Below are 115,343 nucleotides of genomic sequence, written 5' to 3' on the forward strand. Positions count from 1 at the left end.
GATGGTCGCGGGCGAGGTGCGCCGCACGGTCGCCATCCGGGACGGCCGGACCAGCAGCGAGGTGCTGCGCCGCACCGTCACGGACGAACACGGCGAGGAGTCGGTCAACGAGCGCGAGTACGTGATGCTGGACCGCACCGGCCGGGTGCAGCTGCCGGTCAAGTTCCTGGAGGCGCTCGGGATGGAGCACCGGGTGGCGGTCGACCTCGCGGCCGACCACATCGAGGTCCGTCCGGACGACATCGCCGGGCACTGAGGCGGCGGGCACCGAGGAAGCGGGTGGGCGGCGGCCGTCGGGTCCGTCAGCTGTCGCCGCCCATCCGCTGGAAGAGCCCGCTGCCTTCGGCGTCCGCGCGCAGGTCGGGTGCGTCCTCACCGGCGCGCTCGCCCCGGGCGGTGGCGGTGCAGAGGGCGAAGACGAGCACTGCACTGGCCGCGACGGCGAGGATTCCGAGTGCGGTCAGGACGCGTAGCCAGGTCAAGGAAGTGCCTCCTGGGGACGGTGCGGAGGAACGCCGCCGGGGTTGTATCGGCAGTTCGGTCCGCACGGTCGAGTGTCCACAGGCGGTTCTTCCCGTCGTCCGCCGCGCGAGAGGTCGCCCGCGCGGGCGCTCGAAGCATCAGTAGGGCGCGTCACACTCCCTCGCGCGCCCCTGTAGGGGTGACGGTCCGGCCCTCCGAGGACGTGGCCAACGCCCGCAGCGCGTCGAGGTCCGGCTTCCCCGCCCCGGTCAGCGGGATCCCCGGCAGCACCAGGACGGAGTCCGGCGCGCACCGCGGCCCGACCCGCTCCCGGGCCCAGCGGCGCAGTTCCTCCGCCGTCGCCCGCGATCCCGGCCCGGTGACCACGGCCGCGTGCACCCGTTCCAGCCGGTCCGGGCCGGCCGTCGCGAACATCACCGCCTCCCGCACCTCCGGGTGCGCGCGCAGCGGCTCCTCGACGTCCCGGGGGAAGACGTTGTGCCCGTCCACGATCGCCATCGGGCGGCGCCCGGCCACCGTCAGATAGCCGGCCGCGTCCAGGCTGCCCAGATCGCCGGTGTGCAGCCAGCCGTCCCGCAGCACCCGGGCGGTCAGTTCGGGGTCGCGCCAGTAGCCGACCATCGCCGTCGGGGTGCGGACGCAGATCTCCCCGGTCCGGCCCGTCGGCAGCACCGTCCCCTCCTCGTCCACGATCCGTACCTCGGTGTCCGGGAACGGGCGCCCGGCCGTCGCCAGCAGCCGCGGGTCCAGGTGCTCGTCCGGGCCCAGCCTCGTCACCGGCCCGCACTCCGTCAGGCTGTACGTCTGGTGCAGCACCCGGCCCAGCCGCCGCGTCGCCTCCGCCAACCGGCGCGGCGACGGCGGACAGCCGGTGTACGTGACGCGGCGCAGGCTGCCGGTGTCGGTCGCGCGCAGCAGCGGATGGTCCAGCACGCGGTAGAGCAGGTGCGGCGGCAGATACACCCGGGAGACCCGGAACCGCTCGATCGCCGCCAGCACCGCCTCGGCGGCGAAGGCCTCCTGCAACACCACCGTGCCGCCCGCCGCCAGCGCCAGATCCGCCGTCGTACCGCCGCCGTGGCACAGCTCCGTACAGAGCAGGAACGTAGAACCGGACAGGAGCGCCGGTCGCGGCGGCCGGGCGAACCGGCGCAGCACACCCTTCGGCCGGCCCGTCGTCCCGCCGGTGAACCGCACCGCCATCACGTCCTGCGGGCGGAACCGCGGGGCCAGCGGCTCCGGCGAGCAGGACGCGGCCGACGCCGACAGGTCCACCCCGAGCGCCGACGGCCCCAGCGCGAACAGGCCCGCCGAGGGCAGCGCCCGCGCGATCCCCGCGGCGGCGGCCCGGCAGCGGGCCGGATCGAAGACCAGCGCCGACGTCCCGGCGAACCCGGCCAGCGCCACCGACTCCCCGACCGGGCCGTCCGGATGCGGCATCGCGACCCGGCACCCCAGCAGGTTCGCGGCCAACCGCACCAGCACCGCCTCCGGCCGGTTCCCGGCCAGCACCGTCACCCCGTCCCCGCGCCCGAGCCCGGCACCCGCCAGCGCCCGCGCCGTCCGGTACACCCCGTCCAGGCACTCCCGGGCGGTCAGCGCCTCCTCCCCCCAGCGGATCGCCACCCGCCCCGGATCCCGCTCCAGCCCCGCCAACACCAGCCCGGTGTACGTCGGCCCCGACTCCGCCATGCTGCGGCCTCCTGTCTGATGGGACGTCAGCTTAGGGCGGGCGCGGTGGTGGAGTGGTGCCGGGGATCCCGGGTGCAGGGGCCGCTGCCGGGGCGTCCTGCCGTGACCGGACCGGAGTGCCGTACCCGCGGCCGGGAGTTGTTAGGGTTCCCCGTCGGACAGGGACGGGGGACACGTGGGCACCAGCACGGGCACGGCCGAGGCGCCGGGCGGGCAGGGGGCCGAGGAGCGCCCGCACGGCGTCCTCGACCTGCGGGGCGTCGCGGGGGCGGCGTTCACCGTGGGCTACCCGCCCGATGCCGTCGTGGTCGTGTCGGGCCTGCCGGGCGCGGGCAAGAGCACGCTGCTGCGGCGCTGGTCCGGGGCGGGGGCGGTGCCGACCGTCGACCCGCGCGCCGTCCACGAGGCCTGCGAGGCGGTCATGCCCGCGCGCCTGCCGTACGCGGTCTACCGGCCCTGGGCCCGACTGGAGCACGTCCGGTTGCTGCGCGCCTCCGTGCGGCGCGGCGGGCCACTGCTGGTGCACGACTGCGGCAGCCGCGCCTGGATGCGCCGCTGGCTCGCCCGCGAGGCCGCCCGGCAGGGCCGGCAACTGCACCTGGTGCTGCTCGACGTCGGTGCCGCCACCGCGCTGGACGGCCAGCGCGCCCGGGGCCGCCACGCCTCCGCCCGGGTCTTCGCCCGCCACCGCCGGGGCCTGGACCAACTGCTCGCCGCCTTCACCCGCCACACGCGCTCCGGCGCGCCGACGCCGGCCCCGGAAGCGGCGTCCGTCCTGCTCCTCGACACCGCCTCCCGCTCCCGCGCCACAGCCGTCCACTTCGGCCCGGCCCGGTGAGGCCCCCGGCGGAGGCGGTGACCGGGAGCAGTGCCTGAGCCGCCGGGAGCGGTGAAGTCCCCTGGCCGGAGCGGTGGTCAGAGGAGGCCGAGGTGGGGGTCCACGGCGGCGAGTCGGCAGGTGGCGTCCCAGAGGCGGTCGGCGACGGCGCGGTCGGTCAGGTGGGGCTGGGCGGGTTCGAGGCGGGGGGCGCCGCGCAGGCCGAAGACGCGGGGGCCCCAGAGCTGGCCGCCCTGCGCCTGCGGGTCGAGGACGGCCCGGACGATCGGCCACGCGCCGTGGTCCTTGCCCTGGAGGAGGAGCCCGGCCGGCAGGCCGCGAAGCCCTTCGCCGACGGTCCGGGTGTGGACCGGCGGGCGGGGCGGGGTGAGCGAGTCGAGTGCGCCGCCGGGGTGCGCCAGCAGGCTGAGCACGGTGCTGCCGGCGGCGCGGAGGCGTCGGTCGAGTTCGAGGCCGAAGGTCATCTGCGCCAGTTTCGAACGGCCGTAGGCGCGTTTGGGCCGGTAGTCCACGGCCGACTGGAGGTCGTCGAGGTCCAGTCGCTCCGAGCGGGCCGCGAAGCTGCCGACCGTCACGATGCGGCCCGCCGGTGCGGCCGCGAGCAGGGGGGCCAGCCAGCGGGTGAGCGCGACGTGCCCGAGGTGGTTGGTCGCGAACATCAGCTCGTGCCCGGCGCCGGTCTCCCGGCGCGGCGGATCGTCCAGCGCGACCCCGGCGTTGTGGACGACCGCGTCGAGGCGGTCGAGGGCGAGCCCGTCCACGGCGGCCCGCAGGGAGGGCAGGTCGGCGAGGTCCAGCGGGAGGTGGCGCACCACGGCGCCGGGGACGCGGGAGCGGATCGACGCCATGGCGGCCCCGGCCCGACCGGCGTCCCGGCTGCCGAGTACGACCGTGGCGCCGGCCCCGGCGAGCTGCTCGGCGACGAAGTAGCCGATACCGGCGTTGCCCCCGGTGACCAGGACGCTCCTCCCGGCGGCGGCCGGCGGCCGGTGAACGTCCCACGGCCGGCTGCGGGTTGTGGACGACATGCTGATGACCTCCTGGCGAATTCGGGGCCGCCGGGACACCCGCGATTCGAGACCGCGGCCCCGCCGGCAGCCCCACGATCACAGGCCTGACCGGCAGATCGCTGACAGATCGCCGTCACCGCCGTCGGGCCTCAAGATCGTCGAACCGCCGGGTTTCGGGCCCGCGTCGGGTGGGGCCCTGCGAGACTGGGGTCAGCAGAGTTCGTCACGGAGAGAGGTCCGCATCCGCATGTCCAGCAGTGCCGCCGTCGACAACCCGTGGTTCCGCCGCTTCAGTCCGTCCGACTCCGCCCCCGCCCGGATCGTGATCTTCCCCCACGCGGGCGGCTCCGCCAGCTACTACATGGAGTACGCCAACGCGCTCGCGCCCTACGCCGACGTGCTCACCGTCCAGTACCCGGGCCGTCAGAACCGCTTCGCCGAACCGGCGATCGACTCGGTGCTGGAGCTCGCCGAGCAGCTCTACCGGGAGCTGCGCGACTGGACGGACCGGCCGCTGACCTTCTTCGGGCACAGCATGGGCGCGGCCGTCGCCTTCGAGACCGCCCGCTGCTTCGCCCGCGACGGCCTCCCGGGGCCCGAGCGGCTGTTCGTCTCGGCGGGCCGCGCGCCCTCGCTGCCCCGGGAGACCGCCGTCTACCGGCTGCCGGACGACGGGCTGCTCGACACGATCGTGCGCCTCGGCGGGACGGACGAGCGGATCCTCACCATCCCGGCGCTGCGCGAGCTGATCCTGCCGGCGCTGCGGGCCGACTACACCGCCATCGAGACGTACCGCTGCGCGCCGGAGGCGACCGTGCCGCAGCCGATCACCGCGCTGGTGGGGGAGACCGACCAGAACGCCACCGTCGACCAGGCCGCCCAGTGGGACCGGCACACCACCGGCGGTTTCGACCTGCGGGTCTTCCCCGGCGGGCACTTCTACGTGGCGGACCAGACCGCGGCCGTGGTCGAGGTGCTCACCGCGCACCTGCGCGGCTGAGCCGGCCGCGCCGGGGCGTGGTCGGCGCTGGTGGAGCCCCGGACCGAGCGGCCGGGCGCGCCCGGCCCCGGTGACGCGCCCCGGCGGCTCGGCTACTGTGCCTGCGTGACGGGCCGTCAGCCGGGCCGCCGGCGGCGCCGTCAGCCGAGACCACCCACCCTGGAGGCCGCCATGCGCCGGATCGCCGTGGTCGGAGCGGGCCAGGCCGGCCTGCAACTCGCGCTGGGGCTGGTGGCGGCCGGCTACCAGGTGACGCTGGTCGCCGAGCGCACCCCCGAGCAGGTGTGCGGCGGGCGGGTGCTGTCCACCCAGGCGATGTTCGGACCGGCGCTGCGGACCGAGGCGGCGGCCGGGCTCGACCTGTGGGCGGGGGAGGCGCCGGCGGTCCGCGCCGTCCGGTCGGTGCTCGCCGTGCCGCCCGGGGTGCGGGCGCTGGAGTTCACCATGACGCTCGACGAGCCCGCCCAGTCGGTGGACCAGCGGCTGAAACTGGCGCGCTGGCTGGAACTGCTGGAAGAGCGCGGCGGCCGGGTCGAGTACCGCTCGCTGGACCGGGACGGCCTGTGCGAGCTCGCCCGCCGGCACGAGCTGACGGTGGTCGCGGCCGGGCGCGGCGAACTGGCCGGGGTCTTCGAACGCGACGCCGCCCGCTCGCCGTTCGACCGGCCGCAGCGGGCGCTGTCCTGCCTGTACGTCCACGGGGTGGGCTCGCCGGATCCGGCCACCGAGCCGCGGGCGCGGATGCACGCGCTGCCCGGCCTGGGTGAGCTGTACCTGCAACCGGCCCTGACCCTCTCCGGCCCGTGCGCGATCCTGTTGTGGGAGGCGCTGCCCGGCGGGCCGCTGGACGCGTTCCGCGACGCCCCGGCGCCCGACGCCCAACTCGCCCGGATCCGAGCCCTGTTGCGCGAGTACCTGCCGTGGGAGGCGGAACTGTGGGCGGACGCCGAGCCGACCGATGCCGGGGCCGGACTGTCCGGCGCCGTCACCCCGGTGGTGCGGCGGCCGGTGGCGGAGCTGGGCACCGGCGTCGACGCCGTCCACGTGCTCGGCCTCGGCGACGCGGTGGTGGTGAACGACCCGATCGCCGGCCAGGGCGCCAACAGCGCCGCGCGGGCGGCGCAGGCGTACCTGCGGGCGATCGTCGAGCACGGCGAGGCCCCCTACACCGCGGACTGGATGTGCCGCACCGCAGAGCGCTTCTGGCGGCAACACGCCCGGCACGCGGTCGAGTTCACCGCCGCGATGCTCACCGTGCCGGACCACGTGCGGGGTGTGTTCGCGGCCGCCGCCGAGCACGAGGCGGTCGCCCGCCGGCTCGCCAACACCTACGCGGAGCCGAGCGACCACGCCGCCTGGCTGGCCACCCCCGACCTGACCGCCGCCTACCTCGCCTCGGTCCGCGACTAGGTCGTGTCCGACCCGCCCCGGGAGCCTCCGCGGTTGCCTCCGGGTGCCCCACGGGACGACGCTGGAGGGGGAACGTCAACGGGGGCGGGAGGCGTCGCTCGTGGACGGTCGCGGACCCGCGGGGCGTGCCGGCAGCGGCCACCGGACCGTGCCGCACACGGCGGACCTGCGGGTGGAGGCCTGGGCGCCGACGGCCGAGGGCTGCATCGGCGAGCTGGTGCACGCCGTCGTGGGCGGCTTCGCGGACCTCTCCGGCGCGCGGATCGTCGGCGAGCGCGGCTGCACCGTCCTCGCGGCGAGCGACGCGGACCTGCTCGCGGGCGTCCTGGAGGAGGTCGTCTACCGGATGGACGCCGACGGCGAACTCCCCGCCGGGCTGGCGCTCGGCCCGATCCGCGGTCTGGACGGCGCCCGGACGGTCGAGGTCCGCTTCCGGATGGCGGACGCCGCCACCGCGGCCCTGGTCGGCGCCGTGCCGAAGGCGGTCTCGCTGCACGACCTGGACCTGCGCGCCGGCCCGGACGGCTGGACCTGCCGGGTGACGGTGGACGTCTGAGCGGGCCGGGGGCGGCACCGAGCGGGACGGGCCGGGCACGGAACGCGCAACGGGCACGGAACGGGGTGAGCGAAGTGGAGATCGCACTGGTCGGCGGCGTCCCGGGCGGTCAGCGCAGGTCGAAGGCGGCGGGGTGGTGTCCGGTCCAGATCCGGCGGGCGGTCTGCTCGGGGTAGCGGACGGTGCGGGGGCGGGCGTCCAGGACGCGGGTGAGCTGTTCGTCGGGGTGGAAGGCGGGCCAGCCGGGATCGCCGGTGGTGGCGAAGGAGACCCAGGCCCGGTGGAGCTCGTGGGAGACCGCGACGGCCTCCGGCGAGGGGGTGTCGCCGAGGAGCTGCCGCCCGATCGGGCTGTCCAGCGTTCCGAAGGCCAGGGGGACGTCGAGGCTGTGGCAGGCGCCCAGGACCCCGCCGAGCGCGGGCAGGGCCAGCTCGAACAGGTAGGAGGTGCCGCCGGCGGCGGTGTTGGCCTCGGCGAGCTGGAGCGAGGGCATTCGGAACAGGGCGTCGGAGCGGACGGACTCCAGCAGTTCGTCCGGGGTGGCCCGCGGGTACGCGGCGCGGTAGGCGTCGGGGCCGTGCGGCTGCGGGGCGAAGAGGTCGAGCGCGGTGCGGGCGTCCTGTTCGGTGAAGGTGCCGAGGAGGCCGGCCATGACGGTGAACAGCCGGAACTCGTCGCGGGTGTGGCCGACGAGCAGGTCGATCCCGGCGGCCCGGCCGGCGGCCAGGGCGGGCCAGGGTGCTTCGGGCAGGACGTCGCCGTCGACGACCGGGCAGACCGCGAGGCCGGACTGGGCGAAGGCCCCCCAGCGCTCGCCGTGTCCGGGCAGATCGGCGCTGAGGGCGGTGAGCTCCCCGGCGAGGCGCCAGGGGTCGACCGCGGACAGGGCGGCGGCGGTGGGCGCGGTGCCGAGCCGGCCGGCCAGTGCGGCGGTGACGTCGGCGGCCAGGGCGGGGGTGCAGTGGCTGCCCGGCACCGAGTGGGTGACGGCGCGTCGGAACAGGCCGCGCACCGGCTTCATGGTGAGCAGTGCGGCGATCGAGCCGGCCCCGGCGGACTGGCCGGCGACGGTGACCTGGTCGGGGTCGCCGCCGAACGCGGCGATGTTGCGCCGGACCCACCGCAGTGCGGCGGCCTGGTCGAGCAGGCCGCGGTTGGCCGGGGCGCCGTCGAGCCGGCCGAAACCCTCGACGCCCACCCGGTAGTTGAGGCTGACCACGACGAGTCCGGCGGCGGCCAGGGCCGCGGCGTCGTACATGGGGTCGTCCGAGGCCGCCGCGACGTAGCCGCCGCCGGGGATCCAGACCAGGACGGGCAGTCCGGCCGCGCCCGGGTCGGGGGTGTGGACGTTGAGCGTCAGCCAGTCGGTGTCCCCGGCCGGGCTCGCGGCCGTCGGCCCGGACTGCGGCGGGGTCGGGCCGAACCGTGCCGCCTCGCGGACGCCGTCCCAGGGTTCGGCCGGGGCGGGGGCGGCGAAGCGCAGCGCTCCCACCGGGGGCCGGGCGTACGGGACGCCCCGGAAGACGGCGTGCCGGCCGAGGAGGCGGCCGCGCAGCAGGCCCTCGGCGGTGCGCACGGTCGGGTGGGTGGGCAGGTCGTGCTCCGGCACGGGTCTCTCCTCGGTCCGGCTGCTCCGACCGCCTCCAGGGTAATCGACGGCCCTCGACCGGCACCCGGACGGGCCGTTCGCCCGTTTCCGACCGACCGACCGGTCGGTGATCCTGTTTCCGGGCGCGGTGGTTGACGAGGTGTCAGGCATGGGCGAAAGGGCAGGATCCACTGTACGAACGGGCCGCTCCGCTTGCCCGTTCGGGCGGATGACCGGTCCTGGCGGGCCCTATGGCGTCCGCCGGGCTTCCGGGCGGGTGTCACTCACGTCACTCTCTGTCCCATCAAGGCCGGGTTGGTGTTAGAAACGACTACTGAACCCGCCAGTAATGTCGCACTCCATTGACAGGTGCATGGTGTGAACGAGAAGTGAGGGAGAGGTGCGGTTTCAGCGCTTGATATCGCTCAACTGCCCACTGACGTTCAGCAGTTCGTGGCACTGGGTGGCCTGCTTCCCCGAGGCGGGCGTACCCGGCTGCTGGCAGACAACGCTCGCCGTCACCGTCTGGTCCTCGGGGACCTCGATGGGAGTCACCCAGTGATAGTCCTGGTTACGGAAGGTCTCCAAGGCGATGGTCGTGATCGTCTGCTCGCCGAACTTGATGGTCAACAGCCCTTGGTCGCCCTGGAAGTTGGCGGCGACGATGTCGGTGATGCGGAAGACCTTGCCGTGGTCCACCCGGTAGGCGCCCACCGCGGAGCCGCCGGTGTTGGTGGTCACGTCTACCGTCGTGGAGAACTGCTGCTCCGTCCCCGGGACCGAGCGGCCGGAGCCCCCGCCCGAACCACCGCCGGAGCCGCCGCCCGCAGCGCCGCCCTGCTGCCCCTGACCGCTCGGAGTCGCTCCGGGGGCCGGGGCCGGCGGAGCCGCGACGGGGGCCGGGGTGAACGAGGCGACCTTCTGCTCGACGGCCTTGTCGGCGGCCTGCTTCGCGGAACTGCGCACCGCCGGCCGGACCAGCGTGAGCCAGGCCAGCAGCAGCGCGATCAGCGCCGCGATGAGCGCGAGCAGCCACCTGGGCAGCAGCGCGTGCTGGACGAACTCGCCCTCCAGCACGTGCGGCCGCTCGGCCGGCTGCGGGCCGTCCGACGCGGCGGCCTCGCCCTCCTGGCCGACGGTGACCTCGAAGGGCCAGGTGGCCGGCTTGCCGAACCAGATCAACTTGCGCGCGCGCACCCGCAGCCGGGTCTCGGCGGACTCGCCCGGTGCGAGCCGCAGCCGCTCCGGGGCGAACCCGAAGCGCAGCTCCTCGCCGGGCTGCGCCGGGGCGAACGTCACGACGGCCGCGGTGTTCCCGAGGTTGCGCACCGACGTCCGGTAGCGGGCGCGGAGCCAGCCCCGGCGGCGCCGGGGAGCGAGCGCGGCGCGCAGCTCCCGGAACGGCGTCACGGTGACGGTCGTCTCCGGCACGGTCACCAGTTCGGGGCGCTCGGCGGGCAACACCCGGATGCCGAGCGGGAACTCACCCGCCCGCACCTCGTGCGAGCGGGCCGGGGCGAGCCGTATCGTCACCGTCTCGGACGTCCCCGGGAAGAGCGAGAGACGGGCCGGCTCGACCGTCGTCCACGGAGCGCAGGCCCCGACCACCTCCAGCGAGTACGCCTCAACGATATCGGTGTCGTTGCGTACCGTCAGGGTCGTCGTGGCCACGTCTCCGGGCGACACCGTCAGCGCGGGAAGGCCGAGTTCGGCGGATGCGGTCATGCCGTGACGGTAGGGCCGGAGGACACCCCCAGGAGAGAGCCCCGCGGGCAAGCCGCGGGCACACCCCTTGCCCGCGGGAACAACCGGGCCCTGCCCGGGGCCGATGCCCCGCCCCCAGCCAACGCTCCCCACCCCGTCCCCCCGGCAACACCCGCGGCCGGCTCCATGACATGGCGCCCGGCCGTCCTCACCATGCGTCCGGTGACGCAGACGAAGCAGAACGGAACAGTTGGATGACGATGATCGAAACCACCACCCATGAGGCCGTCGGGGCGACCAGGTCCGTGCAGGCCCGACCGCGTGGATCGGCCGAGCCCGCCGCGGTGCGCGTGAACGTGAAGCCGGGCCGGGTCCAGGTGGCGGTGTACGCGGAGGACATCATCCTGCACACGGGCGTCGTCCAGCAGCTGAGGCACCGGCCGGAGGTGGAACTGCTCGCCGAGGGCGACGTCGCGCGCGCACAGGTCTCCCTGATGGTGGTCGACGGGCTGAACGACGCCGTGACCGACCGGCTGCGCCGGCTCCGCCTCAACACGCAGAGCCGGACCGGGCTGGTCGTGGGCCACTTCGAGGCCGGCGGCCTGCAGACCATCATCGAGTGCGGCGTCGGCGCCGTGCTGCGCCGCTCGGACGCCGACCAGGACCGGCTCGTCCACCTGATCACCGCCCTGGCCAACGGCGAGGGCGTCATGCCGGGGGACCTCCTCGGCAAGCTGCTCGACCGGGTCGGCAGCCTCCAGCGCACCATGCTCGACCCGCGCGGGCTGACCCTGTCGACCCTGACCGCGCGCGAGGCGGAGATGCTCCGGCTGGTCGCCGACGGCCTCGACACCAGTGAGATAGCGGCCGAGACCTCGTACTCCGAACGCACGGTCAAGAACGTGCTGCACGAGATCACCACCCGGCTGGGACTGCGCAACCGCGCCCACGCCGTCGGGTACGCGATGCGCCACGGCCTCATCTGAGGACGCCGCCGGAGCGTCGGCGCCGGATTGCCCTCAGGGGCACCGGTCGCTACCCCCGGCTCGGGTGCCCGGGGCCTGTCGCCCCGGCGCCCGGGCCGGGGAGACTGCCGGACGTACCCTTCTCGGTCTGTGAGGTTGAGCGTGATCGGCGCCACCGGCACTCCCCGCCCCCTGCGGCGCTCGGCGCGAGCCGCCGTCGCGACGTTGCTGTCCCTGGCCGTGGCCGTGGTGACGTTGGGCACCGCGAACTCCGACGGCGACGGACGAGGCGCCGCCCCGGTGGCCGCCGGGGCCACGGCGGAGAGCGGACGGATCGTTTACGCCGGCACCGGCCACCGCAGCCTGGCGCGGCTGACCGGGCCGACGTCGAGCGCGTCGCTGTTCGGGCCCGGCCCCGTCCACTTCGACACCGAACCCTCCGCGCGCGGCGACCAGTTGGTGTTCACCAGCCTGCGGGACGGCCCGCTGCCCCAGGTCTACCTGCGCGAGGCGTCGGGCGCGGTGCGCAGGCTCACCACCGGCATGGACACCGCGGAGCCGACGCTCGCCCCGGACGGCAGGACCGTCGTGTTCGACGCGGTGGAGCCCGGCGGGCGCAACGGGCAGACCCAGCGGGACCTCTGGGTGGTCAACACCGACGGCACCGGCCTGCGCAGGCTGACCGACACCGCGGACTCCGAGGCGCACCCGACGGTCTCGCCCGACGGCAAGTGGGTCGCGTACACCTGCGACGTGGACCCGGCGCACACCCAGGTCTACGTCATGCCGCTGGCCGGCGGCGCGGCGCGGCGGATCACCGCGGTGACCGCCGGCAACGCCGTCGAACCGGCGTGGAACCCGGTGGACGCGCCCGACCTGCGCGACCAGATCGTCTACACCTGGGACCAGGCCGGCCAGACCGGGCCGCAGCTGCGGGTGATCTCGCCCGAGGGCACCAACGACCGGGCGTTCTTCCCCGGCGTCGGCGGCGACTGGCGGACCAGGTCCGCCGGTTGGCTGCCCGACGGCAGCGGCGTGCTCTTCCTCAGCCCCAACCGGCAGAACGCCGACCCGACGCCGTACGAGAACGTGTACCGCGCCCTGACCTGCTTCTGCGGCGGGGCCGAACTGGTGGCGAGCGAGGACCGCGCCGTCCGCACGCCGGTCTGGCTCGGCCCCCAGAAGGGCGGCGGGCCCGTCGTGGACCGCAACAGCGCCGACACCCCCAACGTGGCCGACCTGTCGGACATCCGCCCCGACGGAGCGGACCCGCGCGACCTGGGCGTCAGCGTGCTCCGGGAGGACCCGGCCGCCGACACCGACACCGACCCCGCGGCCGATCCCCTGTTCAACCCCCGCCCCGGCTACGACCCGTGGTTCGAACGGCAGACCTACACGCCGGACGGCCGGCGGATCGTGCTGACCCGCTTCGAGGACTCGCCCGCCGGCCGGATCGAACGGATCTGGCAGACCGGCGCCGACGGCTCCGACCCGAAGCCGATGAACCTCGCCGGGCGCGGACCGAAGGACTGGGACACCGACCCGGAGCTCTCGCCCGACGGCCGCCTGATGGCCTTCACCAGGACCTCGCCCGGCGGCGTCGGGGCGGCCTCCGGCCCCGGGCGGGTGCTGATCGCGGACGTGTCGACCGGCGCGATCGTCGGCACCGTCGAACCGACCAACGGCGAGCCGGCCGCGTCCATGGCCCAGCCCTCGTGGTCCCCGGACGGCAAGCTGATCGCCTACACCAGGACCGAGGTCGTCAACGGCAACGGCGGCAACAAGCACGTGTGGACCGTGCCCGCCAACGCCCTCGACCGGCCGACCGACCTCAGCCGCAGGGCCTGCCCGGGCGCCTGCGACGTCATCGACGACAGCCCCGCGTTCTCGCCCGACGGCCGGCGCGTCGCCTTCAACCGCAAGACCGGCGACGGCGGGCTCAACCAGCAGAACGGAGTCCTCGTCAGCTCGGCCACCGGCGACGGCTGCACGGTGGTCCTGCCCGCCGGACTGAGCCAGGACCGGAACGCCTGCCGCCGCCCGCTGCCGGACACCTCCGCCACCGGCCCGTTCCAGCCCCGCGACGTCGCCTGGACGGCGGACGGCGGGCAACTGGTGCTGACCTCCCGCCGGGCCCTGCCGGCGAACTCGCCGGAGGCGCTGCAGAGCTACGACTTCGCGACCGGCCGGCTCACCTCCGTCAACTCCAGGCTGCCGGGGCGGCAGAAGGAACCGAGCGTCCAGCAGTCCGTCGACCTGTCGCTGAGCGCGCCGGCCGCCACCATCCCGATGCAGATTGGGGGCTCCACCACCGTGGCCATCACCGTCACCAACCACGGCCCGGCGCCCTCACCCGGCACCGCGTTCACCGCATCGGTGCCGACGGGCGCCCGGCTCACCGGGCTCAAGGCCACGGCCGGCACCTGCGCCGCCGACGCCCTCCGGTGCGAACTCGGCACCCTGGCCCCGGGCGCGGTCGTCCAGGTGACCGCCACCGTCGTCGGGACCGTGGCCGGCGACCAGCGGTTCGGCTGGTGGGTGACCGGGGCGGTGGTCGACCCGAAGCCCGAGGACAACATCGCGCAGACGGTCGTACCCGTCCAGGCCGCGTCGCCGTCCCCGAGCCCGTCTCCGACCCCGACCCCGACTGCCTCGCCGATCCCGACCCAGACCCCGACCCCGACACCGCCCGTCTCCTCACCCCCGGCCCCGCCGCCACCGCCGCCCGCCCCGGCCCCCGCACCGCAGCCGGCGCCGCCCGCGCCGAAGGCCGGACCGGCCGTGACGGTCGGCGCCCAGCCGAACCCCGGATACGTCGGCGGCCGGGTCACCGTCACCTACACCGTGCGCAACGGCGGCCAGGCCCTCGCCACCGGACTGCGGGTCTCGCTCGGCCTGCCCGCCGGCGTCCCCACCGGGCCGATGCCACCCGGCTGCACCGGCGGCGTCTGCGACGTGGCCGACCTGCCCCCGGGCGGCAGCGCCGTCGTGCAGGTGGTGCTCGCCCCCGAGGCGACCCTGGACACCACCATCACCTCCGTCCTGACCACCACCGGCACGGACGCCGACCCGGGCGACCACGTCGCGCGGACCCCGCTGCGCATCCTGCAGCCCCGCATCGTCGCGGTGCCGCCGATCGGCAAGCCCGGCTTCGTGACCTCCGTCCGCGGCGTGGACTTCCCGCCCGGCACACCGGTGACCCTCACCTGGACGCCCGGCATCACCGCCGCCGCGGCGCCCACCGTCCCCAAGACCGACGGCACCTTCGCGGGCCAGCTGCTCATCCTCGCCAAGGACGAGACCGGCCCCCGGACCATCACCGCGAGCGGCCCCGGCTTCTCCCCGGTGACCACCCCCTTCCTCGTGGTGACCGGCAGCGTCGGCCCGCCGGGGGAGGTGCAGCGGCGGTGATCCACGAAGTCGACGAGGCGCTGCGGCTCCTGCTCGTCGAGAGCGGCCTCCAGGAACGCGGGATCGAGCTGGTCTTCGAATCGCCGACCCGGGACTGGGCCGCCCGGCGCAACGCCCCCACCGTCAGCGTCTTCCTCTACGGCATCCGCGAGGACGTGTCCCGCCGCCAGGCCGGCGCCGCCGAGCAGCACGACGCCGACGGCGTGGTCGTGGCCTGGCGCAGCGCGCCCCGCTGGTTCGAACTGGCCTACCTGGTGACGGCGTGGACCAACCGGGCCCAGGACGAGCACCGGCTGCTGTCGGAGGTGCTCCGCTGCCTGACGGCCGCCGACGCGCTGCCCGCCCGGCTGCTCACCGGCACGCTCGCCGAACTCGGGCTCACCGTCGGGCTGGAGACCGCCGGGCGCGGCGAGGGCATGCCGTCGGTGTCCGACGTGTGGTCGGCCCTCGGCGGCGAGCTGAAACCCTCGATCGACCTCAGGGTGCTCGCCCCGCTGTCCGGCCGACGGGCCCAGGCGGGGCCCCCGGTCACCGACGGGCTCGTGCTGCGCGCCGTCGACAAGGGCGGCGAGAGCGGCGAGAGCCACGAGAGCGACGCCGACGCCCCGGAGGCCACGGGTGACCCGGGCCGCCGGCTGCGTTACGAGGGCGGCACGGACCCCGGCGCGGACGGCTTCGCCGCGCCCCGGGAACGCCAGCTGCCGCCGGGCCGCAGACGGCGCGGCGGTGCGCCGCGATGACCCTCGACCTGGAAGCGGCGGCCACCAGCGGGCCCGCCGCCGACCTGGACGACCTGTGGGAGCGGCTGAGCCGCCTCGAACAGCGGATCCGGGCCGCCGTCCGCGAGCGCAGGGCCGACGACCCGGACCCGGACGACCCGTACCGGGGCCAGTACCTCACCCCGGAGGCGGCGGAACGGATCCTCGCGGCGCCCGCCGCGACGGGCCGGGCCGGCGCCGACCTCGGGGAACCGCCGCCGCCACCGCCCGGATCGAGGACCGAACGGCTCGTCGACGGCTTCGGACTGCTCCCGCTGGACCTCGAACTCCTGCTGGTGGCACTCGCCCCCGACCTCGACACCCGCTTCGAACGGCTCTACGGGTACCTCAACGACGACCTGACCCTGCGCCGGCCGACCATCGGGCTCGCGCTCGAACTGTGCGGGCTGTCCGGGGCGGGCGCCGGCCGGTTCCGCTTCTCCGCCCAGGCCCCGCTGGTCGCCGGCGGCCTGCTGGAGGTCACCGAACCGGAACGCCCGCTGCTCTCCCGGGGCCTGCGCCTGCCCGACCGGGTGACGGCCCATCTGCTCGGCTCGGACGAACCCGACGGCGCGCTGCGCGGGCTGGTCCGCGTCGGCCGGTCCGGCGCCGGCACCCCGCCGCAGGCCGCGCGCCGACTGCGCGCCACCGTGGCCAACGGCGGCGGACTGGTGCACCTGCTGGACCGGGGCGGCAACGCCGGGCGGCTCGCGGTCGACGCCCTCGCGGGCCTCGGCCGCCGGGCCCTGGTCGTCGACGTCACCGCGCTCGCCGCCCGCCCCCCGGAGGCCGTGGTCCGGGCGCTCGCCCGGGAGGCGCGGCTGAGTGGCAGCGGTGTGGTGCTGGGCCCGCTGGAGCGGCTCGAACCCGAACGCCCCGAGCGGGCCGGGCTGTTGCGCGAGCTGTGCGCGGAACTCGCCGAGGTGCCGCTGCTCGTGCACGGGTCGCGCCCGTGGGATCCGACCTGGGCGCAGGAGAGCCCGGTGGTGCTCGTGGCCCCTCCGCTGGACCCGGCGCAGCGTGCAGAACGCTGGGCGCACGCGCTGGGCGGGGCTTCGCACGAGCCTTCGGGTGAGCCTTCGGGCGAACCCGGGGAAGGCCCTGCGGAAGGGCCGTACGAGGGCGTGCTGAGACCCGAGTTGGCCGAGGCCGTCGCCCCGTACCAGTTGGACGAGGACCAGGTGGCCAGGGCCGCCGGGGTCGCGACCAGGACGGCCGCCGCCGAACACCGCCCGGTGACCGCCGACGACCTGCGGGCCGCCGTACGGGCGCAGAACGGGGCGGGGCTCGCCCGCCTCGCCCGCCGGATCGAGCCCGCCGTCGGGTGGGACGACCTGGTGCTGCCCGAGCCCACCGCGCGCCAACTGCACGAGCTCGCGCTGCGTGCCAGGCACCGCGACCAGGTGCTCGGCCAGTGGCGGATGCGGCCGGGCGGAGGGCGCGGGCGCGGGGTGATCGCGCTGTTCGCGGGGGAGTCCGGCACCGGGAAGACCATGTCGGCCGAGGTGGTCGCCGCCGAACTCGGCATGGAGCTGTACGTCGTGGACCTGTCCACCGTCGTGGACAAGTACATCGGCGAGACGGAGAAGAACCTGGAGCGGATCTTCACCGAGGCCTCGCACGTGAACGCCGTCCTGCTGTTCGACGAGGCCGACGCGATCTTCGGCAAGCGGTCGCAGGTCAAGGACGCCCACGACCGCCACGCCAACGTGGAGTCGGCGTACCTGTTGCAGCGGATGGAGTCCTTCGACGGGATCGCCGTGCTGACGACCAACCTGCGCGCCAACCTCGACGAGGCGTTCACCCGGCGGCTGGACGTCATCGCGGAGTTCCCGGTGCCGGACGAGGAACAGCGGCACGCCCTGTGGGAGCGCTGCCTGGGCCCGCGGATCCCCCGCGGCGACGACCTCGACCTGGCGTTCTGCGCACGGCACTTCGAACTCGCCGGTGGCTCCATCCGGGCCTGCGCGGTGACCGCGGCCTACCTGGCCGCCGAGACGGGCCGCCCGCTGGGCATGGCGGAGCTGGTGTTCGCGGTCGAGCGGGAGTACCGCAAGCTGGGCCGGCTCGTCCTGGAGAGCGAGTTCGGGCCGTGGTCGCGTGCCTCCGGGGGCGCCGGGCGGGCCTGAGCGCGCGGCCGGGCGACCACCGGCCGACGGTCGGCCGGTGACCGGCTGACAACCGGCTGACGACCGGTGAGGCCCTGCCGGGGTGCCCGCCGGGGCAGCGGCTCTGCCCCTGGTCCGGGACCTGCGGACATGTCGCGGGTGGCGGCCCGGCAGCAGACTCGGTGGCGAATGATCGGCCACCCCGAAGGAGCGAGCATGCCGTCGTACCTCACCCCGGGCGTGTACGTGGAGGAGGTCCAGTCCGGTGCCCGGCCGATCGAGGGTGTCGGCACGGCCGTCGCCGCCCTCGTCGGCTTCGCCCAGACCGGCCCCTTCCACGAGCCCACCCTGGTGACCAACTGGGACCAGTACGTCCAGCAGTTCGGCGGCTTCTCCGAAGGCACCTACCTGCCCCACGCCGTCTACGGCTTCTTCGCCAACGGCGGCGGCGCCGTCTACGTCGTGCGGATCGGCGAGCCCGGCGGCGAGACGGACGGCGGCTGGCCGCCGGTCGCCCGATCGGCGCCCGCGCCCACCGCCCACGCCGGCTTCCTGTTCACGGCCCTGCCCGCTGGGGGCGCCGACCTGACCGTCGAGATCGCCGACGTCGAGGGCGACAACGTCCCCGACGACCGGTTCCGGCTGGTGCTCCGCAAGGGCGCCGAGGTCGCCGAGACGTACGACGTCTCGACCCGCAAGAACACCAAGGGCTACGTCGTCACCCAGCTGCGCGAGTCCAAGCTCGTCGCGGTCAGCGAGCAGCCGGGCACCGCGCCGAGCCGCCCGGAGCGCCAGACGCTCGCCCTCGCCGCAGCCCCCGCGCCCGGGCCGGTCGCCCCCGCCGCCACGACCCGGATCAGCCCCGCCGAGTACGTCGGCGACGCCTCGGCCCGCACCGGGTTCTCCGGCCTGGAGGCGATCGACGAGATCACCATGGTCGCGGTGCCCGACCTGATGAGCGCCTACCAGCGCGGGGACATCGACGCCGAGGGCGTGCGGACCGTCCAGCTCGCGGTGATGTCGCACTGCGAGCAGATGGGCGACCGGATCGCCGTCCTGGACGCCCCGCCCGGGCTGAGCGCCCAGCAGGTGCGCAACTGGCGCAACAACGAGGCGGGCTTCGACTCCCGCTACGCGGCCCTGTACTACCCGTGGATCAAGGTGTTCGACCCGGCGACCGGCCGCAACACGATGGTCCCGCCGAGCGGGCACGCCGCCGGGGTGTGGGCGCGCAGCGACGCCGAGCGCGGCGTGCACAAGGCGCCGGCCAACGAGGTCATCCGCGGCGCGGTGGACCTGGAGATCCGCCTCAGCAAGGGCGAGCAGGACCTGCTGAACCCGATCGGCGTCAACTGCGTGCGGGCCTTCCCCGGGCGCGGCATCCGAATCTGGGGCGCCCGGACCCTCTCCTCGGACCCGGCGTGGCGCTACCTCAACGTGCGGCGGCTCTTCAACTACCTGGAGGAGTCCATCCTCCTGGGGACCCAGTGGGTGGTGTTCGAGCCCAACGACGACCGGCTGTGGTCCAGCATCCGCCGCAACATCACGGCGTTCCTGACCGAGGAGTGGCGGCGCGGGGCACTGTTCGGCGCCACGGCCGCGGAGGCCTTCTACGTCAAGTGCGACCGTGAGAACAACCCGCAGGAGTCCATCGACCTCGGGCAGGTGGTGTGCGAGATCGGGGTCGCTCCGGTGAAGCCCGCCGAGTTCGTGGTGTTCCGGCTGTCCCAGTTCTCCGACAGCACGAGCCTCGTCAACGAGTGACCAGCAGGCCAGCACAGACCGGAAGGTGACAGGAAGTCATGGCTGAAGGCGATCCGCTCTCCACACACATATTCGGCGTCCAACTCGGCGGCTACAACGTCGAGTCCGTCAAGGAGATCAGCAACCTGACCGTCGACCAGGACGTCGTCGAGTACAAGCAGGTGACCCAGCAGGGCAAGCTGATCGTCCGCAAACAGCCCGGCGCGCGGCTGCCGGGCGAGGTGACGATCACCCGCGGGCTCGACAAGAGCGGGGCGTTCACCAAGTGGATCAACGAGACCCTCAACAACGGCGCGATCAACACCGCGCGGCAGAACCTCACCATCGAGGTCAAGGACACCACCGGTGCCACCCTCCGGCGGATCCAGCTGATGAACGCCTGGGCCAGCCGGTGGGAGGGCCCCACCCTCACCGCCGGTGAGTCCAGCGCCGCGACCGAGACGGTGACCATCGTGTTCGAGGAGATCACCGTCGAATGAGACGACGGATCAGCCTCGACGAACTCCTGGAGCAGGCTCCGGCAGCCGCCCCCGCTCCCGCCGCGGCCCCGCAGGCCGCCGCGCCGCAGCGGGGGCGGGGCCCCCAGGGGCACGGACTGCACACGGAGTTCGAGTTCGAGCTCCCGCGCGGGTACCTGGACGACGAGGGCGTCCTGCACCGGCACGGCGCCATGCGCCTGGCCACCGCGCGGGACGAACTCATGCCCCAGATCGACCTGCGGGTCAAGGAGAACCCGGCGTACCTGAGCGTGGTGCTGCTCAGCCACGTGATCACCCGGCTCGGCACCGTCACCGACGTGCACGCCGGCGTCGTCGAGCAGATGTACGCCACCGACGTCGCGTTCCTCCAGGACTTCTACCAGCGGATCAACAGCGAGGGCCACACCCGCGCCGCGGTGACCTGCCCGCACTGCGACGGCTCCTTCGAAGTCGACCTCGCTGGTGGGCGCCTGGGGGAATGGTGACGTACGCGACCACCCGGCTGTACGAGGAGGTCGCGTACATCGCCTACCACTTCCACTGGCAGCGGGAGGACATCCTCGACCTGTCCCACCAGGAACGCCGCGCGTGGGTGCGGGAGATCGCGCGGATCAACACCCGCGTCAACGAAGGCGGGTGAGCGCGGGATGGGGATTCGGGACCGGCTCGGGCGCCGGAAGGCCGGCGGTCCGGGCGAGGCGGGCGCTTCGGGTGCCCCGGGTACCTCGGGTGCTGCCGGCGGCACGGGTGACGCGGCTCCCGCGCCCCGGGCCGACGCGCCCGCCCCGGACGGTGGTTGGCGCGCGGTCGCGCCTCTGACCCCGACCCTCGCGGGAGCGGCGGGCGGGGTCAGCGACGGCCTGCGGTTCCGGTCCCGGCTCGCCTCCTGGCAGAACCCCTCGCTGACCGGCGCACTCGGGCACGCGGTCCTGCCGTCCGCCCCGGCGGGCATCCTGCGGGCGGTGGCACGGCCCCTCGGCCCGGCGGTCTCCGCCGGGGCGGACGGGCCCGTGCTGCCGTACGCCGCACCGGCGGTGGCGCCGTCGGAGGCTGCGGATCCGGTACCGGCCTCGGCTTCGGATTCGGTGGGGCGCGGGCCGGGCGCGACGGGCGGGCTCGGTCAGGTGCGGCAGGTGCAGAGGTCCGGCGCCGTGGTGCGACGGCTGCCCGTACGGGCGGTGGCTGCCGAGGGCGGCGACGCGCAGGCTGCCGCCGCGCCCGCTCACGGTTCCGAGGTGCCGTCTGCCGGGCAGGCCAGGACTGCCAGGCCGGTCCCGTCGCGTCGCGTCGGGAAGCCGCTGACCACCGCACCCCGCCCCCGGTCGCTGCCGACGCGCGCGGTGGCCGTGATCCCGCCCCGGCCGGTGCAACGTGCCGCGAGCGCGACGACGGTGGAGCGTGCCGCTGCCGTCGCGTCGGTGGAGCGGTCCGACGGTGTGAAGCCGGTGGAGCGGTCCGAGGGCGCGGCCCCGGTGGAACGGCCCGCGAGCGCGCCGACGGTGGAGCATTCCGCCGCCGTCGCTCCGCCCGTCGTGGAGCCGGGTGCCACTGCGCGGCCGTCCGAGACCTCCGAGCCGGCTCCGGTGCGGCCGACCGATGCCCCGACCCCGCGCACCGGCAACGCCGTGCAGCGCGCCGCGAGGGGAGGCAGCGCGAGGGGAGGCGCCGCACCGGGCCGACCCGTGCTCGGTGCCCCGCTGACCTCGCTGCCCGCCAGCGCCTCGCCACGGCTCAACGCCGACGGCGCGTCAGGCATCGTCCCTGGTCAAGGCCCCGAGGCCGGGCACGGACCGATGCCGATCGTCTCCCCGCCCGCGCAGCAGGAAGCTCCGGCGGGGAGCGGGCCGGACGGTGTGGAGCCGTCGGCACCGGGCAGCCCGGCGCGCTCGGCTCGCCCTGCCCGTCCCGAGCCCGGACGGCGCGGGGACGCCCCTGTGCAGCGCGCCGTCCAGACCGGCGGCGGTCCGACCGCCGTGCGGCGTGCCACACAGCCGCGCACCGAGCAGGCGCGCCCCGAATCGTCCAACGCCCGCACGCACGGCGGCCTGGGTGCGCCGCTGACCGCGCTGCCGCCGACGGCGGGCGCGGCACCCGGAGCACGGGCCGCCGGTACGGCCGACGGCCGGCGCGGCCCCGTCCGGCGGACCACGGCCCCGGGCCACGGAGCCCCCGCGACTCCCGACACCCCACGGACTCCCGCCACCCCCGTCACTTCCGCACGACCACAGCCGACCGGCCGAAGCGCGGCGGCCCCGAGCCCGGAAAGCGCTCCTCGCGCCACGGGCACGGCCCCCGCCGAGCCGGGCGCCACGGCAGTCCAGCGTGCGGCTGCGCCCGGCGCGCGAAGCGCTGACACGAGCGGGCAGGGCGGCTCCACCGAGCCCGGCCCCGCCGTCGGGCCGCAGTCGCCCCCCGGGACGGCACCGCAGGACGCGGGCCGCCGGGCCCGGCGCAGCGGTGGTACCGGTGGTACGGGGGGTACCGATGGCGCCCGGGACGTGCGGCCCATCGCTTCGCCGGGCGAGCCCGGCCCGCTGGTCGTGGCCCGCTCGCCGATCGGCGGCACCGCCGCACGTCCGGTGGCTGGCCCGGGCCACCGCACGCTGGGCTTGCTCGGCGAGCGCCGCATGGCGTCCACACTCGCCGCACCGGCGACGGCGCCCGCACCGGTGTCCGGCCGAGCGCCGGCGCCGACGCCCGCCCCACCCGTCGTCAGGGCCGCCTGGCCACCGGAGCCGCCCGCGCGCACCCAAGTGCCGCAGGCCCCGGAACCGGTGGCACCCGCGAGCTGGCGGCACCGGGCCGCCGCCGTCCTGCGCCTGCCCCGACGGGCACAGGCGAGCCGACCCGACGCTGCGCGCCCGGCGTCCCCAGCGGCACCGGCGTCCCCGGCGGACCCGGAAGGCACCGGCCCGGCGGCGCGGGGTGGTGTGGTGGCGCGTGCGGGTGCGCGGGGACCGGCGTCCGGCGGCTCCGCCGACCCTGCCGGCTCGGGCGCGGTAGGGCGTTCTGCTGCCGTGAGGCGTCCGAGCGTGCAGCGTTCGGCGGCCGGCGGCGGCGGCCCGGTGAAGGCGGATGCGCGTTCATCGGCGTCGGCAGGCTCGGCGGCGCGGGGGCCGCGGCCGTCGGAGCGCGGTGGGGCCTCCTCGGGGCGTGCGGGTGTGCGGGGTCCGGCGACTGATGGCACCGGTCCGGTGGCCGTCGGCCCCGGTACCGGCCCGATGGAGGCGGATACGCGCCGGTCGGAGCACGGCGGTCCTCCTGCGGGGCGGGCCGGTGTGCAGCGTTCGACGACCGTCGGGGGACCTCGCCCGGAGGCGTCGGACGGGCAGCCCGTAGCGCCGGACACCGCCCCGGCCGGGCGGGCGCGACGCGGGGAGACTCCCGTGCCGCCGCCGGCTGTGGAGCGTGGCGGCCGTGGTCCGGCGGTGCAGCGGTCGGTCTCCGGCGGCCCGAGGCCCGTCGAGCCGGGTGTCCGGTCGGCGGAGCCGCGAGGTGCTGTGGTGCCTGTCGTGGTTCCCGCCGGGCGGGTGCGGCGCGGGGAGCGTCCAGCACCCCCGGTCGTCGTGGCCGATGCCGGCCCGGCGGCCGTGGGCGCCTCTCGTGTCGGGCGCGCTGCGAGCGTGCAGCGCTCGGTGTCCGCCGGCCCTGTTGTCGCGGGCCCTGCCCTCGCCCCCGGCCCCGGCCCGGTCGAGGCGGCCGTGCGACCGGCGTTCTCCGACGACGCGTCGGCGCCTGCCGCCGTCCCCACCGTCCCCGCCGGTCGCGGGGGGCGTCCTGCGTCCGCGCCCGCTGCCTCCTCCGGCGGCCGTGTTCCCAGCGTGCCGTTGGTACGACTCACCCCGCCGAGCGCCCCGGCGTCCCCGGCGGCTCCGGCGATGGTCCAGCGGCTGCCGGTCGCCGGGCCCGCCGGCCCCGCCGTGCCCGCGTCCGCGACGCCGCCGCTGCCGAGCGGTGGCGCCTGGGCGCCGGGCGTCGCGGGGGGCGGCTTCGGCGGACCGGGGGCAGGCGGGGAGTCGCCGTTGCGCACCGGGTCGTGGTCGTGGACCGCGCCGTCCCGAGCCGGCACGGGCCCGTCTTCAGGGCCGTCCGGGCCGGCGCGGCCTTCGACGGAGACGGCCCGGGTGCTGCAACGGGTGGCGGAGCAGGCGGGGTTGTCCGGGGTGCCGTTGACCGCCGTACCGGCCCGCACCCCGGTGACCGTCCAGACCGCCTCGTCCCCGCCGCCGACCGCGGCCCCGCCCCCGCAGCCGGGCGGCGGATCGTCGACCGGGTCCCCGTCGGGGGCCGACCTCGACGAACTGGCCCGGCGCCTGATCGAGCCCGTCGGACGGCTGCTGCGCGTGGAGTTGCGCAGGGGGAGGGAGCGCGCCGGGCGGCCGTACGACGGCCGTCGCTGAGCGCTCGGGGCGCGGCGGGCAGACGGGCAGTGGCAGGTGGCAGGTGGGCAGGGCGACGGAGGCAGGAATGACCGACAACATCTTCGCGACGAGCGTGTTCTTCAAGCTCACGATCGGCGGCAACGACCTGGGCGAGTTCACGACGTGCTCGGGGCTGGGTGCCGAGGTCGAGATCCACCAGTACGCCGAGGGCGGCAACAACGGCTTCTCCTGGCAGTTGCCGGGCCGGATCACCTGGTCGAACATCACGCTCACCCGCGCGGTCACCGCGGACACCGTCAAGATCGCCCGCTGGCTGGACGAGACCGTGCGGCGGGTCCAGCCCAAGAACGGTGAAATCGTGGCCCTGCGGCCCGACTTGAGTCCCATCGTCAGCTGGCAGGTGCTCGGCATCGTGCCCGTCCGCTGGCAGGGCCCGTCGTTCGACCCGGCGAACTCGCAGGCGGCGACGGAGTCCCTGGAGATCGCCCACGCCGGGCTGCGCCCGTCATCGTGACGGCGCGTCGCACCCGGCGCAGGCCACCCATCGGACGACGAACGGAAGGAGGTGCGGGATGTCAGAGGTCCCCGCGAGTGTCACCCGGGCCCAACTGGCCATCATGGAGCCGCCGGCGACGGTCGGCGCCCAGCCCGGCGGGGTGATCGCGCGGCTCCCGCTCCAGTTCAACCCGTCGAGTCTGGTGCTGCGGAAGTCCTCGGAGTGGCGCCGTACCCCGTCCCGGATGGCCGCCGAGTCCGCGCTGCCCGAGTTCGTCGGCAGCGGGCCCCGCTCGCTGTCCATGGAGGTGTTCCTCGATGCGACGGCGACCCATGACGACTCCGTGGAAAAGGCGGTGGAGCAGCTGATGACGGCCTGTGTGCCGACTCCGGCGAGCCTGGCGCGCAAGAAGCCGGCGAGCCCGTGGATACGGCTGGACTGGGGCACGTCGTCGACGACGTCGTTCAACGGGGTGCTGACCGGCCTTCAGGTCACCTACTCGCTCTTCGACGTCGACGGCAAGCCGCTGCGGGCCACCTGCTCGTTCACCATCGACGAGGCCAGTGTCGACACGCCGGGCCAGAACCCGACCTCCGGCTCGATGGAGGCGCGCAGCACCCACCGGGTGATCGCGGGCGACAGCCTGCCGCTGCTCGCCTGGCGCGAGTACGGCGACGCGACGGCGTGGCGCACCATCGCCGAGGCCAACGACATCGACGACCCGATGGTGCTCGTCCCCGGGGTGGAACTGATCGTGCCGGGGATCGACGAGCCCACCCGAGGAGGGCGGTCATGACCACTCCCGAGGCACGCGGCGGCCGCTCCTTCGCCGCGGATCCGATCGTCGAGGCGCCCGGCCCGTTGCCGCCGGTCTGGGCGGCCCAGCTGGTCTCCTGCGACATCGAGGAGAGCACGGGCCTGCCCGACACGGCCGTGCTGATGTTCCGCGACGCGGACCACACCTTCCTGTCCGCGACCGGGGTCACCATCGGCACCCGGCTGCGGGTCTCCGTGATGACGGTGCAGGGCAACGCGCAGGTGCGGCTGTTCACCGGCGAGGTGACGGCGCTGGAGCTGGACGTGGACACCACCGGCTCGTTCACCGTGGTGCGGGCGTCCGCCATCACCCACCGGCTGATGCGCGGGCGCCGGGTGAAGGCGTTCCGCAACATGTCGACGGCGGACATCGTCCGTCAGGTCGCCGCGGGCGCCGGGCTCGGCTGCGGCCGGGTCGACGCGTTCCCCGTCGTCCACGAGCAGCTGTCGCAGGCCAACGTCTCGGACTGGGAGTTCCTCCAGTACCTGGCGCAGGAGAGCGGCGCGCAGGTGCGGGCGGACGACGAGGGGCTGCTGGAGTTCGTCAAGCCCGAGCAGGCCTCCTCGGCCCCGGCCCCCTCGACGCCCGCTCCGCAGAACCCGATGGTCCTGGAGTACGGCCGCAACCTGCTGGAGCTGCGCGGTGTGCTGACGGGCGGCGGCGGGGCGGACACCGTCGAGGTGCGCGGCTGGAACGTCCTCACCAAGAAGGCCCTGGTCGCCACGGAGCCGTCGGTGGCCAGCGAGACGGTGCGGCCCGGGATGAGCCCGTCGACGGCGGCCGCCGCCTTCGCCGGGAAGGCGCGGATGACCGTCACCGACACCCCGTACCGCACGCAGGCGGAGACGGCGGCCGCGGCCGGGTCGGTCGCCGCCTCGGTGGCCGCCGGGTTCGGCGAGCTGGAGGCGGTCGTCGAGGGCAACCCGAAACTGCGGGCGGGTGTTCCGGTCGCCCTGGGCAACGTCGGCGCCGCCTTCTCGGGCCGCTACACGGCCACCGCGGTGCGCCACCTGCTGGAGCCCTACCGCGGCTACCGGACGACCGTCGTGGTCAGCGCGGCGCCGGACCGCTCCCTCGCGGGGCTCGTCGCCGGGGGCGGCGCGGTGCCGCGCGGGCCGCGGATGCCCGGTCTGGCCATCGCCGTGGTCACCGACGTCCGGGAGCCGGGGGGCGCGCAACGCGGCTGGGTGCGGCTGAAGTTCCCGTGGCTGGACGACACCTACGTCTCCGACTGGGTGCGCACCGTCCAGTGGGGCGGGCAGGGCGGCGGCGGCGTGTTCAGCCCCGAGGTGAACGACGAGGTGCTGGTCGGCTTCGAGCAGGGCAGCCTGGACAGCCCGTACGTGCTGGGCGGCCTCTACAACGGCGTCGACAAGCCCTCGCCGCACGAGGTGCCGCTGGTCGACCCGGCCGGCGGGAAGGTCAACCGCCGCTCGCTGGTCTCCCGTTCGGGCCACCGCCTGGAGCTGCTGGACGTGCCGGGCGGCCAGTCCGGCGTCCGGCTGGCCAGCGGGGACCGGAAGCTGGAGGTGCGGCTGGACGAGCAGCGCGGCGAGATCGTCCTGACCGTCTTCGGCGCGGCCGGTGCGGCGGCGGCGAGTTCGGTGCGGCTGTCCTCCACCGGCATCACCATCGACGCCGGCGCCGGGGCGGTGAACCTGCGCGGGGGATCGGTGAACGTCACCGGCCGCACCGAGGTCACCGTGGAGGGCGGAGCGCTGGCGGTGCTCAAGGCGGCCCTCGTGCGCATCAACTGAACCACCGTCGGCACGGCCCGGCCCTCCGGCCCCCTCGAACCACCCGATTGGAGAACGCAGATGCCCCCCGCAGCCCGGATGGGTGACACCACCAGCGACGGCGGTGCCATCACCACCCCGCCGCCAGGCGCCCTCGCGGCGGCGACCGTACTGATCGGCGGCCGCCCGGCCGCCGTCACCGGCAGCCTGCACGTGTGCGTGCCGCACGTGGAACTCGGGCCCGGCAACGTCGTCATGCCCAGCCCCAAGGCGGCGGCCGGGGGCCTGGTCCTGATCGGGGGGCTGCCCGCGGCGCGGGTGGGCGACCAGACGGCCTGCGGCGCGAAGATCGTCACCGGCGCGTTCAACGTGCTGATCGGGGGCGTCGCGTGAGCGGCTTCATCGGGCGAGGCTGGGCCTTCCCGCTGCGGGTGAACGCCACCGGCGGCATCGGCATGGTGGACCGGGACCGGGAGATCGAGGAGGCCATCCGGCTGATCCTCGGCACCGCCCCCGGGGAGCGGCCGATGCGCCCGGAGTTCGGCTGCGGCATCCACGAGTACGTGTTCGCGCCGAGCGACGGCGGTACGGCGGGCCGGATCGCGCGCGAGGTGCGCACCGCGCTGGAACGCTGGGAGCCGCGGATCGAGGTGGACGACGTCGTGATCGCCTTCGACACCGTCGACGACGGCACGCTCTACATCGACGTCCACTACACCGTGCGGTCCACCAACGACCGCCGCAACCTGGTCTTCCCCTTCTACACCATCCCGAGCTCGCCGGACGCCCCGGATGTCCAGGACGTCCCGGGTGCCCTGGGCGCCGTGACCGGGGGAGTGAGCTGATGGCGCTGCCCTCCCCGAACCTGGACGACCGCCGGTTCCAGCAACTCGTCGACGAGGCCAAGCGGTTCGTCCAGCAGCGGGCCCCGGAGTGGACCGACCACAACGTGTCCGACCCCGGGGTCACCCTGATCGAGACCTTCGCGTACATGGTGGACCAGCTGCTCTACCGGCTGAACCGGGTGCCGGAGAAGAACTACTCCGCCTTCCTCGACCTGCTGGGCGTCCGGCTCTTCCCGCCGGCCGCGGCGACCGCGGAGGTCGACTTCTGGCTGTCGGCCCCGCAGCCCGAGACGGTGCTGCTGCGGGCGGGCACCGAGGTGTCCACGCTGCGGACCGAGACCGAGGAGGCGGTGGTGTTCTCCACCGCCGAGGACCTGCCCGTCGTCCCCAGCTCCCTCGACCGGCTGGTCACCGTCTCCGCCGCGGGGGAGCAGACCGACGCCACGGCGCGGCTGGCCGACGGCGTGGACGTGCCGTGCTTCCAGCCGCGCCCCCAGGTCGGGGACGCCATGCTGTTCGCGCTGCCGGCCGTCGTGCCGCGCTGCATCCTCGTCGTCCGGCTGGACAGCCGGGTCGAGGGCGTCGGCGTCGACCCGCGCCAGCCCCCGCTGGCGTGGGAGGTGTGGGACGGCGCGCGGTGGATCGCCTGCGAGACCGGCTCCGACACCACCGGCGGCCTCAACCGGCCCGGCGAGGTGGTGGTGTTCGTGCCCGCCGGGCAGGTCGCCTCGGTGGTCGCGGGGCGCCGGGCGGGCTGGCTGCGCTGCCGGGTGTCCGCGCCGGAGCCGGGCCAGCCGTTCTACGCGGAGTCCCCGACGATCCGCCGGGCGGAGGTGTTCACCGTCGGCGGCACCGCGACCGTCGTGCACGCCCAGACCGTGACCGACGCGCCGCTCGGCACCTCGGAGGGCGTCGCGGGCCAGCGCTTCCGGCTCGCCAGGCCGCCCGTCCTGCTCGACGGCGGGCCCCCGGTGGTCGAGGTCGCGGCCGGCGACGGCTGGGAGCGGTGGACGGCCGTCGAGCACTTCGGTGACTCGGCGCCGACCGACCGGCACGTGGTGATCGACGCGACCACGGGCGAGTTCGCGTTCCCGCCCGCCGTCCGGGAACCCGACGGCGGCCTGCACGCCTTCGGCGCGGTGCCGCCCAAGGGCGCGCACCTGCGGGTACCGCGCTACCGCACGGGCGGCGGCACCGCCGGGAACGTCGCCCGGGCGACGATCACGGTGCTGCGCAGCTCCGTCCCGTACGTGGCCAGGGTCGACAACCGGGAAGCGGCCAGGGGCGGGGTCGACGGCGAGACGGTGGAGAACGCCAAGGTGCGCGCCCCCCACCTGCTGCGGCTCCAGGAACGGGCCGTCACGGCCGGGGACTTCGAGCTGATCGCCCGGCAGGCCGCCCCCTCGGCGGCCCGGGTGTGCTGCGCGCCGGCCGTCGCCGGGGAGGCGGGCGCGGTGCGGGTGCTGGTGGTCCCCGACGCGGTCGCGGACGAGGGCGACCGCCTGCGGTTCGAGCAGCTGATCCCCGGCGAGCAGGTGCTGTCGGCCATCGCGACGGCCCTGGACGAGCGGCGGCTCGTCGGCACCCGGCTCGTCGTCCAACCGCCCGACTACCAGGGGGTGACGGTGGTCGCCCGGCTCGCGACCCGCTCCCCGGACGGCGACCGGGTCCGGGAGGCGGCGCTCGCGGCCCTGTTCCGGCACCTCAACCCGCTGCGCGGCGGCGCCGACGGAAGGGGCTGGCCGTTCGGCCGGGCCGTGCAGTACGGGGAGGTGTTCGCGGTGCTCCAGCAGGTGGCCGGGGTCACGGCGGTCGAGGAACTGCGGCTCTTCCCGGCGGATCCGATCACCGGGCGCCGGGGCGCGCCCGCCGAACGGGTCGACGTCGCCCCGGACGCGCTGGTCTTCTCGCACCAGCACCAGGTCGTGGTCGCCGCTCTCCCGGCGGACGGTCCGCGATGAGCAGAGCGGCCGTCCCCGGGCTGCCCAGCCCGCATCCGATCGGCGAACTCCTGCCCGCGCTCTACGCCGAGGACGACTTCGCCCAGCGGTTCACCGCGGGCCTGGACACCGTCCTCGCCCCGGTCTTCGCCACCCTGGACAACCTGCCCGCCTACTTCCAACCGCGCCTGGCTCCGGCCGACTTCGTCGAGTGGCTGGCGGACTGGGTCGCCGTCGAGACCGACCCGGCCTGGCCGGAGGAGGTCCGCCGGGCCGTGGTCGGCCGCGCGGTCGAACTGCACCGGTGGCGGGGCACCCGGCGCGGGCTCCGGGAACGGCTGCGGCTGATCCTCGGCGTCGGCGCGCAGATCGTGGACGGCGGCGGCGTGGCCTGGTCCACCACCGCGGGCGCGGAGTTGCCGCCCGCGCCCTCCGGGGAACTGCTGGTGCGGGTCTGGCCCGAGCGCACCCCGGCGGTGGACGAGGAGCAGGTGCTGGCGGTCGTCCGGGCGTCCTGCCCGGTCCACCTCACCTGCCGGGTGGAGGTCCTGCCCGGCCCGCCTGGTCCATCCGGTCCGCCTGGTCCATCCGGTCCACTCGGTCCACTCGGTGCGGAAGAGAGCTGAGCAATGCGTACGTGTCCCGAGTGCGGAGTGGCCAACGAGGACGGGGACGACTTCTGCGGCAACTGCGGTGCCTACCTCGGCTGGTCGGGGACGGCTGCCGCCACCTCGGCGGCTCCCGCCTCCGGGGCTCCCGGCTCTGCCGCCGCCCCGCCCGCTGGCGCCAACCCGCCCGCTGCTCCGCCCGCCGGTGCGGCCCGCGAGGAACCGCCCGTGCGGCCGTCCGCGGTGCCCGCCGAACCGCCTGCCGCGCGGCCCGCCGAGCCGGCGAGGCCCTCCTCCGCCGCGCCCGCTGCTGCGCCCGCGCCCGCACCCACGCCCGTACCCGCACCCGCCGCCGAGGTGCCGCCGGTCCGCCCCGGCGCGGTGCCGCCGCAGCCCACGGCCGCCCGGCAGCCGGCGGCGGACCCGGTGGCGGTGCAGCCGGCCAAGCCCGTCGCGCCCCGCCCGACCGTCCGCCCGGCCGCGGCCGACGAGGCCCAGGTCGGCCCACCCTGCCCCCGGTGCGGCACGCCCAACCGGCCCGACCGGAAGTTCTGCCGGCGGTGCGCGGAGCCGCTGACCCCCACCGAACTCGTGGCGGCCCTGCCGTGGTGGCGCACCCGCTGGCCGTTCCGGCGCCGCGTGCGCATCGGCGGCTCCGGCAGCACCCTGCGCCGGATGATCGCGCTGCTCGTGCTGGCGGCGCTGGTGGTCGCGGGCGTGCTGTTCTACCCGGCGGGGCGGAACATCTACGAGGACGTGCTGGACAAGCTCCGCGACGCCTCGGCGATCTCCCCCACCGGGGCGGCGGCGAGCGCGGAGGTCGAGGGCCATCCCGCGAAACTGACCGTCGACGGGCTGAGCAACACCTACTGGGGGGCGCCGAACGTCGGGGACTCGATCAGCTTCCCCTTCGCCCGACCGTTCCGGCTGGTGGACGTGATCATCCACACCGGCTCCTCCACCGAGCCGCAGCAGTTCCAGCAGCAGGCACGGCCCACCGCCCTGGACCTCCGGATGACGACCTCGGACGGCAAGGTGCACGAGCAGAAGGTGACGCTGAACGACAAGCCGGGCCCGCAGACGGTGCTGACCGGCGTCAGCGACGTCGTGAAGGTGACGCTGGTCGTCCGCGCCGCCGCCGGGACGGGGCCCGGAATCCCCATCGCGCTGGCCGAGGTGGAGTTCTTCAAGCGCTGAGGGGCAGGCTGCGGGGGTGGGCCCGGGCGCCGGCGTGGGAGGCTACCCGGGTACCGTCGCAGCCCGCGCCCAGGAGCACCGCCATGCACCGACCCCCCGCCTTCCGTCTCGACGCCACCGCCTCCGGGCACCCGGCGGGGATCCTCGACGCCGCCGAGCGGGCCGAAAGCCGGGGCGTGGACCGCCTGGTGGTCGCCGAGACCGCGTACGACCCGTTCCTCCAGCTGGCCCGCGCCGCCGACCGGACCGAGCGGATCGAGCTGGCCACCGGCATCGCGGTGGCCTTCGCCCGCACCCCGATGACGCTGGCCTACCAGGCCTGGGGGCTGCACGCGGCCTCCGGCGGACGGGCCGTCATCGGGCTGGGCTCGCAGGTCAAGCCGCACATCGAGAAGCGCTTCGGGATGCCCTGGGACCGGCCGGCCGCGCGGATGCGCGAGTACGTGCACGCGGTGCGGGCGATCTGGCACAGCTGGCAGACCGGCGAACGGCTGCGCTTCCGGGGCGAGTTCTACACCCACACGATGATGACGCCGGTCTTCTCGCCCGACCCCGTCCCCGCCGGGGTGCCGAGGATCCTGCTGGCCGGCGTGGGGCCGCTGATGACCCGTACGGCCGGGGCGGTGGCCGACGGGTTCCTCAGCCACCCGTTCTCGTCGCCCGCCTACCTGGCCGAGCAGGTGCTGCCCGGTCTGACCGGGGCCCGGGCGCAGGCCGAGGCCGAGGGCGCCCCGTGGACGGCGCGTCCGTTCGAGGTCGCCGGCAGCGTGCTGACCGCCACCGGCCGGACGGAGGAGGAACTGGCGGCCAACCGGGCGGGGGTACGGGAGCGGCTGGCGTTCTACGCCTCCACCCCGGCCTACCGCCCGGTGCTGGCCCAGCACGGGTGGGAGGGGCTCCAGGAGGAACTGCACACCCACTCGGTGCGCGGCCGCTGGGCGGAGATGGCCGCGCTGATCGACGACGAGGTGTTCGACACGTTCGCGGTGTCCGGTCCGGTCGACGACGTCGCCCGCGAGCTGACCCGGCGGTACGTGGGCCTGGTCGACCGGCTGTCCGTCAGCCTGCCGGAGGAGGCGGACCCGGAGCTGGGCCTCGACGTCCTGGCGGCCGTCCGCGCCCTCGGCTGAGCTCCGTCGGACCCTCATCGACCCTCGCCGGACCTCCGCCCGGTCCCGCCGGACCCCTCGCCGTACCCGCGCCAGCCCCCGTAGCCCGACCGGAAACAGCCGCCGACCGAACGCGGTGGGCGGCTGATCGGGCAGGAGACGGCCAAGACCGGGCACATTCGGGCAACGGGTTCCCGGTGACGACGGCGGGCGGCAGGATCGCGCTGGCAGACCGTGACGGGCCGCCGACTTCACCCACCCCACGGTCTGTCATGTCTTGGCCACCGTCGACGACCGTGGGGGTGCCCGCTTGTCCGTGCCAGACGACCATCCTGCCATTGACTGCCTCGCCGAGTTCGGGGCGCCCGACGACCTCGCCGACTTCGACGAGTTCCTGCGCGTGTGCGCCGAACTGACCGGCTTCGACGAGCCCGAGCTGCGCGCCACCGGCATGGCGCACGAACACCACCGCACCACCCTGGCCCACCGGGTCCGCGACGACCACGCCCTGGTCCACCTCTGGTACGTCGGCGCCTGGCCGGGCGAGACCCCCAGCTCCGCCCGCGCCTACGACCAGGGCCTGGCCTGGCGGACCTTCCGCGCCGACCCGCCCGGCGCCGCCGCCCCCGGCCACGGCAGCTGGGCCGAGGCCCCCCGAGGGGTTGAGGAACGGTGACCGCCCGCTGGGACGTCGTCGTGGTCGGCGCAGGCTTCGCCGGAACGCTGGTCGCCCACCGCCTCGGCGCGCAGGGCCGGCGGGTCCTCGTCCTCGAAGCCGGCCGGGCCGCGCCCTCCGGGCCCGAGACCGCCGCCGCCTTCCGCGCGGCCGGCGGCGGCCCGCCCACCTCGCCCTACCCGCACGACCCCGACGCCCCGTCCCTCGACGTCACCGACCTCACCGGGCTCCCCGGCGGTGGCTTCACCGCCACCGGACACCTCCGGCAGGACGGCCCGCTGCCCTACGCCAGCGGTTACCTGCGTGCCAACGGCGGCACCGGACTGCTCTGGACCGGCCTCACCCCGCGCATGCACCCGGAGGACTTCCGCACCGGCGACCTCGGCCGCGGCCGCAACTGGCCGATCGGCTACCACGACCTGGAGCCGTACTACCGCGCAGCCGAACACGAACTCGGCGTCGCCGCCGACGCCGGGGAGCAGCGCCGCGCCGTCGGACTGCCGATCCCGGACGACTACGCCTTCCCCATGCGGGCCATCCCGGCCAGCCACCTCGACCGCCGGCTCGCCCACGCCCTCGACGGCCGGACCGTCCGCGACCCCGCCATGCCCGGCCCCGCCCGGCTCGCCGTCACCGGCACCCCGCACGCCCGCAACGGCCTGCCCACCCGGCCCGGCGACAGCTTCGGCCAGCCCTGCGCGGGCAGCGCCAGCTGCGTCCCGGTCTGCCCGACCGGTGCCAAGTACACGCCGCTGCGCACCCAGGCCCGCTGGGCGCCCTGCGTCGAACTGCGCACCGGGGCCGTGGTGGCCAGGGTGCTCGCCGACCCGGTGACCGGGCGCGCCACCGGGGTGGAGTACCTGGCCGGCGGCGCGGCCCACCGGGTGGACGCGGACCTGGTCGTCCTCGCCGCGCACGCCGTCGAGAACGCCAGGCTGCTGCTCCTGTCCGGCCTGGCCAACCGCAGCGACCAGGTGGGCCGCAACCTGATGGACCACCCGGCGCTGCTCACCTGGGGGCTCATGCCCGGCCAGGTCGGCCCCTACCGGGGGCCCGGCTCCACCAGCGGCCTGGAGGCCTTCCGCTTCGGCCCGGCCCGTGCCCGCCGGGCCCCGTTCCGGATCGAGATCGGAAACTGGGGCTGGTCCTGGGCCGGTGGCTCCCCCGAGGCGGAGACGGCCGCACTGCTGGCCGCCGGGCTGCGCGGCAAGGAGCTGCGGGCACGCCTCGGCGACCGGCTCGGCCGTCAGTTCTCGCTCCAGTTCGAACTGGAGCAGCCCGCCGACCCGGCCAACCGGGTCACCCTCGACCCGGACCGGCGCGATCCGCTCGGCCTCCCCGGCCCGGCCGTCCGCTACGACCTCGACGAGTACGTCCGCGCGGGCATGGTCTCGGCCCGGGCCGTCTCCGACCAGCTGTTCGCCCTGCTCGGCGCCGAGGACCACACCGCCTACCCGGCCGGTCCGCAGTGGCCGGGCCGCCTCGAACACCTGGGAACCGCCTACGGCTACCGGGGCGCGGGCCACGCCGGCGGCACCCACGTCATGGGCGACTCGCCCGCCACCTCCGTCGTCGACCACTGGCAGCGCTGCTGGGACCACCCCAACCTGTACGCCGTCGGGTGCGGCTCGATGCCCTCGCTCGGCACCTCCAACCCCTCGCTCACCATGGCCGCCCTGGCCCTGCGCAGCGCCGACCGGATCCACCAGGACCTGCTGGACCTTCACCGCCCGGTGTCCGTCGGCACCAGGCTGCCGACCCCCGGCCCGCCTCGCTCGCCCGTGCTCCCTTCGCCCGGCACCCCTTCGTGCGTCGCTCCTTCGCTTGCTACCCGTTCGCCCGCCACCCGTTCGCCCGCCTTTCCGGAGACACCATGACCGGCCTGCCGCTCCCGCCCGTACCGGAGCCGTACCACCTGCCCTTCCACTACGGCGCGCTGCACAACATCGGCGTCGACTACCTGGTCCAGCCCGAGCGGGCGCGCGAGCTGCTCGGCAAGCGCCACCCCGGCCTGACCGCCGCCGTGTTCGACGGCGGGGCCTGCGTGTCCCTCAACTACCAGCTGTACTTCGCCCAGTACCCGAACGGCGGTGGCATCACCGAGGAGCTGGAGATCAACCTGGTCGCCCACCCGATGTTCGCCGGGGACCGCCTGCCGGTCCTCAACTACGGCCAGTACGCCCGGGGTTACGACCAGACCAAGCTGCTCGGCATCGCCCGCCTGCACGTCCTGTGCGACAACCCGCTCGCCATCGACGCCGGGCGCCGCCTGTACGCCGAGCCCAAGCACCCCGGCTGGTTCGAGACCGCGCTGCCCTCGCTCAACGCCCCCGCCGTGCGTGAGCGCTGGTCCGTCTCCTGTCGCCGGGCCACCCTCGGGGCGGACGGGCTGCGCCGCCACGACGAGCAACTCCTCGCCCTCGACGTGAACCTGATCGGCCTCACCGCCGAATCCGTCAACAACACCCCGATCACCGGCTACGGCACCGACGACGAGGGCAAGCTGCTCGCCGGCCCGCTCAACGTCTACCACCCCTACCGCTACTACGCCCTGGACGACCGCACCGCCGACCGCGTCCGGCTCGACCTCGGCAACCCCGCGGAGGAGTCCGCCCGCGACCTCGCCCACCTGATCGCCGACGCCCCGGCCGCCGGGGTCTGGACCTACCAATCCCCGCCGGTCGCCGCCCACAACCGCGCCTACTACGTCCGGTGATGTGCCCGCCCGCCGAGGGCGGGTTACGGTCAGGGTCGACACCACCTGAGTGGGCGGGCAGCGGACCGTTGGCGCCGTTCTCGCGTGCACCCCTGACCGCTCCTCCGCAGCTGGGGGTGTGCTCGTGAGTGTCCACTGACAAGGGTAGCCTTACCCATTGCGCAGGTGATCGGCAGTGGGGAGGGACCCTTGTTGGAATTCCGGCTGCTCGGACCAGTGGAAGTCCGGTGCAACGGGCAGTTCGTCGAGATCGGGCCACCGAAACGCCGGACCTTGCTGGCGATGCTGCTCCTCGCCAACGACGCGCTGGTCACCAACGACCGCCTTACCGACGCCCTGTGGGGCGAGCAGCCGCCCAGACACGCCAAGACCGTGATCCAGGGGCACGTCTCCCAACTCCGCCGGCTGCTGCACCCCGTGGGCCCGGTCACCATCGCCACCGCCTGTGACGGCTACCTCCTCCAGGTACCGTCCGACCACATCGACGGCGAGCGGTTCCGCGCCGCCGTCGCCGAAGCGCGCACCGGCGACGGCGCACCGGCCGGGATCCCGGCGCTGCGCAAGGCCCTCGCGCTCTGGCGCGGCCCGGCGCTCGCCGGACTCTGCGGCACACCCCCGGTCGTCGCCGCGGCAGCGGAACTGGAGGAGGCGAGGCTCGGCGCGGTGGAGGAGCTCGGCCAGGCGCTGACCGCCGGCCGGCGCGCCGAAGAGGCCGTCGCGGTGCTGCGCGGCCCGGCGGACCGGCATCCGCTGCGCGAGTCCCTGGTGGCGTTCCTGCTCGACGCCCTGCTGTCGACGAACCGGCAGGCCGAGGCCATCGAGCTCTACCACCGGACGGCCCGACTGCTCGGTGACGAACTGGGCGTCGACCCTGGCCCCGCGATGGTCGAGGCCTACGACCGGATCCTCGGCCCGCCACGCGCCGCACGCCGACGGGAGGACACGCACCGGCCCGGGAACCCCCACGGACAGGAGGCCGCGGACCGGCAGGAGGCCGCCCGCCGCCAGGCGGACGCGCACCGCCGAGCTGACGCGCACCGTCAGGCCGACGCATACCGCGGCGCGGGCCAGCCGGGCGCGAACGACCTGCGGCGACCGCTCCTGCTGCCCCGCCGACCGGCCGGCTTCACCGGGCGCAAGCGCGAACTCGCCGCCCTCGACGCGGCCGTGCGGCACACCGCACACGACTCGCCCATCTGTCTGGTCACCGGGCCGGCCGGGATCGGAAAGAGCGCGCTGGTGGCCCACTGGGCCCAACAGGCCGCGGCGGACTTCCCGGACGGCGTGCTCTTCGCCCGGCTCGGCGGCTTCGTCGACACCGCCCCGATCGCCGACCCCGCCTTCGTCATCCGGGACTTCCTCGGCGCGCTCGGCATCCAGCCCGACGACATCCCGCAGAACACCGCCGCAGCCGAGGCGCTCTACCGCTCGCTGCTCCGGAACCGCCGCCTCCTGGTCATCCTCGACGACGCGCTGAGTTACGACCAGGTCCGCCCGCTGCTCCCCGGCGCCCACGGCTGCGCCACCGTCGTCACCAGCCGCAACCGGCTGGAGAGCCTGGTCGCCGGCGACTGCGCCCGCCCGCTGCTGCTGGACCGGCTCGGGCCGGGGGAGGGCGAGGCACTGTTCGCCCGCATCCTCGGCCCGGACCGGGTCGGAGCGGAGCCGGACGCGGCCGGGCGCCTGGTGCGGCTGTGCGACGGGCTGCCGCTGGCCCTGCGACTGGCGGCGGCCCGGCTGGCGGTGCGGCCCGAGCGCTCGCTCGGCGACGCGGTCGAGGAACTCCGCGACGGGCAGCGGCGGATCTCGTTCCTCGCGGTGGACGGCATCGACTTCGCCTCCGTCCTGCGCGTCAGCGTGGACCACCTCCCGCCCGACGCGGTCGCCGTCCTGCGGCTGCTGGCCCACCACTTCGGCCCCGACATCGACGTGGCGGCGGTCGCCGCGCTGGCGGACGACAGCCCGGCCGGCAGCCGCGCCGTGCTGGAACGCCTCGTCGCCGCCAACCTGGTGGAGGAACGGGGGCACGACCGCTACGCCCTGCACGGACTCATCCGGCTGTTCGCCCGCTCGCTCGGCCCCGCCCCCGGGGGCGACCGCCTCCTTCCGCTCCTCGACCACTACCTGTACGCCGCCCTGGCCGCCGCGAGCGCGGCGGTGGCGGGCAGCCAACCCTGCTGCCGGCTCCCGGAGGACTTCCGGACGCCGGTGTCGACGCCCGTCTTCGCCGACCGGGAGGAGGCCATGGCCTGGTACGCCAGGGAACGGCGCAACCTCGTCGCCGCCACCGCGGCGGCCGCCGCCGGCCGGCACCACCACCGGGCGTGGCGACTCGCCCTGCTGCTGTGGCCCCTGGTCGTCCAGCAGCCCGGAGCCGACTGGGAGGCTCCGCTCGGCCACGCCCTCGGCTCCGCCGTCGAACTGGCCGAGGCCGACGCGGAATCCCGCGTCAGGAGCCTGCTCGGCTGGGTCCTGGGGCAGAACGGCCGGTACGAGGAGGCCCTGCCGCACCTGCTGCGCGCACCCGACCTGGCCCGGCGCGCCGACGACACCGAGGGCGAGGCGATCGCCACCGCCAACCTGGCCCAGGCCCGGGAGGCACTCGGCGACACGAACCTGGCCGGCCTCGGCTACGAGCGGGCCGCGCAGCTCGCCCGCAGGGCCGGCAGCCCGCAGACCGAGATGCTCACGACCTACTACCTGGCCCGGTACCACCTGCTGAACGAGCGACCGGCGAAGGCGCTCACCCTCGCGCGGCACGCGCTCGACCTCGCCCCGGAGGACCAGGTCGTCGCGCGCCGCGCGATGCTCCTGGACATCTGCGGGAGGGCGCTGGCCACCCTGGACCGCAACGGCGAGGCGTGGCACCACTTCGACCGCGCGGGCCGCCTAGCGGAACAGGACGGCTTCACCGCCGACGCCGCCGACTACTACGCGCGCGCCGCCGCGGTACGGACCTGCGGGAACGGCTAGCGGCTGCCGGCCGCGGTGTCCGGCTGGACACCGCGGCCGGCAGCCGCCGTCCGGCCCCAGGCGCTGGCCCCAGACGTCGAGTCCAGACGTCGGGCCCAGGCACCTGCCCCAGGCGTCGGCTCACCCGGGAACGGGCGGCCCGCCCGGCCCCGTGAGCGCGCCCGGTACCCGATCGGCGGGCGGGGCCTGCCCGGCGGGTGTGGTGTCCGGCGCGCGGGCCCAACGGCCGGCGAGCACGGTGCCGGCCACCAGCTGGAGCTGGTGATACGCCATCAGCGGCAGGACCAGCAGCCCGGCCTGGGGCCCGAAGAGCACGGTGGCCATCGGCAGGCCGTTCGCCAGGCTCTTCTGCGAGCCGCACAGCACCGCCGCGATGGTGGCCGGCCGGTCGAGCCCCAGCAGCCGTGCGCCGAGCCCGGTGACCGCGAGCGCGGCGGCCAGCAGGGCGAGCAGCACCGCGAGCAGGCCGAGCAGGGCGCCCGGGGTGGCCAGGCCCCAGCTGCCCTGGGCCGTCGCCGCGCTGAACGCGGTGTAGACGACGAGCAGGATCGAGCCCCGATCCACCGGCGTCAGCACCCGTCTGTGCCGGGCGAGGAAGGCACCGATCCACGGCCGCAGCACCTGCCCGAGCAGGAACGGCGCGAGCAACTGGGCCCCGATCCGCAGCAGCCCCTCGGCCGACAGCGCCGTGTGCACGTCCAGGAGCCAGGCCGCCAGCAGCGGGGTCAGCAGCAGCCCGGCCAGACTGGAGTACGTCCCGGCGCAGATCGCCGCCGGGACGCTGCCCCCGGCGGTGCCGGTCAGCGCCACCGAGGACTGCACCGTCGACGGGAGCAGGCAGAGGAACAGCACCCCGGTCTGCAACTGCCCACTGAGCGGGACGGGCGTGAGTAGTGCGGTGGCCGCCCCGAGCAGCGGGAAGAGGCCGAAGGTGGCGGCGAGCACCAGCCCGTGCAGCCGCAGGTGGCGCAGCCCGGCCAGCGTCTCGCGGGCGGAGAGCCGGGCGCCGTAGAGGAAGAACAGCAGCGCCACCGCCAGGTTGCAGGCCACGGCCGCCACCCGCGCCGAGCCCCCGGTGGCCGGGAACAGGGCGGCCAGGCCGACCGCCCCGGCGAGCGCGACCAGGTACGGGTCGAACCGGCGCGGCCGCGGCCCGCGCCGCCGGCCCCGGCGGGCGGTGTCGTCGGTCATCGGCCACCCCCGATCGCCGCCCCGCCCGGGCCGGACCCGAGCAGGCCGCCCACCAGGGACCCGGCGCCGTCGTGGTCGCTGCCCGCCGAGCCGCTGCCGTTCTGGACGTTGGCCGTGCGGTCGATCTCCACCCAGGAATCGGCGTTGGAGTTGTCGACGAGCGTGATCAGCCCCCCGCCCGCCGCCGCGGGCGCCGCCGCGCCGGCGAGCAGGCCGCACGCCCCGGCCAGCCCCAGCGCGGTGGCCCGCAGGACGGCGGCCGCCGGGGGCGGGGCGGGACCGCGCAGCCCGGCCGTCACACCGTCACCCCCGTGAGCGGGCGTGAGCGCGCGATGTTCCGCTCCAGCAGTTCGGTGGACTCCCGCACGCCGATCTGCCGGCTCTCCCCGGCGCCGGCCGGCAGCCGCCCGTCGGCCACCTTCAGCCCGGCCAGCGCCTCGTCCATCGCCCGGTGGGCCGCGAACAGGCAGGGCGTGCTGTAGATCGCGACGTCCACCCCCAGCTCGGTCAGCTCGGAGAGCGACAACCGGGGGGACTTGCCGCCGGCGATCTGGTTGAACAGCAGCGGCTTGTCGCCGACGACCCGCCGGATCCGCCGGATCCAGTCCTCGCTGCGCACCCCGTCGACCAGCACCACGTCGGCGTCGGTGGCGGCGAGGGCTCGGGCGCGGCGCAGGATGTCCTCCTCCTCGGTGGCGTCGGTGCGGGCGACCACCAGGAGGTCCGTCCGGTTGGCGAGGACGAGGTCCAGCTTCTCCAGGTACTCCTCCAGCGGGAGGACCTGTTTGCCGTCGGCGTGGCCGCAGCGGCGCGGCCGTTTCTGGTCCTCCAGGATGACGCCGGACGCGCCGATGCGTTCGAGCCTGCGCACGACGTGGCAGGCGACCTCGGGATCGACGTAGCCGTCGTCGATGTCGACCAGGAGATGGTGCCGGGGGAAGGCGCCGCGCAGCCGTTCGACGAAGCCGACCATGTCCGGCCAGGCGATGAATCCGATGTCGGGCAGGCCGTAGTAGGAGGCGGCGAAGCCGAATCCGGAGACGAACATGCCGTTGTAGTGCTCGGCCGCGATGGAGGCCGAGTACATGTCGTAGACGCCGATGAGGGGCGTGGCTCCCGGGCTCGTGATCTCCTCGCGGAGCCGCTGCCCGTGGCCCGACGCCGTGGTTCCGTGGAACAAGGCCTTCTCCTCACTCGCGGTGGCTTTGCCTGAACTTGGTCTTCCCTAGACCCAACTGAGGCTCCATCACTATGCGACCTTTAACGTTCCGTGGGCAAATCTTTAAGGGAGATTCACTCATTCGAGTGAGGCGTTGAATTGAAGATATGTCAGACATATGAAAAGGGCGGTGGCGTGGAAGATCCACGCCACCGCCCTGGTCCGGTCGGGCCCGGCCGCCGGAGAATCCCGCGCCCCCGGCGATGGGCGCGTAGCCGTAGCCGTGGCCGTGGCGGGGGAGTTGCGGGCGCGCGTCGGCGCGCCGGAGCGTCAGGACGCCGGAACGGGGCGGACGGCGCGGCGTTCGCGCAGCGTCCGGAGCACCCGGCGGGTCGCCCGGGTGGCGACCGGCGGCAGCAGGTCCAGCGCCAGCCGGCGCGAGGTGGACTGCTGGACGGGGGCCTTGACCTGGTAGTTGAGCCGCAGCACCGGCTCCCCGGCGATGGTGTCGTCGTCCACCGTGTAGCCCTCGGCCCGCCAGTCGCGGGCGAGCAGGACCTGCCGGACGGCCGCGGCGTCGCCCCAGGTGCCGTAGAACTTCATCGGGGTGAGCAGCACCGGCCGCAGGCCGCCGGTGAAGACCGCCTCCCAGACCGCCGCCGACACGCCGGGGGTGTGTTCCGAGCGGTAGTCGTCCAGCGCCACGACGCCGTTCTCGGCGAGCGCCGCCCTGGTCACCGCGATGTCCCCGGCGACGTGCTCGTACAGGTGGGAGGCGTCGACGTGGACGAAGCGGCAGCTCCCGGTCGGGATCCGGCCGTCGGCCAGCACCGAGGTGGGCGCCTGCACGATCTCCGGCAACTCGCCGTGGAAGGCGAGGTAGTTGGCCTCGAAGGCGCTCCGGGTGAGGGTCTTGCGGTAGGACATCGCCATCTCGGCGGCGTTGTCCGCGTCGCCCGCCTCGGAGTCGAACAGGTCGCAGACGGTCAGCCGCTCGCCGGTCTGGAGGTGGTCGCCGAGCAGGACGGCGCTGCGGCCGAGGTAGCTGCCGAGTTCGAGGATGTCGCCGGTGGCGCCCGCCGTGGTCTGGGCCGCCAGCAGGTGGCCGAAGGCCGCCCGGTCGAGACGGAAGAACCAGCCGGGGATGTCGTCCCGGGTCAGTGGCGCGGGGCGGGTGGCTGCGGTCTCGGCGGTGGGCACGGCGGCCTCCAGGAGGGCGGGCGGGGCGCGGTGGCGGGTTCACGCCGCGGAGGGGACGCCGTGGACGTGAGGCCGATCATCATAGCGACGCGGAGGCCGACTGGGAGCCGGCTCGGAACGGCGCGATTTCGCGCGTTCGCGCTGCTGTGCGAAGGCGCGCGCCGGGTCGCGTCCCCGGCCTCGCGGGTCAGTGCGCCGGGCCGTCCAGCTCGGCGATGGTCTCCGCCAGCCAGGCCCGCTCGGCCGCCGTGGAGGCCCGGGCGACCAGCAGCATGCCGCGCCGGAAGGGGTTCGGCTCCAGCTCGGCGGTGACCGCGCGGCCCTCACCGTCGTAGGAGAAGCTGCTCGGCTCGTCCAGGAACGCCAGCCGGCGCCGGAGCACGGCCGCCTGCGCGGGCGGGTCGGCGAGGTGGTGGAGGAAGGCGGCGTGCGCGAAGAAGCGGATCTGGTCGGTGATCTCGGCCTGCTCCGGGTCGGCCAGCCGGCGCCGCAGTTCGGTCCGGCCCTCCTCGGTGAGCTCCAGCGTCTGGCGCGGTGCGGCCCCGCTGCCCGGTTCGGTGCGGCGGCGCAGCAGTCCGGCCTTCTCCAGTCTGGCGATGGCGGGGTAGAGCGCGCCGTCGCTGACCGGCCGGACGTGGCCGGTGAGGCCGGTGATCCGGGACTTGAGCTGGTAGCCGTGCAGCGGCTGGTCGTACAGGAAGCCGAGGATCGCGAGGGTCAGCACGGTCGAAGCCCTTTCGTCGGAGTGCGCCCTGTGGCGCGCCCCATGTTACCTCTTGTCGATGTGCCTCGATAAGATATATCTCTATTCGAGGCATGCCGCCGGCGGGCGGCGGAACGGGGGAGGAAGCATGCGCGGGCGTCCGTCGCGACGACTGGCCGCGCTGGCCGGACCGGTCTACGCCGAACTGCTGTCCGGCGTGATCGTCTCGGTGATCGGCACCTTCTGGGTGGCCGGCCTCGGCGGGGCGGTCGCCGCCGTCACCCTGCGGTTGGGGCCACGGCTGCCCGCACCCGCCGGGGAACCGGCGCGGCGGCGGGCCGGATCGTCCGCGCGGGAGCGCCGTTCGGCCTGGACTTCACCGCCCGGATGGCCGTCGGCACGGCCCAACTCGCCACTCGCCCTGGTCGAGGGCTTCGGCGTCGCGGCGGTGGCCGGGTACGGCATCGGCTACCGGGCCTTGCTGGTCGTCACCATGGCGTTCTACGCACTCCGGCAGGCCGCCGCGATCGAGGCCGCCCGCCTCTGCGGCGCGGGCCGCGCCACCGCGCCGGGCGCGCTGCACCGCGCCACCGGACGCCTCGCCGTGCTTCTCGGCGCCGTCGCGGCGGTGCCGTCCGCGACGCTCGCCGTCCCGCTGGCCGCACTGTTCACCGACGGCCCGGCGGCGGCCGGGCAGTCCGTCGGCTTCGTGCGGATGGCGGCGCTCCACCTGCTCCCGTACGCGCTGGTGGTCGCCCTCGGCGGGGTGCACCAGGCGGCGGGCGCCGGCTGGCCGCTGGTGCTCTCCGTGCTGCTCGGCCCGGGCGCCCAACTCGCCACCTCCGCCGCCCTGTCGGGGCCGCTCGGGGTGACCGGGATGTGGGCGGGGCCGGCCGTGGGCGCGGCCGTGCAGCTCGGCCTGCTGCTGCTCCTGGCCCGGCGCGGGCCCGGCGGACCGCGCCGTTGGCGGACCAGGGCGACCGGCCCCGAAGCCGGTCGGATGATCGACTCCGGTCGCCCGGCTGTGCCACAGTGGAAGCCATGGGACCGACACTCGACGGGCGGCCGCTGCCGTCCCCGCACGCAGACGAACGCGCCATGCTGGAAGGCTGGTTGGAGTTCCATCGGGTGACTCTTGTGCAGAAGGTCGCCGGACTCGACGACCAGCAGGTCCGGCTGGCGGCCGTCCCGCCGTCGACGATGACGCTGCTGGGCCTGGTCCAGCACCTCGCCGAGGTCGAACGCACCTGGTACCAGCGGGTGCTGGCCGGCCGGGAAGCGCCGCCGCTGTACGGCGCGGACGGCGAGGGCGGCTACGCGCTCACCCCGGACCGGGGGATGCCCGAGGCGTTGGCCGACTGGCGGGCGGAGGTCGAGCAGGGCCGCGAACTGGCCGCCGCGGCGGCGCTGGAGGACACCGGACGCCTCTCCGAGCGGGCGGCGGCCGTGTTCGGCTCGGAGACGGTCTCGCTGCGCTGGATCCTGGTGCACCTGATCGAGGAGTACGCCCGCCACAACGGCCACGCGGACCTGCTCCGGGAGAGCATCGACGGCCTCACCGGCGTGTGACGGCTCCCCGGGGGAGGGCCTCGGGAGCCGGGCCGAGGTGGGCGTCCAGGGCGGCGCGCAGCAGCGGTTCGACGTCCTCGCCGCCGGTGATGAGCCGCAGGCTGCCCCAGGCGCGCAGTTGGGCCAGGCCGTGCAGGTTCGCCCACAGCGCGGCGGCCGCCGGTCCGGGATCGGTGGCGTCCGGGCGGGCCTCGCCGACCAGGCGGGCGACGGTGTGGAACATCGGCAGGGTGGTGTGCCGCAGCTCGGCTCCGCTGCCCTCCAGCAGGTCGTGACGGAACATCAGCTCGAACATGCCGGGGTTGGCCGCCGCGAAGCCGAGGTAGGCGCGGGCGAGCGCGTCGAGCCGGGTGCGGGGGGCCGCGCCGGTGGTGGCGGCCATCGCGTCGGCGCCGGCCAGGGTGTCGGTGAGCTTGCCGAACCCGTGCCGCGCGATGGCGGCGAGCAGTTCGCGGTGGGTGGGGAAGTGGCGGCGGGGGGCTCCGTGCGAGACCCCCGCCTGCCGGGCGATCTCGCGCAGACCGAGGGCGTGGACGCCCTCCCTGGTCACCAGTTCGACGCCGGCGGTCACCAGGCGTGCGCGCAGGTCCTTGTCCTGATCGGTCATGGGCCTTGTCTACCAGGCTGCCGTAGACAGTGTCTACTCTCGTCGGTGCGGGCGCTCCGGGCAGAATTCGGAGGCATGGACGAAGGCGGAGAGGCGGCCTGCCGGCTGGACCGGGTGTGCCCGGAGTGCGGGCGCCTGCGCGAGCGGCCAGGGCCGCAACCGTGCGAGAACTGCGGGGCCGGGAGCGCGGACGGCACTGGCGGCACGGGCGGCGAGGCAGGAGCCCGGCAGCCCGCAGCCGAGGCCGCGCCGGAGCGGGACGGCTGACCGCAGGTCCAGGACGGATCGGCCTCGGCCCGGAACGGCTGAACGCTGACCCGCAACGCCTGAACCCCGGCTCGGAACAGCTGAACGACGGCCCGGAACGGCCGGGCCCCGGTGCGGCCGGGCTGGCCTGACCGGGGCCGCAGGCGTACGGCGGGGTTCGGTCTACTGCTGCGGCGGCTGGTCGCGGAACTGGTTCTTCGCCTGCTCCTGGGCGGAGTCCACCTGGCTGCTGTACTTGCCCTGGGTGCGCTCGTCGACGGCGTCCCCCGCCTTGTCGACGGCCCTGTCGGCCTGGTCCTCGTGGCCCTTCAGCAGGCCCTTGAGCTTATCCAACATGGACATCTGGTCACGCTCCTGGAAGAGACGGCCCCACCCCTCCAGGATCACCGCCTCCGCCGCCGTCCGCATCCCGCGGCCGCGCGGCGGCCTTGGCAACGTGATGCCGGTCATGTCAAATCGGGAGTTCACGGACCGCCGGAAGGAGTCGCCTTGAAGCCCCGAGCCCGCCGCCCGATCTCCCTGCCCCTCCGCCCGACCAGCCCGCTCGACCAGTCCACCCCGATACCGCACCAGCAGCGCCGGGACCAGCGCCCGCGCACTGCCACCGTCCGGAGCGCGGGCGCCGTACTGACCGTCGCCGCCCTGGCCGCCCCGCTGCTGCTGGCCGGGGCCGGTGGCGCGGCCGCCGACCCGGACCCGGTGCGCAGAGGCGAGAGGCTCGCCGCGCGCCTGGTCGAGGCCGCCGACGCCGAGAGCGCCCACGACACCCTGGCCGCGCTCCAGCGGATCGCCGACCGCAACGGCGGTACCCGGGTGGCCGGTTCGAAGGGGCACGACGAGTCCGCGCGCTACGTCTACGAGCAGGCCCGCCGGGCCGGGCTGAAGGTGTCCCGGCAGGAGTTCGAGTACACCTTCTTCGAGGCCCGCTCGGAGCGGCTGCAGGTGCTGTCCCCGCAGGCCGAGAGCATCCCGCTGACCGCCATGACGTACTCGCTCGGCGGTCCGGACGCGGGCCTGACCGCCGACCTGGCGGTCGCCCCGGTCAGCGCCACGACCGGCTGCGCGCCCACCGACTACCCGGCCGGCGCGTTCACCGGCCGGATCGCGCTGATCCAGCGCGGCGGCTGCGGCTTCGCCGTCAAGCAGGCCGCGGCCGCGACGGCCGGCGCGGTGGGCGCGATCATCTACAACAACACCGACGGCGACCTCAACGGCACCCTCGGGGACCCCGCGGCCGGCAGGATCCCCGTCGGCGGGATCACCCGGGCCGCCGGGGAGGCGCTGGCCGCGAAGGCCGCCGCCGGCCAGGTCCGGCTGAACCTCGACATCCGCACCGTCATGGAGCCGCGCAAGACCTGGAACGTCATCGCCGAGACCAGGGGCGGCGACCCGGCCGACACCGTGATGGTCGGGGCGCACCTGGACTCCGTCGCGGCCGGGCCCGGCATCAACGACAACGGCTCCGGTGCGGCGGGCATCCTGGAGGTCGCGCGCAACCTGACCGTCCACCCGGTGAAGAACAAGGTCAGGTTCGCCTGGTGGTCCGCCGAGGAGTTCGGCCTCAAGGGCTCGGAGGCCTACGTGAAGTCGCTCTCCGAGGCGGACCGGAAGAAGATCAGGCTCTACCTCAACTTCGACATGATCGCCTCTCCCAACTACGCGCAGTTCGTCTACGACGGCTCGGGCAGCACCGGCGGCGGCGCCGGCCCCGAGGGCTCGGCGCAGATCGAGCGGGACCTCACCGGCTACCTGGACGGCCGGGGCCTGCCGCACGAGCCGACCGCCTTCGACGGCCGCTCCGACTACGGCCCGTTCATCGACGCGGGCATCCCGGCCGGCGGCACCGACACCGGCGCCGAGGTGGTCAAGTCGTCGGCGCAGGAGGACCGTTACGGCGGCACGGCGGGCGTGGCCTTCGACGCCTGCTACCACAAGGCCTGCGACGGCTTGAAGAACATCGACATGGACGCCTTCGACGTCAACATCGACGTGATCGCCCATGCCGTCGGCACCTACGCCTGGGACCTCTCCTCGCTGAACCGGCCCGTGCCGCCGCAGCGCCCCACCGGCCAGGCGGGCGGCGGCGGTATGAGCGGGGGCCACGCCCACGAGGTGACGGCCTGACGCCCGGGTGGGCCCGCTGCCGTCCTCGGGCGGCGGGCCCACCCGTCCCACCCGCCGGCTCCGCCGCGCTCGTCCGCCATTCGGCCCCTCCTCCCGCTCGCACCTCCGAGCCCCGGCCCGGGCCCCGCCCCGGACCTCCCCCGGGCCCCGCCCCTGCCCGGCGAGGTTGCGAGCACCGTAGCCGAGGACACTGACAATCCGGCCCCGGGCCGGGTACGGTGCCGCGCGGAGCGCATCCGCCGAGACCCGGTGGGTGCGTCGAACCCGGTCCTGACACCATGGGACCGAGATCACGGGACCGTGACACCCTCGGAGGAGTCAGCAACATGAGCACGCACTACGACGTCGTCGTCCTCGGCGCCGGCCCCGGCGGCTACACCGCCGCCGTCCGCTCCGCTCAGCTCGGTCTGAAGACCGCGGTCATCGAGGCCAAGTACTGGGGCGGCGTCTGCCTGAACGTCGGCTGCATCCCCTCCAAGGCCCTGCTGCGCAACGCCGAGCTCGCCCACATCTTCACCAAGGAGGCCAAGACCTTCGGCATCAAGGTCGAGGGCCAGGTGACCTTCGACTTCGGCGAGGCCTTCCGCCGCAGCCGCTCGGTGGCCGACGGCCGGGTCAAGGGCGTCCACTACCTGATGAAGAAGAACGGCATCACCGAGTACGACGGCTGGGGCACCTTCGTCGACGACCACACCCTCCAGGTCGCGCTCAGCGGCGGCGGCTTCGACGTCGTCACCTTCGACCACTGCGTCATCGCCACCGGTGCCACCACCCGGCTGCTGCCCGGCACCAGCCTGAGCGACCGGGTGGTCACCTACGAGGAGCAGATCCTCACCGAGCAGCTGCCGGAGAGCATCATCATCGCGGGCGCCGGCGCGATCGGCGTCGAGTTCGCGTACGTGCTGCACAACTACGGCGTGAAGGTCACCATCGTCGAGTTCCTGGACCGCGTGGTGCCGCTGGAGGACGTCGAGGTCTCCACCGAACTGGCCAAGCAGTACCGCAAGCTCGGCATCGAGGTGCTCACCTCCACCCGGGTCGAGTCGATCGACGACAGCGACCCGAACGCCAAGGTCAAGGTCACCGTCACCAGGGACGGCCGGCAGCAGGTGCTGGAGGCCGACAAGGTGCTCCAGGCGATCGGCTTCGCGCCGCGCGTCAACGGCTACGGCCTGGAGAACGCGGGCGTCAAGCTGACCGACCGCGGCGCCATCGCGGTGGACGGCCGCGGCCGTACCAGCGCCGGGCACATCTTCGCGATCGGCGACGTGACGGCCAAGCTGATGCTCGCGCACGCCGCCGAGACGATGGCCGTGATCGCCGCCGAGACCATCGGCGGGGCGGAGACCATGGAGGTCGACTTCGCCATGATCCCGCGCGCCACCTACTGCCAGCCGCAGATCGCCTCCTTCGGCTACACCGAGGCGCAGGCCCGCGAGCTGGGCCACGACGTCAAGGTCGCCAAGTTCCCGTTCACCGCCAACGGCAAGGCGCACGGCCTCGGTCATCCGATCGGCTTCGTCAAGGTCATCAGCGACGCCAAGCACGGCGAGCTGCTCGGCGCCCACCTGATCGGCCCCGAGGTCACCGAGCTGCTGCCCGAGCTGACCCTGGCCCAGCAGTGGGACCTCACCGTCCATGAGGTGGCCCGCAACGTGCACGCCCACCCCACCCTCGGCGAGGCGGTCAAGGAGGCCATCCACGGCCTCGCCGGCCACATGATCAACATGTGACGCGCACCGCATGACGGCAGGGCCCGCCCGACCTCCCGGGCGGGCCCTGCCGTGTTCCGGCGGCCCCGGGCCCGGCACCGGCTCCGACGGCAGGTCAGGCCGACTCGTCCGGCGCCAGGGCGAGGTAGGTGAGCACCGCGCCGAGGGCGGACAGCGCGGCGAGGACCAGCCCGAGGACGTGCAGGGCGTCGGTGAACCCGGCGGCCAGAGCGGCCTGGTGCGCCGCGGCCACCCTGCCCTGGACGGCCTGCCCCGCGAGCTGCGCCGCCTCGTCGGCGGCGAGGCCGCTGCCGCCCAGGTGCGCGGCGGTCAGCGTGCTGAGCAGCGCGGCGGCCCCGGAGACGGCCACGGACTCCCCGGTGATCCGCATCGTGTTGAAGACGCCCGCGGCAGCCCCGGCGTGCTCGGCGGGGACGGTCCCGACGGCCGCGTCGTCCATCACCCCGAAGGCCAGTCCGACCCCGGCCCCGAACGGCAGCAGCGGCACCGCCAGCGCGAGCCACGACCCGTCGCCGCGCACCGTCACCAGCAGCAGGGAGCCCGCCGCGATCAGCGCGGAGGCGGCGGTCAGCACCGCCCGGACGGAGACGGCGGCGGCGAGGCGCCCGGCCACCAACGGCAGCAGGAGGACGGGCGCCGTCATCGGCAGCAGGAGCAGACCGCTGGTCAGGACGCTCCTGCCGCCCACGCCCTGGAGGTAGGCCGGGAGGTAGACCAGCAGCACGACGAACCCCAGGGTGACGGTGAACGGCTGGCACACCACGGCGAGGAACTCGGGCCTGCGGAACAGCCGGACGTCGACCATGGCGCGCCCGGCCCGGCGGACCTCCACCCCGGCGAACAGGACCAGCAGCAGCACCGCGCCCGCCAGCGGCAGCAGCGTGCCCGGCGCCGTCCAGCCGGCGGTGCCGGCCTGCACGAGCGCGTACGACAGCGCGGCGAGCCCGCCGGTGAAGCAGACCACCCCGGGCAGGTCGATCCCGGGGTGGTCCGGGTTGCGGGACTCCGGGGCCCGGGTGGCGCACAGCCACGCGGGCAGGGCCAGGACGGCGACGAGCAGGAAGACCGACCGCCAGCCGGCCGCCTCCACCAGCAGGCCGGCGGCCGGCGGCCCGATCGCCAGGCCGGTGCCGAAGGAGGTGCCGAGGATCCCGAAGGCGAGCCGTCGGCGCCGCCCGGAGGTGGACTGGGCCAGGACCGCCGCGCCCGCCGCCAGCACGGCGGCCGCCCCGCACCCCTGCACCGCCCGGGCGGCGTCGGCCACGGCCATCGACGGCGCGAGCGCCACCACCGCGGACAGCGCGCCGACCAGCGCGATCCCCGACAGCAGCACGCGCCGCCGGCCGATCCGGTCCGCGAGGCCGCCGGCCGCCAGCGGCAGGGCGGCGAAGGTGAGGTTGAAGGCGTTCAGCATCCACTGGGCGGCGCCCACCGAGGAGCCCAGCTGCGCGGTCATGCTGGGCAGCGCCACGGCGGCCCCGGTCACCGAGAACGGCAGCATCATGCTGGCGCAGCCGACGGCGGTGACGGTCGCCCAGTAGCCGCCCGGACCGCCGTCGGTACGCGGTGGGGGAGCGGCCGTGCCCGACGGGTGCTCGGTTCGGGGCGGCGCGGCGCGGCGGGCGTCTTCGGGACGGGCGCCTTCGGGACGGGCGTCGTCGAGGCGGGGAGAAACAGTCATGGCCCCGATCGTTCGCGGGCACCGCCGCCGGGTGAAGAGAGCCCCGTTCCCTGGGTGTGACAGGGCCACCCTCCGGCCCCCGCACCCCCGGCCGGGCGCCCCATACTGGAACGCATGGCCGAACCGATCACGCTCGCCGCCAGCCTCGGCGACTACCTGCGCACCCGGCGGGCGCTGGTGTCACCCGCGCAGGCGGGGCTGCCGCCGACCGGACGCCGCCGGGTGCCCGGCCTGCGGCGCGAGGAGGTCGCCGAACTGGTCGGCCTCAGCACCGACTACTACGTCCGGCTGGAACAGGGCCGCGCCGAGCGCCCGTCCGACGAGGTGCTCGACGCGCTCGGCCGCGCCCTGCGGCTCGGCCCCGCCGAGCGCGCCCACCTGTACGACCTGGCCCGCCCGCCCCGCCGCTCGGCGGCCAGGGCGGCGGGCGCCGGAGGGGACGGCGACGCCCTGCGCCCCGCCCTGCGTCGGGTCGTGGAGGCGATGCCGACCACCCCCGCGCTGATCATGAACGACCGCAACGACGTCCTGGCGTGGAACCGGCTGGCCGCCGCTCTGATCGCCGACTTCCCCCAACTCCCGCCGCGCGAACGCAACCTGGCCCGCCGGATCTTCCTCGACCCGGGCGCGCCGGACGTCCACCTCGACTGGGAGGACGCCGCGCGCACCACCGTCGGCATCCTGCGGATGGCCTCCGGCCGGCAGCCGCACGATCCCGAACTCGTGCGCCTGATCGGCGAACTGGCACTCGGCAGCGCCGCCTTCCGCCGGTTGTGGGCCGGCCACCACGTGCACGAGAAGACCCACGGCCCCAAGCGCTTCCGGCACCCCGTGGTCGGCGACGTGACGCTCGACTACGAGACCTTCCAGGCGCCGGGCGCCGCGCGCCACCTCCTGGTCGTCTACACGGCCGCCCCCGGGAGCCCGGCCGAGGAGGCGCTCGCCTTCCTCGGCGGCTTCGCGGCCGCGGCCCCGGGCAGGTGAGCCGGGGCCGCCCGGCCCGGGCCTGATCCGCTCCGGGCCTGATCCGCTCCGGCGCGGAGCCGCTCCGGGCCTGATCCGCTCTGGCGCGGAGCCGCTCCGGGCCTGATCCGCTCCGGCGTGGAGCCGCCGTCGTCGCCCCGCCGTCCATGGCGGGCTCGTGGACGGAGTCGGAACGGCGGGATTTCCGCAGGCTAGGCGCGTACATGACGCCTGGTGGGGCGGGTGGAGAACCCTTGACGAGGGGTGGGTTCTCTGCGAATCTCTCGGCAGGTTTGGACCAAGGTCTTTTTCGCGGGGGAGAAGACCGGCTCCGGCCCGGGCGTGCGCAGGGGGGATTTGGGCGGCCGGGAGGGTGGGGGCCGGTGCGGCCGGTCGGCCGGCCAGGGGTGGGCCGGGCGGTATTCGGTGGCCGCGTCACCAGCGGATCCGTGGCGGCAGCGTCGCTGCCCGGTCGCGTGCCCCTACCGTTTCGCCGACTGCCGAATCGAGCCGCAGATGCCTGAGTCGTTCCCCGTGTCCGCGTCGTCCTTCCAGCAGGGCATCTGGCTCACCGAGCAACTCGGGCCCGTGCACGGGGCGTTCCAGATGCCCGTCCGGATCTCCTTCGACCGGGTCGACGCCGGGGTGCTCGGCCGGGCGGTGTCCGCGCTGGCCGACCGTCACAGCGCGCTGTCCGTGGTGTTCGTGGAGCGCGACGGCAAGGTGCTGCTGGAGCGGGGGCCCGCCCCGGGCCTGGAGGTGGTCGACGCCTCCGGGGACCGCGTGGAGGACCTGGAGAAGCGGCTGGCCGAGGAGGTGGCGCGGCCGTTCGACCTGTCGGCCGGACCGCCGGCGCGGTTCACCCTCTACCGCCGCGGAGGTGGAGCGGCGGAGCTGCTGATCGTCGTTCACCACGCGGTGTTCGACGGGGAGTCGAAGGACGTCCTGGTCGCGGGCCTCGCCGAGGCCTACGCCGACGCCGACGCCTACGCCGAGGCCTGTGCCGACGTCGAGGCCGCCACGCCGCCCTGCCCGCCTTCTTCGCCCGCCCCGCCGGCTCCGGAGCTGGTGCGCCGGGCCGCCGACTGGTACGGCCCGCGCTGGGCCGCCGCGACGGCGCCGGTGCTCCCCGGGCTGCGGCAGGCCGTCACGGCGGCGGGGCCGGGGGAGTCGGTCGGCTGGCGACTGGACGGTCCGGCCCGGGCGCGGCTGGCCGACGCGGCCGGGCGCAGCGGCGTCACCGTCTTCGAGTTCCTGCTCGCCGCGCTGCACGGACTGCTGCTGCGCTACGGCGGCGAGGCCGTCCCGGTCTCCGTGCCGCTGTCCGTCCGGGCGCCGGAACAGGCCGGTGAGCCGGGGCTGTTCGTCAACGAGCTGCCGGTCCACGCGCCGTCCGGGACGAGCGTCCGGGACTCCTTCGCGGGCTACGCCCGGGCCGTCCGCGCCGAGGCGCGCGCCGGGTACCCGTTCCGGGCGGTGCCGTTCGGCGCGGCGGTGGGCGGGCTGACGGCCCGGGTCGGCCTGGCCCCGGTGTCGTTCGGGTACCGGCGCGCCCGGGGCGCCGACCCGGTGTTCCCGGGCAGTGCCGCGCGCGTGGACCGGGCCGTGTTCAACGGCGCCGCCCGCAATACGCTCCACCTCCAGGTGGTCGACACCGCCGACGCCCTGGACTGCTCCCTCCAGTACGCCCCGGCGGTCCTGCCGCCGGCCGCCGCCGAGCGCATCGCCGGGCACTACCGGGCGCTGCTCGACGCCGCGACGGCGCGGCCGGAGACGCCGCTGGGAGACCTCGCCCTGCTGGGCGAGGCCGAGCGGCGCCTGGTGACCACCGGGTGGAACGCCACCGCCCGCGCCTACCCGAGCGACCGCACGGTGCTGGACCTGGTGCGGGAGCGGGCCGCAGAGGCACCGGACGCCCCCGCCGTCAGCGCCGCCACCGGGCGGCTGAGCTACCGGGACCTGGTGGCGCGGGTCGACGAACTGGCGGCGGTGCTGCGCGGGGCCGGGGTCGCGGCGGGCGACCTGGTCGCCCTGCACCTGGACCGCTCCGCCGACCTGCCGGCCGTGCTGCTCGCCGTGCACGCCGCCGGGGCCGCCTACCTGCCGCTCGATCCCGGCTATCCCGGCGAGCGACTGGCGCACCTGCTCGCCGACTCCGGCGCCGTGCTGCTGGTCACCGACCGAGAACCCGCCCCGGAACTGGCGGCGGCGGCGCCGGCCGTGCTCCGGCTCGGGACGGACCACCCGGCACCGGCGGCCACCACCACCGCCCCGGCGGCGACGCGGGGCGCCCTCGCCTACGTGCTGTACACCTCCGGCTCCACCGGGCGGCCGAAGGGCGTGGAGATCGGCCACCGGGCGCTGGTGAACCTGCTGGCCTCCTTCGCCGACCTGCTCGGCTCGGGGCCCCACGACGTGTGGCTCGGGCTGACCTCGCTCTCCTTCGACATCTCCGGCCTGGAACTGCTGCTGCCGCTGACCACCGGAGGCCGCCTGGTGCTCGCACCGGACGGCGCCGCCCTGGACGCCCCGGGCCTGCGCGACCTGGTCCGTCGCGAGGGCGTGACCCACGTGCAGGCGACCCCCTCCGGCTGGCGGGTGCTGCTCAGCGCCGGGGCGCTGCCGCCGGGGCTGACCGCACTGGTCGGCGGCGAGGCGCTGCCGCTGCCGCTGGCCCGTGAACTGCGGGCCGGCGTCGCCAGGTTGTTCAACGTCTACGGGCCCACCGAGACGACGATCTGGTCCACCTGTGCGGAGGTCCCGGCCGGGCCGGAGGCCGTGCTGATCGGCCGGCCGATCGCCAACACCCGGGCGTACGTCCTGGACGCGGACCACCGGCCGCTGCCGGTCGGGGTGCCCGGCGAGCTCCACCTCGGGGGCGCCGGGGTCGCGGAGGGCTACCGGGGCCGCCCCGACCTGACCGCCGAGCGCTTCACCGCGGACCCGTTCGCCGGCACCCCGTCCGCTGAGGGCCTGTCCGCCGACGCCCCGTCCACCGGCCGCCGGATGTACCGCACCGGCGACCTCGCCGCCTGGACCGAGGACGGCGAACTGGCCTTCCACGGCCGGGCCGACGACCAGGTCAAGATCCGCGGCCACCGGATCGAACCCGGCGAGATCGAGGCGGCGCTGCTGGAGCACCCGGCGGTCGCGGAGGCGGCCGTCACGGTGTACGAGGAGAGCCCGGGGGAGCCCGGGCTGGTCGGCTACCACGTCCCGGCGCCCGGCGCAGGGCCGACGGGCGCCGCCGACCTGCGCGACCACCTGCTGCGCACCCTGCCCGCCGTCATGGTGCCCCGGCGGTTCGTGGCGCTGGACCGGCTGCCGCTCACCCCGAACGGCAAGCTCGACCGCCGCGCCCTGCCCGCCCCGCCGCCCGTGGCCCCCGCGGCCGGACCGTCGTCGGCCGCCCCTGGTGCCGCCCCGGCGGAGGTGGAAGTCCGCGACGACGTCGCCGAAGCCGTCCTGGCGATCTGGTCCGAGGTGCTGGGCCTGCCCGAGGTCGGCCCGGACGACGACCTCTTCGAGTTCGGCGGGCACTCGCTGACGATCATCCAGATCACCGCGCGGATCCGCGCCGCGCTCGGGGTGGAGCTCGACTTCGACCTGTTCTTCGACGCCTCGACCCCGGCCGGGATCGCCGCGGCCGTCCGCGAGCGCCGCTGACCACGGGCGAGTACCCCTGCGCTCCCCCTCCCGCCCCCGCCCGAATGGACCGCCGATGACCGACACCCAGGACCCGCCCGCCGACTGGTCCGCCACCAAACGCGCCCTGCTCGCCCAGCGACTGCGCGGCGCCGCCGCGCCCCGGCGCACCGTCGAGCCGCGCCCCGAGGGCAGCGCACCGCCGCTGTCCAGCGGGCAGGAACGGCTCTGGTTCATGGACCAGTTCACACCGGGCGGGACGGCCTACGCGCTGGCGCCGGCCCGCCGGCTGCGCGGGCCGCTGGACCGCCCGGCGCTGGACCGCGCCCTGGCCGACCTGGTGAACCGCCACGAGAGCCTGCGGATGTCGTTCCCGACCACGGAGCACGGCACCGCCGAGGTCGCCATCGCCGAACCGGGCCCCTTCCCGGCCGAGTTCGTGGACGCGGCCGACGATCCGGACCCCCGGCGAAGAGCCGCCGACGAGATCGGCGCGCTGGTCGGCCGCCCCTTCGACCTGGCGCGCGGCCCCCTCCTGCGGGCGCTGCTGGTCCGGCTCGCCGACGAGGACCACGTGCTCGCCCTGGTGATGCACCACATCGTCTGCGACGGCTGGTCCATCGACATCCTCAACCGCGAACTGGACGCGCTCTACGCCCAGTACGCCCACCGCACCACCGTCGAACTCCCGGAGCTGCCCGTACAGTTCGGCGACTACGCGCACTGGCAGCGGGAGCGGCTGGCCGGCGGCGCACTGGCCGCCTCCCGGGACCACTGGCGCGCCGAACTCGCCGACGTCCCGGCACTGGAACTGCCCGTCGACCGCCCGCGTCCGCCGGTGCTCACCTTCGACGGCGCCGCCCTGGAGCTGCACTGGAGCCCGGAGCTGGTGCGGGCCGTCGCCGAGTGCGCCCGCGCCCACGGGGCGTCGACGTACATGGTGCTGATGGCGGGCCTCCAGGTGCTGCTGGGGCGGCACTCCGGGCAGCGGGACTTCGCCGTCGGCTCGGCGGTGGCCGGCCGCCTCCACCGCGAACTGGAGGGCGTGGTCGGGGCGTTCGTCAACATGCTGCCGATCCGGGCCCGGCTGGAGCCGGGGCAGAGCTTCGCGGGCCTGATCGGGCGGGTGCGGGAGACGACGCTCGACGCCTACACCCACCAGGAGGTGCCGTTCGAGCAGATGGTGGCGGACCTGGACGTCGAACGGGACGTCAGCCGCTCGGCGGTGTTCCAGGTGACCTTCGCGTTCCAGAACTACGGGGACCGCGCCGCCTCCACCGCGCCCGCCGCGGCGGCGGAGGGGTTCGGCTACGAGGCCACCACGACCCACGCCGACCTCGCCTTCTACCTGCGGGAGAAGAAGGACGGCGGTCTCTACGGCCTGATCACCTACCGGACCGACCTCTTCGAGGCCGACACCGTACGGCGGCTCGCCGAGCGCTTCGAGGTGCTGATGGCGGCGGCGACGGCGGATCCGGCGCAGCCCGTCGACGGCCTGCCCATGCTGACCGGGGCCGAGCGCCGGGACGTGGTCGAGCGCTGGGCGGCGGGCCCCGAACTGCCCGCGCCCGCGCCCGGTCCCGGGACGCTGACCGGGCTGCTCGCCGAGGCGGCGCGCGGCGCGGGCGACCGCCCGGCACTGGTCTTCGACGGCCGCACCCTCTCCTACCGTGAACTCGAGGCCCGGGCCACCGGCCTGGCCCGCCGGCTGCGGGCGCTGGGCGTCGGCCCGGACGACCGGGTGGCGGTGTGCCTGGAGCAGTCCCCGGAACTGGCGGCGGCCCTGGTGGGCGTCCTGAAGGCCGGCGGCGGCTACCTGCCGCTGGACCCGGAACAGCCGCCCGCGCGGCTCTCCCACCTGGTGGCGGACGCGGGCGTGCGGGTGCTGGTCACGGACTCGCGGCTGCGGACGGCGTTCGCCGGCTACGACGGCGCCGAGCTGCTCGTCGACCGGGAGCCGGTCGGCGAGGGTCAAATCCTGCCGGACGAGACCCCGTTGGCGGAGGCGTCCGGGCCGGACGACCTCGCCTACGTGATCTACACCTCCGGCTCGACCGGGCAGCCCAAGGGCGTGGCGGTGCAGCACCGCCAGATCCTCAACTACCTGGCCGGCGTGCGGGAACGCCTGCGGATCGAGCCCGGTGCGGCCTACGGGCTGCTGCAGTCCCTGTCCTTCGACTTCAGCATCACCATGCTGTACCTGGCGCTGACCACCGGGGGCCGGGTGCACCTGCTGCCGCGCCGCATCGCCGGTGCCGAACTCGCCGAGCGCATCGAGGAGTCGGGCATCGACTACCTCAAGATGACGCCGTCGCACCTGGCCGCGCTGACCGCCGACGTGGACGCGGAGCGGCTGCTCCCGCGCCGGGCCCTGGTGCTCGGCGGCGAGGCGTCGCCCTGGGCCTGGGCGGCGGACCTCGCCGGCCGGGGCCGCTGCGCCGTGTTCAACCACTACGGGCCGACCGAGGCGACGGTCGGCGTCACCGTCCACGAGGTCCTGCCGGGCCCGGCGGGACCCGGCAGCACCCCGATCGGCACCCCGCTCGCGGGCGCCCGCTGCTACGTACTGGACGAGGCCCGCCGACCGGTGCCGCCCGGGGTGGTGGGCGAGCTCTACCTCGGCGGGGACCGGCTCGCCCGCGGTTACCTGGGCCGCCCCGACCTGACGGCGGAACGTTTCGTCGAGGACCCGTTCGCCGACGGGCGGATGTACCGCACCGGCGATCTGGCCCGCTGGCGGCCGGACGGCACGCTGGAGTACCTGGGCCGCGCCGACGACCAGATCAAGGTCCGCGGCTACCGGGTCGAGCCCGGCGAGATCGAGGCCGCGCTCACCGCGCTGCCCGGCATCACCCAGGCGCTCGTGACGCTCCGCGGCGAGGGCGTCCGCCAGAATCTCGTCGCCTACCTCGAACACCCCGGCGCCGCCCCCGCCCCGACACCCGCCGAACTACGGGAGGCGCTGGGCGCCGTCCTGCCGGACTACCTCGTCCCGGCCCGCTACGTCGTCCTCGACGCGCTGCCCCTGCTGGCCCACGGCAAGGTCGACCGCAAGGCGCTGCCCGAACCCGAGGACCCGGCGCCGACCGGCGGACACGTCGAACCCGACGGCGAGGCCGAGACGGCGATCGCCGCGATCTGGGCCCAGGTGCTGGGCGTCGAACGGGTCGGCGCGCTCGACGACTTCTTCGACCTCGGCGGCCACTCCCTGCTCGCCACCCAGGTCGTCGCCCGCCTGCGCCGGGCCTTCCCGGAGCTGCCCGCCCCCATCGGCGTGATGGACCTGTTCACCCACCCCACCGTCCGCCGGCTCGCCGCCCTGGTCGCCGACCCGACCGCCGAACGCGGCTCCGGCGGCCTGCTCCACCGGCTCACCCCGCCGAGTCCGCGCACCACCGCCAGCGTGGTCTGCGCCCCCTACGGCGGAGGCAGCGCGCTCATCTACAAGCCGCTCGCCGACGCCCTGCCCGAGGACTGGGCGCTGTACTCGATCGCCGTCCCGGGGCACGAACTCGGCGAGGAGGCGATGGACATCGACGAGGTCGCCGCGACCTGCGCCCGCGAGATCGTCGAGAACGTCCCCGGCCCGATCGTGCTGTACGGGCACTGCGGCGTCGGCGTCCGCCTGGCCGTGGAGATCGCCCGGCAGGTCGAGGCCGCCGGCCGGGAGATCGACGCCGTCCACCTCGGCGGCATCTTCCCCTTCGCCCGTCCCCGGGGGCGCGGCGCCGCCGTCGGCGAACGCTGGGCCGACCTCACCGACCGGCTGCGCAACGACCAGGGCATGATCAACGCGCTGGCCGCCGCCGGGCTGGACACCGACGAGGTCGACGCCGAGCAGCTGCGGCTGATCGTGCGCAACCGCCGCACCGGCACCAAGGACGCCGAACGCTACTTCACCCGGCTGTTCGACAGCGAGGACGGCCGGATCAGGGCCCCGATCATCGCCGTCTGCGGCGAGCGCGACCCGGCGACGGACTTCTACCAGGAGCGCTACCGGGAGTGGCACCGGCTCACCGACACCGCCGCGGTCGTCGTGCTCGACGAGGCCGGCCACTTCTACCTCAAGTACCGGGCCGCCGAACTCGCGGAGATCCTCACCCGCGTCCACCGCTCGATCGCCGCCGGCCAGGAGGAACGGCACCACCGGAGCGACGGCGCGACCTGGTGGCTGGCCGGGCTCTCCCGGGGCGACGGCGCGCCACGGGCGGAGCAGGCCCCGCTGCGACCGACCATGCGCCGCTTCCTCACCGTCGCCTCCGGGCAGCAGGTGTCGATGATCGGATCGGCGCTCACCGAGTTCGCCCTCCCGGTCTGGATCTACCTGCGCACCGGCTCCCTGGCCCAGTTCGGACTGCTGGCCGCCTGCGGACTCGTCCCCGGCATCCTCGCCGCACCGATCGCGGGCGCCGTCGTCGACCGGGGCGACCGGCGCCGGATCATGCTCTACGGCGACCTCGCCGCCGGCGCCACCCAGGCGCTGCTGCTCCTGCTCCACCTCACCGGAAGCCTCCAGGTCTGGCACGCGTACGTGCTCATCGGCGTGCTCTCCACCGCGCTCACCTTCCAACGGCTCGCCTGGAACGCCGCGGTGCCCCAGCTCGTCCCCAAGCGCTACCTCGGCCGGGCCAACGGCCTGGTGCAGATGGCCTTCGGCCTCGCCCAGTTCCTCGTCCCGCTGTTCGCCGTCGGCCTGCTCGCCGCGATCGGGCTCGGCGGCATCCTCACCCTCGACGTCGTCAGCTACGCCGCCGCCCTCGCCGTCACCCTGGCGGTCCGCTTCCCCGACCTGATGGGCGCCCGCCGGCGCGAGAGCGTCTCCGCCGAGATCCGCGAGGGCTTCCGGCGGGCGCTCGGCAGCCGGCACTTCCGGGCCATGCTGCTGTTCTTCGCGGTGCTGAACATCTTCCTCTCCCCGCTGTTCCTGCTCACCACCCCGCTGGTGCTCTCCTTCGCCCCGCTCGCGGCGGCCGGCTGGGTGTCGACGGCGGCCGGCCTCGGGGCCGTACTCGGCGGGCTCACCCTGCTCGCCTGGGGCGGGCCGCGCCACCTGCGGCTGCGCGGGGTGCTGCTCGCCACCCTGGCCCTGGCCGGGGCGTGCCTGGTCACCGGGCTGCGCCCGTCGCTGGTCGTGGTCGCCCTCGGCGCGTTCGGCATGGCCTTCGGCCTGGCCCTGGTCAACGGCGTCTACGCGACCATCGTGCAGACCAAGGTGCCGCTGCGCTTCCACGGCCGGGTGATCGCCGTGAACACCATGGTCGCCTGGTCGACCCTGCCGGTCGGCTTCGCCCTGGTCGCCCCGCTCGGGCCCCGGCTGCTCCAGCCGCTGATGGACCACGACGGCGCCCTGGCCCCGACCGTGGGCCGGCTCATCGGCACCGGCGACGGCCGCGGCATCGGGCTGCTCTACCTGCTGTTCGGCCTCGCGATGGCCGCCCTGGTGCTGGTCTGCCTGGCCGTGCCCGTGCTGCGGCACTTCGACCGGGACGTCCCCGACGCCGAGCCCGACGACCTGGTCGGGCTGAAGACCCTCCAGGACCGGGCCGCGACCGCTCCTGCCACCCCTGCTGCCCCCGCTGCTCCTGTCGCTCCCGCTGCCCTTGCCGCCCCGCGCCGCTCCGAGACCGAGGTGACCGTCCGGTGACCACCGCCATCCACCCGCTGACCGGCGAACAGCGCCGGCTCTGGTTCCTCCAGCAACTCCACCCGGACGACGCCGGTTTCAACATGTACCTCAACCGGCGGTGGACCGGGCCGATCGACCCGGAGGCCCTGCGCACCGCGCTGCACCGGCTGACGGCGCGGCACGAGATCCTGCGCACCCGCTTCGCGCTCGGCGCCGCCGCGGGGCCCGCGGCCGCGGACGGCGAGGAACCCGTCCAACTCGTCCAGCCCTCGGCCGAGATCGACCTCGCCCTGGTCCGGCTGCCCGAGGGCGCGGCCGAGGCCGAGTTCACCGACGCCTGCCGCCCGTACGTCAACGCGCCCTTCGACCTCGCCGCCGGGCCGCCGCTGCGGGCGGCGCTGATCAGCGCGGGGGAGGGGGAGCACGCGCTCTGCGTCGTCGTCCACCACATCGTCTCGGACGGCTGGTCGTTCCGGACGATGTGGCGCGAACTGCTCGCCCTCTACCGTGAGGCGATCGGCGAGGCCCCCGCCGAACTGCCGGAACTCCCGCTCCAGTACGGCGACTTCGCCCGCTCCGAGCAGGCCAGGACGGCCGGCGGGGCGGCCGAGGAGGCGTTCCGCTACTGGGCGGAGAGGCTGGCCGGCACCGGCGCGCTGCGCCTCCCGCTCGACCACCCGAGGCCGGCCGACCCGACCCGGCCCGCCGGGTTCACCACCGTCCGCCTCGACCCCGAACTGACCGCCGCCCTCGACCAGTTGGCGCGACAGGAGCGGTGCACCCCGTTCATGGTGCTGCTGGCCGGGTACCAGTACGTGCTCGCGCGCTGGACCGGCTGCCGGGACTTCGTGGTCGGCACCCCGCTGGCCGGCCGCAACGAGGCCGCGCACGAGGCGCTGCTCGGCTACTTCAGCCGGACGGCGGTGATCCGGGCCGACCTCACCGGCGACCCCGACTTCCGTACCGTGCTGCGGCGAACCCGCTCGGCCACGCTCGCCGCCCTGGGCCACCAGGACGTGCCGGTCGAACGGCTCGCCGCCCACCTCGGCCTGCCCGCGGAGCTCGGCGCCGGGCCGCTGTACCGGGCCGTCTTCGTCCACCAGAGCCAGTACGACCTGGCGGGCGGCCCCGGCGCGCCCGCCCTGCCCGCGGGCGTCCGCACCGCGAGCATGGACTCCGGCTTCGAGCAGGCCAAGACCGACCTGCTGCTGGACAGTTGGCGCACCGCCGACGGCGGGATCGCGCTGTCCTTCTGCTTCGACCGCGAGGTGCTGGACCGGGAGACCGTCGAGGCCCTCGGCCGGCGGTGCCGCGCCCTGTTCGCCCGGGTGGTCGACGACCCGCAGCTCCCGTTGCACGGGGACTGGCTGGTGGGGTCCGAGGAGCGGGCGGAACTGCTCGCACTGGGAGCGGGCCCGGAGGCCCAGGAGGCCCGGACGGTGCTGGAACGGTTCGCCGAGCAGGCCGCCGCCCGCCCGGACGCCCCGGCGCTGGAGTGCGACGGCCGGAGCCTGACCTACGGCGAACTCGACCGGCGCTCCAGCGCGTTGGCGCGACGGCTCGGCCGGGTGGCGGGCCGGGTCGTCGCGGTGTCGATGCCGCCCTCCTTCGACCTGGTCGTCGCCCTGACCGCGATCTGGAAGGCCGGCGCCGCCTACCTGCCGCTCGATCCGGCCCACCCCGAGGAACGCCGCCGGCTGATGGTGCGCGAGGCCGACGCCGCCCTGGTCCTCACCGGCGTCGACCCGGCGATCGACGGCCCCGGGCACGACGGTCCCGACCACGCCGACCCCGGGCACGCCGACCCCGTCCCGTCGGACCCCTGGGGCCCGGCCTACGTGCTCTACACCTCCGGCTCCACCGGCGCGCCCAAGGCCGTCGCCGTCGACCACGCCGCGCTCGCCGCGCGGGTGGCCTGGATGGCCGGGCCCGACGGCTACGCGCTCGGACCCGCCGACCGGATCGTCCAGTTCGCCTTGCTCGGCTTCGACACCCACGTCGAGGAGCTCTGGCCCGCGCTCGCCTCCGGGGCCTGCGTCGTCCTGCTGCCCGGCGGCGGCCGCACCCTGCCCGACCTGCTGGGCGGCCCGCACGGCGACACCGTCACCGTGCTCGACCTGCCCACGGCCTACTGGGAGGAACTCGTCGGCCTCGGCGAGCAGACCCGCTGGCCGGCCGCGCTGCGCCTGCAGATCCTCGGCGGCTCCCAGGTGGGCGCCGACGCCGTCGACCGGTGGCGGCAGCGGCACGGCGACGCCGTCCGACTGGTCAACACCTACGGCCCCACCGAGGCCACCGTCATCGTCACCGCGACCGACCTGACCGCCGCGGACACCGCCCGCCGGCCTGCGCTGGGCCGCCCGCTGCCCGGGGTCCAGCTCCACGTGCTGGACGAGCGCGGTGCCCTGCTGCCGCGCGGCTCCGAGGGCGAGCTGTACCTCGGCGGCGCCGGGCTGGCGCGCGGTTACCTGGGCCGGCCCGACCTGACGGCGGCCGCCTTCGTGCCCGACCCGTTCACCGCCGACCCGTCGACCGGCGACCCGTCGACCGGCGACCCGTCGACCGGCGACCCGCTCACCGTGGACCCGTTCACCGGCGGCCGGATGTACCGCACCGGCGACCGGGTCCGCTGGCGTACGGACGGGCAACTGGAGTACCTGGGGCGCGGCGACGGCCAGCTGAAGCTGCGCGGCTACCGGATCGAACCCGCCGAGATCGAGTCCGCCCTGGCCGCGCACCCGGCCGTCGCCCAGGCCGCGGTGCTGCTGCGCGACGGGCGGCGGCTGCTGGCGTACGCGGTGCCCCGCCTGGGCGCCCGGCCCGGCCCGGCGGAGCTGCGCGAGCACCTGGCCCGGCGGCTGCCCGCCTACCTGGTGCCGGACGCCGTGGTGCTGCTGGACCGGCTGCCGCTGACCGCGAACGGCAAGCCCGACCCGGCGGCCCTGCCCGACCCCGAACCGGCCGCGGGGGCCCGCTACCTCGCGCCGCGCACCGACGCCGAACACCTGGTCACCGAGCTGTGGCAGGAGGTGCTGGGCGTGCCCAGGGTCGGGGTGCTCGACGACTTCTTCGCGCTCGGCGGGGACTCCCTGCTGGTCACCCGGGTCGCCGCGCGGATCCGAGCCGGGCTCGGCCTCGACATGCCGATCCGGGACGTCTTCGAGAGCAGCACCCCGGCCGTCCTGGCGGCCCGGATCGAGGCGCTGCTGATCGCCGAGATCGACGGCCTCACCGAGGCGGAGGCCGCCGGCCGGCTCACCGGCTGAGGGCACGGCCGGCGGCCCCCCGCCCCCAGCGCGGGGGCGGGGGCCCCGGTTCACACCCGCGCGGCGCCGGCCAGCGCGGCGGCGAGGTCCGCGGCCAGCGCGTCCACCGCCTCGGCCGTGAAGGCGTGCTCGTTGTACCGCAGCCAGCAGCGCAGCGAGCCGTCCGGCTGCTCGGTGACGGCGAGCTCCGGCACGTGCCGGTCGCCGCCGGGCAGCGGGTACGGCACGGTGGCGTTGCGCGGCAGCTCCCACGCGGCGCACGCCACTCCGGGCAGCTGTGCCGGGGCGCTCCAGCTCTCGTACCGCAGCCAGGCGGCGAACGGGACCAGCGGGCTGAACTCGGCGAAGGGGTACAGCTGGTGGTCCAGCGCGGTGGTGGCGGCCGTGCGGACGCGGTCCAGCAGTTCGGCGAACCCGGGCTCCCCGGCGGCGTCCACCCGCAGCAGCAGCGACTGGACGAAGCAGCCGACCGCGCGTTCCGCCTCCGGCCTGGTGCGGCCGGGCACCGGGGTCATCAGGACGAAGTCCCGCTGTCCGCTGCGGGCGGCCAGCAGCCCGCTCCACACCGCCGCCATCGCGAGGAACGGGGTGGCCCCCAGCTCCGCCGCCCGGGCCCGCAGCGCGCCCGCCCGCTCGGCCGGCACCTCCAGCGTCCGGACGGCGCTCAGCACCACCTCGGTGTCCTGCCGCCCGGGGAACGGGTCGATCGCCGTGGGGGCGCCCGCGAGCGCCGTCGCGAAGTGCGCCCGGGTGGCCGGCCAGTGCGCGTTCGACCACTCCACCAGCTCCCGGTACGCCGGGCCGGGCCGGGCGGCCGGCGCCGGGCGGCCGCCGCGCAGCGCCGAGTACAGCACGCCCAGGTCGCGCAGCAGCACGCCCAGCGACCAGCCGTCGGCGACGATGTGGTGGACCGCCAGCATGACGACGTGGTCCCCGGGGCCCCGGCTCACCACGGCGAGCCTGGTCATCGCCCCCGAGGCCAGGTCGGTCAGCCGGTCGCGTTCGGCGACGAGCCGGGCCGACACCTCCGCATCGCTCGCGCCGGGGGCGTCCAGCAGCACCACGTCGGCGCGCGGCTCGTCGTCGAGCACGGCCCGCAGCACCCCCGGTTCGGCGTCCGGCACCGGGACGAACCTGGTGCGCAGCGCGGGGTGGCGGCGGATCGCCTGGTGGAGGGCGTCGGCCAGGGTGTCCGTCCGCAGCTCCTCCAGCACCCGGAACATCACCGCCACCGAGCCGACGTTGCGGCCCGCGGCCTCGGCCATCCAGCGCAGGAAGTTCTCCTGCTGCGCGGTGAGCGGGAGCTCGTGCGGCTGGGCGCGCAGCGAGCGCAGGAACGCCGTCGCCTCGGCCTCGACCGGCTCCACCGGCCCGGCGGAGCCGGTCGAGGCCGCCGCCTGCTCCAACCAGGCGGCCTGGGCCCGCAGCGAGGGCCGCTCGAACACCAGGGCCGTACCGGCCGCCACGCCGAACTCGGCGGAGATCGCGGCGGCCAGCTGGACGGCCCGGAAGGAGTCCCCGCCGAGCGCGAAGAACTCCTCCTCCACGGCCCGGACCGGCCGCCCCAGCACGCCCCGCCACAGCTCGGCCAGCGCGCGCTCCCGGGCGGTGGCCGGTGCGGTGCCGGCGGTGGGCACGGGCTCCTCGAACCTGGCCCGGAGCCGGTGCTTGACGACCTTTCCGCTGGGGTTGCGCGGCAGCGAGTCCGTCACCAGCAGGCGTACGGGCAGTTCGGCCCGGGCGAGCCGCTCGCCGAGGAAGAGCCGCAGCCCGTCGAGGTCGATCCCGCCCGGGAGCGGGACCACGGCCGCCACCGGCACCTGGCCCATCACCGGGTGCGGCAGCCCGAGCGCGGCCGCGTCGGCGACCTGCGGGTGCTCGTGCAGCACCGCCTCGATGCGCAGAGTGGAGACCTTCAGCGCACCGGACTTGACGATGTCGCTCTCCCGGTCGACCAGGTGGAGGTAGCCGTCCCTGTCCAGCCGGCCCAGGTCGCCCATCCGCACCCAGCCGTCGCGGAACACGGCGCCGGAGTCCGCGCCGACGTACCCCCGGGGCGGGCCCGGCTGGCGCAGCCAGAGCTCGCCGGTGTCGCCGGGCGCGACGGGCTGCCCGGCCTCGTCCAGGATCCGCAGGTCGGCCGGGTCGGTGGGGCGGCCGACCGAACCGGGGCGGCCGGCGTCCACGATCGCGGAGATCTGGGCGGGGGAGGCCTCGGCGGAGGTGTAGGTGTTGACGACGGTCGCCTTGGGCAGGGCGGCGCAGAGCCCGGCGGCGACGGCGGGCGGGAGCGCGGCGGCCGAGGAGCTGACCAGGAGGACACTGCTCAGGTCCCGGCGCTCGGCGATCCCGGAGTTCAGCAGCTCCACCGCCATCGACGGCACCAGGAAGACGGTGCCCGCGCCGTACTCCTCGACCACCCGGCCGAACTCCTCCGCGTCGAAGCGCGGCAGGCAGATCGTGGCCGGCTGCGCGGTCAGCGCGTTCACCAGGACGACCTGGGCGGCGTTGGTCCCGATCGGGAAGGCGTGCACCGCGTAGCGCGAGTGCGCGTACGGGCGGGGGCGGGGGTTGAGGACGAGCCCGGCGGTCAGGCTGGCGTGCGCGGCCCGGACGCCCTTCGGGGTGCCGGTGGTGCCGGAGGTGCCGATGATCTGGGCGAGGTCCCCGGGAGCGGCCCGATGCGGCGGTTCGGCGCCGCTGCCCTCGCCGTCACCGCTGCCCTCGCCGTCACCGCTGCCCTCGCCGTCACCGCTGCCCTCGCCGTCACCGCTGCCCTCGCCGTCACCGCTGCCCTCGCCGTCACCACTGCCCTCCAGGTCGTCGAGGGTGAAGGTGGGCAGAGCGGTGTGCGGCCCGTTCCCGGCTATCGCCCAGCGCGCCCCCGCGGCGTCGACGAGCCGCGCGACGTCCGCCCCGGAGAGGTCCGCGCGGATCACCAGCCCCGCCGCGCCCGCGTAGTGCGCGGCCAGGAACGCCACGGCGTACGCGTCCCACTCCCGGTTGTCGAGCAGCAGCGCCACCCGGTCCCCGGGCCGTACCCCGGCCCGGGCCAGCCCGTGCGCGGCCCGCACCGCCCGTTCGCGCCACCGGCCGTAGGTGAGGCTGCCGCCGCCCGGCACCAGCAGCGCCTCCCGGTCGGGGTGCAGCGCCGCCCGGTGGTCCAGCAGGGCGGGGAGGGTGAGGGGCACGGGGACGGGGACGGGCTGAGCGTTGATGACGACTCCCGGAGGGGCTGCTGACCGCTGAGTGATCCAGAACGTATCGGAGCAGTGAAGGAAGGCGCCAGATCCGTTCACATGTCGTCACGACCGCCCGTCGGCGGCGGGCGTGTGGACGGGACAATGACGGGCGTGACCGACGTGACGCTGAACCTCTGGCGCCGGCCCCTCGGCGCGGTACCGGCCGAGGTGTGGGACCGGACCGACCTGACCGTGCTCATCCTCGCCGAGACCGGCCTGACCGAACTGCCGCCCGAGGTCGGCGGGTTGCGACGGCTTCGCACCCTCGACCTCGGGCACAACCGGCTCACCGGCGTGCCCGCCGAACTGGGCGAGCTGACCGGGCTCGCCGACTTCCTCTACCTGCACGACAACGCGCTGACCGCGCTGCCGGCCGCGCTCGGCCGCCTCACCGCGCTGCGCTACCTCAACGTCGGCGACAACCGGCTCACCGAACTCCCCGCCACCATCGGCGACATGACAGCCCTGGTCGAGCTGCGCGTCCAGCGCAACCGGCTCACGGCGCTGCCCGACCGCCTCGGCGAACTGACCGCCCTGCGTGAACTCTGGCTGTGCGGGAACCACTTGACCACCCTGCCGGACACCTTCGGCGGCCTCACCGCGCTGCGCGAACTCGAACTGCGGGACAACGCGCTCGCCGAGGTCCCGCCGGTGCTCGCCGGGCTGCCGCTGCTGCGCCGGCTCGACCTTCGGGGCAACCGGATCACCGAACTGCCGCACTGGCTGGCCGAACTGCCCGCACTGGAGAAGCTGGACCTGCGGTGGAACGAGGCGCGCCCCTCGCCGCGGCTGCTCGGCGCGCTCGACGCGCGCGGCTGCGCCGTCCTGTTCTGAGCGGCCGCGGATAAAGATCACCACGGCGGTCGGCGCCCTGTTATCGTGGATCGCATGAAGCGCGCTGCACTCGCCACGACGACGCCGGAGAGAGTCCCGGTGCGCTGACTGCTGACCTAGTCCGAAGCCCCGGGGCGAGTGCCCCGGGGCTTCGCCGTTTCCGGACCACTCGCCCGCAGATCCGAGTGGAGACCACCCCATGCACAACCACGCCGCGCACAACCACGCCGCGCACAACCACGCCGCGCACGACCGCCCTGCGCACGACCACCCCGCGCACGACCACCGCAAGCTCGGCCGCGAACTCGACCTGTTCGACACCGACCCGCTGATGGGCTCCGGCCTGCCCTACTGGCTGCCCGACGGCGCCGCGATCCGGCACACCCTGGAGGAGTTCATCCGCGAGCGCGAGCGGCGGGCCGGCTACCGCCACGTGTACTCGCCGGTGCTCGGCAAGCGCGAGCTGTACGAGATCTCCGGCCACTGGGCGCACTACCGCGACGACATGTTCCCACCCATGGAACTGGGCTCGGAGGAGATGGTGCTCCGGCCGAGCCTCTGCCCGCACCACGCCCTGATCTACCGCTCCCGACCCCACAGCTACCGGGAACTCCCTCTGCGGATGGCCGAGTTGGGTGGCATGTACCGCTCCGAACTGTCCGGCGTGCTGGGCGGGTTGACCAGGGTCCGGGCGATCCAGCTGAACGACGCGCACGTGTTCTGCGCCCCGGAGCAGGCCGCCGACGAAGCCGTCGCCGCACTGGAGCTGATCCGCGCGGCACACCGCGCGCTCGGCATCGAACCGGTCCGCTACCGGCTCTCGCTGCCCGGCGCGGGCGGCAAGTACGTGGCGGATCCGGCCCTCTGGGAGCGGGCCACCGCGCTGCTCACCGACGTGCTGGAACGCTCCGGCGTGCCGTTCGAGGCCGCGGAGGGCGAGGCCGCCTTCTACGGGCCGAAGATCGACGTGCAGATCGCCGACGGCGCCGGGCGCGAGTTCACCCTCTCCACCGTGCAGATCGACTTCCACCAGCCCGAGCGGTTCGGCCTGCACTACATCGGCCCGGACGGCGCGAAACACCGGCCGGTGATGGTCCACCGCAGCGTGATCGGCAGCGTGGAGCGGGTGGTCGCCCACCTCATCGAGCTGTACGGCGGCGCGTTCCCGGCCTGGCTCGCCCCGGCGCAGGTGGTGCTGCTGCCGGTCTCCGAGGGCGAACTGCCGCAGGCCGAGCGGCTCCGGCGGCGCTGCCTCGACCTCGGGTTGCGCGCCGAGGTCGCCGGGCCCGGGCACGGCAGCCTGGGCGCCCGGATCCGGGCGGCGCGCCTGGTGCCGTACCAGGCCGTGATCGGGGCCAAGGAGGCCGTGGACGACCGGGTCGCGCTGCGGCTGCGGGACGGCCGCCGGCTCGAACCGCTGCCCGCGGAGGAGGCGTGGGCCAGGATCGGCGCGCTGGTGGCGGCGTGCAGCGCCGACCTCTGGGCGGACGACCCCGCGCGCCGGCCGGGCGTGGCGGCTCAGTAGGACTGGAGCTCGATCAGATGGCCGTCCGGGTCCCGCAGGTGGGCGCTGCGCAGGTCCGGGCCCCACTGGGGCCGGTCGGTCGGGCCGACGACCGGGGTGCCGCCGTGGCGCAGGCAGAGGGCGAACGCGTCGTCCACGGAGGCCACCCTGAAGACCAGCATCGCGGCGTCCTGGGCGGGGGCGGCCGGGCGTTCGGGCAGGCCGGTGGTGCCCAGGGCGGCGGCCATCGCGGCGCGGTCGAAGAGCACCAGGACGGCCTGCCCGTCGACGTCCCAGTTGGCGTAGGGGCCGTCGGGGGCGCCCTTGACCAGGGCGGCGCCGGTGAGGGGCGGCAGGACCGCCCGGTAGAACCCGAAGCACTCGGCGAAACGGGTCACGAGCAGGCGGGGATACAGGGCGTCCACGGTCGAAGCTCCCGGGCTCGAGGATTCAGCGGGTCGGATCAGTCCGATATTGGTGGGTCGGCACCCACTATAGGGACGAACCCTAGACTGACGCCATGGCCCCAGAACCCCCGCTCCCCGAATCCCCGCTGCCCGCCCCTTCCCTGCCCGCTCCTTCCCTGTCCGCTCCCTCCCTGCCGCCGACGCTGCTCGACCTCAGCACCTACCTGCTCTCCCGGATCGGCCGGACGGCACGGGGCCGTCTCGCCGAGCAGCTCGCCGAACACGGCCTCCGGCTCTGGGACATGGCCGTGCTGGCCGCGCTCGCCGACTTCGGGCCGCACGCCCAACGGGACCTGGTCCAGCGGCTGGGCATCGACCCGAGTGACCTCGCCAAGGTCGCCGACCAGCTGGCCGCCGCCGGGTACGTCGAGCGCGTCCGCGACGTGGCGGACCGGCGGCGGGTCTCGGTGTCGGTCACCGGCGCCGGGCGGGCGCTGCTCGCGGAGCTGGACGCCCGGGCGCGCGCGGTGCAGGACGAAGTGCTGGCGCCGCTGGACGCGCGGGAGCGGCAGTTGCTGCACGGCCTGCTGCTGCGCGTCCACCAGGGACACCAGGGGCCGGGGGAGCGGCGCGGCCTCTGAGGCCCGCTCAGCCGGTCGGCCCGGGGCGGCGGGCACCGGCGAACTCGCCGGCCCAGCGCGGGACGTCGAGGACGTGCTCGACCCGGGCGACCGGCGTCCCGGTGCGCTCGGCGTGGATCATCGCGCCGTCGCCGACGTGGATCCCGACGTGGTGCAGCGGCGCGTCCGGGCGGGAGAAGAACAGCAGGTCGCCCGGGGCGAGGGCGTCACGCTCCACCGGGGCACTGCGGTGGAACTGGGCGACGGTGTAGTGCCCGAGCTCGACCGTGCCGTGGCTGGCCCGGTACCAGCAGTAGAGGGACAGGCCGCTGCAGTCGAAGCCGACCGTGCTCTCGCCCATGCAGACGCCGTCCAGGTAGCCGTTCTCGTCGTCGCAGAAGCCGAGGCTCGCCCCCAGCCGGTCGCCGCCGCCCCAGGCGTACGGCACGCCGAGCTGGGCGGTGGCCACCTCGGCGACCCGGCGGCCCAGGGCGGCGGACGCGGGCGCCGGGGTGTCCGACCGGGTTGTCGCGGTCGCGGCCGCGACCGGAGCGAGGGTCGGGACGAGCCCCGCCCCGAGTGCCAGGCCGAGCATCCGGCGCCGGCGGACCCCGGAGGCCTCGTCGCGGTACGGCGGTCGGGATTCCATGGGTGACCTCCTGGTGTCGGCGTGGCGTCGGCGCGTGCGGGTGGCGGCCACCAGGATTCCGGCCGGGCGGGTCGGCCCGCCATCACCCGCAACGGTGAATCGTGGACGCAACGGGCCCGTGGCGGACGGGAAAGCGCTGGTAAATGGTTTGACGGTCGTTCAGGAGAGGCCAACGATGGGCGCGAACGTTCGGCCGCGACCCTTCGGAGTGCCCCTTGAACAGCGCAGTCAAGCTGATCCGCAGCTCCCGCCTCACCCCGGCCGTCGACTACGCCTACGCGGCCCTGGTCGACGCCCCGGCCCGTTCGCTCTGGCTCGCCGGCGCCTGCCCGCTCGACGCAGAGGGGCGGACGGTCGCCGTCGGCGACTACGCGGGCCAGGCGCACCAGGTGATGCGGAACCTGATAACCGTGCTGGAGGACGCCGGTGCCGGGCTGACCGACGTCGCCCGCACGACGGTGTACGTGGCCTCCGCCGACCAGGCCGACCTGGTCGCGGTGTGGGACGTGTACCGCGCCTACATGGGGGAGCACGACGCCCCCAGCACGCTGCTGGGGGTGTCGGTGCTCGGCTACGACGACCAGCTGGTGGAGGTGGAGGCGGTGGCCGTCCTGCCGTGACGCCTTCCGGCCTCCCGGTGTCCGGATTAGGAAACCGATCGTTCGGTTTTTCCCCGGATAGGTGAGGTGTGGCGGCGGTGCCGCTTTCGGTCGTCCGGCGAAGGAGCGGCGGCCCGTAGGCGAAATGCGGAGGATGCGGGCGGGAGGGGAGAAGCGTTTGAGGCGATTCCCCGACATCATCTTGTCGTCCGTAGGCCACCGGTAGCTAAGATACGGGGTGTTTGGTTTTGTTTTCCGGGAGCTCTGGGTGGGGTGGTTGCGGTGGTTCGGCAGGAGCGGGCGGTCCGGACGCGTCGGCTGATCCTGGAGGCGGCGGCGTCGGTCTTCGACGAGTTCGGCTACGAGGGCGCCACCATCGGCGAGGTGGTCGCGCGGGCCGGTGTGACGCGTGGTGCGGTGTATTTCCATTTCGCCTCCAAGCGGGATCTGGCCCAGGGCGTCGTCGAGGAGCAGTTCGTCCAGGACGGTGTGCCCGAACGGGTCTGCAAACTCCAGGAGTTCGTGGACACCGGGATGGTGGTGGCGTATCTGATGCCACGTGATCCGCTGCTGAGCGCGGGGGCCCGGCTCTCGCTGGGCCAGGACGTCTTCGACGACCTCGGCGGCGGCGCGATCCCCGGCTGGATCAGCCGGCTGGAGGCGCTGCTGGTCGCGGCCGGCGAGCGGGGTGAACTGCTGCCGCACGTCGTCCCGGCCGACACCGCGTGGCTGGTCACGGCGGCGTGGACGGGTGTGCAGATCCAGTCGCAGAAGCTGTCCGGGCGCGCGGACTTGGAACGGCGGGCCGCCGGGCTGTTCCAGCACCTGATGCCGAGCATCACGGTGCCGGGTGTGCTCGGCTCGCTGCAGATGGGCCCGGACCGCGGTGCCCAGGTGGTCGCCGAGGTGGCGGCCGCCCGCGCGGCGGCGGAGGGCGCCGGGGCGCAGGGCGGGGCGCGGTCGGCCGCCCGGCCGGTCGCGGTCGCGGTCGCGGACGAGGTCGGTGTGGGCTGACGGTCCGGCACCGGCCGGAAATCGCTTCGGCTGGTGCGGAGTTGACCAGGGCTCGGTGGCCCCCTGTGCGCGGGGGCGTCCGGGCGGTGGTCGGCCCGGTGGTCGGCCCGGTGGTCGGTCCGACGGTCGGTCCGACGGTCGGCCGACCGGCGGTGCGCGCGGAGTGCGGGCGAATTGGTGGCGGCGCGGGATCCACGGGGGTCCGACGCCGCCTTCGGTTTGCCCGCACTCCGCTGCGCGTGGTGGCCGGTTCGTGGCGCAGGGTGGCCGCCGCGCCCGTCTGTCCGAGTCGGGCCGCCCATTCCTAGAAACAAACAGCACGTTCGGTTTTGTATTGACAAACCGCGCGTCCTGTTTTTGACTGGTGACAGTCGCCCTAGGGGTGTCGACCCGGGTGCCGGCCGCGGCGGATCGGCCTGCGGCGTTCCGTGTGATTGGGGTGGTCATCGTGGAAATTCGGGTGCTCGGGGCGTTGGACGTCCGGGTGTGCGGGGTGTCGGTGGTGCCATCGGCGCCGAAACCGCGGCAGGTGCTGGGGCTGCTGGCCCTGCGGGCCGACCAGGTGGTGTCGGCCGGGGTGCTGGCCGAGGAGCTGTGGTCGGGCCGCCCGCCGCGCAGCGCGCGCACGACGGTGCAGACGTACGTGCTGCAACTGCGCGACATGATCGACCGGGCGCTCGGGCAGGTCGCCCCGGCGGCAGGGGTCTCCTGCGCCAAGGACGTGCTGGTGACCTCGCCGGGCGGCTACATGCTGAACAGCGGCGGCGGGTTGACGGACGTCCGGGAGTTCGAGCGCCTGGCCGGCATGGGCTACCGGGCCATGGACGGCGACGACCACCCGCTGGCCGCCCGGATGCTCGGCGAGGCGCTCGGCCTGTGGCGCGGTCCGGCCTTCGCCGACGTCCTGGCGGGTGGCCAACTCGCCGTCGAGGCCAAGCGGTTGGAGGAGACCCGGCTCTGCGCGCTGGACCAGCGGATCGAGGCCGACCTGCGGCTGGGCCGCCACCGCGTCCTGCTCGCCGAACTCACCGTCCTGGTCGACCGCTACCGCACCCACGAGAGCCTGCACAGCCAGTACATGATCGCCCTGCACCGCTCCGGCCGACGGGGCGAGGCCCTGGAGGCCTACCAGCGCCTGCGCAACACCCTGGTACGGGAGTTGGGCATGGAGCCGTCCACCGGACTGCGACGGCTCCAGCGCTCCATCCTGCTGGCCGGCCCGGAGCGGCCCGAGCGCCCCGAGCGTTCGGAGCGCCCGGAGCGCGAGGCGGCCGCGACCGCTTCGCCGGAGGGGTCCGTGGCCCGGTTCACCCGGGTCGGCTGAGGACGCGCGGCAGGCGCCGTCGCTACCGGGGCGCTGCTCGTGTGTGGTCGGAACGTGCTCGTCGTTGTGAGGGGTGTGGGTCGGGTGGTGCAGGAGAGGTCGGAACGGACACGCGGACGGCTGGTCGAGGCGGGGGCGGTGCTGTTCGACCGCTGCGGCTATGCGGGGGCCACGCTCGGCGAGATCGCCGGCGCCGCGGGAGTGACGAAGGGTGCGCTCTACTTCCACTTCGCGTCCAAGGAGGAGCTGGCGCAGGCGGTGTTCCAGCGGGCCGAGCGCTCGCTGCGGGGCGCCTGCGGCGGTCTGCGGGCCACTTCCTCCCCCCTGCAGACGCTGATCGACGTGGGCTACTGGCTGGTCGACGCCCTGGGGTCGGACGCGGTGGTCCGGGCGGCGTTCCGCCTCGGCCGGGAGGGCGGCTGGCAGTCGAGGACCGCCGCGTTCGCTCCCGCCACGCCCGCCCCCGGCGCGCCGGTCGCGGGCGTGCGGGGCTTCCACGGCGTCTGGGCCGGTGTCGTCCGGGAGTTGCTGACCGGTGCCCGGCGCGCCGGCGAGCTGCGCGACCGCTCGGGCGATCCCGGCCCGGAGACCCTGGTGGTGGCGGCAGCCTGCGGGCTGGAGGTCGTCTTCGGTGACGGCTGCCCGGGCGAGGAGCGCGCCCGCCGGGTCGGCGCCCTGTGGGAGTGGCTGCTGCCCTGCCTCGTCCCCCCGGGCTCCTCAAGCGCCTACCGGACCAGGCCGCTGACGTCGCTGCCGGGCTGAGCAGGCGGTTCAGGGGCGGACAGGCGGGGTGCCTGGTGCGGCGCGCCCCGCCCCGGGCCGGTCACGCCGTGTGGAGGCGCTCCGCCAGGCCGGCGGCCGTGAAGGCGGCCACCAGGTCGTCTCGGTCCTCGGTGAAGTGGGCCCAGCTGTCGTGGTGGACGAGGACGACCCGGCGGGCGTCGAGGATCGCGGCGGCCTCGGCGGCCTGGGCGCTGTCCAGGACGATGGGCGCGCCGTCGAAGAGGGCGGCGAAGCGGGGAGCCCCGGCGAAGAGGATCGCGGTGTCCACGGGGGCGAAGCGTTCGGCGATCTCCCCGACGGCGGGGAGGGAGGCGTTGTCCCCGCTGACGTAGACGGTGGGCAGCCCGTCCCCGGTCAGGACGAAGCCGACGACCTGGCCGGTGGCGGCCTCCACCTCCTCGCGGGCCCCGGGCCCGTGGAGGGCGGGCACGCCGGTCACGGTGAGGGTGCCGCCGCCGGGGCGGTCCAGCGTGACCGACTCCCAGTCGGCCAGTCCCCGGGCCGTGCCGCCGAGGCGCAGGCCGCCGCCGGGGGTGGTGAGGGTGAGCGGGACGTCGGCGAGCAGGGCCCGGCCGGAGTGGTCGAGGTTGTCGGGGTGCTCGTCGTGGGAGAGCAGGACGACGTCGACGCGGCCGGCGTCGGCGGGGCTCCCGGAGGAGGGCGCGGTCTTGGTGAGGAGCGGGCCGCCCGGCCGCTGGTAGTCGCCCGGGCCGTCGAAGGTCGGGTCGGTGAGGAAGCGCAGGCCTCCGTACTCGAAGAGGGCGGTCGGGCCGCCGAAGAGGCGGACGGGGAACTGCTCGACGGTCGTGTCGGAAGAAGCCATGGTGAAGCACACCTCACGGTTGAGAGTGGTTTATCCGTGAGGAAAGCTAGCCGGTTCTCACGGATGAGTGCAAGCGCTACCATGAGACTCATGACGGACGCCGCGGACACCGCCACTGACGAGACCGACGTGCCACCCGCGCCGGGCGAGCAGCGGTACCCCTCGCTCGCCCTGGTCAACAGCGCCGTCACGCTGCCCGGCGGACACGTCGTCGACAGCCTCGGCACGCCGGCCGCCGCCGGCCGGTGGCTCCTGGAACACGGCCTCGCCCCGGCCGACGCGGGCCTTCAGGAGATGTGCACGGCGCAGGTGCGCTCGATGCGCGAACAGGTCAGGACGCTGTTCGCCGCCCGCGTCGCGGAGCTGCCCGCACCCTCCTCCGCCCTGGCCGCCGTCAACGACGCCCTGACCCGCCTGCCCACGGCCCGGCTGCTGCGGTGGGACGACGGCAGCGGCCCCTACCGCGCGGCCCCCCACCCCACCACCGAGATCGTCGACCACGCCCTGGCCGCCCTCGCCGCCGACGCCGCCGACCTGCTCACCGGGCCCGAAGCGGCCCGTCTCACCGCCTGCGGCTCCACCCCGTGCACCCGGTACCTCCTCCGGCACGGCCGGCGCCACTGGTGCTCCACCCGCTGCGGCGACCGCGCCCGCGCGGCCCGCGCCTACGCCCGGCGCACCCGGCCCCAGCCCGACTGACCGGGCCGGCGCCCTCGACCGGCGCCCTCGCCGACGGCCCTGGTCGGCACCCCTGGCCGGTGCGGGCCGCACCCCCCGGGCCCGGTCCGTGCGAGCCGCGTTCGAACGGGCCGAATGTCAGTGCGGCTCGCCATGATGGCGGTATGAAGGACGCAGCCACCCTGGCCCCTCCCGCCGCCCTGGCCTCCCCTCAGGCCTACGCCGACGCCGTCGCCGCCGCCGTACGGGCCGCCGCCGCGTACTACGCCGACGGCTCCGCCCCGCTCGGCGACGACGAGTACGACGCCCTGGTGCGGGCGATCGAGGCCTACGAGCACGAGCACCCGGACGAGGCGCTGCCCGAGTCGCCCACCGGCAAGGTGGCCGGCGGCGCGGCGGTCGGCGACGTCCCGCACAGCGCGCCGATGCTCTCCCTCGACAACGTCTTCTCGGCCGAGGAGCTGGAGTCCTGGGCGGCCGGCCTGGAGCGCCGGCTCGGCCGGCCGGTCGCCGCCTGGTGCGTCGAACCGAAACTGGACGGCCTCGCCGTCGCCGCCCGCTACCGGGCCGGCCGGCTCACCCAGGTGCTGACCAGGGGCGACGGCCTGGCGGGGGAGGACATCACCGCCGCCGCCGACGCCGTGCTCGGCCTGCCCGCCCGGCTCGCCGAACCGGTCGACGTCGAGCTGCGCGGCGAGGTGCTGCTCACCCACGAGCAGTTCGAGCAGGCCAACGCCGTCCGCACCGCGCACGGCGCCACCCCGTTCGCCCACCCGCGCAGCGGCGCGGCCGGCACCCTGCGCGCCAAGGACCGCGCCTACCGCGTCGAACTCACCTTCTTCGCCTACGACGCCCTCGGCCTGCCCGGCCTCGACCACGCCGACCTGCTCGCCCGGCTGGCCGTCCTCGGTGCCAACACCGCCGCCAGCACCGATGCCGCGCCGCGCCGCTGCGCGACCCTCGCCGAGGCACAGCAGCGGATCGACGAGATCGCGGGCCTGCGCGCCGCGCTGCCCTTCGGGATCGACGGCGTGGTGGTGAAGGCGGACGCGGTGGCCGACCAGGAGGCGGCCGGGTCCGGCTCCCGCGCGCCGCGCTGGGCGGTGGCCCGCAAGCTGGCGGCGCAGCACAAGGTCACCCGGCTGCTCGGCGTCGAGTGGAACGTCGGCCGCACCGGGATCATCGCGCCCCGGGCCGTCCTCGAACCGGTGGTGATCGACGGCGTCACCGTCACCTACGCGACCCTGCACAACCCGGCCGACATCGGGCGCCGCGGGCTGATGATCGGCGACCAGGTGTTCGTCTACCGGGCCGGCGACGTGATCCCGCGGGTCGAGGCGCCCCTGGTCGACCAGCGCACCGGCGCCGAGCAGCCGATCGCCTTCCCCGAGGTCTGCCCGCGCTGCGGCGACGCCATCGACACCTCCGAGCAGCGCTGGCGCTGCGTGCGCGGCCGGGCGTGCCAGGCGGTCGCCTCGGTGATCTACGCGGCCGGGCGCGACCAGCTCGACATCGAGGGCCTCGGCGGCACCCGCGCCGTCCAACTGGTCGAGGCCGGGCTGGTCGGCGACCTCGCCGACCTGTTCACCCTCACCCGGGAGCAGCTGCTCACCCTGGAGCGGATGGGCGACACCAGCGCCGACAACCTGCTCGCCGCGATCGAGACCGCCCGCAGCCGCCCGCTGAACCGGGTGTTCTGCGCCCTCGGCATCCGCGGCACCGGCCGGACGATGTCCCGCCGACTCGCCGCGCACTTCGGCAGCATGGCCGCGATCCGCGCCGCCGACGCCGCGGCGCTGGCCGGCGTGGACGGTATCGGCGTCGAGAAGGCCGCCGTGATCGTCGCCGAACTCGCCGATGTGGCACCGCTGTTGGACCGGCTCTTGGCGCAGGGCGTCGGCACGGCGGTGACCGAGCCGACGGCTCCCGCCGACCGGGCCGCGGACGGCGGCGCGGCGGCTGCGGACGACACCGCGGCGGGCCCGCTGGCCGGCCAGAGCGTGGTCGTCACCGGCAGCATGACCGGAGCCCTCGCCGAGCTCTCCCGCAACGCGATGAACGAGCTGATCGAACGCGCCGGCGGCAAGGCCTCCTCGTCGGTGTCCAAGCGCACCACCCTCCTCGTCGCGGGCGAGAAGGCCGGCTCCAAGCGTGCCAAGGCGGAGGAGCTCGGAGTGCCCGTCATGACCCCGGAGGAGTTCGCCGCCCTGGTCGCCGAGCAGCTCGGCTAGGCCGGCCGCGGCCGGCCAACCGGCCGGACAGCCGGACAGCCGGACAGGACCTGGGCCCGGAAGGCCAGTTGATCGCCCGCGCCAAGGGTGCGGTAGGGTGGCCGACGCCGTGTACGACCGCGACTCAAGGAGGTGAGCCCCATTACCGGTATGTCCGAGCGGGTGCTCCCGGAGCGCGGCCGTGCGGGCGCGTCGCGCGCGTAGCGCGGACGCGTCGGCGCGGTGTCGGCCCTTGCGGGAGCCCTGACGGAGTCGTTCGTCCTCCTCCCGATTCCCCCAAGGGGTCATCTTGTCGGTTTTTGCCTCCGCAGCTCTCCGTTCCTCGGTCGTCGCCCGGCTGCGTGCCGCCGGTTGCGTGTTCGCCGAGGACGAGGCGCGGGTCCTGCTCTCCGCCGCCGCGACACCGGCCGACCTGGCCGTGATGGTCCGGGCCCGGGCCGAGGGCCGGCCGCTGGAACACGTCGTCGGCTGGGCCGAGTTCGCCGGGCTGCGGATCGCCGTCGACCCGGGCGTGTTCGTGCCGCGCCGCCGCAGCGAGTTCCTGGCCGCCACGGCCACCGAGCTCACCGGCCCGGGCGCCGTGGTCGTCGACCTCTGCTGCGGCAGCGGCGCCCTCGGCGCCGCCGTGGCGGCCACCGCCGCGCACCCGGTCGAGCTCTACGCGGCCGACGTCGACCCGGTCGCCGTCCGCTGCGCCCGCCGCAACCTCACCGGGCCCGGGGCCCCGGTCTTCGAGGGCGACCTGTTCGTCGCGCTGCCCGCCGCCCTGCGCGGCCGGATCGACGTCCTGCTCGCGAACGTCCCGTACGTCCCCAGCGCCGACATCGCGCTGCTGCCGACGGAGGCCCGGCTGCACGAGGCCCGGCCGGCGCTGGACGGCGGTGCCGACGGTCTGGACGTGCTGCGCCGGGTGGCCGCCGAGGCGCCGCACTGGCTGGCCCCGGGCGGGTCGCTGCTGTTCGAGACCAGCGAACGGCAGACCCCGACGGCCCTGGCCGTCGCCCGCGCGGCCGGCCTCGACGCCGTCGACGCCTGGTGCGAGGACCTGGACGCGACGGTCGTCACCGCGACCCTGCGCTGACGGGGCTGCAGCCCGCCCCCGCCTCCCGCCTCCCGGTGGCAGGGGCGGGCCCGGTGGCCGGCTGGGCGCTCACAGCTCGCGGATCTCACGCCTGGTCAGCGCGTACCCGAACGCGCCCGTCAAACAGAGCCCGGTCGTCGCGAACACCCCCCGGCTCCCGAAGGCGTCCACCGCCGCGCCGGCCGCGATCACCGAGATCGGGAAGACTCCCAGCGCGCAGAAGGTGACGGCCGCCATGACCCGGGCCAGCAAGGCGGGCGGGGTGCTCTTCTGCACGCCGGTGACGATCAGGACGTTGGTCACCGTGCTGGCGCCGCCGGCCAGGCAGAGCAGCAGCACGGCGCCGACGAGGCCGGTGAACGGCACCAGCCCGATCGCCGTACCCATCACCAGACCGGAGAGCATCGCCGTGCGGCCCCGCGAGCGCACCTCGGTGAGGCCGGCCGCGAACAGGCCGCCGACCAGCGCACCGCCGGTGAACGCGGCCAGCAGCAGGCCCAGCCCGACGGCACCGGCGCCGAAGCCGTGGGTGGCCAGGGTCGGCAGGGCGACACGGGTGGCGCCGCCCACCGTCAGGTTCGCGATCACCGTCACCGTCAGCACCGCGCGCAGCAACGGCGACTCCCGCAGCAGGCCACGGAAGTTCTTCGGTACGGAGGCACGTTCGGAAATCGGGCCGGCGGGTGCGACGAGGCTGCCGCGACCGATCAGCAACAGCGTGGCCGCCGACACGGCGAAGGTGGCCGCGTCCAGGCCCAGTGCGGCGGCCGGGCTGAGCCAGGCGACCAGCGGGCCGGCCAGCGCCGGACCGAGCAGACCGGCGCCGAAGGTGACCGTACTGTTCAGTGCGTTGCCCGCATGCAGGTCCTCGGAGGGCAGCAGGGTCGGGGTGATCGCCCAGGCGGCCGGCAGGAACACCCCTGCTCCGAGGCCGACCAGCAGCGCGAGCCCGCCGATCAGCCAGAAGTTCGCCGCCCCGCCGGCGGCGATCGCGCACAGCCCGGCGGTGGCGAGCAGCCGGCCGAGGTCGGCGGCCAGCATCACCCGCCGGGCGCCGAACCGGTCGGCGAGCATCCCGCCGAGCGGGGTGGCGGCCAGCCGTCCCGCGCCGTAGGCGGCGACCACCAGACTCAGCTGGCGGGCGCCTCCGGCGAGGGAGTAGACCAGCAGCGGCAGGGCGACCACCTGGAACGCGTTGCCGAACTCCGAGGTGCCCTGCCCGATCACCAGCAGCCGGAAGCCCCGCGCACGCAGGGGCGCGACGCTGATCCGGGGGCGGAACCGCAACAGCCCCGCCGCGCCGCCTGCTCGCGCGCCGCCCGTCCCTGCGCCGCCCGTCCCCGTGCTGCCCGTCCCCGTACTGCCCGTCCCCGTACTGCCCGTCCCCGTACTGCCCGTCCCCGCGTTGTCCGTCCCCGTATCGCTTGCTCCCGCGCCGCTAGCCATCGAGCGAGACCGGCAGCGACTCCAGGCCGCGCAGCATGATCGTGTTGCGCCAGGGCAGGGTCTCCTCCGCGGCGGCCAGCTCGATCCGCGTGAAGCGCTCCAGCAGGCCGGTCAGCGCGACCTCGCTCTCCAGCTTGCCGAGGAAGGAGCCGAGGCACCGGTGCAGGCCCTGCCCGAAGGCCAGGTGGCCCGGATCGCCCCGGTCCAGGATCAGCCGGTCGGGATCGGTGAATCGGGCCGGGTCCCGGTTGGCCGCGCCGAGCGAGAGCAGCACCAGCTCGTCCGCCGGGATCTCCACGTCGTCGACCATCACGTCGGCGTTCGTGAACCGCAGCGTGGCCATGCTCACCGGAGACTCGTAGCGGAGGAACTCGTCGATCGCGACCGGCATCGCCGCCGGGTTGGCGCGCAACCAGGTGAGCTGGTCGGGGTGGTGGAGCAGCGCCAGGGTGGCGGTGCCGAGCAGGTTGACGGTGGTCTCGTGGCCGCCGATCAGCAGCAGGAAGACCATCGAGAACACCTCCCGCTCGGTGAGTTCACCGGCGTCACAGGCCTGGACCAGGTCGGTCAGGATGTCCGCGCTCGGCGACGCCCGCCGGGCCGTCATCAACTCGCGCAGGTAGTCGTTCAGTTCGGCGGTGGCCTGGTCGAAGGTCATGTCGCCGCCCTGGGTGAGGATCGCCGTCGACCAGGTGCGGAAGGCCTGCATGTCCTCCGGGGGGAAACCCAGCAGCTCACAGATGATCATGATCGGCAGCGGGAAGGCGAAGTCCGTCACCAGGTCGGCGGTCTCCCGCCCACGCAGCCCGTCCAGCAGGCCGCTGGCGATGCGCTCGACCAGCGGTCGCATCAGATCGACCCGCCGGCGGGTGAAGACGCCCTGGATCAGCCGGCGCAGCCGGGTGTGGTCCGGCGGGTCGCTGTTGAGCATGTGGACCACCTCCGAACCGAGCGTCAGGCCGGAGCCCCGCCCGCTCGCGATGGCCTGGCTGCGGCGGACGTCCTGCCCGAAGCGCGGGTCCATCAGCGCGGCCCGGACGTCCTGGTAGCGCGTCACCAGATAGACCGGCAGGCCCTCGCCGAACTCCACGACGGAGACCGCGCCGGCCTCGCGGATCCGGGTGAGCGTGGGGTAGGGGTCGCGGATGAAGGCGGACATCCGCGCGGCGGCGTCGTCGACCGCGGTGGTCATGGATCACTCCTCGGGCTCGAACTCCGGCAACTACACGGTCAGCGACGGGAAGGGCCAGCGGCGCACCCGCATGGGCAGGAACCAGGCGCGGCCGGCCTGTTCGGCGATCAGGCCGGCCGCGGCGAAGTCCCGGTGGACGGCGTCCGGCAGCCGGCCGACCTCGACGCCCTCGGCCAGCGCCTCGACCTGCGCCAGGTGGCCCGGCTCGTCGATGGTGAACAGCTCCAGCGTCCCGAACCGGCGGTCGCGCACCTCGACGAAGCCGGGGCCGCGCCGGAAGACGCACTTGCTCGGGTAGTACGTGGCGCGCCAGTCGGTGACGACGTCCTCGGGGCCGCCGGTCAACTGCTCGGGCGGGTACAGGTGGTGGAACCGGCGCTGTGCCGCGCAGCCGTCCGTGCAGTCGGCCTGCCAGAGCACGGCCAGCCCCTGCCCGGTCGCCTCGCGCAGCAGCATCAGCGCCCGCGCGGAGGCCGCCGGCGCGTCCGCGCAGAGCCGCACCGGCTCGGTCAGCCGCAGGCAGCGGACCCCGGCGCGGTGCAGTTCGGTGACCTCCGCCTCCGCCGGGCCGGACAGGGTGCGGTGGCCGAGCGCGAAGCCCGGCAACTCCCGGGCGGCGGGGTCGTAGTCGAGCCAGAGCTCGACCTCCGGGCCGGCCGCGCGCCAGGATGCGGCATCGGTCCTTCCCACAACGGTCCTTTCCACAACGGTCCTTTCCGCAACGGCTCTTCCGGCATCGGTCCTTCCGGCATCAGTCCGTTCAGCCGATCGTGACGGCATCGAGCACCTCCTCGGCGCGAGGGCGGGCGGCGGCGGGGCCGTGCCGGTGCTGCATCCGCATCAGCACCTGGTTGTCGGACTCGACGGCGACCTGGAGGAAACCGTCCCCGTCGTGGAACAGCAGGCCCAGCGCGGTGAAGCGCTCCAGCACCGGCTCGACCGCCGCCGCGCCGCCGGGGACCTTGGCGGCCAGCGCGGCGGTCGAGCGGGGCTGGTTCAGCAGCCGGAAGGCGGCGAGCTCCACCGGATCGGTCAGCTCGACCACCCGCCAGTCGTACCCGGGGCGGGTGTTGACGAGCGCGATCCGCCCGCCCGCGTCCCGGTAGCTGAGCCGGCTGTCGGGGAACCGCGCGATCCAGGTGCCCACCGCCGCGCTCAGCCGCTCCGCGAGGTCGCCGCCGATCCCGCGCGGCGGTGCGCTGAACACGTAGGCCAGTTCGGCCAGTTCGCTCTCCGGCAGGCGGTAGGTCGCGCCGTACTGGATGGCCGGTCGGGTGATCGCGAAGCCCAGCTCGGGGCGGTCGAAGTACGGGCTGAACCGCTCGATCGCGATCCGGCCCGCTCCGGTCGGCGGGTCCAGGTGGTGCAGCACGGGCAGTTGGCGGATCACCGACTCGTAGTCGGCCGGCTGCTCGCCCGGGAAGCCGTAGAGGTAGTTCCAGCTCACCGACACTCCGGCGCTCTGCGCGTCCCGCAGCGCGCGGACGTTCTGGCAGCCCGTCACCCCCTTGTCCATGATCCGCAGGACCCGGGTGCTCAGGCTCTCGATGCCGGGCTGTACCTGGGCCGCGCCCGAGTCGCCGAGGAGTTGGAACTGGTGGCGGCGCAGGTTGGCCTTGATCTCGAAGTGCAGCCGCAGATCCACCGGGAGCTCGGCGAGCGACTTCAGGACGGTGTCGAAGTAGCCCATGTCCAGGATGTTGTCGACCACGTAGACGTCCAACAGCTGGTGGCGTTCGGCGAGCGTGAGCACCTCGGTGAGGAAGTCGGCCGGCGGCTTGGAGCGGAACTCCATCGAGGAGCCGTTGAGCCCGCAGAAGGTGCAGTGGTGCTTCTCGCCCCACCAGCAGCCCCGGGAGCCTTCGACGACCAGCTTGGGATCGACCCAGCCGGCCGCGACGGAGGCGTCGAGCCGCTCGTAGAAGCCGTCGTAGCGGGGCGCCAGGATCGCCGCGGGCGGCAGCGGACGCCTCGTCATCTCGTTGGCCGTCGACTTCCCGGAGCCGTCCCGCCAGCACAGCCCGGGGACGGCGGAGAGGTCGCCGCCTTCCAGGAGTGCCGGGAAGGCGGCCTCGCCCTCGCCGCGCACCACGTAGTCCAGGAAGGGGAAGTTGCGGTGCAGCGCGGCGCCCTGCGGACCGTCGCAGTTCGCGCCGCCGAACACCGTGCGCACCTGCGGGCACCGCTGCTTGAGTAGCCTCGCGGCGGCGAGGCTCGCCGTGTTCTGCTGGAAGGTGGTGGTGAAGCCGACCAGGTCCGGTGGGTCGGCGGCGAGTTCGTCGACCAGTCGGGCGATGAACGCGGGGGCGATCGCGCGGGTGGCCCGGGTCAGTGCGATCTCCTGCTCGCTCGCACCGCTGGTGGCCAGGTACTCGAAGTAGGCCGCGAACTCGCCGTCGCTGTCGTCGATGTCGCCCTCGATGTCGCCCTCGACGCCGGGGGCCGGGCCGTCGTCACCGTACAGCGCACCGGCGAACGCCCAGTCGCCCGCGCCCTGGAAGTAGGACTTCTCGGAGAAGTACTGGTAGTCGTCCACGCCGAAACCCGCGGTCTCGGCGGCCCAGTCCACGAAGTCCAGGTTGGCGTACCGCACTTCGACCTGGTGGTCGGCGCGTGCGGCGGCGGTGTGCATGATCCCGAGCGCCAGCGACGGCACGTCGATCGCGCCCCAGGGCATGTGCAGCAGGACGATACGCATGGTGGCCACTTCTGTTGATCGCCGGCGGTCGATGAGGTGTCGCTCCGGGGCACCGCAGGCGCCCCGGAGCGACGGAGAATCACTTGCCCTTGGTCTCCGGCTTCGGCTTCGGCTGCCCCTTGAGGGCAGGCGCGACCACCGCGGCCTTGGTGATGTCGAGTGCGAAGGCCTGGACCACCACGGCGCCCCGGTCACGCTCCGGGGTGCTGATCGGGTCGTTCTGAATGCTGCGTCGCTTCATGGATGTTCACCTCCTTCCACCAGTTCGGCGGGTACCTCGGGGCGGTCGCCCCGGGGTGGCAGGGGGAGCGGTGCCGGCCAGGCGTGCTCGGCGAACCGGACCATCGTGGCCAGCACCGATCGGTGGTCGGCGGTCCGGCGGCTGTAGTGGCCGCCGTCCACCCAGAGCAGCTCGTGCGGCACCGCCAGCCGGCGCAGGTCCGCGGCGTACCGGGCGACCTGGTCGGGCGGGCACCGCTCGTCGGTCCGCGAGGCGACCAGCAGGACGGGCGAGCGGACCTGGTGCACGTACGATCGCGGGTCGGCCGCGCGGTAGCGCTCGGGAACCTCGTCCGGGGTCCCGCCGAAGAGCTGCCGATCGAGCGCGCGCAGTGCGGGGGTGGTGGTGCGGTAGGCGGCGGGGTAGTCCGCGATCGGCTGAGCGGCCATGCCGAGTGACCACAACTCCGGCTGCGCGCCCATCGCCAGCAGGGTCAGGTAGCCGCCCCACGAGAATCCGCACAGGCCGGTGCGCTCCGCGAGCGCCGTACCGTCGGCGACCAGCTCCGTGCGGACGGCGGCCAGGTCCTCGATCTGCGCCAGCCCGACCCGGTGGCCGTACTCGTGCTGCCAGCGGGCGCCGTAGCCGGTGGAGCCGCGGTAGTTGGTGCGCACCACCGCGTAGCCACGGCCGACCAGGGCGTTCACCCGCGGGTCGTAGGAGTCGCGGTCGTGGGTGGCGGGGCCGCCGTGGACCAGGAAGAGGGTCGGCCACGGGCCCTCGCCGACCGGGGTGCTGACGAAGCTGTGGATCCGCCCGTACGGCCGGGGCGTCCAGCGCCGGCTGCGGGAGGTGTCGCCCCGGTCCGGGTCGAGGCCCTGTCCGGGGTGGTGCGCAGCCTCCGTGCCGGGGCGCAGTACCAGCGGGCGGGGCGGTGTCGACTCCCGGCTCCAGACGCAGTGCAAGGTGCCGTCCGGAGCGCAGGACAGGTCGTGGATCGTGCCGCCGGGCGTGCTGATCTCCCGGACGGGCGGGGCCTGTTCCGCCGGTCCTTGCCGTGCGGCTCCCTGCGGCGTCACCCGCTGCCGCGTCGCCCCCTGTCCCTCCGGCGGGTCGAGGTCGGCGAGGAGCAGCCGGCTCCGCCCGGCCCGCTCGTGCTGGATCAGCACCTCGCGCGGCCCCCGGTACCAGCCGGCCGATATCTGCGAGTCGAACGACAGCCCCGGGTACCTGCGCAGTCCCGTGCCGGCCCGCCAGGTCGCGACGGTGTACCGCTCGTCCTCCTCGACCACCAGCAGCAGCTCCGGTTCGAGTCCCGCGAGCGGGTTGAACTCGATCGGCCAGAGCCGTAGTCGGCGGTTTCCGGCGATCCGCAGCGGACCGTCCGCCTGCGCGTCCGCCTGCGCGTCCGCCTGCGCGTCCGCCTGCGCGTCCGCCTGCGCGCCTGTCGGCCACAGGACCACTGAGTCGTCCCCGTCGGGCCGCCCGCCGAGGGCGAGGAGCCGACCGTCCGGCGACAGGTCGGCCAGGCTCAGGTACCCCGGCGCCGAACCGATCAGCCGGGCCTCGCCCGCGGGCGGTCCGACGTAGCAGTGCGAGGCGCCGTCGACACCGACGACCACCGCGGCGAGCGCGCCCGTCCGGTCGAAGGCGACGCCGTATGCCCGCCCGCGCGGCACGTCGTGCAGCGCCTCGCCGCCCGCGCCACCGGCGAACGGCTCGCGCCACCACCGGCCCTCCCCGGCGTTGTCGGCGTCGAACCACCAGATGGCGTCGCCGTCCGGCTCGATCTCGCTCAGATGGACGCCCCCCGGCCGGTCGGTGACCACCCGGCGCCGGCCCGTCCTCAGGTCCCAGGCCACCGCCTGCCAGCGCTCGTCGACGAGCCGCGTCTCGACCGCGCGGTCGGCCGCCAGCGCGGCGAAGCCGGGGGACTGGAACGCCTGCGTCACGGACCCGGCCCTTTCGGCTCGATGGTGGGAACAGACTGCGCTGAACGTCCCGAGGCCGGTGCACTGATGTGAAGATCCAGTGAACTGGCGTGAAGAAAAGGCCACTTGTGGAGGATCGCCGCCACTCTAAGGGGGTGCCGTGGCTGCGAACAGACCTTTCGCACAGTTGGCCGAAATGCAGCTGAGGTGAATGCGGGCCGGCGCCGACGCCGCCGACCGCGCGTTGATCACTTGTCTGCCATGGATTCCTACGGTCGGGCCTTCGGCAAGTTCCGCACCGCTCAAAAGGATTCCCATGATCGACCAAGCCGCGTCGTCGCGCGGTGGCACAACCATCGGCCTGTTCGTCGCCCTGGTGGCGGTGACCCGCGTCATCGCCGCACCGGTGCCGCTGCGCGCGCTCACCGGGGTGGGGCGGTAGACCGTGGAACCGCGCTCCAACCTCGACGAGTTCCTCTCCGACCTCGCGCGCTACGCCGCCGCGGACGTGCTGACCGCGCAGCTCACCGCGGACACCCTGCGCAAGTACCTGCGGTCCGGGCTGATCGTGCCCGACGACCTGTGCGCCGGTGGCACCGACGGCTACTCGCAGCGGTTGCTGCACGCCGGACGGACGCACTCCGTGGTGGCCCTGACCTGGCTGCCCGGGCAGTCCACTCCGATCCACGACCATGTCGCCTGGTGCGTGTCAGGTGTGGTGGAGGGCGTCGAGGTGGACGAGGCGTTCCGGCTGTGGCGGCCCTCCAGGACCGGCCGCCGGGTGCTGGTGCCGTCCGGCCGGACCACCTGCTCTCCCGGCCGGGTGCAGTTCCTCGTACCGCCCGACGAGGACATCCACCGGGTGTCGAACGGCGGCACAGGTCGCGCGGTCTCCCTGCACGTCTACGGCGCCGACATCTCGCTGAACGGGGGCAGCTCGATCAATCGGGTCTTCGGGAACGAGGTCGTGGACCTCCCGCCGGACGGCGCCCGCCTGGTGAGCTGGCGGAGCCCGGAGGGCCTGGCCCGGTGACCGCCCCGTAGCGAACCGACGGGCCGTCCGATCCGGACGGCCCGTCGGCCGCGCCCGGGCCCCTGCCCGGTCGACCGGGCCGCGCCTCGCGATTGGTCCAGACCTATTGACGAGCTGCGCCGCCCCTCCTACGATCCGGTCCGGCACAGCCCCACATGTCCCCACCTCACCCACAGCCGGGCGTCGCGCCCCCACGCGTCGGTCATGTCCATGACGTTCGGCGGGAAGGGAACGCAGCATGTTCCGTCGAAGGTCGCGTACTCCACGTCCGTCGGGCGATGTCCGACCCTGTCCGGATCCCGGCCGCCCCGAAGGCGACCCGGCCGGGAGCGAGCCGCTCCGGACCCCTCGCCCGCAGCCGCGGGCGGGCGTGGAACGCACGGCGCAGGTGAACCGGACCAGCCGTGCCCAGCACGGGCCGAGCGTCCTGCGGCGCTCCCTCGCCGGGGTGAGCGCCGTCGCCGTCATCGGTGCCGGCGTCGCCGCGGCCGGCTCCGTCACGGCCGGGGCCGCCACCCCCAACCTGGTGGCCAACCCCGGCTTCGAGAGCGGACTCTCCGGCTGGACCTGCTCCGGCGGCTCCGGCGCGGTCGTCAGCAGTCCGGTCCACTCCGGGGCCGCCGCGCTCAAGGCCACGCCGACCGGCCCGGACAGCGCCCAGTGCAGCCAGACCGTCAGCGTGCAGCCCAACTCCCAGTACACGCTGAGCGCCTACGTCCAGGGCAGCTACGTCTACCTGGGCGCCACCGGCACCGGCGCCGGCAGCGACCCGTCCACCTGGACGCCGAGCAGTGCGGCGTACAGCCAGCTCAGCGTCGGCTTCACCACGGGGCCGAACACCACCTCGGTGACCGTCTACCTGCACGGCTGGTACGGGCAGCCCGCGTACTACGCGGACGACGTGTCGCTCACCGGCCCCGGCGGCAGCAGCCCCACGCCGACGACCCCTCCGCCCACGACTCCTCCGCCCACCACCCCGCCGCCGACGACCCCTCCGCCGACCACTCCGCCGCCCACGACTCCTCCGCCCACCACCCCGCCGCCGACCACCCCGGCGCCGGGTGACACGTGCCCCACGAAGCCCAAGCCGTCGGGCAAGGTCCTCCAGGGATACTGGGAGAACTGGGACGGCGCCGCGAACGGCGTCCACCCCGGCATGGGCTGGGTCCCCATCACGGACAGCCGGATCGCCGCACACGGCTACAACGTCATCAACGCCGCCTTCCCGGTGATCCTCTCGGACGGCACCGTCCAGTGGCAGGACGGCATGGACGCCAACGTCAAGGTCTCGACCCCCGCCGAGATGTGCCAGGCCAAGGCGGCCGGGGCGACGATCCTGATGTCGATCGGCGGTGCCGCCGCAGGCATCGACCTGAGCTCCAGCACCGTCGCCGACCGGTTCGTGGCGACCGTCGTCCCGATCCTCAAGAAGTACAACTTCGACGGGATCGACATCGACATCGAGACCGGCCTGTCCGGAAGCGGCAGCATCGGCACGCTGTCCGCCTCCCAGGCCAACCTGATGCGCATCATCGACGGCGTGCTGGCGCAGATGCCCGCGGGCTTCGGCCTGACGATGGCCCCCGAAACCGCGTACGTGACCGGCGGGAGCGTCACCTACGGCTCGATCTGGGGCGCCTACCTGCCGATCGTCAAGAAGTACGCCGACAACGGGCAACTGTGGTGGCTGAACATGCAGTACTACAACGGCAGCATGTACGGCTGCTCCGGCGACTCCTACCAGGCCGGCACCGTGCAGGGCTTCACCGCGCAGACCACCTGCCTGAACAACGGCCTGACCATCCAGGGCACCACCGTCAAGGTGCCCTACGACAAGCAGGTGCCCGGCCTGCCGGCCCAGCCCGGCGCGGGCGGCGGCTACATGGACCCGGGCCTGGTCGGCCAGTCGTGGAACGCGTTCGGCGGTTCGCTGAAGGGGCTCATGACGTGGTCGCTCAACTGGGACGGCTCGAAGGGATGGAGCTTCGGCGACAACGTGAAGTCCCTCCAGGGTCGTTGATCACCCGCTGACGTCCTGCTGACGTCCTGCTGGCGTCCTGCTGGCGTCCTGCTGACGTCCCGCCGGCTTCCCGTGCACCGGTGCACGGGAAGCCGGCGGGACGTCGGGCGTTGCCCGGCCGGGGTGTGCCCGGTAGCGCTGGGCTCAGTAGCGCTGGGCCTTCACCACGACCGGGACCAGGGCCAGGTCGGCCGGCTGGCGGCTGAAGGCGATCGGACTGGCCTTCCCGCCCGGGGCCAGGTTCTCGGCGCCGACGATCGCCGAGTCGACGGCGTGGCCCGACGCATCGGTGAAGTCCACCTGGACCGCGTAGGACGCGGCCTCGCGGGTGCTGTTGACGATGGTCACGACGGCGGCGTGGAGGCCGCCGGTGGTGGATCGCGGCACGCCGGTCAGGGTGATGTCGGAGGTGGCGTTGCCGGGGCCCTCCACGGTCTTGAGCACCTCGGTCGCCTTCGCCCGGTTCTGCGCGGCCTGCGCGTCCGCCGATGCCTCGAACGCCGAGGCGGCGGCCGCCGCCGAGGCCGAGCGCGCGGACGCCGCGGCCGAGGCCGACTCCAGCGCGGAGGCGAAGGCGGAGGGCGGCTCCCCGGAGAAGCTCGACGGGTTGGGCGCCTCCGACAGCGTCGCCCCCGCCGCGTTCGTCGGCGTCGCGGGCCCGGACGAGCTCCCGGATGAGCACGACGCCACGAGGAGGACGGCCGTTCCTGCCGCCGCGGCCAGGGCGCCCACTCTTCGCGGCAGCCGGGGGCCGCCGCCCTGGCTGGTGTACAGCGTACGCATCACGCACAACCCTCCGGTCATCCCGTCATCCGCTCGGCCGTCGGTGGGCACGTGCAAGCCCGCAGCCGCCCGGTTCGTGCTCTCCATGCTTTGTTCTGCACGCCCGGACCACGAGCGGTGCTGGGCCGTCCGGACGGCACGGAGCGATTCCAGCGGTCGGCGGCGGCCGGGCGACCCGCCGCCCGCGCCTGTCGGCACCAGCAGCAGCCGCCCGGGGGAGGCCGGCGCGAGGGCCGGGCGCAGCCGCAGCGCGAGCGGACCGCCGAGCACCGTCCCGGCGCCGGGGAAGCCGAGCAAGGGGCCCGGAAGGCCGTAGGCGTTCGGGCGGAGCCGGTCCGCCCGGATGTAGCCCGGTCGGGTTGAGCGGGGAATCGGCCGGTTCCGGGGAGGGTACGGAGTAGCGGACTTCGAAGCGGCGCCGGAATCGGCGGAGAGGTCAGGAGAACGCGGACGAGGGCGAAACCGCCGGATTCCGAGGAAAGCACCCGTAGTTGACGTTCCGTCCTACCGCCGCCGGCCATCGCGCGCGGTGTGGGCGGCTGTTGTGTGTCGTCCCCCTCGCGGCCTGTGTCGTGTGACTGTTCCCCCTTCCCCGCCGTGGCGCCCCCTCTGTTCCCTCCCCACGAAACCGGAGTACTGCATGCGTGTGCGAACGATGTTCGCCGCCTCCCTGGCCTGCGCCCTCCCGATCACCGGACTGACCGCCGCAGGCGGCGCCGCTGCCGCACAGTCGGTGAACGCGCAGCCGGTGAACGCGCAGCCCGTGCGGGCCGCGGCGGCCGTTCCCGACGACTGCCCGCCGCCGCCCGACGTCACCGATTCGCCGATGGCTGGAAAGTATTACTGCTCCCAGGAGAGATTCGGGTCGGCGGCCATCCCGAACGACGAGCAGGAGTGGCTCGACCCGGACCTCGCGCCCGCAGGGCTCGAGGGCGGCTACAAGGTCAACAACCTCATCGCCAAGGGCTACCTCAGCGAACTCCCGGCAGAGCGGTGCAACGTCACCCCCACCGGTTCCTGACCGGCCCGCATCGCCCGAAAGGGCCGGGCTCGACACTTCCATCAGAAGGAGACAACGCAATGGCGAACCAAGAAGAGCCGTACTCGAACGACCTGGACGAGCTGCTCGCGAAGGTCAGGCGGTGGTACCAGGAGGACCACGAGGGCTTCAGGACCATGTATGACGCCACGGTCAAGCACGTGGTGCCGTACCCGGCCGACACCCCGGAGCGGGTGCAGTGCGACTGGAAGGACCAGAACGTCGACTTCCTGTGTACCTTCCTCACGGAGTGGTACAACTCGCAGCCCGGGCTCCACGAAGGGCTGGACTACATCGAGAAGTTCAGCTGGATCAACTACGAGAACGACTACGGCATGGTCTTCGTGACCAGCGGCCCGGGGCGCAAGATCCTCGCGGACTTCACGCACCTGCAAGGCCTGCAGATGGACTCGCCGGAGTCGAAGGTGCTCATCAAGAAGTGGCGCGACCAACTCGGCCGACACATGGAGGACTTCCAGGAGCCCGAGGGTGGCTGGAAGAACTTCAACGAGTTCTTCGCCCGGGAACTCAAGGACCCGTCGCGGCGGCCGATCGACGCCAGGACCGACAAGAGCGTGGTGGTCGCCCCGGCCGACTGCGTCATCAACATGATCGTCGACGACCTGACCGAGAACACGCCGATCCCGGTCAAGACGGTGACCATGAACGTCAGGCAGCTGCTCGACGACTCCGACTACGCCCAGAGGTTCATCGGCGGCACGGCGGTGTCGTGCATCCTGATGCCCGACGGCTACCACTGGTACCACACCCCGGTGGCGGGCGAAGTGGTCGAGGCCCGCGACCTCGTCCCCGGTGTCTACTACGGGATGCGGGACTTCCCCGAACTGCTCAACAAGGGGAACGTCGGCTACGGCTACGACTACGAGATGTTCGACGACTTCCGCCGGGGATACCTCGTCTACCGCACGGACTACCTGGACGCCAACGGACGCAAGGCCGGCGAGGGGTACGTCGGGCAGGTGATCGTCGGTCTCAACTCGATCGCCTCCGTCAACTTCGAGGAGAAGTTCCGGGGTTCGCTCGACGAGCCGGTCAAGGTGGACAAGGGCGAGCGCGTCGGGAACTTCATGTACGGCGGCTCGCTGAACATCCTGCTGTTCGAGAAGAACCGCTTCCCCGCGCTGCAACTGCTCCAGGGCCAGCGCATCGGCGTCCTGGAGCAGGTGGAACGGACCGAAGGGCTGTTCACCGGCCTCTACCACACGCCGTCCCGGCGCCGCCGCCCCCTGGCTCCCTGAGCCCGCTGCCGAACGGACGGTGAAACCATGCCCTCAGACCTCGTCACCTCGATTCCGGCGAACATCCCCAACACCCTGCGCATCGACTTCCACACCGAGGACACCAAGAAGGTCCGCTCGTACGCCGGACACGTGCACCTCGACAGCACCGAGCACCGGCACCCGCAGAAGAAGAACCACCTGTTCTACTGGTTCTTCGAGAGCCAGACCTGCAACCCCCACGTCGCCGTCCACGACCAGCAGGAGCTGATCAGCCGGACGCCCCTGCTGATCTGGCTCAACGGCGGCCCCGGCGCCTCCTCGCTGCTCGGGCTGTTCCTGGAGAACGGACCGCTGTCCATCGGCGACGACGCCGCCGGAACGGTGTCGGTCTCGCCCCACAGCTGGAACCAGGAAGCGCACGTCGTCTTCTGGGACCAGCCCATCGGCACCGGGTACAGCTACGCCGACGACGCCCTGGAGTACGTCCGGGACGAGGAGGCCCTCGGCCGGATGTTCTGCGACGCCCTCCAGGGGTTCCTCGACGCGCACCCGGAGTACGCGCAGTGCCCGCTGTACGTCTGCGGCGAGAGCTACGCCGGCAAGTACGTGCCGGCGATCGCGCTGGAGATCGACGCGCGGAACACGGAGAACGCGGGCGGGCGCATCAACTTGCAGGGCATCGCCGTCGGCAACGGCTGGATCAAGCCCGAGCTGTCACTGCGCGTCCTGATCGACTACGCCTACGCGGCCGGCTTCCTCGGCATCAGCCAGAAGGAAGCCCTGGAGAAGTCCTACCAGGACTTCAAGAGCACCCTCGACGCGGGAGACCTGGAGGGGGCCACCGAACTCGGCAACGACCTGGTGGCCACGACCCTGGCCTACGGCGGGAACTTCGACGTCTACGACGTGCGGCGCTGGGACGACCTGTCGATGGGGGCGCTGCGCACCTATCTGAACAGCGCGGACGTGAAGGAGGCCCTGCACGTCCCGCCGAACGTCACCTGGCAGTGCGCCGACAACGAGGGTCCGGTGGCGGAAGCGCTGGTGCGGGACAACATGGCGGACTGCACCGGGCAGTACGCCCAGATCATCGAAAGGGGATACCGGACCCTGCTCTACACCGGGAACTTCGACGCCGCCTGCGGGTACCGGAGCACCGAGGAGATCCTGGACGACCTCATGACACGAGAGGGCGAGCAGGCGGAGTGGCGCAACGCTCCCCGGCTGGTCTGGACGCAGGCCCAGGGGAACCCGAAGGGATTCGTCCGCCGCCACGGCAACCTGACGCAGGTCAGCGTGCCCGACTCCGGACACCAGGTGCCGGCGTACCAGCCGGAGATCTGCCGGGAGCTGCTCTACAACTGGCTCTTCGAACGCCCCTTCCCCGGTTACGACCCGCAGCAGGCGCGCAAGCAGAGCGGCGACGGCGGCCTGCGCAGAGGCTGACCGCACCGTCGGGGTCGCCCCTGCCCCCGCTCCCCGCTGCTCGGGGGGCGGGGGCGGCGGAGCCGGCCGCACGACTCGGGCGGTCGCCCGCCGTCCCCGGCGGGGCGGTGAGGTGCGGTCAGAGGAGCCGGTCGCGGTGGCGGGCGGCGGTTTCGCGGACGAGACGGGCGAAGTTCTCGCGGCTGTGGTGCCGGTGCTGTTCGGCCCGTTCGTCGTCCAGGTCCGCGTCGTCCGGGCCCGCGTCGGCCAAGCCTGCGTCATCGGTGCCGAGGTGCTCTTCGTCGAGGTCGTCGTACTCGGTGTGGAGGACCCAGCAGCCGTGGATGCCGGCGAGGAGGTCTTCGAGGAGGTCGCGGGCGGGGCGCCTGGGGTCGAGGGGGGTGAGGCGCAGGCCGGTGTCCTCCGGGTCGGTCTCCTCGTCGTCGGTGTAGTCCTCGGTGTAGTCGTCGAGGGCCCCGTCGAGGTCTTCGAGTTGTTCGCGCAGGCCGGCGGGGTCGGGGAGGAGGCCGTCGGCGATGTGGAGGGCGTGGCGGACGAGGCCGGTGACGGCGTCGTGGGGGGTGTGGCCGGCGTCGAGGAGTTCGAGGACGAGGGTGGGGGTCTGGTGCGGGAGGTCCTCGATGCTGTCGGCTTCGAGCAGGACGGCGGTGGCGTCGTGGCCGGAGGCGCCGGCGGCGACCTCGGCCGCGGCGGCGAGCCAGTGCGCGGCCGCGACGGCGGCGGCGGTCGGGTCGATGTCGGAGAAGAGGGCGAGGGAGCCGAAGGGGTTCTGCTCCAGCAGGTGGTCGGCGGCGGCGACCTGGACGGGGGAGGCGTCCTCGCGGCTGAGCAGGACGGCCTGCTGGGCGCGGCCGGTGAGGTTGCCGAGTTCGGCGCTCTCGACGGCGGTGAGTTCGGTGACGGTCTCGGCGAGGACGGCCTTCGTCAACTCGGCTTCGTCGAGGGCGTGCAGGGCGCGGCCGGCCTGGTGGGCGGATTCCAGCAGGGGGCTGTAGGAGACGGTGAGCAGGCCGCCGTGGGGCAGGTTCGGCGCGGCCACGGCTTCGGCGACCTCGCTGAAGGTGTCGCGTTCCTGCTCGCGGCGCCAGCCTTCGGTGTCGGGTTCGAGGGAGCCGGCGGCGCTGGCGGGGTGGGTGTAGGTGCGCCAGGCCGCCTCCGACAGGCGGGTCAGCGCGCCGGCCAGGCGCAGGAGCGTGGCGCCGGCCGCGTCGGCCGGGAGGGCGGTGATCCGGGTGGCGAGGTCGCCTTCGCCGGTTCCCCAGGTGGCGATGAGCTCGTGCCGGTTCGGGTCGACGCTGTAGCGGGTCATGATGCCTACCTTCGGGGACGCGCGGCTGATTGCTCGGCTGACGGCAATTCTGGCGCATCGTCAGGTGGCGGCGGGTGAAGCCCAGCCCGGGCGCGAGCGCAGGAGCCTCGCGCCCGGTCCCGTTCACAGCAGCAGACGGCCGCGGGTTTCGGGCATCCAGCGGGCCAGGGCCAGGGCGGACGCCGCGCTGATCGCCGCGTACACACCGAACGCCCCGCCGAGCGACAGCTCCTGCACGAGGGGGAGGAACGTGGTCGCCACGACGAAGTCGGTTCCCCAGTGGGCCGCGGTGGCCAGACTCATCAGGACTCCGCGGGCACCCGCCGGGTAGATCTCGGCGATGTAGACCCAGAAGACGGCAGCAGGGCCCACCGCTCCCGCCATGATGAAGACGCACAGCAGCGCTGCGGTCGGCGCCCCCGTGTGCCCGAGCGGCTGTGCCACCGCGATGCCGACGGCCGCGACCGCCATGACCAGCAGCCCTCCGATCATCGTCTTCCGGCGGCCGACCCGGTCGAGCAGGGCGATGGTGACGACGGTGGCGGCCACGTTGCACAGTCCGACCAGGACAGCTCCCCGGATGCCTCCGGCAGCGGTCATGCCGCTTCCGCCCAGGATGGTCGGCACGTAGTAGATCGCGGTGTTCAGACCGGTCAGATGGACCAGGACGGCGATCGCCAGTCCCAGCGCGACCCAGCGGGGACCGGCCAGCGCGCAGGCCTGCCGGAGGCTCGCAGCGGGGGCGGCGGTGGGCCGTGCGACGGTTGCGGTCGCGGGGCCGGCGGTGGGCCGTGCGGCGGTCGCCGTCGCGGGGCGGCCACCGGGGCGGGCGGCTGTGCCGCCCGGGGCGGGCGGGGACAGGCGCCGGGCGGCGCTCGCCGCCCGGGCGGTGTCTCCCCTGGAGTGCAGCCAGTCCGGCGACTCGGGCACCAGGCACATGCCGGCCATCAGCACGCACGCGGGCAGGAGCCCGAGAGCGAGCATCCAGCGCCAGGCCCCCGCGGGTTCCAGGAGATAGGCCACCACGTAGGACAGCAGGAGCCCGATCGTGATCATGAGTTGGTTCAGTGTGACGAGCGCGCCGCGTCGGGCGGGCGGAGAGATCTCGGAGATGTACAGCGGGACCGCGAACGAGACGGCCCCCAGGGCGAGTCCGACGAGGAACCGCCCGGTGAGGAGCGCGGTGGAGCCCGAGGCCGCCGCCGAAGCCGCCGTTCCGAGGGCGTACACGGCCGCGGCGGCGCCGATGACCGGTCGGCGCCCGAACCTGTCCGCCAGCCGCCCGCTGGTGAGGGCGGTGAGCGCCGCGCCGAGGAGGGCGGCCGACACGACCGCCCCCTGCTGCCACGACGACAGGGCGAAGGTGGTGGCGACCAGCCGCAGGACTCCGGCGATCACCCCGATTCCGTAGCCGAACAGCAGCCCTCCGACGGAGGCGACGCCCACGGTCAACAGCCGCGCGGTGCCCGGGGGGACGGGCGCCGTCATGGCGAGACCCCTGCGCCGCCGTCGACATGGTCATAGGACGGGGCCAAGCCCATGGGATGCCCTTCTTCGAAGTGCCGTAGGCAGGGGTGGGGCGAGGCCGGGTCAGGCCGCCGGGAATCCGCCGCCCACGCCGATGACCGCCCCGCCCCCGGGCACCGAGCCGAGATGATCACCCGCTTCGCAATCCGGGAGCAGACTACCGGCGTCACCGGCCGACCGGCCGCAACCTGAGCACGCCCCGACGCACCGTCAGAAACGTCTTATGGTCGGATCAACGCGAGGACCTCGTCCCGGAGGTGCTCCATGGTCTCCTGGTCGTGCGCCTCCACGTTGACCCGAAGGACCGGTTCGGTGTTCGAGGGGCGCAGGTTGAAACGACTTCCGCCCGGCAGGCCGACCGTCAGACCGTCGAGCCGGTCCGTGGTCACCCCGGCCCGGTGCCGGTAGCGCTCCTCCACCTCCCGGATCGTGGCCGGGACGTCGGCGACGACGCAGTTGAGTTCACCGGACAGCGCGAAGCGACTGTGCGCGGCGATCACGGCGGACAGCGGCCGGTCCTGTCCGCCGAGGGCGGCCAACACGTGGAGCGCGGCGAGCATGCCGCTGTCGGCACGCCAGAAGTCCCTGAAGAAGTAGTGCCCGGAGTGCTCTCCGCCGAACACGGCGTTGTGCTGCGCCATGAGCGCCTTGACGTGGGAGTGCCCCACGCGGGACCGGAAGGGGCGTCCGCCGTGGCGGCGGATGCTCCGCACCGTGGCCTCCGCGGTGATCAGGTTGTACACGATGGCCGAGCCGGGGTGCCGTGCCAGCTCCCGGCCTGCGATCAGGCTGATGACGGCGGACGGCGAGACCGGCTGACCGCCTTCGTCGACGAAGAAGCAGCGGTCGGCGTCACCGTCGAAGGCGAGTCCGATGTCGGCCCCCTGCCTGCGGACCTCGGCCTGGAGGTCGACGAGGTTCCTGGGGTCGATGGGGTTGGCCTCGTGGTGGGGGAACGTGCCGTCGAGTTCGAAGTAGAGCGGGACGAGGTCGACGGGCAGGCCCGCGAAGACCTCCGGGGCGGTCAGGCCGGCCATGCCGTTGCCCGCGTCGGCGACGACCCTGAGGGGCCGGATCCCGGTGAGGTCGACGAGCTGCCGCAGGTGTGCCGCGTACTCCTTGAGGAGTGGTCTTTCCGTACGGGTGCCGCGGGACGCGGCGGGTGCGGCGCGTTCCCCCGCGACGAGCCAATCGCGGATCCGGCCGAGGCCCGTGTTCTCCCCCAGGGGGGCCGCGCCGCTCAGGCACAGCTTGATGCCGTTGTCCTTCGCGGGGTTGTGGCTGGCGGTGATCATGGCGCCGGGAAGTCCGAGCGATCCACTGGCGTAGTAGAGGTAGTCGGTGGAGCCGAGCCCGGCGTCGATGACGTCGGCACCGGCCCGGCGGGCGCCGTCGCTGAACGCCCGCACCAGCATGGCCGAGGAAGGGCGCATGTCTCTGGCCACCACCACCTGCGGGGCGTTGGTGAAGCGGATGAACAGGCCGCCGATGCGTTCCGCGACCTCGCCGTCGAGTTCGGCGGGGACTTCCCCGCGGATGTCGTAGGCCTTGACCAGTCGCGCGTAGTCGGACACGGTCACCCCTTCACGAGGTCGGGGCCGCGGACGCCGACTGCCGGCGACGCGCCATGGCCACCCGGTAGCCGTCCAGGGTGTCCGCGACCATCCTGCGGCTGCTGAACTCCCGTTCCGCCGTGGTGTACGCGTTGGCCGCGAGCTCGGCGGCCAACGCCTCGTCGGTGAGCACCCGCAGTATCCCTTCGGCCAGTGCGGGCGGGTCGGCCGCCGGCACGAGCAGGCCGTCGACGCCGTCGGTGATGACGTCGCTGATGCCGATGACGCGGGTGCCGACGACGGGCTTGCCGGCGCGCATCGCCTCGACCACGCTGAACGGAAGTCCCTCCGCCAGGGAGGGCTGGACCACCAGATCCGCCGCAGCGTAGACGGCGGGCATCGTCTCGGCCCCGAAGTCCTGGCGGAGAGTGACCAGTTCTGCCACACCGCCGCGTTCGAGCCGGTCCCACACGCTCTTCTCGTACGCGTAGTCCGAGACCCTCCCCGACAGGAGCACCCGCACCTCGGGCAACTCCGCCGCGACCAGGGGCAGTGCCGCGGCCAGGTCGAGCTGGGCCTTGCGGGCGGACATCCGGCCCGGGAGGACGACCAGCCGGTGGTCGGGGGCGACGCCGAGTTCGGCGCGCAGCGCGGAGCGCAGGTTCCGGGCCACGTCGTCCGGCGGGGCGTCGGGAACGCCGTTGTGGACGAGCCTGATGCGGTCGGCTGGGGCGCCGAAGCGGGCGGCGCGCTCGGCGAAGAAGCGGCTGGGGACGAAGTGCATGTCGACGGGGAGGGTCTGGTACGACAGGCGGCACCGGCCACGGCCGAACCGCTCCAGGTCGGGGTTCTGCTCGTGCAGCGAGCACACCAGTGCGGCGTCCGTTTCGAGCGCCACGATGCTCGCGAGGATCAGCGTCTCATGGCTGTTGGCGTGGACGACGTCGAAGCTCTCGCCCTGGAGCACGGCCCCGAGTTCGTCGAGGACGGAGTACTGCATCTGCCGCCATCTCACCTTGTCCCGCGCGTCCACGCGGTCCGCGAAGTCGCGCAGCCGCACGACCCGCCCCGCGTCCTCCTCGCGGTCCCCGGGCAGGTGGTCCAGCCACGACCCGTCGGTCGCGATGACGACGTCGTGGCCGTCGGCCACCAGCCCTTCGCACAACAGCCGGGCATAGGTCTCGGCCCCGCCGTGCAGGGGTTCGTAACTGGAGGTCAGCATCAGGACTTTCATCGGTCCGCCCTTTCGGTGAGCCAGGGAATGAGCCCACGGCCGGCGTCCTCGCCGGCCTCGCGCAGCGAATCGGGAGTGCCCACGTCCCGCCAGTAGCCGGTGAGCCGGTGCGCCCCCACGCGTTCGCCGGCGGCCATCAGCGCGGGGGCGAGTTCCCTGGCGTAGTCGTAGACGACGTCCTCGGGGATGTGCGCGATGACGCGGGGGTCCAGGCAGTAGACCCCGGCGCTGATCCAGTGCGTCTCGTCGTCGGGGACGTCGGGCTTCTCCCGGGCGCCGCGGATCCGACCACCGGGGTCGATGTCCAGCACGCCGTAGCGGCGGGCCTGCCGGATCCGCGTACAGGCGAACGTCAGGGCGTACCCTCCGCGCGTGTGCGCGTCGACGAGCCGTTGGAGCGGCTCGCCCATGATGACGTCGCAGGACGTGACGAGCACGGCGTCGAAGGCGGCCAGTTCCTCGTGGAACAGCCGCAGCGCCCCGGCGGGCCCGGTGAGGCGGGGCTCGGTCCGGGCGTGGACGGGCACCTTCACCGTGGTGCCGTCGAGGAAGCGAAGGACCTGCTCGGCCTGGTAGTGCAGATTGAGGTAGACGTCCGTGACGTCGGTCTCGGCACACCGGTCCAGCAGGTGTCCCAGCAGCGGCTTGCCCGCCAGGGGCAGGAGCGGCTTGGGCGTCCGGGCGGTGAGTGCTCCCATCCGGCTGCCGCGCCCGGCTGCCAGGATCATCCCCGCCAGCCTCATCCGGTCTGCCCCGCCTCGGCGGAGTCCGTCTTCTGGAGGGGGCGTGCGGTCAGCCAGGACACGACGGAGTCGACCCCGTCCTCCAGCGTCGTCCCGGCGGTCCAGCCCAGCTGGGCCTGGGCGCGGGAGGGATCCAGGCACCCCCTGCGCACTTCTCCCGCCAGCGGCGGCCCGAAGCGGGGCGGCAGCGAACGGCCGGTCCGCTTCTCGACCGCCTGATGGATGTCCAGGACCGAACTCTCCTGGCCCTTACCGATGTTGATCAGACCGTGCCCCTGGTCCATGGCCCGCACGAACGCATCGGCCACGTCGCTCACATGCACGTAGTCGCGGGTCTGCAGGCCGTCCCCGTTGATGACGCAGGTCTGCCCGGAGAGCATGCGCTGCGCGAAGATGGAGACGACTCCCGCCTCACCGAACGGGGTCTGGCGGGGGCCGAAGACGTTGCCGAGGGCGAGCGCGACGTAGTCCAGGCCGTAGGTCTCGTGGTAGAGGCGCAGGTAGTCGACGGCGACGGACTTGGTCAGCCCGTAGAAGGAGCTGGGCATCCGGCCCGCGGACTCCTTGATGGGCACCCCGTCCTCACCGGCGGGCCCGTAGATCGTCCCGCCGCTGGAGGCGAACACGACCTTGCGGCTCCGGCTGCGCCGCGCCGCTTCGAGCATCCGGACCAGGCCGATGACGTTGACCTGGGCGTCCAGCAGGGGATCCCGCATCGACACCTTCACGCTGAACTGTGCGGCCAGCAGCAGCAGCACCTCGGGCGCGAAGGCCTCCACCGCGGCCGCGGTGGACTCGTCGACCACGTCGGCCGTGAGAACGCTCAACTCGGGCCAACGGGCCTCGCTCTCGGCGAGATTGGCCCGATCGCCGGTGGAGAAGTCGTCCACCACCAGGACGCGGTGTCCCTGTGCACACAACCGGTCGACGATGTGCGAGCCGATGAACCCGCCGCCACCCGTGACGACAACCTTGCTCATGCCTTGGTCTCCTCTCGTGGTTCGCCAATGTGGTTCACATCCGGATCCGCCGGATCACGCCGGCGGATCACGCCGGCGGATCCGCGTAGCCGCACCGCAGCCGGACGTCGTCCTGGAGGATGCGCGGGCCGTCGGCTGCCGGGGACACGACCGGGATCGCCGCGGTGGCGGCGGCCGTGTCCCCGGCCCGCACGACACGGTCGGGGAAGTGGCCGGGGCGCGACGCCCGAGTGGCCGTGAGTTCCTCTCCCGATGTCTTCCTGACTTTCGGCCCTCCAGGCCCTTACGCGGCGCCCTTCTTGATGCGGTATCCGATCGCCGTCACGGGGTTGTCGACGAACATGCGGTGAACCGCCGTGTCATCGAATCCGATGGAGAGAATGTTCTGCCGCTGCTGCTCATAACCGCTCGACCCCGCTGCCACGGCCCCGTCGTCACGCAGCCACAGCGGATTGTGGTCACTCCGGGAAAGCGGCTCCTGAGCCATCGTGGCGACCTCGGTGTGGTCGGTCAGCGCGATGAGGCGGTCCACGCCCAGGTATTCGACGGTGCGCCGGCAGATTTCGAGGTCGACGTGGTACCCGTCGAAGTTGATGCACGGGTACAGGAGGGACTCGCGTGCGGAGCGCAGCATTTCGGCTGGAACAGGGCCGAGCAGTTCCCGGAGGTCGGTCTCGTTCCAGTCGGGATCGAGCACCCGCCGCAGTTCGACTTCGCGGTTGACCCGCTCCTGCGGCGTGCGCCAGGAATGCGTGAAGTTCCGCGGGGTGTCGTTGTACAGATGGTCGGTCAGGACCAGGTACGGGGAGGAGTCGTAGCGGCTGTGCAGGAATTCGAGCACTTCCCGCAGTCGGACGGCGCTGCGCTCGGGCGCCTCTCGGTGGAAGTGCCCCACGGCGATCCGGAGCCCCTGCTCGTAGAAGCTGGTGAGCAGGTCGGCGAAGGTGGGACCGGCGTCGATGCGCTCGTCCAGGGCCATGGCGTCGGGCGCCATCACGATGTAGCGCAGGCCGAGCGGGCCGAGGGACGCGATGACGTCCCACTCCTTCGCCGACGGGAACCACCGTCCGGCCCGCGGTATCCCTCCCTGCGGCCCGAGCAGCGGGCCCTCGATCGCGAAACCGGCGATGTTGGGAACTGCGTTCGCCTGTTCGAGCCGGTGGTACTCCTGGAGGACCTCCACCAGGCGGGGGAGATTCTCCCGCCGCAGGTAGACGGTCGGCAGAATTCCGTACTCACGGGATTCCGCAGCCTTCTGGACCTCGGGGAGGTCCTCGGGCGAGATGGTCGAGAAATCGAAGTCATCGATTCCGTGGAAGTGGTAGAGAAGGGCCTTCACTTTTACCCTCGTTCCGTCTCGGACTATTCCTTGGACGGTTGGATTGGGTGCCGTCTCCACAGCTACGGCTATCGACTTCCTGAGGCTTTTCTCATTGTCACGATCGACCTCACGAGTCGTCGCCTGGAGCAGCACGTCCTGCTGCACGCTCCGTGGACTGGCCTGCGGATAACACGGCAGTGCCAAAAGAACGGAGACTGTACGTACAAGCATCCGTCGCCCGAGGGGTGATGAAAACAGAATCCTCGACAGTGTCCTGAAGTCACTGCGGCCTGGCGCACCTTGGTGCCTTGACAGTGGCCTTACAATTCGGGGTAAGTATGTGGTGATTATGTGCTGGCGACGCCGGGCGGCACGGTTTTCGCCCGGGGGCTGTTACGGGTGTTGCCGTTGTTCCTCCCCGCCGGATCATGCTTTTCGCGGCCGGGATGACCGGTGATCTGGGCCTTCACCGGCGGATTCCGGAACCCGCCTGGTCAGCACCCGTAACAGCCCGTCCGGCGTCAGTGCGTGAGGAGCCGGCGGAGGAAGACGTCCGGGGCGTGGTTGGTGTCGCCGGGGACGAGGGTGCCGTCCTCGGAGGTGAACAGCACGGCGCTGCCGGAGGCGTCGGTGTACGGGTTGTCCGAGGTGCCGGTGCTCGCGGTGCCGTCCGCGGCCGCGCCGGCGAGTTCGACGGCTCCGGTGGCGAGGTCGCGGCGGAACACGTTCTGCTGCCCGCCGTCGACGCCGGGGACGAGGTTGCCGGCGTCGGAGACGAAGTAGACCCAGCGGTCGTCGTAGGACATGGTGCCGCGGCCGGCGGAGCCGACCGTGGTGGTGCCGGGTAGCGGGGTGGTCACCCTGGTCACGGTGCCGGTGCGCAGGTCGCGGGTGTAGAGCTCCTGGTGGCGGCCGAGGATCGGCCCGCCGGGCGCGTCGAGGGTGTAGACGGCGTACCGTCCGTCGGGGCTGAGGGTGGCGTCCAGGCCGGTGTTGGCGAGCAGGCCGGCGGGGTCGGTGCTCGCGCCGCTGATCACCCCGGTGTGCTGGTCGAACACGTAGAAGGGGTAGGAGGCGTGCCCGAGGATCGCGGGGGAGTCCCCGTGGTCCGTGTGGTCCTCGGGAGCGGTGGGGGCTGTGGGGGCTGCGGGGCTCTGGGTGGGAGCCGGGAGCAGGTTGTACGCGCGGGACTTGAAGCCGATGACGCGGCCGTCGGCGCTGATCGAGGGCAGGTAGGAGTCGCCGTTGCCCGGTTTGCCGTTCACCCCGAGGGTGACCAGGCGGGTGGTGCCCTCCCGGCGGTCGGTGACGTAGATGTTCTCCTTGGTGAACGTGCCGACCGGCGCGAGGTCGGTCCGGGAGGAGGAGAAGGCCACGAAGCGGCCGTCCCAACTGGCCACCGCATCACGGGAGATGCGGCCGTCCTGGCCGGTGGCCGCCGGGTCGCCGGCGGTGATCAGCTCGGTGACGCCGTCCCGGAGGTCGCGGAGGTAGACCTCCCCGCCGCTGTTGGCCCGGTGGCCGGGGAGCACATTGGTGGCCTTGGTGTTGAACGCGACGAAGCGGCCGTCGCCGCTGATCGACGCCTGGGTGGTGGGGGCGTCGAGCTGGGCGCCGTCCGCGCCGACGCTGACGCGTTGGGTGCGGCCGGTGTGCAGGTCCCGGACGAAGACGTCCGTCGCCCCGTTGGTGTCGCCGGGCACCAGGTTGGTCGCGTCCGAGGAGAACAGCGCGTAGCGGCCGTCGGCGCTCAGCCCCAGGGCGGCGGACGCGCCGTCCGGCTGGGTGCCGTCGAGGCCGACGCTCACCCGGACGATCCCGCCCGTGCGCGGATGCGCTTCGGCGGCTGGTGCGGCGAGGCCGGCCAGTACGGCGGCGAGCAGGGCGCAGCCGCCGCGCAGCAGTCCGCGCCGGGGTCGTGTGGTGGTCATGAGGTGGGGTCCTCCCCTTGGTGGGTGACGACGGCGCGGGCGGGGGGCCCCCGGGGGGGGGGGCCGGCCCGGGGGGGGGGGGGGGGGGGGGGGGGGGGGGCGCGGGGGGGGGGGGGCGGGGCGGGCGGGGCGGGGGGGGCGGGGGGGCGCCCGGGCGGGGGGGGGCCCCCCCCCCCCGCAACTGGTTGGGGAGAGCCAAACGCCCAGCGGCCCGGAGGTCAACGGGCCCGCCTCCGCACTGGCCGATTCTCGCCAACTAACCGAGGGGGAAGGGATATTGGGTGCTGCCGGGCGGTAGCGGAAGGTGCGGGGCCGGCGTGCCCGGCCCCGGCTCCCGGCCGGGGTTAGGGGCGGGTGGTCAGTTGACGGTCCAGACCTGGAGTTGCGAGCCGGTGTCGGGCTGTTGGGTGGTCCGGGCGCCGTCGGCGGTGGACGCGGTGGTGAGGAGCAGGCCGCTCTTCTGGGAGGTGATCCGGTAGCCGCCGGCGGCCGGGGTGAGCTGCCAGCGCTGGTTGCCGCCGCCGGTGCAGGCCCACTGGATCACCTTGGCGCCGGCGGAGGTGGAGCCGCCGTCGACGTCCATGCACAGGTGCGACTCGCCGTTGGCGATCTGGTAGCTGCCGTCCGCCTGCCGGGTGAACATCCAGGTCTGGTTCGGGCCGCCGTTGGGGGCCCAGGTGACCAGTTGGGTGCCCTGGGCGGTGGAGTGGCCGGGGTCGTCGAGGGCCTTGCCGGCGGCGGTCAGGGTGTGGGTGCCGTCCAACGGGGGGTTGGGCGCGGTGCCGGTGGCGGTCAGGGTGAGGGTCTGCTCGCCGGGGCCGCGGGTGCCGCCGACGGGGTTGCCGGTGGTGTCGGCCCAGCTGCGGGTGGGGGTGGTCTCGGTGGACCGGCTGTTGGTGGAGGAGAGGCCGAGGACGAGTCCGCTGTAGCGGTTGACCAGCTTGAACGTGCCGGTGGCGGTTCCGTCGGCGGACTTCCCGGGGATGACGAACCACTGCTGGCCGACGGTGGGCCCGCCCGGGCCGGCGGCGGTGGCGGTGGGGCGGGCGCCCCAGGCGCGGCCGGCGGTGGCGGTGGAGTCGACGCCGAGCAGGCGGCCGGTGGCGGCGTTGGCGATCCGGTAGGAGCCGTCGCCGTTGGTGGTGAAGCTCCAGGCCTCCAGGTCGGAGCCGGTGCCGGCGGCCAGCGAGGTGGTGGCCGGGCCGCCGGCGACCTGGGCGAGGAGCCGGCCGTCGGCGTTGCCGATCCGGTAGTTCCTGCCGGGGTCGACGGGGGGAGCGGCGGGCGCGGAGCCGTTGATCGTCACGTCCACGTACTCGCCGGACGCGCCGTTGGAGCAGCCGAAGGCGCAGTACGAGCGGAAGGTCCTGCCGACGACGGTGCTGTTGGTGCGGTTGGCGCTGTCGAGGAACCAGCGGTACCAGGACGCGGTGTGGTAGCCGCCGGTGTCGCCGATCGGCACCCACTTCTGGCTGGCGAGGTCGGCGGTGGCGTAGTACTGCTGGGGCGCCGAGCCGCTCTGGTCGACGGCCTGCGGCTCGGCGATGTACAGCCCGAGGTAGGCGTTGTAGGTGATGTCCATGACGAACAGCGGTGAGGTGGGGGGCATCGTGCCGGCGGCGACCTGCTGGGCCACGGTGCCGGTGTTCGCCGGGTCGTACTCGTCGGCGACCGGGGTGTAGCCGGTGGGGTGCGCGGAGTCGGCGGGCACCAGGTTGCTCTCCTGGCCGCCGGTGCCGGGCTGCGACCACGCGCCGTCGTACCACTTCTGCCACGAGTCGGGTGCCATCTTGGCGGCGATCGGGGCCCGGGCCACGTGTTCGTGGAAGGCCTTCCAGCTGCCGCCCTTGTCGACGATCCGCGAGCCGTAGAAGACGTAGAAGTAGCCCGAGGCCGTGTCGACGAAGAGGCGTTGGTCGCCGTCCCCGTAGTCGAAGGTCTGGTTCGGGAAGGCCGCGGTGTCGCCCCGCTGGGTGCTGTAGGGCGAGGTGATGGCGTGGTCCTTGATGGTCCACGTCCGGCCCTGGTCGCTGGAGACGGCGTAGTCGATGGCGTCGAAGTGGAGGCCGTCGCCGAAGGGTTGCGGGGTGAACTCGTTGTGCACCAGCCCGTACCAGTCGCCGGTGTCCGGGTCGACCCAGATGCCGGAGAGGTCGCAGTAGTTCTTCTGGGCGTAGCCCGACCCGGCGGGCGCGGAGGTCGAGGTCAGGCCGGTGGGGCTGTTGTTGCAGCGCCAGGTGGTGTCGTTGTTGCGGTCCTGGGGGTTGGCGGGGTTGACGGCGTTGCTGAGCGCGCTCGACCGGGTGGCGGAGTCGAAGTCCGTGCCGGTGAAGAAGTCCCAGTACCGCGGGTCGTTCGCGCCGTAGAGCGCGGCGGACTGCTGGAAGTAGAAGGTGCCGTCCTTGTCGGTGTACGGGACGGCGGGGGTGTCGGTGGGGTGGGCGTAGCCGACCGGCTTGCCGACGCTCACGGTGTACGGGGCGGTTGACGGGGCGCCGGCCGGGGCGGCTGACGGTTCGGGGGCGGCCGACGCGGACGGGGCGAGGCCCGCGCTCAGCGCCAGGAGCGCGGGGGCGAGGACGGCGGCGAGTGCTCTGCGGGGTGGGGCGGACACGAGGTCTCCTTCGGTGCTGCACCGTCGGGGCGGGGGTGGGCGGTGCTTCTCGGGCCCGCCGGTCGTCGTTGGGGGCGCGACCGCCGAGGCCGGCGATGGCATGCAGTATCCGGCCCTCTTGCGCGCAACTGTCAACACCTCTGAGCAACAAATTGCGCAGACGGGTTCCATGGAGTGCTTGAAGATGCTTGAATCTGGCCAGAAAGAAGCAGGTATCAGCAACTATTTCATGGAGGTGGCCGATGGCGACCCATGTCGAGGCCGAGATCGCCAGCCAGCCGGACTGCTGGCGCCGCGCTGCGGAAGTCGCCGCGGCGGAGTGCACGGCGCTGCCGGAAGCCGGTGAACGGGTCGCGGTGATCGGCTGCGGGACCTCGCTGTTCATGGGCCAGGCGTACGCCGCCATGCGGGAGTCGAGCGGACAGGGCGTCACGGACGCCTTCGCCGCCTCCGAGTTCCCGGGCGTCCGCTCGTACGACCGCGTGATCGCGCTGACCCGCTCCGGCACCACGACCGAGGTCCTGGCCCTGCTGGAGCGGGTGCGCGGAAAGGTCCGCACCGCGGCCGTCACCGCCGACCCGCGGACGCCGGTGATGACCGCGGCCGACGACATCGCCGTGCTGGACTTCGCCGACGAGCGGTCCGTGGTGCAGACCAGGTTCGCCACCACGGCGCTCACCCTGCTGCGGGCCCACCTGGGCCTGCACACCGAGGCGGTGGAGGCCGACGGCCGGGCGGCCCTGGCGGAGCCGCTGCCCGAAGGCCTGGTGGACTGCACCCAGTTCACCTTCCTCGGCACCGGCTGGACGGTCGGGCTGGCGAACGAGGCCGGCCTCAAGCTGCGCGAGGCCGCGCTCGCCTGGAGCGAGGCGTACCCGGCGATGGAGTACCGGCACGGCCCGATCAGCATCGCCGCGCCGTCCACCGCCACCTGGATGCTGGGCGCCGCACCGGCGGGCCTGGCCGAGCAGGTCCGGGGCACCGGCGCCCGCTGGATCGAGGGCCGGCTCGACCCGCTCGCGGAACTGGTGCGCGTCCACCGGCTGGCCGCCGCGCTGGCCGCCGCGAAGGGCCTGGACCCGGACCAGCCGCGCAACCTGACCCGGTCCGTGGTGCTCGCCGACTCATGACCGATCAGCCTCGGCTCACGACCGGCCGGCGTCAGCCCGTGCCCGACCGGCGTCTGGTCGTCGCCGTGGACGTCGGCGGCACCGGCATCAAGGCAGCCCTGCTGGACCGGGAGGCGGCCGTCCGGCACCAGGTGCGGCGCGCCACCGGGCGCGAACGGGGCCCGGAGGCCGTCGTGGCCACCGTCGTCGACCTGGTCGCGGACGTGCGGCGGGAGGCCGGGCGGCAGGGCGCGGAGGTCGACGCCGTCGGCCTGGCCGTTCCCGGCATCGTCGACGAGGCCACGGGGACGGGCGTGTACTCCGCCACGATCGGCTGGCGGGACGTCCCGTTCCGGGAGCTCGTCGCCGAGCGCACCGGCCTGCCCGTGGCCGTCACCCACGACGTGCGCGCCGGCGGCGTGGCCGAGGCCCGGCTCGGAGCCGGGCGCGGCGAGGAGCGCTTCCTGTTCGTCCCGGTCGGCACGAGCATCGCCGCCGCTGTCATGACCGGCGGCCGCGCCCTGCCCGGCGCGCACCACCGGGCCGGGGAGATCGGCCACCTCGTGGTGCGCCCGGGCGGGGAACCGTGCGCCTGCGGGGCCCGGGGCTGCGCCGAGACCTACGCCTCGGCGGCCGCCGTGGCGCGGCGCTACACCGAGGCCACCGGCCGGCCGGCCCCCGCACCGGAGGTGGCGCGGCTGGCCGCCGAGGGGGACCGGGCGGCCGGCGCCGTCTGGCAGGAGGCGGTCGACGCCCTGGCCGACGCCCTGCTGACGGCCGTCCTGGTGCTGGACCCGCCGCTGGTCGTCCTGGGCGGGGGCCTCGCCGAGTCCGGCGACCTGCTGCTCGCCCCGCTGGCCGCCGCGCTGGCCGCCCGCGCCCGGATCCAGGTCGCGCCGCGCCTGGTGCCCGCCGCGCTCGGGGACCGGGCCGGCTGCCTGGGCGCCGGACTGCGCGCCCTGGACGCGGCGGCCGGCCGCGCGGCCCCGGAAGGGAGCCCGGCGCCGTGATCGTCACCGTGACCCCGAACCCCGCCCTGGACATCACCTACGGCGTGCCGGCGCTGCGCCCGCACACCAGCCACCGGGTGGCCTCCGTCCACGAACAGGCCGGCGGCAAGGGCGTGAACGTGGCCCGGGTCCTGCACGGCCTCGGCCGGCCCACCACCGCCGTCCTGCCGCTCGGCGGGCCCACCGGCGCGGTGCTGCGGGCCGACCTCGACCGGGCCGGCATCGCCTGCCTGGGCGTTCCGCTCGCCGCCGGCACGTCGACCCGGCGCACTGTCGCCGTGGTCGACGCCGTCGACGCCACCGTGCTGAACGAGCCCGGACCGGAACTCTCCGCCGAGGACTGGACGGCCCTGCGCACCGCCGTCCGCAGCCTGCTCCCCACCGCCCGGGCCCTGGTGCTGTCCGGGAGCCTGCCGCCGGGCCTGCCGGGCGACGCCTACGCGGACCTGGTCCGCCTCGCCCACGCGCAGGGCGTGCCGGTCGTCCTGGACGCCGACGGCACCGCGCTCACCGGGGCACTGGCGGCCGGGCCCACGGCCGTCAAGCCGAACGCGGTCGAACTGCGCCGCGCCACCGGCATCGCCGACCCGCTCCGCGCGGCACACGCCCTCGTCGACGCCGGCGCCCGGGCGGTGGTCGCCTCGCTCGGCCCCGACGGACTCCTCGCCGTCACCCCGGACGGCAGCTGGTGGGCCCGCCTGCCCCCGGAGGCCGACGTGCGGGGGAACCCGACCGGCGCGGGGGACGCGGCGGTCGCGGCGCTGGCCGCGGCCCTCGCCGACCGTGCGCCGTGGCCGGCGGCGCTGGCCCACGCGGTGGCCCTGTCGGCCGCCGCCGTCCAGGCCCCGTACGCCGGCCGGTTCGACCCGCAGGCCTACCGCGGCCACCTCCCGCTGGTCCGGGTCACCCCGGCCGCACCCTCCGCGGGCTCAGCCCCTTCCGACTGAACAGCCCCACCCGACAGGAGAGTTCATGCCCCTGGCAGCCACCGGCGGCCTCGTCGCCCGGGCCGCGGCCCGGCACGGCGCCGTCGCCGCCTTCAACGTCATCACCCTGGAGCACGTCGAGGCCGTCGTCTCCGCCGCCGAGACCGCCGGCACCGCGGTGATCCTCCAGGTGAGCGAGAACGCGGTGCGGTTCCACGGCGGGCGGCTGGCCCCGCTCGCCGCGGCCGCCGTGCGCTGCGCCGAGCCGAGCACCGTCCCGGTGGCGCTGCACCTGGACCACGTGAAGACCGGCGTCCTGCTCCGCCAGGCCGCCGAATGCGGGTTCAGCTCGGTGATGTACGACGCCGCGCACCTGCCCTACGCGGAGAACGTCGCCGCCACCCGCGAGGCCGCCGTCTGGGCGCACGGCGCCGGGCTCTGGCTGGAGGCCGAACTCGGCGAGGTCGGCGGCAAGGACGGCCGGGGGCCGCTGGACGCCCACGTACCGGGAGCCCGCACCGACCCCAAAGAGGCGCGGCGCTTCGTCGAGGAGACCGGCGTGGACGCCCTCGCCGTCGCCGTCGGCAGCTCCCACGCGATGACCTCCCGCGACGCCCGGCTCGACCACGACCTGCTCGCCGCCCTGCACGCGGCCCTCGACGTCCCGCTCGTCCTGCACGGCTCCTCCGGGGTCCCCGACGACGAACTGCGCCGCGCCGTCCACGGCGGCATAGCCAAGGTCAACATCGGCACCGCCCTGAGCATCGCCATGACGACCGCCGTCCGGTCCCACCTGGCGGCGGACGAGCGGGGCGTCGACCCCCGCGCGTACCTGGCCGCGGGCCGCGGGGCGATCACCGAGGCCGTCGGCCGGCTCCTACCCGTCGTCGCGGGAACCGCCGGATGACCGCGCCCCGGCCGACACCGTCCCCCGAACCACCCCCTCAAGGACCACTCATGCTCCAGATCGACCGGACCGGGTTCACGCTCGACGGGCGCCCCCTGCGCCTGCTCTCCGGCGCCCTGCACTACTTCCGCAGCCTGCCCGGGCAGTGGCCGCGCCACCTGCGGATGCTGCGGGCGATGGGGCTCAACACCGTGGAGACGTACGTCCCCTGGAACCTGCACGAGCCCCGTCCCGGCGCGTACGACTTCACCGGCATCGCCGACCTGGAGGCTTTCCTGCGGGCCGCCGCGGACGCCGGACTGCACGCGATCGTCCGCCCGAGTCCCTACATCTGCGCCGAGTGGGAGAACGGCGGCCTGCCCTGGTGGCTCCTGGCCGAACCGGGCGCGGCGGGCCGCGGCCTGCCGCTGCGCACCAGCGACCCGCGCTTCCTGGCCCACGTCGACCGCTGGTACGACACGCTGATCCCGATCCTGGCGGCGCACCAGACCACGCGCGGCGGAAACGTCCTGATGGTCCAGATCGAGAACGAGTACGGCTCCTACGGCACCGACCGGGCCTACCTCGCCCACCTCGCCGACGGCCTGCGCGCCCGCGGCATCGACGTCCCGCTCTGCACCTCCGACGGGCCGGAGGACTTCTTCCTCACCGGCGGCGCCCTGCCCGGCCACCTCGCCACCGTCAACTTCGGCAGCCGCGCCACCGAGGCCTTCGCCGAGCTGCGCCGCCACCGCCCCCAGGACCCGCCGATGTGCATGGAGTTCTGGAACGGCTGGTTCGACCACTGGGGGGAGCCGCACACCACCCGCCCGGCCGAGGACGCCGCCGCGGCCCTGCGCGAGATCCTGGCGGCCGGGGCCTCCGTCAACCTCTACATGGCCCACGGCGGCACCAACTTCGGCACCTGGGCCGGCGCCAACACCGCCGATCCGCGCACCGGCCGGGGCTACCAGCCGACCGTGACCTCCTACGACTACGACGCCCCGCTGGACGAACGAGGCGCCCCCACGGCCAAGTTCCGGGCCTTCCGCGAGGTCCTGGCGGCGTACGCGGACGGCCCGGTGCCGGAGCCCGAGGAGCTCCCGGCCACGCTGCCGGCGTGCCGGGTGGAGCTCGACCGGTCCCTGCCGCTGGCGGACGTGGTGGACCACCTGTCCACCGGCGAGGTCCGCTCCGCCGTCCCGCTCTCCTTCGAGGAACTCGGCCTCCCGCACGGCCTCGTCCGCTACCGGACCACCATCCCCGGCCCGCGCGCGGAATACCCGCTGACCGTCGAGGGGCTCGCCGACCGGGCCCACGTCCGCGTCGACGGCACCCACCTCGCCACCCTGGAACGCGACGTCGAGCACGAGCCCCTGCTCGTCCCGGTGCCCGGCGGCGGTGCCCGGCTGGAGCTGCTGGTCGAGTCGATGGGCCGGGTCAACTACGGCGCCGGGATCGGCGACCGCAAGGGGATCGCCGGGGCCCTGCACACCCAGCAGTACCTGCACGGGTGGACGGCCGACCCGATGCCGCTGGCCGACGGGACGCCGGACCGGCTCCCCTGGGGCACGGCCGGCGCCCCGGCCGCCGGCCCCGGCGCGGCCTTCCACCGCGGCGCCTTCGAGGTCGCGGAGCCCGCCGACGGCTACCTGGCGCTGCCGGGCTGGGGCAAGGGCTACGTCTGGGTCAACGGCTTCCTGCTGGGCCGCTACTGGGACCGCGGACCGCAGTGCACGCTCTACCTGCCCTGGCCGGTTCTGCGCAGCGGGACGAACGAGATCACCGTCCTCGAACTCGACCGGTCCGGCGAACCCGCCGTGCACCTGGTGGCCCGGCCCGACCTGGGCTGACACCCCGTGCACCCGGCCCGTCGCCCGGCTCTCCGACCGGGTCTCCGCGCGACGGGCCGTGTCGAAACCGAGACCGCTTCGTGCTCCGAAGCTCTAGGAACCTGCTCGATATTGAGCAATACTCATCCGAACTGCGCACCATAGAGCAGGGGGTGGTCCGATGGGCACGCGACCACCGACACCCGGACCGGGCCAGGGCCAGGGCCAGGAGCCGGACCAGGATCCGGCCCGGTGAGGAGGCCGCCGACGCGCGGCGGCACTCCCGGCCGGCCCCAGAACCTCCGGAACCCGGACACCCCTGCCGACCCCCACCGCACCCCCACCTCCACCCCCACCGCACCGCACCCGCTCGCGCCAGCCGCCGTCCACCCGACGCCGTGCCGCGATGGCCGAGGGCCAGTACACGTAAAGGACGAGATCCTCATGGCGAAGACACGAATCCGCACCCGCCTGCTGGCCGCCGCCGCCACGCTGCCGCTGCTCACCGGCATCGCGGCCTGCGGATCGGGCGGTG

General features: G+C 74.5%; 91 protein-coding genes (2 of these 91 cut by a window edge). 58 read left to right on the forward strand and 33 right to left on the reverse strand.

What is annotated here, in order from left to right:
• Positions 1-256: the final stretch of an ABC transporter ATP-binding protein gene (locus ACIOGZ_RS25800; protein WP_363585572.1), read on the forward strand. It extends 734 nt beyond the left edge of the window; only the last 256 of its 990 coding nucleotides appear in the window; its start codon lies off the left edge, out of view; the stop codon is at positions 254-256.
• 46 nt (positions 257-302) lie between these two features.
• Here ACIOGZ_RS25800 and ACIOGZ_RS25805 read toward each other — a convergent pair whose 3' ends face one another.
• A complete protein-coding gene (locus tag ACIOGZ_RS25805) occupies positions 303-482 on the reverse strand; it encodes a hypothetical protein (protein WP_363621809.1) in 180 nt (59 codons plus the stop codon).
• Positions 483-633: 151 nt separating this feature from the next.
• Positions 634-2,175, reverse strand: coding sequence for an AMP-binding protein (locus ACIOGZ_RS25810; RefSeq protein WP_363629700.1), 1,542 nt, complete (start codon positions 2,173-2,175; stop codon positions 634-636).
• Between the two features lie 175 nt (positions 2,176-2,350).
• On the opposite strand from ACIOGZ_RS25810, the gene ACIOGZ_RS25815 reads away from it, so the two are divergent.
• On the forward strand, positions 2,351-3,013 hold the full coding sequence (locus ACIOGZ_RS25815; protein WP_363585569.1) for an AAA family ATPase: 663 nt from the start codon (positions 2,351-2,353) through the stop codon (positions 3,011-3,013).
• 77 nt (positions 3,014-3,090) lie between these two features.
• Here the strand turns inward: ACIOGZ_RS25815 and ACIOGZ_RS25820 are convergent, their stop codons facing one another.
• Complete coding sequence (locus tag ACIOGZ_RS25820; RefSeq protein WP_400987496.1) at positions 3,091-4,041, reverse strand: SDR family NAD(P)-dependent oxidoreductase; 951 nt, start codon at positions 4,039-4,041, stop codon at positions 3,091-3,093.
• Between the two features lie 229 nt (positions 4,042-4,270).
• On the opposite strand from ACIOGZ_RS25820, the gene ACIOGZ_RS25825 reads away from it, so the two are divergent.
• From ACIOGZ_RS25825 to ACIOGZ_RS25835, 3 genes are all read left to right on the forward strand, one after another.
• Positions 4,271-5,023, forward strand: a complete 753-nt coding sequence (locus ACIOGZ_RS25825) for a thioesterase II family protein (protein WP_063346019.1) — start codon at positions 4,271-4,273, stop codon at positions 5,021-5,023.
• A gap of 105 nt (positions 5,024-5,128) precedes the next feature.
• Positions 5,129-6,433: a styrene monooxygenase/indole monooxygenase family protein gene (locus ACIOGZ_RS25830; RefSeq protein WP_400987498.1), complete on the forward strand. Its 1,305-nt coding sequence runs from the start codon at positions 5,129-5,131 to the stop codon at positions 6,431-6,433.
• A gap of 100 nt (positions 6,434-6,533) precedes the next feature.
• Positions 6,534-6,989 carry an archease gene (locus ACIOGZ_RS25835; RefSeq protein WP_363621797.1) on the forward strand — a complete coding sequence of 152 codons (456 nt, stop codon included), beginning with the start codon at positions 6,534-6,536 and terminating at the stop codon, positions 6,987-6,989.
• A 109-nt stretch (positions 6,990-7,098) separates the two neighbouring features.
• Here ACIOGZ_RS25835 and ACIOGZ_RS25840 read toward each other — a convergent pair whose 3' ends face one another.
• Together ACIOGZ_RS25840 and ACIOGZ_RS25845 are read right to left on the reverse strand one after the other, a co-directional pair.
• Positions 7,099-8,598, reverse strand: a complete 1,500-nt coding sequence (locus ACIOGZ_RS25840; RefSeq protein WP_363629707.1) for a carboxylesterase family protein — start codon at positions 8,596-8,598, stop codon at positions 7,099-7,101.
• A gap of 387 nt (positions 8,599-8,985) precedes the next feature.
• Positions 8,986-10,302 carry a hydrolytic protein gene (locus tag ACIOGZ_RS25845; RefSeq protein ID WP_400987500.1) on the reverse strand — a complete coding sequence of 439 codons (1,317 nt, stop codon included), beginning with the start codon at positions 10,300-10,302 and terminating at the stop codon, positions 8,986-8,988.
• 239 nt (positions 10,303-10,541) lie between these two features.
• Here ACIOGZ_RS25845 and ACIOGZ_RS25850 point away from each other — a divergent pair, with 239 nt between their 5' ends.
• The 22 genes from ACIOGZ_RS25850 (at position 10,542) to ACIOGZ_RS25955 (ending at position 39,261) form a co-directional block, all read left to right on the forward strand.
• On the forward strand, positions 10,542-11,267 hold the full coding sequence (locus ACIOGZ_RS25850; protein ID WP_371522529.1) for a LuxR C-terminal-related transcriptional regulator: 726 nt from the start codon (positions 10,542-10,544) through the stop codon (positions 11,265-11,267).
• 135 nt (positions 11,268-11,402) lie between these two features.
• Positions 11,403-14,657 (forward strand): hypothetical protein, encoded by a 3,255-nt coding sequence (locus ACIOGZ_RS25855; protein ID WP_400987564.1) that lies wholly within the window; start codon positions 11,403-11,405, stop codon positions 14,655-14,657.
• Positions 14,654-15,397 carry a DUF4255 domain-containing protein gene (locus ACIOGZ_RS25860; protein WP_363585561.1) on the forward strand — a complete coding sequence of 248 codons (744 nt, stop codon included), beginning with the start codon at positions 14,654-14,656 and terminating at the stop codon, positions 15,395-15,397. Before ACIOGZ_RS25855 ends, ACIOGZ_RS25860 begins: the two co-directional genes overlap by 4 nt.
• Positions 15,394-17,544, forward strand: coding sequence for an AAA family ATPase (locus ACIOGZ_RS25865; protein WP_400987502.1), 2,151 nt, complete (start codon positions 15,394-15,396; stop codon positions 17,542-17,544). Before ACIOGZ_RS25860 ends, ACIOGZ_RS25865 begins: the two co-directional genes overlap by 4 nt.
• Positions 17,545-17,739: 195 nt before the next feature.
• A complete protein-coding gene (locus tag ACIOGZ_RS25870; RefSeq protein WP_363585559.1) occupies positions 17,740-19,287 on the forward strand; it encodes a phage tail sheath family protein in 1,548 nt (515 codons plus the stop codon).
• 38 nt (positions 19,288-19,325) lie between these two features.
• Positions 19,326-19,766: a phage tail protein gene (locus tag ACIOGZ_RS25875; RefSeq protein ID WP_063346012.1), complete on the forward strand. Its 441-nt coding sequence runs from the start codon at positions 19,326-19,328 to the stop codon at positions 19,764-19,766.
• Positions 19,763-20,251: a hypothetical protein gene (locus tag ACIOGZ_RS25880; RefSeq protein ID WP_363585558.1), complete on the forward strand. Its 489-nt coding sequence runs from the start codon at positions 19,763-19,765 to the stop codon at positions 20,249-20,251. The genes ACIOGZ_RS25875 and ACIOGZ_RS25880 overlap by 4 nt, the downstream gene beginning before the upstream one ends.
• A complete protein-coding gene (locus ACIOGZ_RS25885; protein WP_347878560.1) occupies positions 20,248-20,406 on the forward strand; it encodes a DUF6760 family protein in 159 nt (52 codons plus the stop codon). The genes ACIOGZ_RS25880 and ACIOGZ_RS25885 overlap by 4 nt, the downstream gene beginning before the upstream one ends.
• Positions 20,407-23,890: 3,484 nt before the next feature.
• Complete coding sequence (locus ACIOGZ_RS25890) at positions 23,891-24,166, forward strand: hypothetical protein (RefSeq protein WP_363585556.1); 276 nt, start codon at positions 23,891-23,893, stop codon at positions 24,164-24,166.
• A 67-nt stretch (positions 24,167-24,233) separates the two neighbouring features.
• Entirely contained in the window at positions 24,234-24,662 is a 429-nt protein-coding gene (locus tag ACIOGZ_RS25895; protein WP_363373130.1) for a phage tail protein, read from the forward strand.
• A gap of 58 nt (positions 24,663-24,720) precedes the next feature.
• On the forward strand, positions 24,721-25,440 hold the full coding sequence (locus tag ACIOGZ_RS25900; protein WP_363585555.1) for a peptidase M23: 720 nt from the start codon (positions 24,721-24,723) through the stop codon (positions 25,438-25,440).
• On the forward strand, positions 25,437-27,218 hold the full coding sequence (locus ACIOGZ_RS25905; RefSeq protein ID WP_400810212.1) for a VgrG-related protein: 1,782 nt from the start codon (positions 25,437-25,439) through the stop codon (positions 27,216-27,218). Before ACIOGZ_RS25900 ends, ACIOGZ_RS25905 begins: the two co-directional genes overlap by 4 nt.
• A gap of 60 nt (positions 27,219-27,278) precedes the next feature.
• Positions 27,279-27,590 carry a PAAR domain-containing protein gene (locus tag ACIOGZ_RS25910; RefSeq protein WP_363585553.1) on the forward strand — a complete coding sequence of 104 codons (312 nt, stop codon included), beginning with the start codon at positions 27,279-27,281 and terminating at the stop codon, positions 27,588-27,590.
• Complete coding sequence (locus ACIOGZ_RS25915; protein ID WP_350881814.1) at positions 27,587-28,042, forward strand: GPW/gp25 family protein; 456 nt, start codon at positions 27,587-27,589, stop codon at positions 28,040-28,042. The genes ACIOGZ_RS25910 and ACIOGZ_RS25915 overlap by 4 nt, the downstream gene beginning before the upstream one ends.
• Positions 28,042-30,003 (forward strand): putative baseplate assembly protein, encoded by a 1,962-nt coding sequence (locus ACIOGZ_RS25920; protein ID WP_400987505.1) that lies wholly within the window; start codon positions 28,042-28,044, stop codon positions 30,001-30,003. Before ACIOGZ_RS25915 ends, ACIOGZ_RS25920 begins: the two co-directional genes overlap by 1 nt.
• Positions 30,000-30,608 carry a phage tail protein gene (locus tag ACIOGZ_RS25925; RefSeq protein ID WP_363585551.1) on the forward strand — a complete coding sequence of 203 codons (609 nt, stop codon included), beginning with the start codon at positions 30,000-30,002 and terminating at the stop codon, positions 30,606-30,608. Before ACIOGZ_RS25920 ends, ACIOGZ_RS25925 begins: the two co-directional genes overlap by 4 nt.
• Positions 30,609-30,611: 3 nt before the next feature.
• A complete protein-coding gene (locus tag ACIOGZ_RS25930; RefSeq protein ID WP_400987508.1) occupies positions 30,612-31,787 on the forward strand; it encodes an NADase-type glycan-binding domain-containing protein in 1,176 nt (391 codons plus the stop codon).
• Between the two features lie 83 nt (positions 31,788-31,870).
• Positions 31,871-32,917: a TIGR03617 family F420-dependent LLM class oxidoreductase gene (locus tag ACIOGZ_RS25935; RefSeq protein ID WP_400987510.1), complete on the forward strand. Its 1,047-nt coding sequence runs from the start codon at positions 31,871-31,873 to the stop codon at positions 32,915-32,917.
• 289 nt (positions 32,918-33,206) lie between these two features.
• Positions 33,207-33,572: a hypothetical protein gene (locus ACIOGZ_RS25940; RefSeq protein WP_363629719.1), complete on the forward strand. Its 366-nt coding sequence runs from the start codon at positions 33,207-33,209 to the stop codon at positions 33,570-33,572.
• Positions 33,569-35,449 (forward strand): GMC family oxidoreductase, encoded by a 1,881-nt coding sequence (locus tag ACIOGZ_RS25945; RefSeq protein ID WP_400987512.1) that lies wholly within the window; start codon positions 33,569-33,571, stop codon positions 35,447-35,449. Before ACIOGZ_RS25940 ends, ACIOGZ_RS25945 begins: the two co-directional genes overlap by 4 nt.
• On the forward strand, positions 35,446-36,288 hold the full coding sequence (locus ACIOGZ_RS25950; protein ID WP_363629721.1) for a hypothetical protein: 843 nt from the start codon (positions 35,446-35,448) through the stop codon (positions 36,286-36,288). Before ACIOGZ_RS25945 ends, ACIOGZ_RS25950 begins: the two co-directional genes overlap by 4 nt.
• 216 nt (positions 36,289-36,504) lie before the next feature.
• Positions 36,505-39,261: a BTAD domain-containing putative transcriptional regulator gene (locus tag ACIOGZ_RS25955; protein WP_400987566.1), complete on the forward strand. Its 2,757-nt coding sequence runs from the start codon at positions 36,505-36,507 to the stop codon at positions 39,259-39,261.
• Positions 39,262-39,381: 120 nt separating this feature from the next.
• Here ACIOGZ_RS25955 and ACIOGZ_RS25960 read toward each other — a convergent pair whose 3' ends face one another.
• The 5 genes from ACIOGZ_RS25960 to ACIOGZ_RS25980 form a co-directional block, all read right to left on the reverse strand.
• Positions 39,382-40,452 carry a bile acid:sodium symporter family protein gene (locus tag ACIOGZ_RS25960; protein WP_363586229.1) on the reverse strand — a complete coding sequence of 357 codons (1,071 nt, stop codon included), beginning with the start codon at positions 40,450-40,452 and terminating at the stop codon, positions 39,382-39,384.
• Positions 40,449-40,751 carry a hypothetical protein gene (locus tag ACIOGZ_RS25965; protein WP_363586230.1) on the reverse strand — a complete coding sequence of 101 codons (303 nt, stop codon included), beginning with the start codon at positions 40,749-40,751 and terminating at the stop codon, positions 40,449-40,451. The genes ACIOGZ_RS25960 and ACIOGZ_RS25965 overlap by 4 nt, the downstream gene beginning before the upstream one ends.
• Complete coding sequence (locus tag ACIOGZ_RS25970) at positions 40,748-41,632, reverse strand: isocitrate lyase/PEP mutase family protein (RefSeq protein WP_363621761.1); 885 nt, start codon at positions 41,630-41,632, stop codon at positions 40,748-40,750. Before ACIOGZ_RS25970 ends, ACIOGZ_RS25965 begins: the two co-directional genes overlap by 4 nt.
• A gap of 309 nt (positions 41,633-41,941) precedes the next feature.
• Positions 41,942-42,811, reverse strand: a complete 870-nt coding sequence (locus ACIOGZ_RS25975) for a class I SAM-dependent methyltransferase (protein ID WP_400987515.1) — start codon at positions 42,809-42,811, stop codon at positions 41,942-41,944.
• A gap of 187 nt (positions 42,812-42,998) precedes the next feature.
• On the reverse strand, positions 42,999-43,535 hold the full coding sequence (locus ACIOGZ_RS25980) for a PadR family transcriptional regulator (RefSeq protein WP_363586233.1): 537 nt from the start codon (positions 43,533-43,535) through the stop codon (positions 42,999-43,001).
• A 127-nt stretch (positions 43,536-43,662) separates the two neighbouring features.
• On the opposite strand from ACIOGZ_RS25980, the gene ACIOGZ_RS25985 reads away from it, so the two are divergent.
• Both ACIOGZ_RS25985 and ACIOGZ_RS25990 read left to right on the forward strand, forming a co-directional pair.
• A complete protein-coding gene (locus ACIOGZ_RS25985) occupies positions 43,663-44,646 on the forward strand; it encodes an MATE family efflux transporter (RefSeq protein WP_400987518.1) in 984 nt (327 codons plus the stop codon).
• A complete protein-coding gene (locus ACIOGZ_RS25990; RefSeq protein WP_363586285.1) occupies positions 44,556-45,083 on the forward strand; it encodes a DinB family protein in 528 nt (175 codons plus the stop codon). The genes ACIOGZ_RS25985 and ACIOGZ_RS25990 overlap by 91 nt, the downstream gene beginning before the upstream one ends.
• On the opposite strand, the gene ACIOGZ_RS25995 is transcribed toward ACIOGZ_RS25990, so the two are convergent.
• Positions 45,070-45,690 (reverse strand): TetR/AcrR family transcriptional regulator, encoded by a 621-nt coding sequence (locus ACIOGZ_RS25995; protein WP_400810228.1) that lies wholly within the window; start codon positions 45,688-45,690, stop codon positions 45,070-45,072. The two genes, ACIOGZ_RS25990 and ACIOGZ_RS25995, sit on opposite strands and share 14 nt — an antisense overlap.
• 75 nt (positions 45,691-45,765) lie before the next feature.
• Here ACIOGZ_RS25995 and ACIOGZ_RS26000 point away from each other — a divergent pair, with 75 nt between their 5' ends.
• A complete protein-coding gene (locus ACIOGZ_RS26000) occupies positions 45,766-45,957 on the forward strand; it encodes a hypothetical protein (protein WP_400810230.1) in 192 nt (63 codons plus the stop codon).
• 162 nt (positions 45,958-46,119) lie between these two features.
• On the opposite strand, the gene ACIOGZ_RS26005 is transcribed toward ACIOGZ_RS26000, so the two are convergent.
• Positions 46,120-46,299 carry an antitoxin gene (locus ACIOGZ_RS26005; RefSeq protein ID WP_363586236.1) on the reverse strand — a complete coding sequence of 60 codons (180 nt, stop codon included), beginning with the start codon at positions 46,297-46,299 and terminating at the stop codon, positions 46,120-46,122.
• A 285-nt stretch (positions 46,300-46,584) separates the two neighbouring features.
• Here ACIOGZ_RS26005 and ACIOGZ_RS26010 point away from each other — a divergent pair, with 285 nt between their 5' ends.
• Positions 46,585-48,081 carry a M28 family peptidase gene (locus ACIOGZ_RS26010; RefSeq protein WP_400987568.1) on the forward strand — a complete coding sequence of 499 codons (1,497 nt, stop codon included), beginning with the start codon at positions 46,585-46,587 and terminating at the stop codon, positions 48,079-48,081.
• Positions 48,082-48,407: 326 nt separating this feature from the next.
• Positions 48,408-49,814 carry a dihydrolipoyl dehydrogenase gene (gene lpdA, locus ACIOGZ_RS26015; protein ID WP_363586237.1) on the forward strand — a complete coding sequence of 469 codons (1,407 nt, stop codon included), beginning with the start codon at positions 48,408-48,410 and terminating at the stop codon, positions 49,812-49,814.
• A 94-nt stretch (positions 49,815-49,908) separates the two neighbouring features.
• Here lpdA and ACIOGZ_RS26020 read toward each other — a convergent pair whose 3' ends face one another.
• The gene (locus ACIOGZ_RS26020; RefSeq protein ID WP_363629728.1) at positions 49,909-51,495 is read right to left on the reverse strand and encodes an MFS transporter; all 1,587 of its coding nucleotides are present in this window, start codon (positions 51,493-51,495) and stop codon (positions 49,909-49,911) included.
• A 114-nt stretch (positions 51,496-51,609) separates the two neighbouring features.
• Between ACIOGZ_RS26020 and ACIOGZ_RS26025 the strand changes: the two genes are divergently transcribed.
• The 4 genes from ACIOGZ_RS26025 (at position 51,610) to ACIOGZ_RS26040 (ending at position 64,995) form a co-directional block, all read left to right on the forward strand.
• Positions 51,610-52,479, forward strand: coding sequence for a helix-turn-helix transcriptional regulator (locus ACIOGZ_RS26025; protein ID WP_363629730.1), 870 nt, complete (start codon positions 51,610-51,612; stop codon positions 52,477-52,479).
• Between the two features lie 495 nt (positions 52,480-52,974).
• The gene (locus ACIOGZ_RS26030; protein ID WP_400987521.1) at positions 52,975-56,124 is read left to right on the forward strand and encodes an amino acid adenylation domain-containing protein; all 3,150 of its coding nucleotides are present in this window, start codon (positions 52,975-52,977) and stop codon (positions 56,122-56,124) included.
• A 55-nt stretch (positions 56,125-56,179) separates the two neighbouring features.
• On the forward strand, positions 56,180-61,747 hold the full coding sequence (locus tag ACIOGZ_RS26035) for an amino acid adenylation domain-containing protein (RefSeq protein ID WP_400987523.1): 5,568 nt from the start codon (positions 56,180-56,182) through the stop codon (positions 61,745-61,747).
• Complete coding sequence (locus tag ACIOGZ_RS26040) at positions 61,744-64,995, forward strand: amino acid adenylation domain-containing protein (protein WP_400987525.1); 3,252 nt, start codon at positions 61,744-61,746, stop codon at positions 64,993-64,995. The genes ACIOGZ_RS26035 and ACIOGZ_RS26040 overlap by 4 nt, the downstream gene beginning before the upstream one ends.
• Before the next feature lie 50 nt (positions 64,996-65,045).
• Here ACIOGZ_RS26040 and ACIOGZ_RS26045 read toward each other — a convergent pair whose 3' ends face one another.
• Positions 65,046-68,186: an AMP-binding protein gene (locus ACIOGZ_RS26045; protein WP_400987527.1), complete on the reverse strand. Its 3,141-nt coding sequence runs from the start codon at positions 68,184-68,186 to the stop codon at positions 65,046-65,048.
• Positions 68,187-68,348: 162 nt separating this feature from the next.
• On the opposite strand from ACIOGZ_RS26045, the gene ACIOGZ_RS26050 reads away from it, so the two are divergent.
• Together ACIOGZ_RS26050 and thrS are read left to right on the forward strand one after the other, a co-directional pair.
• Positions 68,349-69,071 carry a leucine-rich repeat domain-containing protein gene (locus ACIOGZ_RS26050; RefSeq protein ID WP_400987529.1) on the forward strand — a complete coding sequence of 241 codons (723 nt, stop codon included), beginning with the start codon at positions 68,349-68,351 and terminating at the stop codon, positions 69,069-69,071.
• Between the two features lie 199 nt (positions 69,072-69,270).
• Positions 69,271-70,596 (forward strand): threonine--tRNA ligase, encoded by a 1,326-nt coding sequence (thrS, locus tag ACIOGZ_RS26055; protein WP_400987532.1) that lies wholly within the window; start codon positions 69,271-69,273, stop codon positions 70,594-70,596.
• On the opposite strand, the gene ACIOGZ_RS26060 is transcribed toward thrS, so the two are convergent.
• Complete coding sequence (locus ACIOGZ_RS26060) at positions 70,590-71,000, reverse strand: VOC family protein (RefSeq protein WP_363586246.1); 411 nt, start codon at positions 70,998-71,000, stop codon at positions 70,590-70,592. The two genes, thrS and ACIOGZ_RS26060, sit on opposite strands and share 7 nt — an antisense overlap.
• Before the next feature lie 95 nt (positions 71,001-71,095).
• Between ACIOGZ_RS26060 and ACIOGZ_RS26065 the strand changes: the two genes are divergently transcribed.
• Positions 71,096-71,623: a MarR family winged helix-turn-helix transcriptional regulator gene (locus tag ACIOGZ_RS26065; RefSeq protein WP_363629741.1), complete on the forward strand. Its 528-nt coding sequence runs from the start codon at positions 71,096-71,098 to the stop codon at positions 71,621-71,623.
• A gap of 7 nt (positions 71,624-71,630) precedes the next feature.
• Here ACIOGZ_RS26065 and ACIOGZ_RS26070 read toward each other — a convergent pair whose 3' ends face one another.
• On the reverse strand, positions 71,631-72,251 hold the full coding sequence (locus ACIOGZ_RS26070) for an NlpC/P60 family protein (protein WP_363586248.1): 621 nt from the start codon (positions 72,249-72,251) through the stop codon (positions 71,631-71,633).
• 215 nt (positions 72,252-72,466) lie between these two features.
• On the opposite strand from ACIOGZ_RS26070, the gene ACIOGZ_RS26075 reads away from it, so the two are divergent.
• The 4 genes from ACIOGZ_RS26075 (at position 72,467) to ACIOGZ_RS26090 (ending at position 75,950) form a co-directional block, all read left to right on the forward strand.
• Positions 72,467-72,871 (forward strand): RidA family protein, encoded by a 405-nt coding sequence (locus ACIOGZ_RS26075; RefSeq protein ID WP_363586249.1) that lies wholly within the window; start codon positions 72,467-72,469, stop codon positions 72,869-72,871.
• Positions 72,872-73,132: 261 nt separating this feature from the next.
• Positions 73,133-73,864, forward strand: coding sequence for a ScbR family autoregulator-binding transcription factor (locus ACIOGZ_RS26080; RefSeq protein WP_363586250.1), 732 nt, complete (start codon positions 73,133-73,135; stop codon positions 73,862-73,864).
• A 448-nt stretch (positions 73,865-74,312) separates the two neighbouring features.
• Positions 74,313-75,188: a BTAD domain-containing putative transcriptional regulator gene (locus ACIOGZ_RS26085; protein ID WP_400987536.1), complete on the forward strand. Its 876-nt coding sequence runs from the start codon at positions 74,313-74,315 to the stop codon at positions 75,186-75,188.
• A gap of 84 nt (positions 75,189-75,272) precedes the next feature.
• A complete protein-coding gene (locus ACIOGZ_RS26090) occupies positions 75,273-75,950 on the forward strand; it encodes a ScbR family autoregulator-binding transcription factor (protein ID WP_363625720.1) in 678 nt (225 codons plus the stop codon).
• Between the two features lie 61 nt (positions 75,951-76,011).
• Here the strand turns inward: ACIOGZ_RS26090 and ACIOGZ_RS26095 are convergent, their stop codons facing one another.
• Positions 76,012-76,794 carry an MBL fold metallo-hydrolase gene (locus ACIOGZ_RS26095; protein WP_363586253.1) on the reverse strand — a complete coding sequence of 261 codons (783 nt, stop codon included), beginning with the start codon at positions 76,792-76,794 and terminating at the stop codon, positions 76,012-76,014.
• Positions 76,795-76,875: 81 nt separating this feature from the next.
• Between ACIOGZ_RS26095 and ACIOGZ_RS26100 the strand changes: the two genes are divergently transcribed.
• The 3 genes from ACIOGZ_RS26100 to ACIOGZ_RS26110 all read left to right on the forward strand — a co-directional run bounded on the left by ACIOGZ_RS26100 (position 76,876) and on the right by ACIOGZ_RS26110 (position 80,784).
• The gene (locus ACIOGZ_RS26100) at positions 76,876-77,493 is read left to right on the forward strand and encodes a CGNR zinc finger domain-containing protein (RefSeq protein ID WP_400987538.1); all 618 of its coding nucleotides are present in this window, start codon (positions 76,876-76,878) and stop codon (positions 77,491-77,493) included.
• Between the two features lie 143 nt (positions 77,494-77,636).
• Positions 77,637-79,703: an NAD-dependent DNA ligase LigA gene (ligA, locus tag ACIOGZ_RS26105; RefSeq protein ID WP_400808110.1), complete on the forward strand. Its 2,067-nt coding sequence runs from the start codon at positions 77,637-77,639 to the stop codon at positions 79,701-79,703.
• Between the two features lie 289 nt (positions 79,704-79,992).
• On the forward strand, positions 79,993-80,784 hold the full coding sequence (locus ACIOGZ_RS26110; RefSeq protein WP_400987540.1) for a putative protein N(5)-glutamine methyltransferase: 792 nt from the start codon (positions 79,993-79,995) through the stop codon (positions 80,782-80,784).
• 69 nt (positions 80,785-80,853) lie between these two features.
• On the opposite strand, the gene ACIOGZ_RS26115 is transcribed toward ACIOGZ_RS26110, so the two are convergent.
• From ACIOGZ_RS26115 to ACIOGZ_RS26140, 6 genes are all read right to left on the reverse strand, one after another.
• Positions 80,854-82,071: an MFS transporter gene (locus tag ACIOGZ_RS26115; protein WP_400987542.1), complete on the reverse strand. Its 1,218-nt coding sequence runs from the start codon at positions 82,069-82,071 to the stop codon at positions 80,854-80,856.
• 151 nt (positions 82,072-82,222) lie between these two features.
• Positions 82,223-83,422 (reverse strand): cytochrome P450, encoded by a 1,200-nt coding sequence (locus ACIOGZ_RS26120; RefSeq protein ID WP_363632980.1) that lies wholly within the window; start codon positions 83,420-83,422, stop codon positions 82,223-82,225.
• Positions 83,423-83,452: 30 nt separating this feature from the next.
• Positions 83,453-84,112 carry a DUF5825 family protein gene (locus ACIOGZ_RS26125; protein ID WP_363632982.1) on the reverse strand — a complete coding sequence of 220 codons (660 nt, stop codon included), beginning with the start codon at positions 84,110-84,112 and terminating at the stop codon, positions 83,453-83,455.
• 70 nt (positions 84,113-84,182) lie between these two features.
• Positions 84,183-86,120 carry a RiPP maturation radical SAM C-methyltransferase gene (locus ACIOGZ_RS26130; protein ID WP_400987545.1) on the reverse strand — a complete coding sequence of 646 codons (1,938 nt, stop codon included), beginning with the start codon at positions 86,118-86,120 and terminating at the stop codon, positions 84,183-84,185.
• Between the two features lie 79 nt (positions 86,121-86,199).
• Positions 86,200-86,361 (reverse strand): hypothetical protein, encoded by a 162-nt coding sequence (locus ACIOGZ_RS26135; protein ID WP_363586260.1) that lies wholly within the window; start codon positions 86,359-86,361, stop codon positions 86,200-86,202.
• The gene (locus tag ACIOGZ_RS26140) at positions 86,358-88,292 is read right to left on the reverse strand and encodes an alpha/beta hydrolase family protein (protein ID WP_400987547.1); all 1,935 of its coding nucleotides are present in this window, start codon (positions 88,290-88,292) and stop codon (positions 86,358-86,360) included. The genes ACIOGZ_RS26135 and ACIOGZ_RS26140 overlap by 4 nt, the downstream gene beginning before the upstream one ends.
• A 295-nt stretch (positions 88,293-88,587) precedes the next feature.
• Between ACIOGZ_RS26140 and ACIOGZ_RS26145 the strand changes: the two genes are divergently transcribed.
• From ACIOGZ_RS26145 to ACIOGZ_RS26155, 3 genes are all read left to right on the forward strand, one after another.
• A complete protein-coding gene (locus tag ACIOGZ_RS26145; RefSeq protein ID WP_363586262.1) occupies positions 88,588-88,713 on the forward strand; it encodes a hypothetical protein in 126 nt (41 codons plus the stop codon).
• 3 nt (positions 88,714-88,716) lie between these two features.
• Complete coding sequence (locus tag ACIOGZ_RS26150) at positions 88,717-89,304, forward strand: cysteine dioxygenase family protein (RefSeq protein ID WP_363586263.1); 588 nt, start codon at positions 88,717-88,719, stop codon at positions 89,302-89,304.
• Positions 89,305-89,692: 388 nt separating this feature from the next.
• Positions 89,693-91,324 carry a carbohydrate binding domain-containing protein gene (locus ACIOGZ_RS26155; protein WP_363586264.1) on the forward strand — a complete coding sequence of 544 codons (1,632 nt, stop codon included), beginning with the start codon at positions 89,693-89,695 and terminating at the stop codon, positions 91,322-91,324.
• A 144-nt stretch (positions 91,325-91,468) separates the two neighbouring features.
• Here the strand turns inward: ACIOGZ_RS26155 and ACIOGZ_RS26160 are convergent, their stop codons facing one another.
• Complete coding sequence (locus ACIOGZ_RS26160) at positions 91,469-92,107, reverse strand: hypothetical protein (protein ID WP_363586265.1); 639 nt, start codon at positions 92,105-92,107, stop codon at positions 91,469-91,471.
• 640 nt (positions 92,108-92,747) lie between these two features.
• Between ACIOGZ_RS26160 and ACIOGZ_RS26165 the strand changes: the two genes are divergently transcribed.
• The 3 genes from ACIOGZ_RS26165 to ACIOGZ_RS26175 are packed head-to-tail and all read left to right on the forward strand — an operon-like array spanning position 92,748 to position 95,833.
• Positions 92,748-93,128, forward strand: coding sequence for a hypothetical protein (locus ACIOGZ_RS26165; RefSeq protein ID WP_400987549.1), 381 nt, complete (start codon positions 92,748-92,750; stop codon positions 93,126-93,128).
• Between the two features lie 59 nt (positions 93,129-93,187).
• Positions 93,188-94,405, forward strand: coding sequence for a phosphatidylserine decarboxylase (locus ACIOGZ_RS26170; RefSeq protein ID WP_363632989.1), 1,218 nt, complete (start codon positions 93,188-93,190; stop codon positions 94,403-94,405).
• 27 nt (positions 94,406-94,432) lie between these two features.
• Complete coding sequence (locus tag ACIOGZ_RS26175) at positions 94,433-95,833, forward strand: S10 family serine carboxypeptidase-like protein (RefSeq protein ID WP_363632991.1); 1,401 nt, start codon at positions 94,433-94,435, stop codon at positions 95,831-95,833.
• Positions 95,834-95,951: 118 nt separating this feature from the next.
• Here ACIOGZ_RS26175 and ACIOGZ_RS26180 read toward each other — a convergent pair whose 3' ends face one another.
• From ACIOGZ_RS26180 to ACIOGZ_RS26220, 9 genes are all read right to left on the reverse strand, one after another.
• On the reverse strand, positions 95,952-97,142 hold the full coding sequence (locus tag ACIOGZ_RS26180; RefSeq protein ID WP_400987551.1) for a hypothetical protein: 1,191 nt from the start codon (positions 97,140-97,142) through the stop codon (positions 95,952-95,954).
• Between the two features lie 123 nt (positions 97,143-97,265).
• Positions 97,266-98,630, reverse strand: coding sequence for a sugar porter family MFS transporter (locus ACIOGZ_RS26185; RefSeq protein ID WP_363586270.1), 1,365 nt, complete (start codon positions 98,628-98,630; stop codon positions 97,266-97,268).
• 260 nt (positions 98,631-98,890) lie between these two features.
• A complete protein-coding gene (locus ACIOGZ_RS26190) occupies positions 98,891-100,243 on the reverse strand; it encodes a phosphomannomutase/phosphoglucomutase (protein WP_400808089.1) in 1,353 nt (450 codons plus the stop codon).
• Between the two features lie 10 nt (positions 100,244-100,253).
• Positions 100,254-101,444: a glycosyltransferase family 4 protein gene (locus ACIOGZ_RS26195; RefSeq protein WP_400987553.1), complete on the reverse strand. Its 1,191-nt coding sequence runs from the start codon at positions 101,442-101,444 to the stop codon at positions 100,254-100,256.
• Between the two features lie 8 nt (positions 101,445-101,452).
• Entirely contained in the window at positions 101,453-102,184 is a 732-nt protein-coding gene (locus ACIOGZ_RS26200; protein WP_363586273.1) for an NDP-sugar synthase, read from the reverse strand.
• An 11-nt stretch (positions 102,185-102,195) separates the two neighbouring features.
• Positions 102,196-103,179: an NAD-dependent epimerase/dehydratase family protein gene (locus ACIOGZ_RS26205; RefSeq protein ID WP_400987555.1), complete on the reverse strand. Its 984-nt coding sequence runs from the start codon at positions 103,177-103,179 to the stop codon at positions 102,196-102,198.
• A 283-nt stretch (positions 103,180-103,462) separates the two neighbouring features.
• Positions 103,463-104,518 carry a hypothetical protein gene (locus ACIOGZ_RS26210; protein ID WP_363586275.1) on the reverse strand — a complete coding sequence of 352 codons (1,056 nt, stop codon included), beginning with the start codon at positions 104,516-104,518 and terminating at the stop codon, positions 103,463-103,465.
• Between the two features lie 503 nt (positions 104,519-105,021).
• Positions 105,022-106,431 carry a hypothetical protein gene (locus ACIOGZ_RS26215; RefSeq protein WP_400987557.1) on the reverse strand — a complete coding sequence of 470 codons (1,410 nt, stop codon included), beginning with the start codon at positions 106,429-106,431 and terminating at the stop codon, positions 105,022-105,024.
• 358 nt (positions 106,432-106,789) lie between these two features.
• A complete protein-coding gene (locus ACIOGZ_RS26220) occupies positions 106,790-109,045 on the reverse strand; it encodes an RICIN domain-containing protein (protein ID WP_363633004.1) in 2,256 nt (751 codons plus the stop codon).
• A 242-nt stretch (positions 109,046-109,287) separates the two neighbouring features.
• On the opposite strand from ACIOGZ_RS26220, the gene ACIOGZ_RS26225 reads away from it, so the two are divergent.
• The 6 genes from ACIOGZ_RS26225 to ACIOGZ_RS26250 all read left to right on the forward strand — a co-directional run.
• A complete protein-coding gene (locus tag ACIOGZ_RS26225) occupies positions 109,288-110,175 on the forward strand; it encodes an SIS domain-containing protein (protein ID WP_363586278.1) in 888 nt (295 codons plus the stop codon).
• Entirely contained in the window at positions 110,172-111,164 is a 993-nt protein-coding gene (locus ACIOGZ_RS26230) for an ROK family protein (protein WP_363586279.1), read from the forward strand. The genes ACIOGZ_RS26225 and ACIOGZ_RS26230 overlap by 4 nt, the downstream gene beginning before the upstream one ends.
• Positions 111,161-112,111 carry a hexose kinase gene (locus ACIOGZ_RS26235; protein ID WP_363586280.1) on the forward strand — a complete coding sequence of 317 codons (951 nt, stop codon included), beginning with the start codon at positions 111,161-111,163 and terminating at the stop codon, positions 112,109-112,111. The genes ACIOGZ_RS26230 and ACIOGZ_RS26235 overlap by 4 nt, the downstream gene beginning before the upstream one ends.
• Before the next feature lie 25 nt (positions 112,112-112,136).
• Positions 112,137-112,997, forward strand: coding sequence for a ketose-bisphosphate aldolase (locus tag ACIOGZ_RS26240; RefSeq protein ID WP_400987560.1), 861 nt, complete (start codon positions 112,137-112,139; stop codon positions 112,995-112,997).
• 50 nt (positions 112,998-113,047) lie between these two features.
• Positions 113,048-114,829 carry a beta-galactosidase family protein gene (locus ACIOGZ_RS26245; protein WP_363586281.1) on the forward strand — a complete coding sequence of 594 codons (1,782 nt, stop codon included), beginning with the start codon at positions 113,048-113,050 and terminating at the stop codon, positions 114,827-114,829.
• A 423-nt stretch (positions 114,830-115,252) separates the two neighbouring features.
• Positions 115,253-115,343: the beginning of an extracellular solute-binding protein gene (locus ACIOGZ_RS26250; protein WP_363586282.1), read on the forward strand. Its footprint extends 1,223 nt past the window's final position; only the first 91 of its 1,314 coding nucleotides appear in the window; its start codon is at positions 115,253-115,255; the stop codon falls past the right edge of the window.

This window comes from Kitasatospora sp. NPDC088160, assembly GCF_044741445.1.
GTDB lineage: Bacteria > Actinomycetota > Actinomycetes > Streptomycetales > Streptomycetaceae > Kitasatospora.

Excerpts from the sequence above, each read along its gene's own strand:
- ACIOGZ_RS25895 (WP_363373130.1), top strand. The coding sequence starts at position 24,234 with ATGACCGACAACATCTTCGCGACGAGCGTGTTCTTCAAGCTCACGATC.
- ACIOGZ_RS25820 (WP_400987496.1), bottom strand. The coding sequence starts at position 4,041 with ATGTCGTCCACAACCCGCAGCCGGCCGTGGGACGTTCACCGGCCGCCG.
- ACIOGZ_RS25875 (WP_063346012.1), top strand. The coding sequence starts at position 19,326 with ATGGCTGAAGGCGATCCGCTCTCCACACACATATTCGGCGTCCAACTC.
- ACIOGZ_RS26130 (WP_400987545.1), bottom strand. The coding sequence starts at position 86,120 with ATGCGTATCGTCCTGCTGCACATGCCCTGGGGCGCGATCGACGTGCCG.
- ACIOGZ_RS26240 (WP_400987560.1), top strand. The coding sequence starts at position 112,137 with ATGCCCCTGGCAGCCACCGGCGGCCTCGTCGCCCGGGCCGCGGCCCGG.
- ACIOGZ_RS26135 (WP_363586260.1), bottom strand. The coding sequence starts at position 86,361 with ATGAAGCGACGCAGCATTCAGAACGACCCGATCAGCACCCCGGAGCGT.
- ACIOGZ_RS26020 (WP_363629728.1), bottom strand. The coding sequence starts at position 51,495 with ATGACTGTTTCTCCCCGCCTCGACGACGCCCGTCCCGAAGGCGCCCGT.
- ACIOGZ_RS25985 (WP_400987518.1), top strand. The coding sequence starts at position 43,663 with ATGCGCGGGCGTCCGTCGCGACGACTGGCCGCGCTGGCCGGACCGGTC.
- ACIOGZ_RS26195 (WP_400987553.1), bottom strand. The coding sequence starts at position 101,444 with ATGCTGACCTCCAGTTACGAACCCCTGCACGGCGGGGCCGAGACCTAT.
- ACIOGZ_RS25880 (WP_363585558.1), top strand. The coding sequence starts at position 19,763 with ATGAGACGACGGATCAGCCTCGACGAACTCCTGGAGCAGGCTCCGGCA.
- ACIOGZ_RS26100 (WP_400987538.1), top strand. The coding sequence starts at position 76,876 with ATGAGACTCATGACGGACGCCGCGGACACCGCCACTGACGAGACCGAC.
- lpdA (WP_363586237.1), top strand. The coding sequence starts at position 48,408 with ATGAGCACGCACTACGACGTCGTCGTCCTCGGCGCCGGCCCCGGCGGC.
- ACIOGZ_RS26030 (WP_400987521.1), top strand. The coding sequence starts at position 52,975 with ATGCCTGAGTCGTTCCCCGTGTCCGCGTCGTCCTTCCAGCAGGGCATC.
- ACIOGZ_RS25850 (WP_371522529.1), top strand. The coding sequence starts at position 10,542 with ATGATCGAAACCACCACCCATGAGGCCGTCGGGGCGACCAGGTCCGTG.
- ACIOGZ_RS25910 (WP_363585553.1), top strand. The coding sequence starts at position 27,279 with ATGCCCCCCGCAGCCCGGATGGGTGACACCACCAGCGACGGCGGTGCC.
- ACIOGZ_RS26000 (WP_400810230.1), top strand. The coding sequence starts at position 45,766 with ATGGACGAAGGCGGAGAGGCGGCCTGCCGGCTGGACCGGGTGTGCCCG.
- ACIOGZ_RS26070 (WP_363586248.1), bottom strand. The coding sequence starts at position 72,251 with ATGGAATCCCGACCGCCGTACCGCGACGAGGCCTCCGGGGTCCGCCGG.
- ACIOGZ_RS26230 (WP_363586279.1), top strand. The coding sequence starts at position 110,172 with ATGACCGATCAGCCTCGGCTCACGACCGGCCGGCGTCAGCCCGTGCCC.
- ACIOGZ_RS26175 (WP_363632991.1), top strand. The coding sequence starts at position 94,433 with ATGCCCTCAGACCTCGTCACCTCGATTCCGGCGAACATCCCCAACACC.
- ACIOGZ_RS26065 (WP_363629741.1), top strand. The coding sequence starts at position 71,096 with ATGGCCCCAGAACCCCCGCTCCCCGAATCCCCGCTGCCCGCCCCTTCC.
- ACIOGZ_RS26025 (WP_363629730.1), top strand. The coding sequence starts at position 51,610 with ATGGCCGAACCGATCACGCTCGCCGCCAGCCTCGGCGACTACCTGCGC.
- ACIOGZ_RS26165 (WP_400987549.1), top strand. The coding sequence starts at position 92,748 with ATGCGTGTGCGAACGATGTTCGCCGCCTCCCTGGCCTGCGCCCTCCCG.
- ACIOGZ_RS26095 (WP_363586253.1), bottom strand. The coding sequence starts at position 76,794 with ATGGCTTCTTCCGACACGACCGTCGAGCAGTTCCCCGTCCGCCTCTTC.
- ACIOGZ_RS25870 (WP_363585559.1), top strand. The coding sequence starts at position 17,740 with ATGCCGTCGTACCTCACCCCGGGCGTGTACGTGGAGGAGGTCCAGTCC.
- ACIOGZ_RS26145 (WP_363586262.1), top strand. The coding sequence starts at position 88,588 with ATGATCGACCAAGCCGCGTCGTCGCGCGGTGGCACAACCATCGGCCTG.
- ACIOGZ_RS26215 (WP_400987557.1), bottom strand. The coding sequence starts at position 106,431 with ATGACCACCACACGACCCCGGCGCGGACTGCTGCGCGGCGGCTGCGCC.
- ACIOGZ_RS25930 (WP_400987508.1), top strand. The coding sequence starts at position 30,612 with ATGCGTACGTGTCCCGAGTGCGGAGTGGCCAACGAGGACGGGGACGAC.
- ACIOGZ_RS25865 (WP_400987502.1), top strand. The coding sequence starts at position 15,394 with ATGACCCTCGACCTGGAAGCGGCGGCCACCAGCGGGCCCGCCGCCGAC.
- ACIOGZ_RS26205 (WP_400987555.1), bottom strand. The coding sequence starts at position 103,179 with ATGAGCAAGGTTGTCGTCACGGGTGGCGGCGGGTTCATCGGCTCGCAC.
- ACIOGZ_RS26120 (WP_363632980.1), bottom strand. The coding sequence starts at position 83,422 with ATGACCACCGCGGTCGACGACGCCGCCGCGCGGATGTCCGCCTTCATC.
- ACIOGZ_RS25825 (WP_063346019.1), top strand. The coding sequence starts at position 4,271 with ATGTCCAGCAGTGCCGCCGTCGACAACCCGTGGTTCCGCCGCTTCAGT.
- ACIOGZ_RS25950 (WP_363629721.1), top strand. The coding sequence starts at position 35,446 with ATGACCGGCCTGCCGCTCCCGCCCGTACCGGAGCCGTACCACCTGCCC.
- ACIOGZ_RS25960 (WP_363586229.1), bottom strand. The coding sequence starts at position 40,452 with ATGACCGACGACACCGCCCGCCGGGGCCGGCGGCGCGGGCCGCGGCCG.
- ACIOGZ_RS25845 (WP_400987500.1), bottom strand. The coding sequence starts at position 10,302 with ATGACCGCATCCGCCGAACTCGGCCTTCCCGCGCTGACGGTGTCGCCC.
- thrS (WP_400987532.1), top strand. The coding sequence starts at position 69,271 with ATGCACAACCACGCCGCGCACAACCACGCCGCGCACAACCACGCCGCG.
- ACIOGZ_RS26035 (WP_400987523.1), top strand. The coding sequence starts at position 56,180 with ATGACCGACACCCAGGACCCGCCCGCCGACTGGTCCGCCACCAAACGC.
- ACIOGZ_RS26185 (WP_363586270.1), bottom strand. The coding sequence starts at position 98,630 with ATGACGGCGCCCGTCCCCCCGGGCACCGCGCGGCTGTTGACCGTGGGC.
- ACIOGZ_RS25810 (WP_363629700.1), bottom strand. The coding sequence starts at position 2,175 with ATGGCGGAGTCGGGGCCGACGTACACCGGGCTGGTGTTGGCGGGGCTG.
- ACIOGZ_RS25935 (WP_400987510.1), top strand. The coding sequence starts at position 31,871 with ATGCACCGACCCCCCGCCTTCCGTCTCGACGCCACCGCCTCCGGGCAC.
- ACIOGZ_RS25905 (WP_400810212.1), top strand. The coding sequence starts at position 25,437 with ATGACCACTCCCGAGGCACGCGGCGGCCGCTCCTTCGCCGCGGATCCG.
- ACIOGZ_RS25920 (WP_400987505.1), top strand. The coding sequence starts at position 28,042 with ATGGCGCTGCCCTCCCCGAACCTGGACGACCGCCGGTTCCAGCAACTC.
- ACIOGZ_RS26160 (WP_363586265.1), bottom strand. The coding sequence starts at position 92,107 with ATGCGTACGCTGTACACCAGCCAGGGCGGCGGCCCCCGGCTGCCGCGA.
- ACIOGZ_RS26005 (WP_363586236.1), bottom strand. The coding sequence starts at position 46,299 with ATGTCCATGTTGGATAAGCTCAAGGGCCTGCTGAAGGGCCACGAGGAC.
- ACIOGZ_RS26170 (WP_363632989.1), top strand. The coding sequence starts at position 93,188 with ATGGCGAACCAAGAAGAGCCGTACTCGAACGACCTGGACGAGCTGCTC.
- ACIOGZ_RS25925 (WP_363585551.1), top strand. The coding sequence starts at position 30,000 with ATGAGCAGAGCGGCCGTCCCCGGGCTGCCCAGCCCGCATCCGATCGGC.
- ACIOGZ_RS25900 (WP_363585555.1), top strand. The coding sequence starts at position 24,721 with ATGTCAGAGGTCCCCGCGAGTGTCACCCGGGCCCAACTGGCCATCATG.
- ACIOGZ_RS26245 (WP_363586281.1), top strand. The coding sequence starts at position 113,048 with ATGCTCCAGATCGACCGGACCGGGTTCACGCTCGACGGGCGCCCCCTG.
- ACIOGZ_RS26180 (WP_400987551.1), bottom strand. The coding sequence starts at position 97,142 with ATGACCCGCTACAGCGTCGACCCGAACCGGCACGAGCTCATCGCCACC.
- ACIOGZ_RS26225 (WP_363586278.1), top strand. The coding sequence starts at position 109,288 with ATGGCGACCCATGTCGAGGCCGAGATCGCCAGCCAGCCGGACTGCTGG.
- ACIOGZ_RS25995 (WP_400810228.1), bottom strand. The coding sequence starts at position 45,690 with ATGACCGATCAGGACAAGGACCTGCGCGCACGCCTGGTGACCGCCGGC.
- ACIOGZ_RS25990 (WP_363586285.1), top strand. The coding sequence starts at position 44,556 with ATGGGACCGACACTCGACGGGCGGCCGCTGCCGTCCCCGCACGCAGAC.
- ligA (WP_400808110.1), top strand. The coding sequence starts at position 77,637 with ATGAAGGACGCAGCCACCCTGGCCCCTCCCGCCGCCCTGGCCTCCCCT.
- ACIOGZ_RS26200 (WP_363586273.1), bottom strand. The coding sequence starts at position 102,184 with ATGATCCTGGCAGCCGGGCGCGGCAGCCGGATGGGAGCACTCACCGCC.